This window comes from Bacillus sp. 22-7 (genome assembly GCF_010628845.1).
GTDB classification, from domain to species: Bacteria; Bacillota; Bacilli; order Bacillales; family Cytobacillaceae; genus Cytobacillus; species Cytobacillus firmus_B.
The window spans coordinates 70,538-172,956 of record NZ_NJQY01000014.1; the positions used below are offsets into that span (position 1 = coordinate 70,538).

105 protein-coding genes, 1 tRNA gene, 2 pseudogenes and 2 riboswitches are annotated in these 102,419 nt (G+C 39.4%); of the genes and pseudogenes, 81 read left to right on the forward strand and 27 right to left on the reverse strand.

Translation table 11 applies throughout. The features are described 5' to 3' along the window. Positions 1-5: 5 nt before the first annotated feature. Positions 6-1,691, forward strand: coding sequence for an alpha,alpha-phosphotrehalase (treC, locus tag CE058_RS11720; RefSeq protein ID WP_163142758.1), 1,686 nt, complete (start codon positions 6-8; stop codon positions 1,689-1,691). A gap of 48 nt (positions 1,692-1,739) precedes the next feature. Here the strand turns inward: treC and CE058_RS11725 are convergent, their stop codons facing one another. Continuing rightward, complete coding sequence (locus CE058_RS11725) at positions 1,740-2,957, reverse strand: NupC/NupG family nucleoside CNT transporter (protein WP_163142760.1); 1,218 nt, start codon at positions 2,955-2,957, stop codon at positions 1,740-1,742. 181 nt (positions 2,958-3,138) lie between these two features. Further along, a complete protein-coding gene (locus CE058_RS11730; protein WP_163142763.1) occupies positions 3,139-4,014 on the reverse strand; it encodes a metal-dependent hydrolase in 876 nt (291 codons plus the stop codon). A gap of 189 nt (positions 4,015-4,203) precedes the next feature. Between CE058_RS11730 and CE058_RS11735 the strand changes: the two genes are divergently transcribed. The 7 genes from CE058_RS11735 to CE058_RS11765 all read left to right on the forward strand — a co-directional run bounded on the left by CE058_RS11735 (position 4,204) and on the right by CE058_RS11765 (position 15,147). Further along, a complete protein-coding gene (locus CE058_RS11735; protein ID WP_163142766.1) occupies positions 4,204-5,781 on the forward strand; it encodes a peptide chain release factor 3 in 1,578 nt (525 codons plus the stop codon). Between the two features lie 394 nt (positions 5,782-6,175). After that, positions 6,176-7,555, forward strand: coding sequence for a Na+/H+ antiporter NhaC (gene nhaC / locus CE058_RS11740; RefSeq protein ID WP_163142769.1), 1,380 nt, complete (start codon positions 6,176-6,178; stop codon positions 7,553-7,555). A 186-nt stretch (positions 7,556-7,741) separates the two neighbouring features. Further along, positions 7,742-11,026, forward strand: a complete 3,285-nt coding sequence (locus CE058_RS11745; protein ID WP_163142772.1) for an efflux RND transporter permease subunit — start codon at positions 7,742-7,744, stop codon at positions 11,024-11,026. Between the two features lie 155 nt (positions 11,027-11,181). After that, positions 11,182-11,658: a hypothetical protein gene (locus CE058_RS11750; protein ID WP_048011654.1), complete on the forward strand. Its 477-nt coding sequence runs from the start codon at positions 11,182-11,184 to the stop codon at positions 11,656-11,658. Between the two features lie 196 nt (positions 11,659-11,854). Continuing rightward, positions 11,855-13,147 (forward strand): DUF5667 domain-containing protein, encoded by a 1,293-nt coding sequence (locus tag CE058_RS11755; protein ID WP_286167969.1) that lies wholly within the window; start codon positions 11,855-11,857, stop codon positions 13,145-13,147. Positions 13,148-13,264: 117 nt separating this feature from the next. Continuing rightward, positions 13,265-14,011 carry an RNA polymerase sigma factor SigI gene (gene sigI, locus CE058_RS11760; protein WP_048011656.1) on the forward strand — a complete coding sequence of 249 codons (747 nt, stop codon included), beginning with the start codon at positions 13,265-13,267 and terminating at the stop codon, positions 14,009-14,011. Beyond that, a complete protein-coding gene (locus CE058_RS11765) occupies positions 14,008-15,147 on the forward strand; it encodes an anti-sigma-I factor RsgI family protein (protein ID WP_163142778.1) in 1,140 nt (379 codons plus the stop codon). Before sigI ends, CE058_RS11765 begins: the two co-directional genes overlap by 4 nt. 64 nt (positions 15,148-15,211) lie before the next feature. Here CE058_RS11765 and CE058_RS11770 read toward each other — a convergent pair whose 3' ends face one another. The 4 genes from CE058_RS11770 to CE058_RS11785 form a co-directional block, all read right to left on the reverse strand. Further along, positions 15,212-15,412: an alpha/beta-type small acid-soluble spore protein gene (locus CE058_RS11770; RefSeq protein WP_048011658.1), complete on the reverse strand. Its 201-nt coding sequence runs from the start codon at positions 15,410-15,412 to the stop codon at positions 15,212-15,214. A 111-nt stretch (positions 15,413-15,523) separates the two neighbouring features. Then, complete coding sequence (locus CE058_RS11775; protein WP_163142780.1) at positions 15,524-16,849, reverse strand: (Fe-S)-binding protein; 1,326 nt, start codon at positions 16,847-16,849, stop codon at positions 15,524-15,526. Continuing rightward, positions 16,846-18,258 (reverse strand): glycolate oxidase subunit GlcD, encoded by a 1,413-nt coding sequence (gene glcD / locus CE058_RS11780; RefSeq protein WP_163142783.1) that lies wholly within the window; start codon positions 18,256-18,258, stop codon positions 16,846-16,848. Before glcD ends, CE058_RS11775 begins: the two co-directional genes overlap by 4 nt. Positions 18,259-18,363: 105 nt before the next feature. Further along, positions 18,364-19,482, reverse strand: a complete 1,119-nt coding sequence (locus CE058_RS11785; RefSeq protein WP_163142786.1) for a CdaR family transcriptional regulator — start codon at positions 19,480-19,482, stop codon at positions 18,364-18,366. Positions 19,483-19,619: 137 nt separating this feature from the next. On the opposite strand from CE058_RS11785, the gene CE058_RS11790 reads away from it, so the two are divergent. Beyond that, positions 19,620-20,984, forward strand: a complete 1,365-nt coding sequence (locus CE058_RS11790) for a TrkH family potassium uptake protein (protein WP_048011662.1) — start codon at positions 19,620-19,622, stop codon at positions 20,982-20,984. Positions 20,985-21,087: 103 nt separating this feature from the next. Here the strand turns inward: CE058_RS11790 and CE058_RS11795 are convergent, their stop codons facing one another. Next, positions 21,088-21,435: a DUF3905 domain-containing protein gene (locus CE058_RS11795; protein WP_163142789.1), complete on the reverse strand. Its 348-nt coding sequence runs from the start codon at positions 21,433-21,435 to the stop codon at positions 21,088-21,090. 168 nt (positions 21,436-21,603) lie between these two features. On the opposite strand from CE058_RS11795, the gene CE058_RS24760 reads away from it, so the two are divergent. Both CE058_RS24760 and CE058_RS24765 read left to right on the forward strand, forming a co-directional pair. Next, entirely contained in the window at positions 21,604-21,765 is a 162-nt protein-coding gene (locus tag CE058_RS24760; protein ID WP_166672519.1) for a hypothetical protein, read from the forward strand. After that, positions 21,765-21,920, forward strand: coding sequence for a hypothetical protein (locus tag CE058_RS24765; RefSeq protein ID WP_197087781.1), 156 nt, complete (start codon positions 21,765-21,767; stop codon positions 21,918-21,920). The genes CE058_RS24760 and CE058_RS24765 overlap by 1 nt, the downstream gene beginning before the upstream one ends. A gap of 34 nt (positions 21,921-21,954) precedes the next feature. Here the strand turns inward: CE058_RS24765 and CE058_RS11800 are convergent, their stop codons facing one another. Beyond that, positions 21,955-23,700 carry a B12-binding domain-containing radical SAM protein gene (locus CE058_RS11800; RefSeq protein ID WP_048011664.1) on the reverse strand — a complete coding sequence of 582 codons (1,746 nt, stop codon included), beginning with the start codon at positions 23,698-23,700 and terminating at the stop codon, positions 21,955-21,957. A 206-nt stretch (positions 23,701-23,906) separates the two neighbouring features. On the opposite strand from CE058_RS11800, the gene CE058_RS11805 reads away from it, so the two are divergent. From CE058_RS11805 to CE058_RS11825, 5 genes are all read left to right on the forward strand, one after another. Further along, positions 23,907-24,623, forward strand: a complete 717-nt coding sequence (locus tag CE058_RS11805; RefSeq protein WP_048011665.1) for a (Fe-S)-binding protein — start codon at positions 23,907-23,909, stop codon at positions 24,621-24,623. Positions 24,624-24,661: 38 nt separating this feature from the next. Further along, a complete protein-coding gene (locus CE058_RS11810; protein WP_048011666.1) occupies positions 24,662-26,092 on the forward strand; it encodes a LutB/LldF family L-lactate oxidation iron-sulfur protein in 1,431 nt (476 codons plus the stop codon). Next, on the forward strand, positions 26,089-26,808 hold the full coding sequence (locus CE058_RS11815) for a LutC/YkgG family protein (protein ID WP_163142792.1): 720 nt from the start codon (positions 26,089-26,091) through the stop codon (positions 26,806-26,808). The genes CE058_RS11810 and CE058_RS11815 overlap by 4 nt, the downstream gene beginning before the upstream one ends. Positions 26,809-27,255: 447 nt before the next feature. Next, positions 27,256-28,170, forward strand: coding sequence for a hypothetical protein (locus tag CE058_RS11820; RefSeq protein WP_163142796.1), 915 nt, complete (start codon positions 27,256-27,258; stop codon positions 28,168-28,170). Beyond that, positions 28,163-28,825 (forward strand): hypothetical protein, encoded by a 663-nt coding sequence (locus CE058_RS11825; RefSeq protein ID WP_163142799.1) that lies wholly within the window; start codon positions 28,163-28,165, stop codon positions 28,823-28,825. The genes CE058_RS11820 and CE058_RS11825 overlap by 8 nt, the downstream gene beginning before the upstream one ends. A 176-nt stretch (positions 28,826-29,001) precedes the next feature. Here the strand turns inward: CE058_RS11825 and CE058_RS11830 are convergent, their stop codons facing one another. The 5 genes from CE058_RS11830 to CE058_RS11850 all read right to left on the reverse strand — a co-directional run bounded on the left by CE058_RS11830 (position 29,002) and on the right by CE058_RS11850 (position 32,054). Then, entirely contained in the window at positions 29,002-29,181 is a 180-nt protein-coding gene (locus CE058_RS11830) for a hypothetical protein (RefSeq protein WP_163142802.1), read from the reverse strand. 125 nt (positions 29,182-29,306) lie between these two features. After that, positions 29,307-30,473, reverse strand: a complete 1,167-nt coding sequence (locus CE058_RS11835; protein ID WP_163142805.1) for a tyrosine-type recombinase/integrase — start codon at positions 30,471-30,473, stop codon at positions 29,307-29,309. Between the two features lie 65 nt (positions 30,474-30,538). Then, positions 30,539-31,075 carry a hypothetical protein gene (locus CE058_RS11840; RefSeq protein WP_163142808.1) on the reverse strand — a complete coding sequence of 179 codons (537 nt, stop codon included), beginning with the start codon at positions 31,073-31,075 and terminating at the stop codon, positions 30,539-30,541. Between the two features lie 104 nt (positions 31,076-31,179). Further along, complete coding sequence (locus CE058_RS11845; RefSeq protein WP_163142811.1) at positions 31,180-31,620, reverse strand: ImmA/IrrE family metallo-endopeptidase; 441 nt, start codon at positions 31,618-31,620, stop codon at positions 31,180-31,182. A 5-nt stretch (positions 31,621-31,625) separates the two neighbouring features. Further along, on the reverse strand, positions 31,626-32,054 hold the full coding sequence (locus CE058_RS11850) for a helix-turn-helix domain-containing protein (RefSeq protein ID WP_163142813.1): 429 nt from the start codon (positions 32,052-32,054) through the stop codon (positions 31,626-31,628). A 193-nt stretch (positions 32,055-32,247) separates the two neighbouring features. Here CE058_RS11850 and CE058_RS11855 point away from each other — a divergent pair, with 193 nt between their 5' ends. From CE058_RS11855 to CE058_RS11890, 8 genes and pseudogenes are all read left to right on the forward strand, one after another. Continuing rightward, positions 32,248-32,475 (forward strand): helix-turn-helix domain-containing protein, encoded by a 228-nt coding sequence (locus CE058_RS11855; protein ID WP_019381514.1) that lies wholly within the window; start codon positions 32,248-32,250, stop codon positions 32,473-32,475. Between the two features lie 53 nt (positions 32,476-32,528). Continuing rightward, positions 32,529-32,717 carry a helix-turn-helix domain-containing protein gene (locus CE058_RS11860; RefSeq protein ID WP_026041684.1) on the forward strand — a complete coding sequence of 63 codons (189 nt, stop codon included), beginning with the start codon at positions 32,529-32,531 and terminating at the stop codon, positions 32,715-32,717. Then, positions 32,718-33,419 (forward strand): ORF6N domain-containing protein, encoded by a 702-nt coding sequence (locus CE058_RS11865; protein ID WP_163142816.1) that lies wholly within the window; start codon positions 32,718-32,720, stop codon positions 33,417-33,419. A 143-nt stretch (positions 33,420-33,562) separates the two neighbouring features. Beyond that, positions 33,563-33,826, forward strand: a complete 264-nt coding sequence (locus CE058_RS11870) for a helix-turn-helix domain-containing protein (RefSeq protein WP_009330644.1) — start codon at positions 33,563-33,565, stop codon at positions 33,824-33,826. A gap of 390 nt (positions 33,827-34,216) precedes the next feature. Next, positions 34,217-34,420, forward strand: a complete 204-nt coding sequence (locus tag CE058_RS11875; RefSeq protein WP_163142819.1) for a YqaI family protein — start codon at positions 34,217-34,219, stop codon at positions 34,418-34,420. A gap of 136 nt (positions 34,421-34,556) precedes the next feature. Then, on the forward strand, positions 34,557-35,468 hold the full coding sequence (locus tag CE058_RS11880) for a YqaJ viral recombinase family nuclease (protein ID WP_204260536.1): 912 nt from the start codon (positions 34,557-34,559) through the stop codon (positions 35,466-35,468). Beyond that, entirely contained in the window at positions 35,468-36,397 is a 930-nt protein-coding gene (locus tag CE058_RS11885; protein WP_163142825.1) for a recombinase RecT, read from the forward strand. The genes CE058_RS11880 and CE058_RS11885 overlap by 1 nt, the downstream gene beginning before the upstream one ends. Positions 36,398-36,685: 288 nt before the next feature. After that, positions 36,686-37,489: pseudogene (locus CE058_RS11890) on the forward strand (hypothetical protein); the annotation flags it as partial. A gap of 727 nt (positions 37,490-38,216) precedes the next feature. Here CE058_RS11890 and CE058_RS11900 read toward each other — a convergent pair. Beyond that, positions 38,217-38,576 carry a response regulator gene (locus tag CE058_RS11900; protein ID WP_163142833.1) on the reverse strand — a complete coding sequence of 120 codons (360 nt, stop codon included), beginning with the start codon at positions 38,574-38,576 and terminating at the stop codon, positions 38,217-38,219. Positions 38,577-38,647: 71 nt separating this feature from the next. Then, positions 38,648-38,730, reverse strand: a riboswitch (cyclic di-GMP riboswitch). Positions 38,731-38,825: 95 nt separating this feature from the next. On the opposite strand from CE058_RS11900, the gene CE058_RS11905 reads away from it, so the two are divergent. The 3 genes from CE058_RS11905 (at position 38,826) to CE058_RS11915 (ending at position 41,863) form a co-directional block, all read left to right on the forward strand. Beyond that, positions 38,826-39,089, forward strand: a complete 264-nt coding sequence (locus CE058_RS11905) for a hypothetical protein (protein ID WP_048011682.1) — start codon at positions 38,826-38,828, stop codon at positions 39,087-39,089. Between the two features lie 476 nt (positions 39,090-39,565). Further along, positions 39,566-41,059, forward strand: coding sequence for a phospholipase D-like domain-containing protein (locus tag CE058_RS11910; RefSeq protein ID WP_163142836.1), 1,494 nt, complete (start codon positions 39,566-39,568; stop codon positions 41,057-41,059). Positions 41,060-41,179: 120 nt separating this feature from the next. Further along, positions 41,180-41,863, forward strand: a complete 684-nt coding sequence (locus CE058_RS11915) for a DUF421 domain-containing protein (RefSeq protein ID WP_163142839.1) — start codon at positions 41,180-41,182, stop codon at positions 41,861-41,863. 123 nt (positions 41,864-41,986) lie between these two features. Here CE058_RS11915 and CE058_RS11920 read toward each other — a convergent pair whose 3' ends face one another. After that, the gene (locus CE058_RS11920; protein WP_163142842.1) at positions 41,987-42,145 is read right to left on the reverse strand and encodes an aspartyl-phosphate phosphatase Spo0E family protein; all 159 of its coding nucleotides are present in this window, start codon (positions 42,143-42,145) and stop codon (positions 41,987-41,989) included. Positions 42,146-42,317: 172 nt separating this feature from the next. On the opposite strand from CE058_RS11920, the gene CE058_RS11925 reads away from it, so the two are divergent. The 26 genes and pseudogenes from CE058_RS11925 (at position 42,318) to CE058_RS12050 (ending at position 62,607) form a co-directional block, all read left to right on the forward strand. Further along, entirely contained in the window at positions 42,318-42,500 is a 183-nt protein-coding gene (locus tag CE058_RS11925) for a DUF3954 domain-containing protein (RefSeq protein ID WP_163142845.1), read from the forward strand. 346 nt (positions 42,501-42,846) lie between these two features. After that, complete coding sequence (locus CE058_RS11930; RefSeq protein WP_163142848.1) at positions 42,847-43,314, forward strand: helix-turn-helix transcriptional regulator; 468 nt, start codon at positions 42,847-42,849, stop codon at positions 43,312-43,314. Positions 43,315-43,448: 134 nt separating this feature from the next. Continuing rightward, positions 43,449-43,661 carry a hypothetical protein gene (locus tag CE058_RS11935; protein WP_163142851.1) on the forward strand — a complete coding sequence of 71 codons (213 nt, stop codon included), beginning with the start codon at positions 43,449-43,451 and terminating at the stop codon, positions 43,659-43,661. Positions 43,662-43,735: 74 nt separating this feature from the next. After that, on the forward strand, positions 43,736-44,476 hold the full coding sequence (gene terS / locus CE058_RS11940) for a phage terminase small subunit (protein WP_163142854.1): 741 nt from the start codon (positions 43,736-43,738) through the stop codon (positions 44,474-44,476). Next, complete coding sequence (locus tag CE058_RS11945) at positions 44,457-45,758, forward strand: PBSX family phage terminase large subunit (RefSeq protein ID WP_163142857.1); 1,302 nt, start codon at positions 44,457-44,459, stop codon at positions 45,756-45,758. The genes terS and CE058_RS11945 overlap by 20 nt, the downstream gene beginning before the upstream one ends. Positions 45,759-45,772: 14 nt before the next feature. Then, positions 45,773-47,317, forward strand: a pseudogene (locus CE058_RS11950) (phage portal protein). After that, on the forward strand, positions 47,317-48,420 hold the full coding sequence (locus tag CE058_RS11955; RefSeq protein ID WP_163142859.1) for a phage minor capsid protein: 1,104 nt from the start codon (positions 47,317-47,319) through the stop codon (positions 48,418-48,420). The pseudogene CE058_RS11950 and the gene CE058_RS11955 overlap by 1 nt, the downstream one beginning before the upstream one ends. Continuing rightward, positions 48,420-48,569: a hypothetical protein gene (locus CE058_RS11960; RefSeq protein ID WP_156185101.1), complete on the forward strand. Its 150-nt coding sequence runs from the start codon at positions 48,420-48,422 to the stop codon at positions 48,567-48,569. The genes CE058_RS11955 and CE058_RS11960 overlap by 1 nt, the downstream gene beginning before the upstream one ends. A gap of 102 nt (positions 48,570-48,671) precedes the next feature. Further along, positions 48,672-49,262, forward strand: coding sequence for a phage scaffolding protein (locus tag CE058_RS11965; RefSeq protein WP_163142862.1), 591 nt, complete (start codon positions 48,672-48,674; stop codon positions 49,260-49,262). Positions 49,263-49,281: 19 nt separating this feature from the next. Continuing rightward, a complete protein-coding gene (locus tag CE058_RS11970) occupies positions 49,282-50,262 on the forward strand; it encodes a major capsid protein (RefSeq protein ID WP_048008035.1) in 981 nt (326 codons plus the stop codon). Positions 50,263-50,279: 17 nt separating this feature from the next. Beyond that, positions 50,280-50,546, forward strand: coding sequence for a hypothetical protein (locus CE058_RS11975; protein ID WP_163142865.1), 267 nt, complete (start codon positions 50,280-50,282; stop codon positions 50,544-50,546). A 2-nt stretch (positions 50,547-50,548) separates the two neighbouring features. Next, entirely contained in the window at positions 50,549-50,926 is a 378-nt protein-coding gene (locus CE058_RS11980; protein WP_053071305.1) for a head-tail connector protein, read from the forward strand. After that, positions 50,919-51,251, forward strand: coding sequence for a putative minor capsid protein (locus CE058_RS11985; protein ID WP_163142867.1), 333 nt, complete (start codon positions 50,919-50,921; stop codon positions 51,249-51,251). Before CE058_RS11980 ends, CE058_RS11985 begins: the two co-directional genes overlap by 8 nt. Then, positions 51,252-51,617, forward strand: a complete 366-nt coding sequence (locus tag CE058_RS11990) for a minor capsid protein (RefSeq protein WP_163142870.1) — start codon at positions 51,252-51,254, stop codon at positions 51,615-51,617. Between the two features lie 10 nt (positions 51,618-51,627). Further along, positions 51,628-52,011 carry a minor capsid protein gene (locus tag CE058_RS11995; protein WP_163142873.1) on the forward strand — a complete coding sequence of 128 codons (384 nt, stop codon included), beginning with the start codon at positions 51,628-51,630 and terminating at the stop codon, positions 52,009-52,011. An 11-nt stretch (positions 52,012-52,022) separates the two neighbouring features. Further along, positions 52,023-52,463 (forward strand): phage tail tube protein, encoded by a 441-nt coding sequence (locus tag CE058_RS12000; protein ID WP_226280702.1) that lies wholly within the window; start codon positions 52,023-52,025, stop codon positions 52,461-52,463. 52 nt (positions 52,464-52,515) lie between these two features. Further along, a complete protein-coding gene (locus tag CE058_RS12005; protein WP_163142876.1) occupies positions 52,516-52,926 on the forward strand; it encodes a hypothetical protein in 411 nt (136 codons plus the stop codon). Next, positions 52,923-53,543: a Gp15 family bacteriophage protein gene (locus tag CE058_RS12010; protein ID WP_048008040.1), complete on the forward strand. Its 621-nt coding sequence runs from the start codon at positions 52,923-52,925 to the stop codon at positions 53,541-53,543. Before CE058_RS12005 ends, CE058_RS12010 begins: the two co-directional genes overlap by 4 nt. Beyond that, entirely contained in the window at positions 53,536-56,064 is a 2,529-nt protein-coding gene (locus CE058_RS12015; protein WP_163142879.1) for a phage tail tape measure protein, read from the forward strand. The genes CE058_RS12010 and CE058_RS12015 overlap by 8 nt, the downstream gene beginning before the upstream one ends. Next, on the forward strand, positions 56,061-56,807 hold the full coding sequence (locus tag CE058_RS12020) for a distal tail protein Dit (RefSeq protein WP_163142882.1): 747 nt from the start codon (positions 56,061-56,063) through the stop codon (positions 56,805-56,807). Before CE058_RS12015 ends, CE058_RS12020 begins: the two co-directional genes overlap by 4 nt. Next, positions 56,808-60,566, forward strand: a complete 3,759-nt coding sequence (locus CE058_RS12025; RefSeq protein ID WP_163142885.1) for a phage tail spike protein — start codon at positions 56,808-56,810, stop codon at positions 60,564-60,566. Further along, positions 60,563-60,766 carry a hypothetical protein gene (locus CE058_RS12030; RefSeq protein ID WP_048008044.1) on the forward strand — a complete coding sequence of 68 codons (204 nt, stop codon included), beginning with the start codon at positions 60,563-60,565 and terminating at the stop codon, positions 60,764-60,766. The genes CE058_RS12025 and CE058_RS12030 overlap by 4 nt, the downstream gene beginning before the upstream one ends. Positions 60,767-60,803: 37 nt before the next feature. Beyond that, positions 60,804-61,082, forward strand: a complete 279-nt coding sequence (locus CE058_RS12035; protein WP_048008045.1) for a hemolysin XhlA family protein — start codon at positions 60,804-60,806, stop codon at positions 61,080-61,082. Between the two features lies 1 nt (position 61,083). Next, positions 61,084-61,350: a phage holin gene (locus tag CE058_RS12040; protein WP_048008046.1), complete on the forward strand. Its 267-nt coding sequence runs from the start codon at positions 61,084-61,086 to the stop codon at positions 61,348-61,350. Positions 61,351-61,468: 118 nt separating this feature from the next. Further along, positions 61,469-62,158, forward strand: a complete 690-nt coding sequence (locus CE058_RS12045; protein WP_048008047.1) for an N-acetylmuramoyl-L-alanine amidase — start codon at positions 61,469-61,471, stop codon at positions 62,156-62,158. A gap of 245 nt (positions 62,159-62,403) precedes the next feature. Further along, positions 62,404-62,607: a hypothetical protein gene (locus tag CE058_RS12050; protein WP_163142888.1), complete on the forward strand. Its 204-nt coding sequence runs from the start codon at positions 62,404-62,406 to the stop codon at positions 62,605-62,607. A gap of 352 nt (positions 62,608-62,959) precedes the next feature. Here the strand turns inward: CE058_RS12050 and CE058_RS12055 are convergent, their stop codons facing one another. Together CE058_RS12055 and CE058_RS12060 are read right to left on the reverse strand one after the other, a co-directional pair. Next, entirely contained in the window at positions 62,960-63,352 is a 393-nt protein-coding gene (locus tag CE058_RS12055) for a hypothetical protein (protein ID WP_048008049.1), read from the reverse strand. 1 nt (position 63,353) lies between these two features. Beyond that, entirely contained in the window at positions 63,354-63,572 is a 219-nt protein-coding gene (locus CE058_RS12060) for a hypothetical protein (protein WP_048008050.1), read from the reverse strand. Positions 63,573-63,740: 168 nt separating this feature from the next. Here CE058_RS12060 and CE058_RS12065 point away from each other — a divergent pair, with 168 nt between their 5' ends. The 3 genes from CE058_RS12065 to CE058_RS12075 are packed head-to-tail and all read left to right on the forward strand — an operon-like array spanning position 63,741 to position 67,448. Further along, positions 63,741-65,183, forward strand: a complete 1,443-nt coding sequence (locus CE058_RS12065) for a spore germination protein (protein ID WP_163142890.1) — start codon at positions 63,741-63,743, stop codon at positions 65,181-65,183. Between the two features lie 37 nt (positions 65,184-65,220). Then, complete coding sequence (locus CE058_RS12070) at positions 65,221-66,303, forward strand: GerAB/ArcD/ProY family transporter (RefSeq protein ID WP_163142893.1); 1,083 nt, start codon at positions 65,221-65,223, stop codon at positions 66,301-66,303. Between the two features lie 14 nt (positions 66,304-66,317). Then, entirely contained in the window at positions 66,318-67,448 is a 1,131-nt protein-coding gene (locus CE058_RS12075; protein ID WP_163142896.1) for a Ger(x)C family spore germination protein, read from the forward strand. A gap of 129 nt (positions 67,449-67,577) precedes the next feature. Here CE058_RS12075 and CE058_RS12080 read toward each other — a convergent pair. Further along, positions 67,578-67,651: transfer RNA gene (locus CE058_RS12080), tRNA-Arg, on the reverse strand. A gap of 264 nt (positions 67,652-67,915) precedes the next feature. Next, a complete protein-coding gene (locus tag CE058_RS12085; RefSeq protein WP_163142899.1) occupies positions 67,916-68,956 on the reverse strand; it encodes an acyltransferase family protein in 1,041 nt (346 codons plus the stop codon). A 494-nt stretch (positions 68,957-69,450) separates the two neighbouring features. On the opposite strand from CE058_RS12085, the gene CE058_RS12090 reads away from it, so the two are divergent. From CE058_RS12090 to CE058_RS12105, 4 genes are all read left to right on the forward strand, one after another. Next, complete coding sequence (locus tag CE058_RS12090; protein WP_163143182.1) at positions 69,451-71,256, forward strand: methyl-accepting chemotaxis protein; 1,806 nt, start codon at positions 69,451-69,453, stop codon at positions 71,254-71,256. Positions 71,257-71,422: 166 nt separating this feature from the next. Next, on the forward strand, positions 71,423-73,237 hold the full coding sequence (locus CE058_RS12095) for a PAS domain-containing sensor histidine kinase (RefSeq protein ID WP_286167971.1): 1,815 nt from the start codon (positions 71,423-71,425) through the stop codon (positions 73,235-73,237). Between the two features lie 16 nt (positions 73,238-73,253). Beyond that, positions 73,254-73,754, forward strand: a complete 501-nt coding sequence (locus CE058_RS12100) for a methylated-DNA--[protein]-cysteine S-methyltransferase (protein ID WP_048008055.1) — start codon at positions 73,254-73,256, stop codon at positions 73,752-73,754. Between the two features lie 112 nt (positions 73,755-73,866). Next, the gene (locus tag CE058_RS12105) at positions 73,867-74,448 is read left to right on the forward strand and encodes a DUF2087 domain-containing protein (protein ID WP_048008056.1); all 582 of its coding nucleotides are present in this window, start codon (positions 73,867-73,869) and stop codon (positions 74,446-74,448) included. Between the two features lie 30 nt (positions 74,449-74,478). On the opposite strand, the gene CE058_RS12110 is transcribed toward CE058_RS12105, so the two are convergent. Next, positions 74,479-75,267, reverse strand: a complete 789-nt coding sequence (locus CE058_RS12110; protein ID WP_048008057.1) for a carbon-nitrogen family hydrolase — start codon at positions 75,265-75,267, stop codon at positions 74,479-74,481. A 144-nt stretch (positions 75,268-75,411) separates the two neighbouring features. On the opposite strand from CE058_RS12110, the gene CE058_RS12115 reads away from it, so the two are divergent. From CE058_RS12115 to CE058_RS12160, 10 genes are all read left to right on the forward strand, one after another. Beyond that, complete coding sequence (locus CE058_RS12115) at positions 75,412-76,584, forward strand: pyridoxal phosphate-dependent aminotransferase (protein ID WP_163142902.1); 1,173 nt, start codon at positions 75,412-75,414, stop codon at positions 76,582-76,584. An 87-nt stretch (positions 76,585-76,671) separates the two neighbouring features. After that, a riboswitch (SAM riboswitch) is annotated at positions 76,672-76,775 on the forward strand. Between the two features lie 85 nt (positions 76,776-76,860). Beyond that, positions 76,861-78,093: a 2,3-diketo-5-methylthiopentyl-1-phosphate enolase gene (locus CE058_RS12120; protein WP_163142905.1), complete on the forward strand. Its 1,233-nt coding sequence runs from the start codon at positions 76,861-76,863 to the stop codon at positions 78,091-78,093. After that, the gene (locus CE058_RS12125) at positions 78,086-78,748 is read left to right on the forward strand and encodes a 2-hydroxy-3-keto-5-methylthiopentenyl-1-phosphate phosphatase (protein WP_048008060.1); all 663 of its coding nucleotides are present in this window, start codon (positions 78,086-78,088) and stop codon (positions 78,746-78,748) included. The genes CE058_RS12120 and CE058_RS12125 overlap by 8 nt, the downstream gene beginning before the upstream one ends. Beyond that, the gene (locus tag CE058_RS12130; protein WP_048008061.1) at positions 78,745-79,380 is read left to right on the forward strand and encodes a methylthioribulose 1-phosphate dehydratase; all 636 of its coding nucleotides are present in this window, start codon (positions 78,745-78,747) and stop codon (positions 79,378-79,380) included. The genes CE058_RS12125 and CE058_RS12130 overlap by 4 nt, the downstream gene beginning before the upstream one ends. Before the next feature lie 54 nt (positions 79,381-79,434). Next, the gene (locus CE058_RS12135; RefSeq protein ID WP_048008062.1) at positions 79,435-79,968 is read left to right on the forward strand and encodes a 1,2-dihydroxy-3-keto-5-methylthiopentene dioxygenase; all 534 of its coding nucleotides are present in this window, start codon (positions 79,435-79,437) and stop codon (positions 79,966-79,968) included. Positions 79,969-80,256: 288 nt separating this feature from the next. Then, entirely contained in the window at positions 80,257-80,490 is a 234-nt protein-coding gene (locus tag CE058_RS12140; RefSeq protein WP_048008063.1) for an aspartyl-phosphate phosphatase Spo0E family protein, read from the forward strand. Positions 80,491-80,723: 233 nt separating this feature from the next. After that, the gene (locus CE058_RS12145; protein ID WP_048008064.1) at positions 80,724-81,551 is read left to right on the forward strand and encodes an electron transfer flavoprotein subunit beta/FixA family protein; all 828 of its coding nucleotides are present in this window, start codon (positions 80,724-80,726) and stop codon (positions 81,549-81,551) included. An 11-nt stretch (positions 81,552-81,562) separates the two neighbouring features. Next, positions 81,563-82,588 carry an electron transfer flavoprotein subunit alpha/FixB family protein gene (locus CE058_RS12150; protein ID WP_163142908.1) on the forward strand — a complete coding sequence of 342 codons (1,026 nt, stop codon included), beginning with the start codon at positions 81,563-81,565 and terminating at the stop codon, positions 82,586-82,588. Continuing rightward, entirely contained in the window at positions 82,581-83,876 is a 1,296-nt protein-coding gene (locus tag CE058_RS12155; protein WP_048008066.1) for an FAD-dependent oxidoreductase, read from the forward strand. Before CE058_RS12150 ends, CE058_RS12155 begins: the two co-directional genes overlap by 8 nt. Continuing rightward, positions 83,876-84,160, forward strand: coding sequence for a ferredoxin family protein (locus CE058_RS12160; protein WP_019381639.1), 285 nt, complete (start codon positions 83,876-83,878; stop codon positions 84,158-84,160). Before CE058_RS12155 ends, CE058_RS12160 begins: the two co-directional genes overlap by 1 nt. Before the next feature lie 418 nt (positions 84,161-84,578). Here the strand turns inward: CE058_RS12160 and CE058_RS12165 are convergent, their stop codons facing one another. Then, positions 84,579-84,899 (reverse strand): hypothetical protein, encoded by a 321-nt coding sequence (locus CE058_RS12165; RefSeq protein WP_048008067.1) that lies wholly within the window; start codon positions 84,897-84,899, stop codon positions 84,579-84,581. Positions 84,900-85,105: 206 nt separating this feature from the next. On the opposite strand from CE058_RS12165, the gene CE058_RS12170 reads away from it, so the two are divergent. Further along, positions 85,106-85,627, forward strand: a complete 522-nt coding sequence (locus CE058_RS12170; protein ID WP_053071307.1) for a hemerythrin domain-containing protein — start codon at positions 85,106-85,108, stop codon at positions 85,625-85,627. 246 nt (positions 85,628-85,873) lie between these two features. Here CE058_RS12170 and CE058_RS12175 read toward each other — a convergent pair whose 3' ends face one another. Further along, positions 85,874-87,109 (reverse strand): MFS transporter, encoded by a 1,236-nt coding sequence (locus CE058_RS12175; RefSeq protein ID WP_048008068.1) that lies wholly within the window; start codon positions 87,107-87,109, stop codon positions 85,874-85,876. Positions 87,110-87,255: 146 nt separating this feature from the next. On the opposite strand from CE058_RS12175, the gene CE058_RS12180 reads away from it, so the two are divergent. After that, on the forward strand, positions 87,256-88,248 hold the full coding sequence (locus CE058_RS12180; RefSeq protein WP_163142911.1) for a phosphotransferase enzyme family protein: 993 nt from the start codon (positions 87,256-87,258) through the stop codon (positions 88,246-88,248). A 34-nt stretch (positions 88,249-88,282) separates the two neighbouring features. On the opposite strand, the gene CE058_RS12185 is transcribed toward CE058_RS12180, so the two are convergent. Further along, entirely contained in the window at positions 88,283-89,782 is a 1,500-nt protein-coding gene (locus CE058_RS12185) for a PAS domain-containing sensor histidine kinase (RefSeq protein ID WP_163142914.1), read from the reverse strand. Positions 89,783-89,913: 131 nt separating this feature from the next. On the opposite strand from CE058_RS12185, the gene CE058_RS12190 reads away from it, so the two are divergent. The 3 genes from CE058_RS12190 to CE058_RS12200 all read left to right on the forward strand — a co-directional run bounded on the left by CE058_RS12190 (position 89,914) and on the right by CE058_RS12200 (position 93,886). Then, the gene (locus tag CE058_RS12190; RefSeq protein WP_163142917.1) at positions 89,914-91,497 is read left to right on the forward strand and encodes a bifunctional metallophosphatase/5'-nucleotidase; all 1,584 of its coding nucleotides are present in this window, start codon (positions 89,914-89,916) and stop codon (positions 91,495-91,497) included. Positions 91,498-91,598: 101 nt separating this feature from the next. Continuing rightward, entirely contained in the window at positions 91,599-92,054 is a 456-nt protein-coding gene (locus CE058_RS12195; RefSeq protein WP_163142920.1) for a MarR family winged helix-turn-helix transcriptional regulator, read from the forward strand. 137 nt (positions 92,055-92,191) lie between these two features. Then, a complete protein-coding gene (locus tag CE058_RS12200) occupies positions 92,192-93,886 on the forward strand; it encodes a M3 family oligoendopeptidase (protein WP_163142923.1) in 1,695 nt (564 codons plus the stop codon). A gap of 46 nt (positions 93,887-93,932) precedes the next feature. On the opposite strand, the gene CE058_RS12205 is transcribed toward CE058_RS12200, so the two are convergent. Further along, on the reverse strand, positions 93,933-96,086 hold the full coding sequence (locus tag CE058_RS12205) for an ATP-dependent Clp protease ATP-binding subunit (RefSeq protein ID WP_163142926.1): 2,154 nt from the start codon (positions 96,084-96,086) through the stop codon (positions 93,933-93,935). Between the two features lie 197 nt (positions 96,087-96,283). Between CE058_RS12205 and CE058_RS12210 the strand changes: the two genes are divergently transcribed. After that, a complete protein-coding gene (locus CE058_RS12210; protein WP_163142929.1) occupies positions 96,284-97,342 on the forward strand; it encodes a YkvI family membrane protein in 1,059 nt (352 codons plus the stop codon). A 44-nt stretch (positions 97,343-97,386) separates the two neighbouring features. On the opposite strand, the gene CE058_RS12215 is transcribed toward CE058_RS12210, so the two are convergent. Both CE058_RS12215 and CE058_RS12220 read right to left on the reverse strand, forming a co-directional pair. Continuing rightward, complete coding sequence (locus CE058_RS12215; RefSeq protein ID WP_163142932.1) at positions 97,387-98,070, reverse strand: hypothetical protein; 684 nt, start codon at positions 98,068-98,070, stop codon at positions 97,387-97,389. 464 nt (positions 98,071-98,534) lie between these two features. Further along, on the reverse strand, positions 98,535-99,146 hold the full coding sequence (locus tag CE058_RS12220; protein WP_163142933.1) for a CPBP family intramembrane glutamic endopeptidase: 612 nt from the start codon (positions 99,144-99,146) through the stop codon (positions 98,535-98,537). A 151-nt stretch (positions 99,147-99,297) separates the two neighbouring features. On the opposite strand from CE058_RS12220, the gene CE058_RS25095 reads away from it, so the two are divergent. Further along, on the forward strand, positions 99,298-99,408 hold the full coding sequence (locus CE058_RS25095; RefSeq protein ID WP_019381647.1) for a DUF6254 family protein: 111 nt from the start codon (positions 99,298-99,300) through the stop codon (positions 99,406-99,408). 160 nt (positions 99,409-99,568) lie between these two features. Here CE058_RS25095 and CE058_RS12225 read toward each other — a convergent pair whose 3' ends face one another. Further along, on the reverse strand, positions 99,569-99,757 hold the full coding sequence (locus tag CE058_RS12225; RefSeq protein ID WP_009331029.1) for a YkvS family protein: 189 nt from the start codon (positions 99,755-99,757) through the stop codon (positions 99,569-99,571). Positions 99,758-100,030: 273 nt separating this feature from the next. Between CE058_RS12225 and CE058_RS12230 the strand changes: the two genes are divergently transcribed. The 4 genes from CE058_RS12230 to CE058_RS12245 all read left to right on the forward strand — a co-directional run bounded on the left by CE058_RS12230 (position 100,031) and on the right by CE058_RS12245 (position 102,409). After that, complete coding sequence (locus CE058_RS12230) at positions 100,031-100,225, forward strand: hypothetical protein (RefSeq protein WP_163142936.1); 195 nt, start codon at positions 100,031-100,033, stop codon at positions 100,223-100,225. A 148-nt stretch (positions 100,226-100,373) separates the two neighbouring features. Further along, positions 100,374-101,117: an SDR family NAD(P)-dependent oxidoreductase gene (locus tag CE058_RS12235; RefSeq protein ID WP_163142939.1), complete on the forward strand. Its 744-nt coding sequence runs from the start codon at positions 100,374-100,376 to the stop codon at positions 101,115-101,117. A 151-nt stretch (positions 101,118-101,268) separates the two neighbouring features. After that, positions 101,269-101,640: a cbb3-type cytochrome c oxidase subunit I gene (locus CE058_RS12240; protein WP_163142942.1), complete on the forward strand. Its 372-nt coding sequence runs from the start codon at positions 101,269-101,271 to the stop codon at positions 101,638-101,640. Between the two features lie 130 nt (positions 101,641-101,770). Further along, positions 101,771-102,409: an ABC transporter ATP-binding protein gene (locus CE058_RS12245; protein WP_163142945.1), complete on the forward strand. Its 639-nt coding sequence runs from the start codon at positions 101,771-101,773 to the stop codon at positions 102,407-102,409. The last annotated feature ends 10 nt before the right edge of the window (positions 102,410-102,419 follow it).

The following is a 102,419-nucleotide window of genomic DNA, read 5'->3' on the forward strand; positions in this document are numbered from 1 at the left end:
TCTAAATGAAACAACCGTGGTGGAAAAAAGCAGTAGTATATCAGATTTATCCGAAGAGCTTTAATGACACGACAGGAAATGGAGTCGGAGACATTCCTGGAATTATTGCCAAGCTTGATTATTTAAAAGAATTAGGTGTGGACGTCGTCTGGCTGACACCCATTTATAGATCGCCACAGCGGGATAACGGATATGACATTAGCGACTATTTCAGCATCCATGAGGAATATGGGACGATGGCAGACTTTGATAAGCTACTTGAAGAAGCCCATAATCGGGATATGAAAATTATTATGGATATCGTTGTTAACCATACTTCCACCGAACATCAATGGTTCCAGGAAGCAAAAAAATCAAAAGACAATCCATACCGGGATTTTTATATTTGGAAAGATCCGAAGGAAGATGGAAGCGAGCCGACAAACTGGGAATCCAAATTCGGCGGAAATGCATGGCAATATGATGAAGCAACAGGCCAATACTATCTTCATCTTTTTGATGTTACACAGGCTGATCTAAATTGGGAAAATGAAGACCTTCGCCGCAAAGTGTATGACATGATGGAATTCTGGTTTAAAAAAGGTGTAGATGGCTTTAGACTTGATGTAATCAATCTGATTTCCAAAGATCAGGATTTTCCGGATGATGACGGCTCAGTACCTCCGGGCGACGGCAGAAGATTCTATACCGACGGCCCTCGTGTACACGAATTTATGCGTGAAATGAATGATAAAGTATTCTCAAAATACGATAGTATGACAGTTGGGGAAATGTCATCCACTACAATTGATCATTGTATAAAGTATTCCAACCCCGAGCGGGAAGAATTAAGCATGACTTTCAACTTTCATCATTTAAAAGTGGACTACCCTAATGGAGAGAAATGGGCACTCGCTGATTTTGATTTTACGGCATTAAAGCAAATTTTATCAAAATGGCAAACTGAAATGCACAATGGGGGAGGCTGGAATGCTTTATTCTGGTGCAATCATGACCAGCCTCGTGTTGTATCAAGGTATGGTGATGACAAATGCTATCATCGTGAATCTGCTAAAATGCTGGCGACAGCCATTCATATGATGCAGGGAACTCCGTATATTTATCAGGGTGAAGAGTTTGGCATGACAAACCCCGGCTTTGAGAGGATTGAAGACTACAGAGATGTAGAATCACTGAATGTTTATTCTATTCTTAAGGAAAAAGGAATGGCAGAGGAAGAAATAATTAACATTCTCAAAAGCAAATCTCGCGATAATTCCCGGACGCCTGTTCAGTGGAATAGTACTGAAAATGCCGGATTCTCCGATGGAACCCCATGGATTCCTGTCGCATCCAATTACAGGGAAATCAATGCCGAAAACGCATTGAAGGACGAGAATTCTATTTTCTATCATTATAAAAAGCTGATCCAGCTTCGAAAGCAGTACGATATAATCACCTATGGTGATTATGAACTGATTTCTGAAGATCATCCTGATGTATTTGCTTATATTCGAAATGGTGTTAATGAAAAACTTTTGGTCGTAAATAATTTTTATGGGAAAGAAACATCGTTTACCCTTCCTGAACACATTCAAGCAGATGAATATTTAGGAGAAATTTTACTCGCCAATTACAAGCAGTCACCTTCAGCTGCGGAGACAATTCAGTTAAGGCCATATGAATCCATTATCTATTATTTAAAAAAGTAGAAAAAATCCTCCCGGCTAACGGGAGGATTTTCCATATTCCATAGCTCATTAAAACAGCATTCCTGCTATGGCGGCACTTAGCATAGATGCCAGGGCACCTGCAGCAACTGCCTTCAAGCCAAGTCGTGCAATGTCCTGCCTCCGGTTCGGAGCCAATCCGCCAAGTCCTCCCAGCAAAATACCCAATGAAGAAATATTGGCAAATCCGCAAAGGGCGAAGCTTACGATCGCCACCGTTTTATCAGATAAAGTCGGGATATCCGGCGCAAAAGCAGAATAAGCAACAAACTCATTCAAAATTAGCTTCTGGCCAATATAATTTCCTGCCTGTACGGCTTCTGACCATGGAACTCCTATAGCAAACGCGAGTGGAGAAAACACATATCCAAGTATGATTTCGAGTGTCAAGCCTTCTAACCCAAATAACCCTCCAACCCATCCAAGAAGCCCGTTAATTAAAGCAACTAAAGCAATAAAGGCCAGCAGCATCGCACCGATATTTAAAGCGAGCTCCAGTCCGACACTTGCTCCTTTTGCGGCTGCATCAATGACGTTAGCAGAATCGCTATCCACTTCCATCTCAAATTCTTTTGGCTCTTCTTTATCTTCCGTTTCAGGAAGCATTATTTTGGCCAGGATCAATCCAGCGGGTGCAGCCATAAAGCTTGCTGCCAGAAGATATTCGAGAGGCACTCCTAATAAGGAATATCCAATCAAAACAGATCCTGCTACAGAAGCAAGGCCTCCGGTCATGACCGCAAATAACTCGGATTTTGTCATATTGGCGATAAATGGGCGGACCACAAGCGGAGCCTCTGTTTGGCCCACGAATATATTGGCTGCTGCAGACATGGATTCCGCTTTTCTGGTCCCGAGAAGCTTTGCCAGTCCCCCACCGAGGATTTTAATGAAAAACTGCATAATCCTTAAGTAATAGAGGACGGAAATCAGTGATGAAAAAAAGATTACAACAGGTAAAACCTGAAATGCGAAAACGAAGGCAATGCCCGATTCATCTGTAAAAAGGCCACCAAATAAAAAATTTATTCCCTGATTGGCGTAATTGATTATATCGTTCACCTTCATTGTGAGCCACTCTAATCCCTTTCTGCCGCCTTCCCACTTTAGAACGAGAAAAGCAAAAATCAGCTGAATGGCAAGCCCTCCCGCTACTGTTCTTACACTTATTGCCCTTTTATTGCTTGAAAGCAGGAAGGCTATCCCTAAAACGACAATAATACCGAATATCCCCCAAATAAAATTCATGTTTACACCTCTTCAATATGTAGTAGTTTTTCCCTGCAAAAATCAGCAGCTGTAATCCTATTCCCTTGTGAAACTGCTTATAAAGCCCAATAGTTATATTATGTGCAAAAGGAATAAATTCATGAAAATGCTATGCATAAAGAAAATAATGGGGATAAACGGAAAAAGATGAGCACAGGGCTCATCTTTCCGTATTTTTTTCAATATATTCGAATAAAAATGACTGGCCGTTTCTGTAAAAACGGGGATCATAGAGTCCAAGCCTTTCATCATCATCAACTAGAACGACAAATGGAGACCATTCATAAAGGGTTTTAGCTTCAGGACGCTCAGAAAACAATTTGTCCAAATCCGCAGCTTCTTTTGATTGAAGCACAAATTGGGCCTTCTTTTCGGTGAAAAGAGTATCATTAAATATGGTCACTTCGTTATCTTTCTTTGTAATAACGGAATAAGTCCATGGTATAAACTCTGCCGATAGGGCAACTTGTTCATAATGATCATCATACTGCTTATAAATGAGGTATCCCTGTGTGCTTTGAATTACCACGTGAAGAAGCATAAAAGCCCATGCCATTTTAAAATAGTAGGGGGATTTTGATTTTTTCCTTTTTGTAAAGAAAAAGGCTGCTCCTATTATTATCCAAAATACTAAATCAACAATTGGAATCGTACCAAAAGTGACCCTCATAGTTGAAAATGGCTCCAAATAACCTGTACCCCATGCATTGAATAAATCGCTGGTATTATGTATAAAAACTGCTAGCCATCCCAGCAGAAAAAGCTTCTTATCCTTGACTCTGAAAAGCAGGAAGGACAGCAGCAAAAACAGCAGGGCCCACACCGGAGTCAGGAAAACAGAATGGGTAATCCCCCGGTGCCACATCTGATAAAGTCCTTCTGTATCCCAGAAGCGCGAGATAACATCAATATCGGGAATTTGACTTGCCCCTACAGCGGTAAGCAGATACGCTTTCCTGGAGTTCTTATCCATCCTCTGTTTATCGACTGCACCATATAGGCTCAAGCCAAATAAAGTATGAGTAATTGTGTCCATTTTTAACCTCCCTTTTTACATTTAGTTTCCCTATTATAAGCCTCAAAAAGAGTAATAAAAAGAAATATGCAATCTTAAATGCGTTGCAAACTTGACTTGAGAGCGATAAAATTGAAGGTATTGCAATAATTAAGTGACGCATTGATTGCTTGATCAACAAATTTTCATATAAGTAAGTGAGGAACTACTATGCCCAAAAATTTTAAAGAAGAAGTTTTATCCCGCCGCACGTTTGCGATTATTTCCCATCCGGATGCCGGTAAAACGACGCTTACCGAAAAGCTCCTATTGTTCGGTGGTGCCATTCGTGATGCAGGTACAGTTAAAGGGAAGAAGACAGGCAAATATGCGACAAGTGACTGGATGGAGATTGAGAAGCAGCGCGGAATTTCAGTAACCTCCAGTGTGATGCAGTTTGAATATGAGGGAGCGCGTGTTAATATTCTTGATACGCCTGGTCACCAGGATTTCAGTGAAGATACATATCGCACGCTGACAGCCGTTGACAGTGCCGTTATGATCATCGACTCAGCTAAAGGTATTGAGGAGCAGACACTTAAATTATTCAAGGTCTGCCGCATGAGAGGAATTCCGATATTTACTTTTATGAATAAGCTTGACCGTCAGGGGAAAGCACCCCTTGAGCTCCTTGCTGAATTAGAAGAAGTTATGGGAATAGAATCTTACCCAATGAATTGGCCAATTGGGATGGGAAAAGAATTCCTTGGGATCTATGATCGGTTTAATAATCGAATTGAGCAATTTAGAGTAGAGGAAGAGGACCGCTTTATTTCCTTAAATCAGGAAGGTGAGATAGAGGGGAACCACTCCATTAAGGATTCTGGCCTATATGATCAGACGCTTGAAGAGATTATGCTATTAAATGAAGCGGGCAATGAGTTTTCAAGAGAGAGAATTGCAAATGGGGAACTGACTCCTGTGTTTTTTGGAAGCGCGCTGACCAACTTTGGTGTACAGACTTTCCTGGAGTCTTATCTGCAATTTGCACCGCCGCCGCAGCCGAGAAATTCGACTGCAGGGGAAATAGATCCGCTGTCTGATGAATTTTCTGGCTTTATATTTAAAATTCAGGCCAATATGAACCCTGCACATCGCGACCGGATTGCATTCTTAAGAATTTGTTCAGGCCAATTTGAGCGGGGCATGGCTGTGAACATACCAAGAATCGGCAAGTCCATTAAGCTTGCGCAGTCCACTCAATTCATGGCTGATGACAGAAGTACAGTTGATTCTGCAGTCAGCGGAGATATCATCGGAATTTATGATCCGGGAACTTATCAAATAGGCGATACATTAACTGCCGGAAAAAGTAACTTCCAATATGAGCGTCTACCTCAATTTACACCTGAGCTTTTTGTTAAAGTAACAGCAAAAAATGTCATGAAGCAAAAACATTTTCATAAGGGCATTCAGCAGCTGGTTCAGGAAGGTGCCATCCAGCTGTTTAAGACAGTCAAAATGGAAGAATACCTCCTGGGTGCAGTGGGGCAGCTGCAGTTTGAAGTTTTTGAACACCGCATGAAAAATGAGTATAACACAGAAGTATATATGGAAAGACAGGGCTCCAAGATCGCACGCTGGGTAGAAGGCGATGAGGTCAACGAAAACCTTTCCAGCGGAAGAAGCCTCCTGGTTAAAGACCGTTACGGCAAAAATGTCTTTCTATTTGAAAATGACTTTGCACTCAGATGGTTCCAGGAAAAGAATCCTGATGTTAAATTATATAATCCGATGGACTCGGAATAAAGCTGGCGGCCCTTTATGGGCCGTTTTAGCTTTCCATTTATTCCTTTCTCATTACTATTGACATATCTATCAATTGATAATATAGTATTAACACATACACTTTAACGCTAAAAAGCGTTTAAGTTAAAAAGCAGAAAGTGTAATCTCAATTAAAGATCTTGTCCGCAGCATAAGTAGAGTAATTGCCGGCAGCAAAAAGAAACTGGATGGCTGATGAAAATCCAGGCAGCAATGGTCGAAATACAACTGCATCCAATATGGACAATACTTTTTAAGTGGGTAAGCAGCATTAGCTTATCAATTAGGGTGGTACCGCGGAGCTCCTTCGTCCCTATAGGCGAGAGGGCTCTTTTTGTTTGTATAAAATTACAGGCAAATTTAGGAGGAATACATTATGCATCATGATCAGTCAGCATTAAATTTAAAGCCCCTGGAGGCACTCATTGTCACTTTCATCATTTTAGGCGGAATCAGCTACTCGATTATTTTTGCCGGGGCAGTTCCCCATATTCCGGTTGTTTTCGCGATAATGGGGTTAATAGCTTACGGTTTAATAAGAAAAGTATCTATAACACAGCTGGAAAAGGGGCTTATTGAGGGTGCCCAGTCCGGATTAGGGGCTATTTTCATCTTCTTTTTAATCGGGATGCTGATAAGCAGCTGGATGGCGAGCGGCACGATTCCTACATTCATTTACATGGCTTTGGAAGCTGTTAACGGAGAGTTCTTTTATGCCATTGTTTTTGTGGTAACATCAGTAATCGGGATGAGTATAGGAAGCTCACTTACAACAGCTGCTACATTGGGAGTGGCGTTTATGGGAGTCAGTTCTGCTTTGGGCCTCTCGGATGCAATTACGGCAGGTGCAGTTATTTCCGGCGCATTTTTTGGCGATAAGATGTCGCCCCTATCCGATACAACCAACCTGGCATCATCGACAGTAAAAGTGGATTTGTTTGAGCATATCAAGACAATGGCCTGGACAACGATTCCTTCATTTATCATTTCACTGGCAATCTTTGCTTTCCTGTCACCATCTGAGGCAGCTTCTGATTTCTCAAAGATTGCCCAGCTGAAAAAAACTTTGCTGGATGAAGGACTGGTGCATTGGTACTCCCTCATTCCATTTGCCATTTTGACTATAATGGCCATTAAAAGAGTATCAGCAATAATTACGCTATCTGCTGGCATCGTATCTGCATTAATCTTTGCCGTTATCGTTCAAAGCAGCTTCAGCTTGGAAAAAGTTTTAACATTGCTGTTTTCAGGATATGCTTCAAATAGCGGTTCAGAAGAAGTTGACGCCCTTTTATCAAGAGGCGGCATGGAGAGCATGATGTTCTCGATTTCTTTAGTATTGCTCGCACTTTCTATGGGCGGTTTATTCTTTAAGCTTGGGATCCTTCCAGCACTTCTGGAAGGGGTCAAAGGGTTTTTGAATCGGATATCAGCTCTAGTGGCGGCAACAGCAGGAACAGCGATCGGAATTAACTTCCTCCTTGGCGAACAGTACCTGTCTATTCTTCTAACAGGAAATGCTTTCAGAGAGCCTTTTGAAAAAGCCGGGCTGCACCCAAAGAATCTTTCCAGAATCCTTGAAGATGCAGGCACGGTAGTAAACCCATTAGTTCCGTGGAGTGTCTGCGGAGTATTTCTAACAGGTGTTTTAGGAGTAGAAACAACAGCTTATATGCCATTTGCATTATTCTGTCTGCTCAGTCCTGTAATCACTATAATCTATGGATTTACGGGTTTGAAAATCGAAAAATTATAGAGGAAAGCAGCTGCTTAGGCTGCTTTTTTCTGTGGATTAGGAGCTGCTGTAATTTTTCATATTATAATTGGCAGCACACTGATTTCTTGCATCGCAATAGCTGCTTTAATATAGTTAAAATGTGTTAACTGCTACATGCATCGATTCCAAGATTATCTCATCCAGTCATTGAAAGGAGCAGAATGTGTGCGAATAAGCGATTTTTCAATCAAAAGGCCAATTTTTACATTGGTTACGATGTTCTTAGTGCTTATTTTAGGAGTAGTCTCCCTCTTAAATATTCCATTAAAACTCATACCAGATCTTAATCCTCCTGTAGGAGTAGTAGTCACTTCGTATCCTGGAGCAAGTCCCGATGAAGTGGCGGAAAAAGTAACAAAGCCGCTTGAAGAAAATCTGGCAACACTGCCGGGGATTAAAACCTTGACCTCTACCTCCCAGGAGAGCGCAAACTTCATATTGATGCAATTTTCCTGGACTACAGATATTGATGAAATACAAAGTGAGGTCATTCAAAGACTGGATCAGACACAGCTTCCGGATGAAGCTGATAAACCACGATTTATGAAGTTCGATCCTGCACAGTTTCCGATTATTCAATTATCTCTTAGTGCAGATGAGGAGCCTGAAGCATTAAGAAGGCTTGCTGAAGAACTGAACCTCGAGCTTTCTAAAGTTGAAGGAGTAGCAAGCGTAAATCTCTCCGGAACTGCGATTAAGGAAGTAAGAGTGGAGCTGGACCAGAAAAAGCTGAGAGATTTCAAACTTAGCCAGGCTGATGTTGTGGATGTAATTGAATCCAATAATATATCAATGCCGGGTGATCCTGTTTTGACTGAGGGAAAAGAACTGACAACCAGAATTATCAGCTCCATTGATTCCCTCGATACACTGAAAAAACTTACGGTAACAGCAGATCCCGCAACAGGGAATAAAGTAAGCCTGGATGATATATCAGAGGTTCAGCTGGCCAGCCAGGATGATCGCACCATCACGCGTACAAACCAGGCTCCATCTGTCTTACTGAGTGTCCTGCAGCAGTCCGATGCTAATACGGCAGAGGTTTCAGACCAATTTATAAAGCAATTGGATAATCTTCTTGAAAAGGAACAGTTTGAAAATATTGAATCAGAAATTCTTTTCGACCAGGGCGATTACATAAGTCTTGCAATAGGAAATATCTCCAATTCACTGATTCTCGGCGGTATTTTTGCTATGATTGTGCTGTTTTTCTTTTTGAAAAATGTCAAAAGTCCACTCATCATCGGAATTTCTATTCCTTATTCAGTTATTTTCACGTTTGTGTTAATGTATTTTTCCGATTTCACCTTAAATATTATGACTCTTGGCGGATTGGCGCTTGGAATAGGCATGCTGGTGGATAATTCCATCGTGGTTATTGAGAATATATACCGCCACTTATCAATGGGGAAAGATCCGAAAACGGCGGCAAGTGTTGGGGCAAAAGAAGTAGGAAGTGCAATTACGGCTTCCACCCTGACAACAGTTGCAGTATTCCTCCCAGTGGTATTTATAACTGGAATAATCGGTGAATTGTTTAAGGAGTTTGCCCTGACCATTTCCTTTAGCTTATTTGCATCTCTGGTTGTTGCCTTGACAATAGTGCCAATGCTTGCGAGCAGGCTCCTGAAGTCTCCAAGAACAAACACGGAGGCAAAAAGGCAGGAAACTGGCTTAATGCGATCACTTGAAAAATCGATCAAGTGGTCTTTGCGGAATCGTGCAGCGGTAATAGCTATTACCATGCTGTTATTGGCAGCAGGCAGCTTTGGATTAACCACAGTAGGCACACAATTCTTGCCAAATGCAGATGAGGGTTTTTTTACGGTGCGTATGGAGCTTGAGAACGGCACTGCACTTTCAGAAACAGAAAAGGCTGTATCAGCTTTAGAGGATGAATTAAAGGATGAAGAAGAAGTTGATACCTTTGTCAGTCTAATCGGAACTACACAGGAAGGGTCCTTCCGGGGCTCGAAAAATGCCAATATCGCTGAATTGTATATCAAAATGAAAGAGCTGGACCAGCGGGAAAGGTCTACTTTTGAATTTGTTGATGAGGTGAAAAAGGATCTGGAAAGTGCTGCATCAAAGGTTAATGAAACTGCAGAACTCTCATTTAATACACAGTCTACAGCAGGTACATCACCGAATACACTGACCTTCAGTGTGAGGGACCCAGATCCCAACCGTTTAAAGGAAAATGTTGATAAAATCTATAATGCATTGAAAGACCTTGAGGATGTAACCGAATTGTCGACTGATCTCATGGATACCGTTGAAGAAATTCAAATTACTGTGGACCGTGAAAAGGCTCTTGAAGAGGGTCTGGCTCCCGCCCAGGTAGCCATGGCAGTAAATGATGTAACCCGGGGCAATCGGGCTACACAAATGATAGATGATGAATCCAATATCTATGGCGTTTTTGTTGAGTACGATCGGGAAGTCACACAGGATATAGAGAATTTGAAGAAATTGCTTATTAAAAAACCTGATGGCAATTATGCCGCTCTGAGTGATGTAGCCAATATTGAGCGAGGAAAAGGACCGGTAAATATTCAGCGCATTAATCAGCAGGATGCTGTCCAATTTACATTAAAGTACAAATCTTCTACAAACATGGGTGCCATGTCAAAAGAAGTGGATAAAGAAATTGCCGATCTGAAATTGCCGGATGAAACAGAAATCGTTTTTAGCGGTGACAGAGAATTGCTGGAATCATCCATTGATGACCTGATTCTGGCATTTGTACTGGCAATCGTGTTTATTTATCTTGTCATGGCAGCCCAATTCGAGTCGCTTAAGTATCCGCTGGTTATCATGTTTACTGTGCCACTCATGGTTATAGGCGTGGCAATTGCTCTTACAGCAACCCAAACACCTATTAGTTTAACAGCCATAATCGGGATTATTGTGCTTGCAGGAATTGTAGTTAATAATGCAATAGTCATTGTCGATTATATTAACCAAAAGAAAGAGCAGGGTCTTAAGAGCTACGATGCCATAATTATTTCAGTTAAGGACCGTGCAAGGCCAATTTTCATGACGGCCTTAACTACTATACTTGGCTTAGTGCCTTTAGCACTTGGCATTGGAGAAGGAACAGAAATTAACCAGCCCATGGGAATTACTCTTATTGGCGGGCTGATCAGCAGTACGTTCCTGACACTATTTGTCATACCAGTTGTATATAGCTTTTTTGACAAGGATACACGGCGATTAAATAAAATGTATGCAACACCGGATGGACACTTAGTGCCAGCTTACCTGCTTGAAGAAAGAGTGGACAAAAACTGGAATCACGATAATGACGAAGACAAAAAACAGCTTCAATCCTCTGATGCTAAATCCTACAGCAGAGATGATATGGCAGCCATGCTGGAGGAATTATTAAAAATTGTAAAAAGAGATGACGATGATAAGAAAAACCAGAAACGGGATGATAATTTCTAGATCTGATAAAGGCTCCTTCTAATGAAGGGGTCTTATTTTTGCACTGAAGTCTAATTTATAGATGGTGTTTCAGGAAAAAATCTGGAAAATAAATTGATAATTGACCAATTTTCAGAGCACAATAAAAGTATCGACTTGTAGCTGGTGGTAATGAAATGAAAAAACTCAGTAAACTAGAAGCCGTTTTTTGGAGTATTGCATTGCCGGGTTTTAGCCAATTATTGGCGGGGCAGCTGTGGAAGGGGACATTGTTTGTCGTCCTTGAATTTATCATTAATGTTTACAGCCATTTTAATTCGGCCATCATGTACAGTTTCATGGGCGAAATTGATAAAGCTGTTCATGTCCTTAATTATCAGTGGCTCATGTTTTATCCTTGTCTTTACATGTTTGCAATGTGGGATGCATACCGCAGTGCTATGCCGGAAAAGGAAGAATTATCATTCCTTCCTTTTGTATTCAGTGCCTATTTTGTCACAGTAGGTCTAATGTACTCAACAAAACTCAAATTGTTTGGGGTTTTTTTTGGGCCGGTCTTTCTTCCTATGATCTTTGTTATTCCAGGTGTAGTAACCGGTCTTTTGATCAGGTGGGTCATTTTGAAATGGAGAAAGCATCAGGTACAAAGTTAAGGCGGCATATTCCTATATAAAGACGGTAACCATTTGAATCCTTAATTAAAAAAGCTTTAGCACACTAATCAATTTAGTGTTTGTTAAAGCTTTTTTTCTTTTTTTAATAAATAATTTTCTAGAACCCCCAAAAATCTCTTCCATGAATCCGTACAGTTGTAATGAACAAAGCGGCCGCTTGTGATTAAATCATGAGGTGAAATCATTGAAATTTTTATCCGGCAAAGAAATGAATAAAATGGCAAAGAGTACATTGGCAGTAGTGATTGCAGGAGCATTCACATTCTCAGGAACTGCAGCCTTTGCAAGTGAAGATAGCGAAGAAGCAGATTTTGAAACAGTTGAATTAAAAAATGACCAATCAGCCAAAGCGATAGCTGAAACAAATAATGATGAAGCAGAATCCATTGACGATTCTAAAGAAAAGCTTGATGAGATTGAATCAGAAACACCATCTTTATTGCCTGGAAGCTTTTTCTACTTTGCGAAGCTGGCTTTGGAAAAAGTAAAGCTTGCTCTAACTTTTGATGATGTTAAAGAGGCAAAATTGCTTGCCGGTTATGCTGCAGAGCGTATGGCTGAAGCAGAAGCCCTTTTTGCTGAAGGAAAGGAAGAAGAAGCATTAGCAGCAATAGAAAAAGCATTAAAACAGATGGAAAATGCTGAAAACATTGTTGAAGAAGCTAATGAAGACTCTGAACAGTCTAAATCAGATGATGAGAACAGCAGTGATCTAATTAGCGAAGACGAATCAGCTGAAGATGAGGCATCTGAAGAGGATGTTCAGGCTGAGGATGATGTCGATGATGAGCTTGATTCTGATAATTACACAGTGGACAAGGAAACGGAAGAAGAAGTAAAAGAAATCCTTGCTCAAAATATCATTACCCTAAAGGCAAATCTGGCTAAGTTTTCAGATAGGTTCGATGAAAATCATCCTGCTATTTTAGCGATGCAAAAGAACATTGCTAAGTTCTCTGAAAAATGGTCTGACCAATTGGTCGGCCTGGAAAAAGGATATGCTGGAAATGACCAGGATGGGCAGGCTGCAGAAGAGCCTGAACCAGTTAAATCTGAAGAAGCTTTTTCAGAAATGGAATCAGCAGACGATTCAGCGAAAGAAATTGATGAATCAGCTTCTGAAGAAGAAGCTGTGACACGTGCAGTTCCCGTGAAGGTGTCTAAAGAATCAAAAAATGCAGCCAAGGCTGAGAAGAAAAAGGCACATGAAGAAGCAAAAGTTTTAGAAGCCAATAAGAGAGCGGAAGCAAAGGCTGCACGTGAAGAAGCTAGAAAAGCAGCAAAAGAAGCACGCGAAGCAGCTAAAGAAGCTGAAAGAGAAGCACGCGAGGCAGCTAGAAAAGCAGCAAAAGAACAGCAGGCAAATAAAGTTGAAGAAAAGCAGACTGAGGCAAAAAGCCATGCCAGCAAGGGAAAAGAGAGAGCTGAACAGGCAAAAGGTCAAGGGAAAGAGAATAAAGGCAACTAATTTTATCTGGAAAGGAAAGCACTGCAAGTCTTTCTTTTCCTTAGCCAATAAAACCACCCAAAAAAAAATAATCTGGACACCGTATGGTATAATGTGTTTTGAAAAGAGGTGGGGCTATTGCTAAGCTTATTGTTTATGGCGAAGAAGCGGAAGAAATCGCTCGAAGAAACGGTAGAGTTAATACAGCAGGGAGATACAGCATTAAATAATGAGCTAATAGAGTCATATAAGCCGTTTATTGCTAAAACAGTATCATCAGTCTGCAAGAGATATATTCATGAATCTGATGATGAATTTAGCATTGGCCTCATAGCCTTTAATGAAGCTATTCAAAAGTACAGTCCTGATAAGGGTAGTTCATTGATCAGTTTTTCGGAAGTACTTATTAAAAGGCGGGTTATTGATTATATCCGTAAGCAATCCAAATTTCAGAATCTCAGCTTTAATGGAGTCTCTAAACTGGAAGATGATGATACGGCCAGCTCGGCAATAGAAGACGAATTGTCCATTGAAGACTACAGAAAAAAAACAGATGAAGAACTGAGGAAAGAAGAAATTTTCCAGTTTACACAGATTCTTCAGGAATTCGGCCTTACCTTCAGCGATCTGATCGAACAATCCCCAAAACATGCGGATGCACGAAAAAATGCGATGACTGTAGCCAAAATTCTGGTTGAAAATGAAGAACTCAAAAGTATTCTTTTTGACAAAAAAAAGCTGCCGATAAAGCAGCTGGAGGGTTATGTATCTTTAAGCAGAAAAACAATAGAGAGAAATAGAAAATATATAATTGCCATATCACTGATATTAACTGGCGATTATGTCTTTTTAAAGGATTATATCAAAGGGGTGTTGGAAACGTGAAAACAGGTATAATCATGGAAATAAACGAACGTTTTTTAACACTATTAACCCCGGAAGGAGAATTTCTGCGTGCCCGAAAACAAGATCGGGCATACGCAATAGGCCAGGAAATTGCCTTCTTCCCAATAGAACTGAAAGACGGAAAGTTGTCGCGTCCTCTATTAATTTTTAGATTGTCCAGAGGAAAAGGATTAATGGCAGCAGCATTTGCGTTGATGCTCGCAATCGTGTCTTTTCTGCCGTTTTTGCAAAACGACGAAGTGTACGCTTATATGTCAATAGACGTCAATCCGAGTATTGAATTAGGGGTCAATCAGGAATATCAGGTAGTAGAACTCATTCCTTATAATGAAGAAGGAAAACTTATTATCCAGAACATCAAGAACTGGAAAAAGAACAGCATTCATGAAGTGGCTGACAAAATTCTCCTTCAGATAAAGAAGCAGGGCTATTTAAAGGAAAATAACGAAATAGTCATTGCAGCCGTTTATACAGAACAGATTAAAGAAGCGGATGAGCACATTCAGAAAGAGTTAGCAGATATAAAACAAGCTGCACAAAAAGAGCAGCTTGAAGTAACTTTACTGGAAGCAAGTGAAGAGGAAAGAGAAGCCGCTATTGAAAAAGGACTGTCAGCCGGGATATATAAAGAAAGTAAATTAAAGGCTGACGATGGCAGGAAGGAATATTCTGAACCTGTAAATCCCAATAAACAGGCAGATAAAGAAACACAATCTCCTCCAAAACCTGCAGAAAATACCCAAAGCCAATTAAAAAAGCAGGGGAATAAAGGAGTTAATAAAGAAGAACCTGCTGTTCCGGGGCAATTAAAGAAATCTGAGAACCAGCAAAAACAGCAGAATAACAGCGGGAAAAACAATGGAAATAATCATGAAAAAAGACACGATCATGATGGAAAGAAAGATCAGGGAAATAAGATAAAAGTCCAAGAACATCCGAATCATCCAAGCGAAAAAAAAAATAACAAGGGTATTGAAAATAGAAATAATCCTGAGAGAAGTTCCAAAGAACATGATAATGGGAAAAACAGAGGCTGGAAAGGTCATGAGAAAAACCAAAAGAATAGTGGCAATTCCAATAAAGGCAGCGGAAACAATCAAGGGAAGCATGAATGATAGAGGAAAATGATAAAATCAAAGTCCGGAGCAGGCTCCGGACTTTTCCATTTATATGAAGTTGTTATTGTTTATTCTGGCCGGACATTTGGGCTTGAGCTTGCTGGACAAGCCGCTTAGTAATTTCTCCGCCTACAGATCCGTTAGCCCGGGATACTGTATCAGAGCCTAATTGAACACCAAATTCCTGGGCAATTTCATATTTAACCTGGTCCATGTATTGTTCAATGCCAGGAACTAAAAGCTTATTGCTGCTTCTTGCCATTGTATTCAACTCCTTTTTATTGGTCTTACAGAGTTACCATCCCTCTGTATTTGTAGTATGAATTAAAAAGGAGTTTTCATAAGTGGTAATATTTCGGCATAAGCAGTATGGCTATTTTGCACAGGCAGCCTCTAATAGGATGTCTGCGATGTGAACTGCTTTAATCTTATGCTGCAAACCTTCCCGTTCGATCCCCAGCTTCATCTGCAGAAGACAGCCTGGATTAGAGGTCACGATCACTGCAGCATTTGCTGACTTGGCCTGAATCATTTTATGATCAAGTATTTGCATAGACATTTCAGATTCAACAATATTATAAATACCGGCAGAACCGCAGCATCTGTCCGCATCTTTCATTTCCCTGAATTCAATGCCCCTGATTGAATTCAGAAGGGTACGAGGTGCTATGGAGGTTTTCATGACATTGCGCAAATGGCAGGAATCCTGATAGGTTACGACCTGGTCCGGAAGCTCAAGGTGAACTTTTTTATGAAATTCAAGTTCATATAGAATTTGGCTGATATCTTTGAGTTTTTCCGAAAACTTTACAGCTCTTTCATGCCATTCCCGGTCATCTTTAAGCAGGTGGTCATAGTCAATAAGGAATGCACCGCATCCTCCTGCGTTTGAGATGATATAGTCTGCGTCCAGTTTTTCAAAAGCTTCTATGTTCCGCTTTGCCAGATCTTTAGCTGTCTGCTTTTCACCGCTATGACCGTGAAGAGCACCGCAGCAAGCCTGATTTTGAGGTATATGAATTTCACATCCGGCAAGCTGGAGAAGCTTTATTGTTGCATTATTGGTTTCAAGGAACATCGTGTCCATTAGACACCCGGTAAAAAAAGCGGCTTTCTTTACTGGCTTTTCTGCCGGGAAATAGGATGGTCTATTTTTCATTTCTTTTAATTTTGGTACTTGAGGAAGTACCTTTTCCATTGCACCGAAGTTTTTTGGAAGCCAATCCAGCATCCCTGTTTTTCTGGCGGCCGATTGCAGGCCTGACCGCTGATAAAAGCCCAATAGCCCTGCAGCTGCCCTCATTCTGTTCTGATTGGGGAAAAGCCCGTTAAAGACCAAATTGCGAACAGCTCTGACCGGAAGTGAGTGTTTCTTATTCTGGTTAATAATATCCCTCGCTTCTTCCAGCAAGTGTCCATATTTTACCCCAGAAGGACATACAGGTTCGCATGCCCGGCAGCCCAGGCAAAGATCAAGAGATCTCTCAACATCTTCATCCGGTTCAATCAATCCGTCAGCAACAGCTTTCATTAATGCAATCCGTCCCCTAGGAGAGTGCGCTTCTTTAAAGCCTGACTCGACATAAGTAGGGCATGAAGGGAGACAAAACCCACAGCGCATGCAATTCAGGAGCTCATCTTCATCCATTCGCTTCTCAAATTCTTCCTGAATGACTGTCTGTTCTTTTAATGTTGTCATTGTGTAACCACCACACGTTTTCTATTGTCCTTGGCAAAAATTTTGCCGGGATTAAGAATATTATTGGGGTCTAAGCCAGTCTTTACAGCCTTCATGGCATCGATCCCTGCCTGGCCCAGTTTCAGTTCCAGATAAGGAGCTTTCATGACTCCTACTCCATGTTCTCCTGTTATAGTTCCTCCTAATTCTATCGCCTTGATAAAAATCTCTTCAAAAGCTTTTTCAACCCGTTCCATTTCGTTTTTATCCCGGGCATCTGCAGGGCATGTCGGATGAAGGTTTCCATCACCGGCATGGCCAAAGGTACAGATGGAGAGCCCGTATTTTTGGGAAATTTCATTTATGGCTTTTACCATATTGGCAATTTCAGATCTTGGCACTGTAGCATCTTCAAGAATGGTTGTCGGCTTTAAGCGTGCAAGAGCCGATAAGGCTGCACGTCTTGCTGTCCTTAAGGCTTCGGCTTCTTGTTCAGATTTTGCAAGCTGTACCGATACAGCTCCTTGCTTTTGACAGATTTCAGCCATTTTTTGCATATCCTTTTCCACAACGTCAACCGGCCCGTCCTGTTCGATAAGAAGTACAGCTTTAACATCAGTCGGCAAACCGATTTGTGCGAAATCTTCTACTGCTTTTAGTGTTGGCTGATCTAAAAATTCAAGCGTGGCCGGAATGATTTTTTCAGCGATGATCTTTGAGACGGATTTCGCAGCTTGTTCCAGATCCTGAAAGAGAGCAAGCATTGTCTGTTTTGCTTCAGGAAGCGGGATTAACTTTAATGTGGCTTCCGTAATAATTCCTAAAGTTCCTTCAGATCCCACCAGCAGCCTGGTAAAATCATATCCTGCCACGTCCTTTGCAAGCTTGCCTCCCGTTCTGATAATGTCTCCGTTCGCTAGTACAGCTTCCAGCCCCATTACATAGTCCCTTGTAACACCATATTTTAATCCGCGCAGTCCGCCCGAATTTTCATTGATGTTTCCGCCGATTGTGCTTATTTTCATTGAACTTGGATCAGGGGGATAAAATAGCCCTCTTGCTTCAACCTGATTAATCATATCAAGCGTAATAACACCCGGCTGTACTGTAGCTGTCAGGTTATCTTCATCGATTTCAATAATGTTATTCATATGCTTAAACAGGAGAACAATTCCGCCTTCTGTAGGACAGGTGCCTGCACATAAATTGGTGCCTGATCCTCTTGGTACGATTGGAATTCCTCTGCTGCTGCAAATTTTGAGGATTTGGGAAATTTCCTGAGCGTTTCGCGGACTGATCACCGCATCGGGCATCGATTGGAAATTGGGAGTTGCATCATAAGAATAAACGAGGCGCCCGGCTTTTGAGTCATCATAATTTTCTGCGCCAACAATGGCGACAAATTTTTCTTTTATTTGAACGTCAACCAAATAGATTCTCTCCTTTACTAACAGGCTGGCAATATCTATTCTTTAAGTATAAAAAAAGCAGGGAGCACCCTGCTATAGATAATTATACAAATATTAAGGTGTGTTTTAATTGTTTTTTGTGTCTTCCTCCAAAAGTCTTACAGCCATGAATAATTTCATTAAATCATTCAAATTTGAAGGATACAGCCCTGAAAGCTCTGATATTTTCTTTAGCCTGTAATGAAGGGTGTTTATATGTATATGCAGGGCCTCAGCAGTATTTTTCAAAGAGTGATTTTGCCTGAATAGTTCCTTAAGAGTAACCATAAGATCCTCTTCAAACATAAAAGTTCCGATGGTTCTTTCTATAAAGTCCTTCTTAGTTTCCGGAGAAAGGTCATCAAATATCATTTCAATGGTCAAATCCTGATCAAATATGATGGTGCCCCGGTCTTTTGCGATTTTCAAAGCTCGTTCTGCCTGCATAAATGATTCGGACAAACTGAAGGGAGGCAATGGTTTTCCGGTGCCGATACTTACTTTGGCAGCGAGCAGGTTTTCCAGAAAACGATGGAATCGTGTGATCTTTTCCCTTATGCTGCGATCTTTTTCTGCTGAAGAAACCCCTGCTAAAAGGACAATTCGATCATTGCCCCAGCGAATCAGAATATCATTGGGCCCTGCTTCCTTCCAGGATAAAATTCTATTCCAAAGATCACGATGAAGCAACTGGCTATTATGCCTGAATTCTGCGATAGATGCCTGTCTATCCATTGAGAGGTTTATTTTCAGCAGATGAGCACGTTCTTTGAATGCGGGATCCCACTCCTTAGACTGGAGCCAGTCAAACATAAAACTCTCCATTGCGCGGGCCTGCCAATCGAGCTGCTCTGCAAAGTAACTTTCGCTGATAAACAACTCTGTCAGTTTGCGGATGATTTCTGCGAATGGGGAAATTTCATCGGGATTTCCGGTAATGCCAATAACACCAACTGTCTCACCTTTAAAAAAGATAGGCAGGTTAATGCCCGCTTTTACACCCTGAAGGCGTGATTGATCTTTCCTGGTAATAATCAGCTTTTCTTTATGTTTTATAGTAAGCAATGCTCCTTCATGAAAATTGCCTATTCTCCCAGCATCTGTACTAGCAATGATCACTCCGCTGGTATTGGCAACTATGATATCTTCCTGAAGAAACTGACGCACTTCAGCAATGATTTTTTCAGCCAGATCAGGCAGCAGCATATCAAATCTCCCTTTGGTTTTTGATTTTATTATATATAAATAAAAAACTTCCTGCGAATTTTCTAATATCCCTTTTAAAAACCGGGTATATTCATTATGATAAGGGTTAGAAAAATTTTGAAGGGGACAGGTATGATATGTGGAAGGACGTAAGAAGCTGGCTTGATAAACTAACACCTGCCCAAGTAATATCCGGATATTATTTATTGGCAGTATCTGTATCGGTACTTTTATTAAGAATACCGGCTGTACATAAGCCGGGAGTGGAGGTTGCATTTATTGATACGGTTTTCACTGCTGTAAGTGCAGTCAGTGTTACCGGTCTGACAGTGGTGGATATATCAGAGACATACAGTGTTTTTGGTTATTTTGTCATAATGTTCATCCTTCAGTTTGGCGGAATAGGGATCATGGCGCTGGGCACCTTCTTTTGGCTCCTGCTGGGCCGCAGGATTGGATTAAGAGGGCGCCGCCTCATAATGGTCGATCATAATCAATATGCCTTGTCAGGACTAGTAAATTTAGTCAAAGAAATCATTAAAATAATATTGGTGATTGAAACGCTGGGTGCCCTAATATTGGGTTTTCATTTTCTTAAATATTATCCGGCATGGGATGATGCATTCCTGCACGCGCTGTTCGCATCTGTCAGTGCAACAACTAACGGTGGCATGGATATAACGGGAGCCTCTCTTAAACCTTTTGCCGGCGATTATTTCGTGCAGCTGATCAATATTATTCTGATTACGTTAGGAGCTATAGGTTTTCCTGTCCTTATCGAATTAAAGCAATTTTTATTTCGGAATAAATGGGATCAGGAGCCATCTTTTCGATTCTCCTTATTTTCAAAATTGACGACTGTTACGTATGCAGCTCTTCTTGTGTTTGGAACGGTTATTCTGCTCATCATGGAATTTAATCAATATTTTAAAGGCATGAACTGGCATGAGAGCTTCTTTTATGCATTCTTCCAATCCGCTACCACCCGGAGCGGCGGTCTTTCAACTATGGATGTTAACGAGTTTACAATGCCTACACTCGTCATAATGAGCATTTTAATGTTCATCGGGGCGTCACCCAGTTCTGTCGGCGGGGGCATCAGGACGACTACCTTTGCTGTAAATATCCTTTTTATCTATCACTTTGCAAAAGGAAACAGGGATATAAAAATATTTAAAAGAGAAATTCATGAAGATGATATTCTGAAGTCTCTTGCCATCACACTGCTTGCTATTGGAATGTGTTTTTTCTCTGTAGTCATTCTAAGCATTACAGAAAAGCAGATGGAGCTTATTGAAATTATTTTCGAGGTCTGTTCAGCTTTTGGTACTACGGGCCTTTCGTTAGGAATCACACCTGATTTATCAATGATTGGGAAATGTATCATAATGGCCTTAATGTTTATTGGAAGAATTGGATTAACCTCTTTCTTATTTATTATAGGCGGAAAAGAAAAACAGCCAAATTACCATTATCCAAAAGAGCGAGTTATCATTGGCTAAAAAAGCAGCCCGGAATATTTTTTTCCGGCCTGCTTTTTTTTAGAAATTCCTGCAGTTAGATAAGTACGCTCCGATCTTTTGAGTCAAAGGCGATTCCCTATTTTCAATCTGTTCCGCGGCTGACATCCTTAGTCGGATGCATGAAAGGGTAGGCTTGAGGCGTCTTTTTGCTTTCAAGGAGTTCTTTGTTTTCTGTTGTATTCCAGCCGATATCATTTGTAGGATGAATCCATTCGTCTCCAGCCATAACTGCAGGATCTGTTTCATCACTCCAGTTTTCCAGCGGTGAACTGTTTGAGGAATAATGACTGTCCCCGATAGTTACGCCAAAAGAATTCTTGAAAGGAGGCTGAAGCTTCATGCCTGTGTCCTTAAAACTCGGAGCTTCAATTTGATGTGGAAGTGTCTCTTCAATGCCAATGCTTTTATTTAACTTCTTTTCATTTGTCATAAGCGGCTCATTCCTTTTTACTCTATTTTTTGTACTGAAGAAAAATTTATGAATGCAAAATAAGGAAGGCACAGTGAGGAATGAAACCGTTTATTTTACTAAAAATAAACCTGTGTTAAAACTGAAAATTAATTTAACACGGAAAAATTTTGTCAGGAGGAGATTGGGATGGCAAAACGAAAAGCTGAGTATAATGCTGTTGAAAAATACAGTAAGACTCCTAAGAAGAACCTTCAGGAATCGGAGTTTTCAGCAGAATTCAGCCAGGGAGAGAATCCCATGAAAATGGCTAACCGCAACTCCAAACATGGGAGAGAGGGAAGAGCTTAGTGGATCAAAATAAACCACGAAAAACAAGCCGGCAGAATGACTCTGCCAACGTAGAATTCGGCATGGAGTTTGGTGATATAAATGCCGGGAAATTTTACGAGCTGCCCTTTATGAACCGTGATAAAGATAAAAAGAAAGATCGGGATAAATGCTAAAAAACCGGCAGTTTTTTTCTGCCGGTTTTTTTCATTATTGTAAAGGACCCGAAAAGATAGAGACTTCTTCAGAGCTTGAATCGAAATAGGCAAGCAGAACAGAGTCTTTCTTTTCAATTAATCCCTCGTTAATATACCTTTCGATATCAAAGGATAATCTTTCACTTAAGGTATGTTTGTATATTTCTTTTTCATTCAGCTGAAGATTTAAGAAGCTTTCTCCCAGCTGGTTTGGGTTTTCGAGCAGAGACTGGTAAAGCTTTGATCTTTCGGATTTTTCAAAGCTTGGCTGCCACCATGGTTTTCTGGGCTTATATTTTTGTTTTGAAATATAGTCAAACTTCATTAGTCCTTCGGCTATATCCAAATCAGCAATTTCTTTTGTTTGAAGAAATTCAAAAAGTCGTTTGAATAAATCCTCAAGCTGATGCCCAATTCGGGACCAGCCTTTTTGCTCCCAATAGCTGCCGAACTCCTGGAAAAAATCGAAGGGAGTCGGGAATACTTTTGTAACCAAATATTCAACAGTTGCATCCATTCTATGGTCATTCCAATATTTCTCTAATACATCTTCGACCTGTTTTATGCGAATGATGTCATCGAAGGACAAAACATTATTTCCTAATATTTCATATGGTGAATGGTCCATATAAATATATTGATGATCTTCTGCTCTTAAGCGAAGCCCCGTGCCTCTCAGCATTTTTAAGAAGCCGAGCTGGAGCTCTTCCGGCCGCATGGCAAATACATCGTTAAATGTTCTTTTGAAGGAATCATAATCTTCCTCAGGCAGTCCGGCAATTAAGTCGAGATGCTGATCGATTTTTCCTCCATCCTTTACCATTGTGACTGTTCGGCAAAGCTTGTCAAAATTCTGCTTCCTCATGACCAATTCATTTGTATAGTCGTTTGTCGACTGTACGCCAATTTCGAATCGGAATAATCCTCGTGGTGCTTCCTTATTCAGAAATTCAATTACCTCAGGTCTCATAATATCTGCGGTGATCTCAAATTGAAAGACAGTTCCCGGCAGATGCTCATCAATCAAAAATTGGAACATTTCCAAGGCATAACTGCGGCTAATGTTGAATGTGCGGTCCACAAATTTTAGGGTTTTTGCACCATTCTTCATTAAATATCGGATATCGTCCTTGATTTTTTCCCTGTCAAAGTACCGCACACCTACTTCAATAGAGGAAAGGCAAAACTGGCAGCTGAATGGACATCCCCGGCTGGTTTCTATATAAGTGACACGTTTAGAAAGGTGGGGAATATCTTCTTCAAAGCGGAACGGTGAAGGCAGATCGCGCAAGTCCAGCTTATTCCGCTGTGGATTAATGCGAACCTGGCCGTTTTCCCTGAAAGCAAGACCATGCACATTTTCCATATTCATGGTGCTGTTCAGCTCCGTCAGCAGCTGTTTGAAGGTTTCCTCACCTTCTCCGATCACAATGTAATCAAATTCTTGTATATTGTTCATCCAATCTGCAACATCATAAGTCACTTCTGGTCCTCCGACTACAATATGAATGGAGGGATCAATCTTTTTAATCATCTTAATGACCTTAATGGTTTCCTCGATATTCCATATATAACAGCTGAATCCGATCACATCAGGCTTTTTGCGGATCAGATCTGTAACGATATTCATTACCGGATCTTTAATTGTATATTCGGCTAATTCCACATCGAAATCAGGCTGAGCGTATGCCTTGAGATACCGGATCGCTATATTTGTATGAATATATTTGGCATTAAGCGTACTGGCGATAACTTTCATTTATTTCTGAACTCCCTTGTTAGCAACTTAAACATCATATAATTGTATCATATTTTTGACTGAAAAAAAGGAAGTAAAACATTGACATATGTTAGAGAAGATAAACTAAACTAATTATTATAATATTAATAAAAATACAACAATTCGCATTATAACTATAGTAAGATAATAGAAAATAAAATAATTAGCTGGGAGAGGGAATAGAGATGAAGGTAAGTCTTTTTGCAACATGTCTGGTAGATATGTTTCAGGGAAATGCAGGCAAAGCAGCAGTTGAACTGCTCGAGCGGCTGGGGTGTGAAATAGATTTCCCGGAAGCACAGGTCTGCTGCGGCCAGCCTGCCTACAACAGCGGCTATGTGAAGGAATCGAAGGAAGCCATGAAAAGGATGATCACGGCATTTGAACATGCAGAATATGTTGTTTCCCCTTCCGGATCCTGCGCCTATATGTTTCATGAGTATCCGCATGTTTTTAAAGGAGACTCTGTATGGGAACCCAAGGCAAAAAAGCTGGCAGAGAAAACATACGAACTTACTCAATTTATCGTTGAAGTTCTAAATGTGGACGACGTCGGGGCAAGGTTAAATGGGAAGGCCACCTATCATACATCCTGCCATATGACCCGGCTCCTTGGAGTTAAAGAAGCTCCCATGAGACTATTGAAAAATGTGAAGGGCCTTGAATTTGAAGAGCTTCCAGGCAAAGAGCAATGCTGCGGTTTTGGGGGTACTTTCTCCGTGAAAATGGCTCAAATATCGGAACAAATGGTAGATGAAAAGGTTGGGCATATAGAGGAGACTGAAGCGGAAATTCTTATTGGAGCTGATGCAGGGTGCCTGATGAATATTGGAGGCAGGATTGGAAGGCAGGGAAAACCCATAAGAGTTATGCATATTGCTGAAGTGTTGAATTGCCGCTGAGAAATTAATGGACATGCTATGTTACAGGAGGAATAGTTATGGCTATGAAAATAGGAACAAACGACTTTAAGGATCGTGTAGATTCCGGAATAAACAATTCCTTTATGAGAGGGGCAGTGTCAGGTGCACAGGAAAGGCTTCAGACTAGAAGACTTGATGCTGCCGCAGAACTTGGAAATTGGGAAGAATGGCGTTCGCTATCAGAAGAAATTCGCCAGCATGTACTTGAAAATCTTGATTTTTACTTATACCAGCTCAGCGAAAATGTAGCTAAAAGGGGAGGGCACGTTTATTTTGCTGAAACTGCTGAAGAAGCCTCTGCTTATATACGGGAAGTAATTGAAAAGAAGAATGCAAGAAAAGTGGTTAAATCAAAATCAATGGTAACCGAAGAGATCCATTTAAATGCCACATTGGAAGAGGCGGGGTGCCAGGTCATTGAAACAGATTTGGGAGAATACATTCTTCAGGTGGACGACCATGATCCCCCATCACATATTGTGGCGCCTGCCCTTCATAAGAATAAAGAGCAGATTCGGGATGTTTTTGCAGAAAAACTAAGCTATCAGAACACAGAAAAGCCGGAAGAGCTTGCTTGGCATGCGAGAGAAATGCTTCGCCACGAATACTTAACCGCTGATGTTGGCATTACGGGCTGCAACTTCGCTGTGGCTGAAACAGGTTCAATTACATTAGTGACTAATGAAGGCAATGCAGATCTAGTCACTGCCTTGCCTAAGACACAAATTACGGTAATGGGCATGGAAAGGCTGGTCCCGACTTACGAGGAAATGGAAGTGTTAGTCAGCATGCTGACCAGAAGCGCGGTTGGACAAAAGCTAACGAGTTATATAACTGTTTTGACTGGTCCAAAAGAAGAACTTGATGTTGATGGACCCGAGGAATTCCACCTTGTCATTGTAGACAATGGCCGCTCATCGATATTAGGAGGGGAGTTTCAATCCATTCTGCAATGTATCCGCTGCGCCGCTTGTGTGAATGTTTGTCCCGTATACAGGCATGTAGGAGGCCATTCCTACGGATCGATTTATTCAGGCCCGATCGGAGCGGTTCTGTCACCGCTTTTAGGCGGCTATGATGATTATAAAGAATTGCCTTATGCATCAACCCTTTGCGGGGCCTGTACAGAAGCATGTCCAGTCAAAATCCCTCTGCATGAGCTGCTTCACAAACACCGGCAGGTAATTGTCGAAAAAGAAGGAAGGGCTCCAATATCGGAAAAGATGACGATGAAGGCCTTTGGACTGGGGGCAGCTTCACCTTCCCTTTATAAATTGGGATCTAAACTGGCACCGGCAGCCATGAATCCATTTACAGCAGGCGACAAAATTACAAAGGGGCCCGGCCCTTTAAAGGCATGGACAGAAATCAGGGATTTTCCAGCTCCTAATAAAGAAAGATTTCGTGATTGGTTCAATAACCGGCCAAAAGGAGGAGGACAGCAGTGAACGGAACTATTCAGAATCGGGACGCTTTTTTAAATAAAATTGCAGGCAGACTGGGAAGGGAAAAGAGAATTTCCGGAGCTGAAAGGCCAAAGTGGAGCTATAATCCTCAAGATTCCATCTTTAAAGAAGCAGATGCAGATGAGCTTCTTGAAGCTTTAAAAACACAGTGCACGAAAATTCACACTGACCTTATTGTAACAAAAGCCGCCAATTTGCCGGATACTCTTAAAGAGATTGCAGCCCTGTACGGAGGCGGTCCAGTTGTGACCTGGAAGGATGACCGTTATAGACAGTTTGGGCTTACGCAGCTATTTGAGGAAATTTGGCCAAAAGCGAATGTGGAAGTATATGAATGGGATTATTCTGCTGGAAAAATTAATGTTGATTACACAGAAAAGGCCAATATCGGCATCACCATCAGTGAAATTACTCTGGCTGAATCCGGAACAGCCGTCCTGTTCAGCAGCAGAGACCATGGACGGTCAGTCAGTTTTCTGCCTGCTGCTTCCATTATCCTTATTCCGAAAAGCACCCTGGTTCCGCGCATGACACAGGCTGCAAGGATCATCAGGGAAAGAGTGAGCAGAGGGGAGCTGGCTCCTTCATGCATTAATTTCATAACCGGACCAAGCAATTCAGCAGATATTGAGATGAACCTCGTTGTGGGAGTCCATGGGCCTGTTAAGGCTGCTTATATTGTTATAGATGATTTATAATGCGTGAGCACCTGGCATCATAAGAACGAGAAAAAACGCCAAACTTTTGTTGGCGTTTTTTTGTAGCGTCCCAGGCGAGATTCGAACTCACGACCTACAGCTTAGGAGGCGGTCTTACTTAAAAGGAACAACTTTGTAGAACTTGGATAAACCCTTGATAAATGGGCTTTTTTGAACTATGAAACTGATTAAGTTGGTTAGAATTTGGGGCTTAATGATGAGTTTCGACCCCAAATCGACCCCAAATTAACTCTTTACCTGAGAGCTAAAAAACACTCTGCACTTATACTAAGAGGGGAACAGGGCAAAATCTAGCTCACTTTCTTTTCCAATTGCCTATCCTTTTGCTTTACTTGTTGGATAAAATTATTGAAGTTTTAAAAATTTACAACGATAATAAAAAGGTATTTTATTCTAAAAGACTTAGGATTGTGGGGTACCTAGAAAATGGAAAAAATACTTGTTTCAAAATATCAACGTAGAATATTTTACATTATATCCTTATCTTTGTTAGCCATAATAGAGTTAATCCGTGTATTCATTATTCCTATTATATTTAATACAGAGAGACTCGGTTTAGATGCTATTTTAAACCTGATCCTTGATAACTTGTTTGCAACAGGTTTCGTAACTATTGCAATAGCTTCATTAGTATTTTGGCTCACACCCTCTGTTGAAAATGAACCTAAACTAGAGACAGTAGAACCACGTAGAATCGGGGAATTATTAAGGCGTGCACGAGACACCAATGAATACTGGTTTAGTGGAAATTCGGCAAGGTATACCCGTGCAGTAACTTTACCTGAGTTGGCTGAAAGTTCACGTACTGAAAACGTCAGTAAAAGTATTACTATGTTGCTTTTGAATCCTACTGATAAGCAGCTTTGTGAAGAATATATTAAATACCGTAGTGGGGTAAGATCTGCAAATAAGAATGGAGAATGGACGGTAGAACGAATTCGGAAGGATATATATGCCTCAATAATTGCAGCTTATGCTTATGCGGCAGAACACCCACTTTTGGAGATGAAAATAGGGCTAAAAAAGACATTCTCACTCCTTCGAGTAGACTTAGGTAAGAATTTGGTAGTTTTAACAAAAGAAGATAAGCAAGATCCTGGTCTTTTTGCAGAAGCAGGGAGCTTTCACTACTCAGTTTACCGCGAAGAATTAAAATTTAGTCTAAAGCAATCGAATATATTGCCAGTACATAGCGTTCAGGGGATTCCATTTTCCAACCTAAATAAAGATAATGTAAAGAAGTTCCTTGATGATCTGGGTATTTATGAAGCTAGTATTAGTGACCAAGATTTTGAAGAAATAATTGAATTAGCAAAGGACAGGGAAAACCCATATGGATAAAATTTTATCGACTTTAGCAGAGAATCTTGCCAATAAAGAACCTCGTGAGCAAATAAAGTCACTGCTTTTAGAACTAATTTCTTTAAAAAAACAGGACAATTCCTTAATTGGTAACTGGCATCCACTAGGTTTTGTACATGCAAATCTTGGACGTATAGATGGTATTGGAACAATTAGGTTACATATTTGGTTACAAAACAAACGTAAAACCCAAATTCCATCTTTTCCAATTCATGATCATGTATTCACTGTAAACAGTCATATACTTAGTGGAACTGTTACAAATCGTATTTATCACATTGAAAGAGATAGTATAAATCCAACCCATAAATTGTACAGTGTCAAATATGATAATAATAAATCTCTACTAGAATCCTTAAATCAGAAAGTAAATTGCCATTTTATTAGCGAAGAAAACTTTACAATCGGACAATATTACTCTGTAAGGAGTTCCGTTTTCCATACTACAGAAGTAAATGAAAATCATTTTGCATCTACACTAGTACTGACAAATAACCATATAAATGGTGAACCTAAAGTAGTCGGTGGGTTATTTCAGAATGATATTTACATCTATGAACGAAGCCTATGTGAGCCTGTGGAATTGTTAGAAATGATTTCTTTACTAGAACATAAATTAAAAATAAACGAGTAACGCTTTATAATTAGGAAATACACGGAAACCCCCTATCTATTCTAGGGGGTTTCTATTTTTAGTTATTTAACTAGAAGAACTAAATATGGTGTTATATACCTTATTGAAGTTTAACAAAAAAGCATTAATCCTTCTTAGATTAACAAGGATTAATGCTTTGAACTTTAATTAGATATCTACAACTCTGATATTTCATTGCGAATTTTTCGGTCTCTTTCAATTTGATTTTGGTGGTAATTAATAATTTTTTCACGTTGCTTTTCTGAAATGATTTCTTCATTAACATACTCTTTGCTTACGTCTGTAATGTACTGAAGAATAATGTCTTCAAATGAATTAGTCGGAAAATCAGCCAATTTTTTCACCTCATCCTAAACAAACTTTTTTATATTCAACCTACTAAGTATATTACAATTATTCATAGGGTTTAAAATTACCTGACCTGCAAATAGTAAAGGTTCCGAAAGTAACTTTAGATATCCTAAGCTTTCTTTTCGAAAAATTCGTCGAAGTGACTTGCAGCAGTTTTATCAGCCTCTTCAAGTACATGTCCATAAATATTCATGGTAGTAGAAATATCAGCATGCCCCAATCGTTCACTTATAACTTTTGCATGAACTCCTTCATTAATGAGTATGGTTGCTGAAGTATGCCTAAGATCATGAAAGCGAATATGTTTAAAATCATGTTTTTTGGTAAACCTTCGCCACCATTGACCAATACTGTCCGGACGTATGGGCTTGCCGAATTCATTTCCAAAGATGAAGAAGTAATCGGGCCATTCCCAAAGTTCACGTACTTTCCATTTATCTTGCCGGCTGGTTAATTCTAATTTCTTTAACAACTCAAGTAATTTTTCAGGAACACTAACTGTTCGGTCTTTCCCTGTTTTGGTTCCTTTTATTTGTACGCCTTTGCCTTTAATTTCTGTAATAGCTTGCTCGATTCGAATAGTTCCTTTTTCAAAGTCAACATGTTTCCATTCAAGTCCAGCAATTTCACCTTCTCTGGCTCCAGTTGAAACAGCCAGGAGGATAAGTGTTTTCCAAAATAGGGGCTTATCATCAAGCAGCTGCATAAGCTGGCTTAATTCTTCCTTTGAATAAACCTCTGATTTTTTCGCTTTTCCATTAGGTGGCTTTGCTCCAATAGCAGGATTTTCTTTAATTAACTTCCATCTATATGCGCATGAGAGGACATTGTTAAATGCCTTATAGCAGTTCAGTACAGAAGATGCTGAAAGTTTCCCGGCTTTACCGTCAAGGCGCTGGCCAGTCTTTTTAAGGTCATTGATAAAATTAACTATATGAATAGTTTTAATTTCTTCTAGTTTAAAATGTCCATACTTCGGAAGAATTCGCTTTTGTAAGATACTGATATAATTTTGCAGGGTATCAGGTGAGAGTGTATCTTTTGCGTGCTTTTCTAGCCATTGAGGATAGAAGGCGTTTAGGGTCATTTTATCCTCAGCCTTAAAATATTCACCGGTTAAAATTTCAGCCTCAAATAATGTAAGTAGCTTTTTAGCTTCTTTCATATTTTTAGCTTTTACTGTTCTTCTTTCTCTAATGGGTGTTCCTTTTTCGTCATAACCTAAAATTACTGTTAAACGATAGCTCCCATTTCCGCGATTTTCAACATTAGCCATTTGTTAACCTCCTGTAAGAATATATGTTCTGTTTTTGGTTGAAAAGAAAAGCCCAAAAGGGCTAATTATTGAATCTCTGAATTATAAATTTTCCAATGGTAATTTAAATCGTAGTCCCCACGTGATTCTAAAGTTCCTTTGACTGTAACACTATCACCTGGTTTTAGATCGGTTAGTAGATTACTCATAAAATCTGCAACAAAAACATTGTAAGCTTCATTACCTGATGTATTAACATCATCCCACGTTTGACCAGTGTACTCTCCTGCACCTAATACCCAAATTTGTGAGGAACCTATTTCCATTATAGTTCCTGACCAAGTTACTTCTTGACCATATAGGTAACTATCCCATGTAGGCGTTTTTTCTTCACCGAGTTCTTTATAATTCTTTATGAACTCTGGGAAGTTATTTAGAGAGTCAATAGTTTTCTGTTGTTGATCGGATATTTGTTTTTCGGTGTCACTCGGTTCTTTTGATTTTTTATTAACTTCATCAGTAGGCTTGTTTACCGGCTCTTTGGTTTCCTCTGTACCTGAACATGCCCCTAAGATAATGCTTAGAGATAGAACAGAGATAATTAGTAAAAACTTGTACTTCATCTTATCCAATCTCCTTTTTTAATAAATTTATGTATTTATGGGTTAATTACCCATTAATACTCAATATAAAAACACGCAAATTTCTACGTGTGAAAAGTACCAATCTAATGTTTAAATTTTTTTAAGTGAGCAAGTTCTCTTGGCACACCATATATTTCTGCAATTTCATAGATTGAAAGATGTGAATCCTCAAATCCAATTAGACATTCGTCTGGAAGTAACAGCTCTACAGCGAATTGACTTGCTTGCCTTTCATATTTACTTTCTGGAAAGAAAGTATTTTTCTTAAGAAATGAAGCATTATGTTTGGGGTGAAGAACCGAGTGACCTAATTCATGTCCCATGACAAAATTACGGACTTTGCCCAAGTTGTTATTTATGAAAATAAATTTATTTTTTCTCTCATATTTGTACATTCCCTGGACTTCATCCGTAAAATCCCATGGTACAACATGGACACCAATTTTCTCAGCGATTAGAAAAGGATCTCTTGTCTTGAATTTCTTAATTAATCTTTGAACTTCAGCAACAATAAAATCCTTCATCTAAATCAGTCCTGTGTATCACGATATTTCTTTGGAATATACTTTTTGTTAATCCTGGTGGCTTGTCTAATTGCATATTCCATGGCATCCAAGATCGATTCCTTTGCTTCCTCGCTAATCGGTTCCCCCATTAACATATAGCCATCGTCTTCAGAAAGGTCCTGACGAATTTTCTCCATTCTTTTTGCAATGTCTTTTTCATCTTTGCTTTGCAAATTTGCATTTGATTTTTGGAAATCAGACCTACCTAATAGATAATCTGTCTCCACTTCATATAGATCTGCAAGCTTTTTTAGAGTTTCAGTATCTGGGTCTCTGTAATCTCTTTCATAATTGGAAAGAACTGCGTTTGTGATACCGACTTTCTCAGCAACTTCTTTTTGTGACCATTTTCTTTTCTCTCTTTCCTTTTTTAAACGAATACCTAAACTCATGAAAAATCACCAGATCCTAATTCCATATTTTTTACAATATCTTATATTAGATTATTTTATATTAAATAAACGCTACGTTAAACACAATAAACAAAAAGTTGATTATTTTTAAATTTGATGTTGACATTAAACGAAACGTTGATATAATAAAACTATAATTTTAAACTTTATGTTTAATTTTGGAGGTGATGATATGAAATTACATGAAAAAATTAGAGCAGTAAGAAAAGCTAAGAATATTAGCCAGATAGTAATTTCTAATAAGTTAAACATTACAGTTCAGTCATACAGTATGAAAGAGACTGGAAAAAGACCAATAACAACAAACGAATTAGAAATTATATCTAACATATTAGGAGTTTCCCCTTCAAATTTTTTTGATAAAGAATTCAACATAAAGTTGAATAAGACCACGGCATAATAGGAGGTAAAAGAATGGAGCTCAGAAAGTTAATTTCCCAGGATCATTTCAAAGTGCAGCGAAAAACACTCACAGCTCAGGAAGTGGCAGATTATATTGGTGTCCATCCTGACACGATTTATACGATGGTCCGTGAAAAGCAAATCCCGCATTTCAGAGTTAGACGGAGAATCTTCTTTTCCTTGGAAACAATAAATGCCTGGATGCGAGACCAAGAACAAAAAAGTCTGGAGGCTATGTAAATGAATCAATTGCAGCCTATTTGCCAAAGAGGTAAGCGAGTATTAACAACCACTCAGCTTGCAGCAGCTTTTGGAACAGAAGCAAAAATTATTAACCGGAACTTTCAAAGAAATGCTGATCGGTATGTTCAAGGCAAACATTATTTTGCCTTATCCGGAGAAGAATTACGGGAATTCAAAGGGTCACGTCAATTTGACGACAGCCTTAAATTTACTTCTATTCTCTATCTTTGGACTGAAAAAGGAGCTTGGCTTCACGCTAAATCACTAAATACTGAGCAAGCATGGGATGCATTTGAAAGGCTGGTCGATGAATACTACACGATTAAAGAAGACATGGTTCCTCTATCAAAAGATCAGGCTCTGGTAACGGTGCTGAGAACAACTGCAGATCTTATGGAGGATACTCAAACCATTAAAGCTGAACAACATAAAATCAGAAAGTTAGTCTATGAGATTGATCATAAAGTCGAAGAGCATATCACTCTATCCAGTGGCGAACAACGACGTGTGCAGAAAGGAATCGCTCAAAAGGTTTATGAGCTGGAAAGTAATCCAGAGTTCCGATCAAAGCTCTTCAGGGAACTACATCGGGAAATAAAGGACCGTTTTGGTGTAGCAAGCTACAAAGACATTAAGAGAAAGGAACTTCAATTAGCTCTCAGCTACATAGAAAACTGGTTTCCTAGAAAAGTTTCATGAGTGAAGGCACCGAACGAAGCTGCCAGCCTCAAAAAGATTCGGTGCACTTCCTTTCATCTATTAATTTTAATAGCAATCTATTAATTTGTCGGTTCCATACTGGAACGTTTCCAAATTGGAACATAGAAGGGAGGGACAAAGGATTGACTTTCGGCGCAGTATTGAAAGCATGCCGGGAGCGAGCAGGTCTTACACAGGAGGAAATCGCAGAGAAACTTCATCGTTCACGGAGTTGTATTTCAAAATTTGAAACAGATAAAAAAACATTGGATGTCGCCACTTTAATTAAGTGGGCAGATGTTACCTCAGCTAAAGATGTGGCATGTGCCATTGTGACAGGGGTAGATCCAGTGATGATATTGCAGCAGTTAATGCCGTTGATAGGAGGAATAATCCAATGGTTCTAACCAGAAAAGAGAAGCTGGAACAATTAATTAAGAGATTGAAGAGCCAAGGAGTCAAGATTGATTGGGCTGCGAGGATTCGTACTCCAAAGGAGGGTTCATGAATGGACTTGGGTTATGTCCTAGCTATGATTTTTGGAACCTATTTTATTTTCATTATGGGAATTTTAATTGGAGATTTTACTTCAAATCAAAAAGAAAAGCAGTAAGCTCACCACAGCTCACTGCCACTAAATATCGTTACTACTATTCTACCACCACTAGAATAGGGCGGCAAGAACCTTTGTTCCTGCCGCGATAAGTCGGAACGAATATCTACCATTCCCCCATCAACTACGTTTCGGCTTATCGCGGTGTGAATAAAGCACCTAATACATAGAGAGGAGGGTAAAAATGAATCATCCTATGATTGACCAAATAGAGAGGTCTGGATACCCGAATATGGTTGAACAGCCTGAACACGTGGGGCTAGATTATTTTGGTGACGAGATCCTTGATGGTGACGACATAGCGGAATATGACGGTGAAATCATTTTGAAGGACAATTTAGAGCGGTTCTTAACAGAGGTGATGGAGTTTATTTTTAAAACTGCATGAAAAAGGACCCCAGTTAGCGGCTGGAGTCTTAAGGGGTAGTAAACAAAAGATTTGTACTGTCATTGTAACATGTCGTATTAAAGCGGTAAAGGGAGGTAAAACTTTGGCAGTTAACAATGCAGTTCCTACAAAGGATATGAGCCGGTTTGAATGGCTGCAAGAACGAGCAAAAGGAATCGGTGGGAGTGATGCTGGAATCATTCTTGGTGTTAATAAATTTCGTACACCTTTTGAACTTTGGCTTGAAAAGACAGGCCAGGTCGAACCACAGGAAACTGATAATGAAGCAATTTACTGGGGAAATCAAATGGAAAATGTGGTTGCCAAGGAATTTGAAAAGCGTACAGGTAAAAAAGTCCGCCGAACAAATTTCATGTATAACCATCCCAAGTATCCTTTTATAAAAGCAAACGTTGACCGTTTAGTTGTTGGAGAATCAGCGGTTTTGGAATGCAAGACAGCCAGTGCATATCTCGCTAAAGAGTGGGAAGGTGAAGAAGTTCCAGCAAGCTACCTTGTGCAGCTTCAGCATTATCTCGGAGTTACAGAAAAGGAAAAGGGGTATATCGCTGTTCTTGTCGGTGGTAACAAGTTCATCTGGAAGGAAGTAGAGCGAGACCAGGAGCTTATCGAGATGATTTTCAATGCTGAAAAGCATTTTTGGGAATATCACGTACTGCAAGGGCATGCTCCTGATCTTGATGGATCCAGCGCAGCTGAGAAGTATTTGAGAGAGAAGTATGATCGCGCTGTGAAGAATAAAGAAATTGTCCTTCCATCTGATTACAAAGATTTGCTGGTTCAATATGAAAAAGTGAAATCCGATGAAAAGCTGATTAAAACAGCAAAAACGGAAATAGAAAACAAATTAAAAGAAGTATTGAAGGATGCTGAAACAGGTATTACTGATCAATTTATAGTTACTTGGAAGAATCAGGGTAGAAAAAGTGTGGATTCTAAAGCACTGAAAGAAAAGTTTCCGGACATTTACAAAAAAGTTTTGAAAGAATCCTCGTTCCGAAAATTTGCTGTAAAGGAGATTAATTGATGGCGACCAATACAGAATTGAAGAATCAATTAGCTAATAGACAGGAGACAGCAGCAAAGCAAGTATCAGCTCAATCACTTGGACTTAAAAGTCTACTAAATACGCCAACAATGCAAAAGAAATTTGAGCAGGTATTAGCCAATAAAGCTCCGCAATTTATGGCATCCGTCCTTAACTTATATAACGGAGATACTGGCCTACGAGAAGCTGAGCCAATGTCCATTGTATCTAGTGCAATGGTTGCTGCATCTCTCGATTTACCTGTTGATAAAAACCTAGGTTACGCATGGATTGTTGCTTTTTACGATTCTAAAAAAGGGTATAAGGCAGCACAGTTCCAGCTGGGCTACAAAGGCTACATTCAGCTGGCATTAAGAAGCGGCCAGTACAAGGCCATAAATGTAATACCGGTATACGAAGGGGAACTTCTAAAGTGGAATCGTCTGACGGAGGAAATTGACCTTGATTTGGACGCCAAGAAAAGTGATAAGGTTATCGGTTATTGTGGCTACTTTAAGTTAGTCAATGGCTTTGAAAAAACAGTCTATTGGACCCGGGACGAAGTAGAGGCGCACCGGATTAAGCATAACAAGGCAAAAGATAAGAAATCACTTAATAATGTCTGGCGATCTGATTATGATGCCATGGCAATGAAAACGGTTCTTAGGAACATGTTAGGCAAATGGGGCATCTTGTCCATCGATATGCAAAAGGCATTCTCAGAAGACGAGCAGGAGCGTGAGGTAAAAGATATTACGGATGATGTTAATGAATATGAAGAGTCCATTCAATTCGATCCACCAAGCCAAGAAGATCAAGAATCAGCTGCCGAACAAGAAATTATTGATGTGGATCAAAAGAAGAAAAAAACTAGCAAAAATATGTCCGCCCAGGAATCATTGGACATAGATTTTGAAGATGCAGAGTAACAAAACAAATGTCCTCCTTCCAGCATGGATCTGGGAGGAGGCTAGAGATAAAGAACACTTGAAAATGCTTGTTTTAGAGTATATGCGGAGGTATCCGGATTACAAAGTAAAAGGGGTTAAAAACGGATTTGCTGTATGTGAGAGGGAGTGAATCACATGTTTGTTAAGACCATTCGTATTCCAAATGGAGATGTATTTTCAAAGTATTTTATATTCAAATGTGAAACTATCGGGGAATCTGATATGCGTGCCATGTCATAAAAATGTCCATAGGAAGTAGGTGATACGGTGCCCGAAAGTTATCCATTTCCAACCTATTCAGGATTATTAGAGCCGAAACATTACAAAAAAATTGGATCAGCATTGTGGCTTTTTCTCTGGTGCGTCAGTTCCACTACAAAAGAGATTGAACGAGATGGAGTAACCTGGGGCATCGTGTTAGGAAATAAGCCATTGAAACGCTCAGAGTTGGCAAAACCTTTTGGAGTTAGCGAAAGAACTGTTCAAAGGTGGCTGGATGACCTAGAAACACATGGTTACATAAAGATCACCAGAGCACCTTATGGATATATTATAACTGTTAAAAACTCTAAAAAATACAGTAAAGAGAGAGTGGACAAAAACGTCCAGTCTGATGGAGACCGGACAAAAACGTCCAGTCCAGAGTGGACAGAAACGTCCAGTCATGTGGACAAAAGTGTCCACTCTAATAAAGATATTACAAAGATAAATAATACTACTATTACTAAAGAAAATGACCCTGTAGATATTATTGCTGAAAGATTCATAGAGTTACGAACGATACAAGAAGGACGTTCTGTTTACCCAACAACAAAAGATTATGAAGCAATCGCCCGGATTGTCGCCCGTGGTATGCCGTTGCCACAAACAATCAAATTGCTTGAACAGTGTTTTGCTGAATACAAAGAACGTCAGCCAAATGGTGCCATTAAAGCCTTTGGTTACTGCGAAAAATACATCATGGATCATTATGATGCCTTAGTAGCAAGAGAACAGGCAAAAGAAGCAGCTAAAAACGTTAAGCCTTTTAAAAGCAATAATTCTTATAGACCTAAGGGTATGCGATCCAAGCCAATACGTACGGAAATGCTGCCAGATTGGTTTTATGAAAATGAGCAACCAAAACAACCGATAAAGGAAAAATCACCTGACCAAATTGCTGCCGATAAGGCTGAACTTGATGAAATGCTGAGGAAAATGCAAGAGCGGGAAGTGCCTAGCAATCAAGATGAGCTGGCCCGTAAAAAGGCAGAACTAAATGAAAAGCTAAAAATATTAAGATCAGGGAGTTGAAACCATGGGGATCCTATATGAATCCGTTATGCAACAGAAAAGGAATATCCTCATCAAGAGATTGTCAGAACTGAATATTTCTAAGGCTCAGTCAGGAAAGAGAATCCACGATTGTGATTACGAGGAACTGAAATATGAGCTTGTACTGGCATCTTTTCGGGAGATTAATACAGAGGGTACACAAAATAACTGGTTTTGAAGGGAGATATGAAAAATGACTATCACAAATGTTAAATTAGTTACTCGCTGTCCAAAATGTCTGGCCAAGGGGACAGTGATAGGACATCGAAATAACCTCTTATTACTTGAATGCAGGGACTGCAATAAACGCTGGAATACTTACTCAAAGACTTGCAAGATTTGTGGAAAGCCAAATTATTTCTACATTGAGGGTCCATGCGTGAAATGCTACTCGGAAAAACACAACGCCATATGATTTTAAAAGCAGCGAAGCTGAGCTTGCTGCTAAGTTTCCTCAAAAAAAAGACCCCTATAAAGAGGTTGTTTAGCTGACAAGCTTATTTAATGCGGGGATTAATTCATTAAAGTACGGTTTTACAATAAAATCTTTAGCACCATAATTTAAAGCTTCCACGATTAATTTAGATTGTCCCATTGCGGAGCATATAACAACTTTTGCATTTGGATCAAGATTCTTGATCTCTTTTAAAACAGCCATTCCATCTTTACATGACATTGTTAAGTCTAGTAATACGATATCTGGGGAAGACTTCTTGAAAAGTGATATAGCTTCGCAACCATCAGAGGCTTCAGCAATTACTTGATAGTTGCCTTCAGACAAGGTTCTTTTAAGTATTTGTCTCATAAACATAGAATCATCAGCAATTAGTACTTTATTAATCATATCAAACTCCCTTTTTGAAAATTAGGCAAATTTAAGAAAGGAGTTATAAGAGATTTACGAGATTGATAAATCTCGGTAACCCGGCTGCCTTAGCTTTTACCTTAGGCCCGTGGCTTTGCGTCTTTTACTTTCGTAAAATTTGCCATTATAGGTATATTAACACAGTGAATATAGTAGAAAACGACAAAATGTGACAAAAAATGATAATTTCGTGACTTATGGATTATAAATTTCGTTGGTGGTGAGGGAATGAAGCAATTAGACTTATTCTCCTTTGCCCTTGAAGATCAGATAGCTGAACTAAAACAAGGCGAAGAGTTGGAGTTTTACAGAGGGAAGGAACGGCTACTTATCCGGAAGCATGAGAAGTACCAGGGCGTTTGTCATTATCAGGGGCCAGATTTTTATGGCTCCGCCTTTCACCTTGATGAAAAAGGTATATTTGGTGGATTAGAACTCTTTGTAGGTAAGATTGATAGATGGTTGCATGGCCGAGGTTGGAATGAAACATAAGATTGATTCAGCTATTAAAGTCATCCGTCATTTTTCCTTGCAGAACTATAAACCACAATCCATGCAATGAAAAATATCACAGGAAAGCTAAATATGATTGCCAAGATAAAATATACGGTATTGATGACATTTTCGTAAATCCAACTTAGCATTATAAGTCACCTACAATAATTTGTGAGTAAGGACTGAAATTTTTAAGGTCATAAAGAAGAATGGAGATAGGCACGTACTCTGTCCTATAATGCAGGAAAAAAATTGCAAGCATGGACCTGGAGCACTTTTATTCGGTCTTTGGATGGTTGGTTCTGCTCGTTTAAGTTTAAAGTTCCCGGTTGGATGAAAAATATGTAATTATGGCGAAAAAAGAACTGCATAAGAGGCGTAAGCCATATATCTAAACTTTTCATTCCTATTCTAAAAGTATAATATCAACACTTTTTGTAGATGTTAAGAGAAAAACAAGGGAGGACTTTTAGTTGGAATGGATTTTTTATCTATACTTGATAAATACGTTTTTTATCTTAATCATAGCAATTCGGGATGTACGCAGGCCTGCCAAGGCTTTGAATTGGATAATAATCGTCCTTCTTTTACCTATCATTGGTTTCTTGCTTTATCTTAGCATATCAAATCCTAAGTTTATTCATCGGAAAAGATTGACCTCTTCTAAAAGTGAATCTAATAAATTACCTGATACATTTGGTGATTCAGCCTCGGTAATCGCCGATGCTTTACGGCACTTCACTGTGAATGGGCTTCGAACGGGCCAAGTCCAAGTATTTGACAATGGAATAGCAAAATATGAACAACTCATTGAATCCCTCCAAAAAGCCCAAAAAACGATTGATCTGGAATATTTCATATTTAGGAATGACCAAATTGGTAGTCGCATCACAGAACTGCTAATCGAAAAAGCAGTAAATGGAGTGCGGGTTCGTTTTATGAGAGATGGCTTGGGGAGTTATAATTTCCCGCGTAAAAAAATCAGGCAGATGCTTGAAGCAGGGATAGAATGCAGGACAATATTTCCTTTACGATTTCCCTGGATTTTGTCCAATTGGAATTATCGGGATCATTGTAAGATGGCCATAATCGACGGAAAGATAGCTTTTAATGGTGGCATTAACATAGGATATGAATATACAGGATTGAATCCTGCCGTTGGCTTCTGGCGGGATACTCATTTGCAAGTCATAGGAGAAGCATCAGCCGATTTGCAGACTGTCTTTGATGTTCATTGGGAAATTGCTGTGCCGGAACGGATAAAATCAAAAATAAATTTGAAAACAAAATCAGAGGTAACGAAAATCAATTCAATCGGCAGAGCAGATCATTCCAAATGGTCAGCCGAATTGGGATCAGAGTTGAGCACCCTTGATGATAAAGAAATGGACATATCCGCAAAAACTAGGACATTGCATAAAGCGTATATCCATACGTTGGAAGGAAACCCTGGAATTCCTACCCCAGTCATTCGGCAAGCTTACTTTATATGTATAACACAGGCGACCAAGACTATTGATTTAACAACACCCTATTTTGTACCAGAAACGGATATTATCATGGCATTAAAGACAGCAGTAGCTCGTGGTGTCCGTGTAAGATTGCTGGTTCCTCGCCATAATAATCAAAAAATCGTGGGCCTTGCAAGCCGTACTTATTACGGAGAACTTATAGAAGCTGGAGTTCAAATCTACCAGTACGACAAAGGAATGATACATGCGAAGGTGTTGACCATCGATGAGGAGATTGCTGCCGTAGGCTCAGCAAACTATGATATGAGAAGTTTTCGCCTGCATTATGAGGTGTGTCAAGTCTTGTACAGTGCTGATGTGGCGAGGGAACTCACAGATCAGTTCGAACGTGATCTTACTGATTCTATTCCATTAAAAATTGAAGACTTGCTTGAACGACCTCTGACCGAGCGGATTGTTGAACAGAGTGCCCGCCTGTTTTCTCCATTATTATAAGTTGAAAAAACCGGTATTATTTATCTTTCTGATTTTAATTAGCTTACATGTTGTAATATAAATATTTTAAAACATGAGGATTTTTGAAATCGAGTGAAATATAAAATGGAGGAATAAATTTTGGGTGAAGTTTTTTTGGGTTTACTGACAATCAAAGTCATAGTAGGTTTTGTCACCTTATTTTTTATCATTATCATAACCGGTAGAACATCAATCTCTCAGTTAACCCCGTTTCACTTAGTTTTTGTATTAGTGCTTGGAGATTTTTTAGGAAATACCATTTATGAAAATAAGGTAGGGATTTTTCACTTTTTATATGCCATCGGATTGTGGACGCTTCTCATGTTGGGGATAGAGTTCTTGACTCTAAAAAATAAATCGACACGTTCTCTCTTATTGGGGGATCCTAACATCATTATTCGGGATGGTGTAATGGATAGAAAGTTACTTAAAAAGAACAGATTGGATGTAAATCAAGTATTAAGTATACTTCGACAAAATCAGGTTTTTTCTGTTCGCGAAGTCAAATACGGTATATTGGAAGCTAATGGGCAAATAAGTATATTATTACAATCGAAGTATCAAAAACCAGACAAGCAAGATCTCAGTCTTCTAGAAAGTCCAGTATACCTTCCAACAGCGTTAATTATAGATGGGGAAGTATTAAAGGATAATTTACATGAACTCGGATTTGATCAACAGTGGTTAGATAATCAATTAATTACCAATGGCTATGATAATGTTAAACGTATACTCTACGCAGATTGGCGAGAAAATGAAGGAATTCATATTAGTCCATTTTAAAATTTATTAGGATATTAGCATATGTTTGTGAATGGCCATTTGGATTATAAATATTAATTCAGTGTTTTTATAAAAATTGAAACAGAGAATATGTATCTCGACTCTTATTTGAAATTTAAAATGTTAACTGCATTTTGATTGATACTTGAAAATTAATTTATCAAGAGATTGACTGTTTCTTATAGTTTCAGGGTCATCTAACCCTTTTCTTAATCCGGTTTCCAAAAGCACTTTTCTATAAAATTTAATCTTTTTTCTAAGCTCTCGGCAGAAACGACACATTATTTTGCTCCTTTAAATAATAAAAGTCCAGGAACTATTATTACAGATAAAGGAAAAATATTAAATGATTTCGACAAAACTTGTCAAAAAACGACAAAAATTAGTAATAAGAAAAAGCCAGGATTTCTCCCGGCCGACCTAATATAATTTTAGCACTTGGGAGGGATTCCTGGTGAAAACCAATATAGAAAAAATGACAACTGAAATCGATTTAATGAAAAATGCAGTGTATATCGTAAAAGACGGCCATTTAGTATTAGTCGATACCCCGCCAAAAGGGTATGGTAAACAAGTGATTTCCTGGCAATCAGGGAAGCCTTCTCATTATGAATTGAATTATTCGATCAAGTTATAGGTACAATTTATTTACCCCATAACTTACTAAGATTAATTGGCACAATTTCAGTACCGTTTATTTGTTTATGTATTATTGGGTTTGCAAAGGGATCGTGTGTGAAAGTATTATCTAGTTCATTGCTGGAACGGGGGCGTACATCAACGCCAAGGACACTTCGAATCATTTTGTGGTATGTCATAGCTGTTCATCTCCTTTGTATTTATTAGATTTATTATTTTTAATTGCTCAATAAAAAATTCATAAAAAAACAAAATAAGTCTACTGGAACAACCAGGGGCACTGAATGGCGAATTAAGCGTTGTTTGGTGTCCATTTTTTTATTATATCCAAAGGAGTGTTTTTAATGAAAGAAGCTGCCAGCAAACAAATTGAATCCATTCTGAAGGATTATCATTGGATGATGAACTCAATAAAGGTTCTAAGGAACTCAATGAAAGATGCTGGAGAAGGACTCACAGCACAGTTTGGTGATGAGGCTGGAATGCCGAAAGCAAAAGGAACTAAAAGTGATCCAGTTTATATGGAGTATGTCAGGAGAGAAAGAAGATATTCTATTATTCAAAAGTATGAGGCTAAGATTTCTCTTATTCAGGATCGAATGCATCTTATTAAGGATGATAGGCAAATTGAGGTTCTTCATTGGCTTCTTGAAGGCAAAAGTCATAGATGGATTGCAATGCATATGGGACTGTCTCATACCCACATTGGACGTATTAAAGATTCAATTGTTAAGAAAATGAGTGAAGATGTGCCAAATGGGACAGACGGTACAAATGATACGAAGTTGCTAAAACATAAATCTGCTTGCTAAAATTGAAGGCAGGACGGGGAGGCAGGTAACAAGCTGCTTCCTCTATTTTTGTTCGTTGAGTCCCACCTTGCTGTTTATTTTTGGAGGGAAATATCTCCTTTTGTCGAATAGTGATGTAAAGGAGGGGTGTTAAGATGCAAAAATTCAAAGTAAGATTTAGCTTCGACCATGAGAATTCTAAAACTTTAGAAATAGAAGGGGAATCTGCAGAACAATTGCTTAACAAGTTAACCAGTCATTCTGGTTGGTACATTTATAGTAAAGCAGAGACTGCAATCAACATGAACCTTGTGACAAGAATAAGCTTTGCAAAACCTGCAAGAGCCTCTGCAGCTAGTGGCTGGTAATCGTGGTGGATAGAAGCATCCTTCTGGGTGCTTTTTCTTTTGAAAAAAATTAGACAGGAGGTAGGTGCCATGTAATGAAATGGGATGAAATTAGAAAAGAATATGAGACCTCTAAGATCACATTAAAGGCACTTGCTGAGAAACACGATGTTAAAATCGGCACATTAAAGAGCAGGAAAAGCCGTGAAGGATGGTCAAGAGGATCTCTTAAAAAGGGTGCAACCAAAAGTAAAAAGGTTGCAACCCTAAAAAACGAGGATGCTCCAAGGAAAAGAAGTGGAAATCCTAACCCTCAGAATCTATTTACAAAACGGAACAAGGTTGCAGAGAAGCATGGCTTATTCTCAAAGTTCTTGCCAAGAGACACATTAGAGATAATGGAGAGCTTGAACGAACGTTCTCCAACTGATCTTCTATGGAATCAAATACAGATTCAGTATGCTGCCATTATTCGTGCGCAGAGAATTATGTTTGTTGAAAATAAAGACGATATAACAAAGGCATTAAAAAAGAAAAAGGACTCAAATTTTGGTGAGGAAAGAGAATGGGAATATCAATTCGCTTGGGATAAGCATGCTAACTTTTTAAATGCTCAGTCCAGGGCCATGGGTGAGCTGCGTTCCTTGATTAAGCAATTTGATGAGATGGCGCACATACATGATGAGCGCAGGCTAAAGCTAGAGCTAATGCGAACAAATATCGAAAAGACCAAGGCTGAAATCAAACAAGAGGGTGGAGATGGCAGCAAGGTCGTTATCGTTAATGATAAAGAAGCAATGAGAAAGGCGTTAGAAAATGACGGTCAAAACGATTAATGTCATGAACTTGATGAACGTCAATTTCTATTCCCTCTGGCTTGCTGAACAGTCCCATATAGTCGCAAAAGGCGGCCGTTCGTCTATGAAATCCTCAGTGATTAGTCTGAAACTTGTGGTCGATTTCTTGGAAGATGACCTGGGCAATGTGGTTTGTCTAAGGAAAGTAGGAAAATACCTTTCTACTTCTATTTACGAGCAAATTAAATGGGCCATATACATGCTGGGGGTAGAGGATGAGTTTTACTTTGGGAAATCTCCTCTAATAATCCGCCATAAAGCCACTAATACAGCCTTTTATTTTTATGGCGTTGACGATCCAATGAAGATTAAGTCAGCCAAAATTGCAAAAGGCTATGTCATGGCACTGTGGTTTGAGGAAGCAGCAGAATTTGCTGGTGTTGAGGATATTGATATCGTTGAGGATACTTTTATCCGGCAGGAGATTGAAGGAAAAGAGGTTAAGGTGTATTTCTCCTACAACCCTCCCAGAAATCCATACAGCTGGATCAATGAGTGGTTAGATACTAAGGCAGGGGACCCTGATTATTTCATTCATCATTCAACGTATCTTGATGATAAAAAGGGATTCTTATCAGAGCAGATGATCCGGAAGATTGAGAAGTACAAGGAGAATGATGAGGATTACTGGCGGTGGATGTATGCCGGTGAGGTTATTGGTCTTGGTGACATGGTGTACAATATGGACCACTTCCATGAAATCGATGAGCTGCCAAAAGATGATGATTTAATTCTTATCGATATTGCTATTGATACCGGGCATCAAGTATCTGCTACGACATTCCTGGCTTTTGGATTTACGAAAAAACGGAATGTAATACTTCTTGATACCTTTTACTATAGCCCGGAAAACAAAGTCGTAAAAAAGGCTCCAAGCGAGCTTTCAGAGGAATTAAAAGAATGGATGGATAAAATCCAGCAAACCTATAATCGACACTTTGATCAGCAAACCATCGATTCTGCAGAGGGAGCTTTACGGAACCAGTTCTTTAAGGATTATGGTATCCGGCTTCATCCAGTAACAAAGAAAAAGAAAATAGATATGATTGACAACGTCCAGGACTTATTAGCGCAGGGGCGTTTTTTTGTGCTTAAATCAGCAGCCAATGAGATTTTTCTCACCGAACATAAAAAGTATCAGTGGGATGCGGATACTTTGCAGAGTGATGATCCAAAAATCATCAAGATTGATGATCATACTTGTGACGCCTTCCAGTATTATGTTCAGGATAATTTGAGGAAGCTCGGATTGAAATATTAAGGCGGTGACAACCGATGTTTAAAAACATGCTGGCCCGCATAAGGCAGGTGATGTACAAAATGAATCTTATCAAAGGAATTAAGCAGCTAACAGACAAGAAAGAGATTCCTGTAAGTGATGAAATGTATGATCGTATCGAAATGTGGAAGGACATTTATGCTGGGTATTACAAAGATTGGCATGACACATCCTATATGACCTTAAATGGAATGAAGCAGCGGAAAAGAGCTTCCATGAGGATGGCGAAAGTCGCCTCTCAAAAAATGGCTACTCTCATTTTTAATGAAAAGTGTGAAATCAACGTTTCTGAGGAATCTCTAGAGAAAACGATAAAGGAAGTTCTGAAAGAAAATAGGTTTAATAGAGAGTTTCGGCGTTATTTGGAATATGGGTTTGCCCTGGGCGGAATGGTGATGAAAGCCTACTTCGAGGGTGGAAGAATTAAGATTTCATACACCACTGCCGACTGCTTCATTCCTTTAGCTTGGGATAATTTCAGAATTACGGAAGGTGTTTTTGTCAGTACTTTTAGAAAAGGAGACAAGCGCTATACTCACCTTTAATGGCACCTTTGGGAAGATGGAGAATATGTGATTAGAAATGAGTTGTATGAATCCAAGGCTGACAACGAAATAGGTGTGAAAGTACCTTTATCTACCCAGTTTACTGATCTGGAGGAAGAGATTATCTTTCATACCATTAAAAAAACAATTTTCGTTTACTTTAAACCGAATATCGCTAACAACTTTGATACAAATAGTCCGTTAGGGATTTCAATTTTTGCTAATGCTTTGGATACACTTAAATCTCTTGATATCGCTTTTGATAGCTTCCAGCGTGAGTTTGCCCTAGGAAAGAAGCGGATTATTGTTCCAGAGACAGCAATAAAAACTACCATTGACCCTGTATCGGGACAAATCACCCGTTACTTTGATGCGGATGATGAAGTTTATGAAGCTATGAACCTTGGAGACATGGATGCAGATGCAATCAAAGACATTTCAGTTCAGCTGCGGGTAGAAGAGCATATCTCCTCAATTAATGCTCTTCTGAATATCCTCGCCATGCAGATTGGTTTTAATGCGGGAACCTTTACTTTTGACGGTGCCGGGGTAAAAACAGCTACTGAAGTAATCTCTGAGAATAGTGAGACATTCAGGACCAAACAGGACCATGAAACAAATGTAGAGGCGGCTATACAGGAACTTGTGGAAGCCATTGTCGAGACTGCCGATGCCTTTAATGTTTTTCCTCGTCCAGCTAAATATGAAGTATCCGTGGCCTTTGATGATTCAATTGCTCAAGATAAAGACGCGGATATTAACGAGCAGATTAAGCTTCTTTCCAATGGACTGCAATTAAAAAAGAAAGCACTAATGAAAATACATGGTCTCACTGACAAAGAGGCTGAGGAAATGCTTGCAGAAATACAGGCAGAACAAGCAACTGCTACAGCTGAAGCGATTGATTTCTTTGGAATAAATAAGAACAAGGGGCAACCTCAAAATAATCAAGCAAGTAAAGCACTGGTAAACCAACAGAATCAGGGTGCTAAATAATGGATCCACTCAAACAGCAGCAGTTATCCATGCCAGTTGTGGAGGTTTTTCTCTCTGTTGAAGAAGAATTACTGCTGAATGTAGCGAATTTGCTCAAGAAACACCAATCTCTCTTGACAGAGGATGGGATACAATCTTGGCAGGCAGAGCAGTTGGCGCAGTTAGAGTCACTTACTCAGAGAAATATCATTACCATTGCAAAGCATGCAGGTCTATCTATAGATGCTGTCACAGAAATGCTGGAGGAAGCGGGATATGGAGCACTTGAAGTAAACGAAGGGAGTCTGACTGAAGCGGTTCAGCAAGGCTTATTAGTAAAAGCCCCTGCCATTGCTTCTAGTACCGCCCTGCAGGCTGTTATGATCTCTTATCAAAATCAGGCCAAGGAAACTTTCAACCTTGTTAATTCCACATTGTTAGACCAGTCCAGGCAGATTTACTTGGATATTATTAATCAAACGGTCGGGAAAGTCCTGGCCGGAACGACAACTCCACAAGAAGTTCTCAGGGGAACCGCAAGGAAATGGGCAGAAAAGGGCGTTCCTGCGTTGATAGATAAAGCGGGAAGACAATGGTCTACAGAAGCCTATATCAACGCTGTGGTTCGATCTATGAGCAATAACGTGGCGAATGACATGCAAGATACTCGGATGGATGAATACGGTGCTGATCTAGTTGAAATTAGCAGCCATTCAGGAGCCAGGCCAAAGTGTGCTAAGTACCAAGGAAGAATTTTCTCACGAAGCGGCAGACATCCAAAATACCCTTCTCTCTCATCTACAAGTTATGGAGAACCAGACGGGCTTTTTGGCATTAATTGCAGGCATGTAAAGTATCCCTTTATTGAAGGGATCACAAAACGGACCTACAAATCTTACCCAGCTGAAGAAAACCGTAAAGTATATGAGCAAAGCCAGCAGCAGCGTTATCTGGAAAGGCGTATTCGCCAGGCAAAGAGGGAACTCAATATGATGAGTGCCATCGGTGACGATTTTGGAATTAAAATGGCAAAACAGAGGGTGAGAGAGCGTCAGGCTACTATGCGTGAGTTTATTGCTGCTACTGGGCGGGGGCGCCATTATCAAAGGGAGCAGATTTATTAATGTGGGTATCAAAAAAAGAATTCGAAGACCTAAAAAAGAAGGTTGAGGAACAAAATAACATTCTCGATAACATGTCATTACACATGATTAAGATGCAAGAAGAAATTAATGAATTAAAGAAACCAAAGGAGCCTAACTATTTCGGTTAAGGCTTTTTATTATGTGTCTTTTTAAGGGTTAGACGCTATAAAGAAACGGAACCTTTGCGTGAGGTGTGACACGCTAAAAAACATTAAAAAGGAGCGGTAAAGATGAATTTAAAAGAATTACTGGGTGAGGACTTATATAACCGGGTCATTCAGAAAGCAGGGGAAAACAAAATTGCTATTGTTTCTGATGGAAATTGGTTTCCGAAAGAAAAGTTCGACCAGGTGAACAATGACAATAAGGACCTTAAGAAACAGCTTAAAGATCGTGATGAACAGTTGTCTGACTTAAAAATAAAGGCGGCTGGTAACGAAGAGCTCACTAAACAAATTAACGATCTGACTGAGTTAAACAAAAAGACAGCATCTGATTATCAGGCCAAGCTGGATCAGCAGGCTTTTGATTTTGCTTTAAAGGAAGCCCTTTCTGGTGCCAAGGCTAAAAATCCAAAGGCAGTTGAAGGCCTGCTAAACAAGGAAGCTATCAAGCTAGATGGAGAAAAGCTCTTAGGTTTAGAGGAGCAATTAAAAGCAATCAAAGAAAGTGATTCATATTTGTTTGAGACAGAACAACAGCAGCATCAGCAAGGATCAGGGATCAAATTCACAACGGGGCAGCATCAAAAGCAATCAGGTGGGGAGCCTAGCACTCTTTTAGATGCACTAAATCAAAGGTTCTCAACAACCAATAATTAAGATTAGGAGATGATTGAACATGCCAATTACTTTAGAGCAAGCAAAGGTTGGAATGGCAGACCATATTGACCAACAGGTTATTGATGAATTTCGTCGTGCTTCCTTCCTTTTAGATCAGCTAACATTCGATAATGCTGTTTCACCTGGTACAGGTGGATCAACCTTAACTTACGGTTACACTCGTTTAAAAACTCCTTCCACTGCTGGGTTCCGTGAGATTAACAGCGAATACACAGCAAATGAAGCAGACCGTGAAAATCAATACGTAAATCTTAAAATCTTTGGGGGAGCGTTTAAAATTGATCGTGTAATTCAAGATACTAGTGGTCAAATTAACGAAATGAACTTCCAAATGCAGCAAAAGATTAAAGGAGCAGCAAACCTGTTCCATTACACTGTAATTAATGGTGATTCAGCTGTGGATTCCAAAGCATTTGATGGGTTAGACAAGGCGCTTACAGGTTCTAATACCGAATTGAACACTGATTCTGTTATTGATCTTTCAGATGAAGCAGGCTTAGACAGTAAGAAGTTTGCTTTACTGGATGAAATCGATAATTTCCTAGCTGAATTAGATGGCCGGCCAACCATGCTGATGGGGAACAGCAAGTTAATCACCAAAATCAAATCGGTTGCCCGCCGAGCTGGTTACGCGACTAAGACAGAGGATGGCTTTGGACGCACCGTAACAGGATATGATGGAATCCCACTGCTTGATCTTGAGTATTTCTATGATGGTACTTCAACCATTCCAGTTGTCCCGATCGTTAATCGTACGGTTGGTACTGAGCAAACAGGATTAACAGATCTATATGCTGTTTCTCTTGGCATGGATGGATTCCATGGTGTGTCCCCAACCGGTAATAAAGTGATTCGAACTTTCTTGCCTGATTTTAACTCTCCAGGAGCTGTTAAAACTGGTGAAGTCGAAATGGTGGCAGCTGTTGCCCTTAAAGCAACCCGAAAAGCCGGTGTTCTCCGGAATATTAAAGTTCAATAAAGGAAGGAGCGTTTTTTATGGCTAAAATTAAAAGCCCTAACCCTAATTACAACGGGAATAGTGCTTCCCTGCTATTTGTTAATGGAGAGGCTGAAACCGAGAATAAATGGTTGCTGGAGTGGTTTAAGAATCGAGGTTATAAGGTGGAAAAACTTGCTAATGAACCAGTAGAAAACAAACAGAATGAGGACATGACACATGAGGAGGAGCCGAAAAAGTCTGAGTCTATAAAAAAATCAGGGAAGACAAAAGCAAAAGATTCTGATGATAAAAAGGATGAGTAATCATGCCTTACATTGACAAATCTTTTTACACTGATGTGTATATGGGCACCCCAATAGATGAGGGTGCCTTTCCTCGTTTATTAGAGAGGGCGTGTGATTCCATTGATCATATTACAAATTTTGCTCTTGTTTACCTTGATCTTGATTCTATGCACCAAGTAATTCAGCTGAACTTTAAAAAGGCAGTGGCTGCTCAGGTTGAGTATTTGTCGAGTGTAGGGGAGTCGGTTGTCCATGGAATAAGCGGTCCTGCAAATGTTTCCGTTGGCGCCTTCAGTTATTCTGAAGGTGGAAATGCTCATAGTCCAATTAGTCCGGCTGCTGTATCTTACCTTAGGGCAACCGGCTTCCTAAATAGAGGGGTGACGGTCCGTGGTTAAGCCTATTCCTAAAAAGGTTTTAATCCACTTTGTTACCTATGAAGAGTATTTGGGAAAGGGCAGGATGGATGAAGAATACAAGCAACCTATTACTCTCTCAAATGTCCTGGTTCAGCCGGTTTCGAATATTAAACGGTCCAATATCGCAGAGCAAAAGGCTTTTCAGTCTTTGCTCTTTTTTGATGTTGTGAACTCGTCCTCTGAGGCACTTTTTGAATTTAAAGAGAAATCCAAGGTGACATTCCAAGGTCAAAGGATGACGGTAAACAAGGTTAATCCAGTTCACGCCTTTTCTCTCCACCATTACGAAGTGGAGTTGGTTTAAATGATTCAGTTTAATGTCCAAACATCCCTTAACATTCCGGGACTGAGGAGGCGGCATGACAGGTCTCTGCGTGCGACCCAGCTTCAATTGGATAATGACGTCCTGAAAGACTCCAATTATTTTATTCCTAAAGATACCGGTGAACTTGAGCGGTCCGCTATCCGTTCTAGTTTAATTGGCAAGGGGAGAATCTATTGGAGCACAAAATATGCACGAAAACTATACTACAATCCGGATATTAATTTCAGGAAAGAAGTTAACCCAAACGCCCAGGCACTATGGTTCGAAGCTGCAAAGGCCCGAAGAAAAGAAGGCTGGATAGAAGACGTGCAGAGAAATTACCTGGATTATTTCAGTAGATTGTAGGTGGTTGGCAATGGATTTTCTTTTAAGAGTCATGGACTACATCGAAGACAACGTGCAGCTGAATGCACCCATTAATTCACCAGTTTTAGATAGCGATTCTTCAGCGGTTGCAATCCGGCAAACACCTTCAACCATGAACACTCGTTTTATCGAAGGGAAAACGGCTGATTTCAGCTTTCAAATCCTGGTGAAGGATAGTAATCACATAGTTTGCTATAACACGATACAGGCAATTTTTAAGGCTCTGGATGGACTGTCCAAAGGGGCGATTATATCCTCTGATGGCAGTTTTTCTTTTATCAAATGTGAGTGTTATACACTGCCTAATTACGTTGAAAAAACCGAGCATGACGAATATATTTACACGGCTCTCTTTACAGCAGAGCTTGAATAGGAGGGAACCAAGTGCCTTTTGAATTAATGAATAAGCATAAATTTGAAATAAATACTACGCCTGGAATTGATCCTGGTTCATACGCAAGGATCGCAGCGGGTATTGCGTCTGCAGAACCTGCAAACAATGAGGAATTGTCCCAGGATAAATACATGGATGGGGATGGATACGGGGAAACCGATGTGATTGGTGCTCAAACTGTCCTGTCCTTTTCTGGTCACCGTTATTATGGTGATGCTGCACAAGATTATATTTTCAGCAAAGTGCTGGAACTTGGCAACTCTCGCCGTACCCAATTCAGGTGGACGGAGCCTGATGGTGGCATTTTCGAAGGTGATTGCACGATTGCCAATATTAGTCAGCCGTCTGGAGACGCCGGGGCAAAGGGTGAAATTTCGTTTGAGATCCACTTCAATGGGCGTCCGTCATACGAGCCACCAGCAGCACCTTAAATATGATAAGAGCCGTTTATTTTGCTCTTATTTAATTTGAAAGGATGATAGTATGCGGTCATTTGATTTTAAAAAATCCTATGAAGAATTAAAGATTAATGGTGAAGTATATAAAATCGATTTTTCAGATGCCAAGCTAAAAGAATATCGAAAATCTTTCAATGAGTTTTATGCCGAATCGCAAAAAATGCAGTCTGTAAATACCAGCGAACTAGCAAAAGATGATGAGCTTAAACAGTTTGAGCATGCTACTGACCTAACAAGGAAGGCCATAGATAAATTGCTGGGTGATGGCAGCTTCAATAAGCTATATGAGCAGTCTGGCCGTTCGCTTTTTAACATGATGGACCTTGTAGAATTCCTGGCCGAATTAGTCGGAGAAAAAACCAATAAAGTACGCAAAGAACGTGCACATAAATACATTAAGCACAAAAAGCAGCGCCAAAACGGAAATAAACGATGAGTTTTCTTCTTACGGATGAATTTGAGGATTCATTCGAATGGGAAGGAAAGGTTTATCATGTTGATTTAGCGTTCGATAACGTGCTGCGGTTATTCGAAATGTTTGATGACGATGCTTTCTTTGAGGAAGAAAAACCATTTTTGGCAATCACTATGCTTGTGGTTGAGGAAATATCATATTTTCAATCGTGGGAAGAAGGATTTGAGCTCTTTAAGTTCCTGATGGAGGAGTTTCTGGATATCAACCTGGAAGAGCAAGGTGAAAAGAAAAAGAAAATATATGATTTCAAAAAGGACGCTGATTTGATTTATGCGTCTTTTTTTGCTTGCTACAAAATAGATCTCTTTGAGATGCATGGGAAACTGCATTGGAAGAAGTTTCATGCCTTGTTAGCCCATCTAGATGATAAATCAAAGCTAAAGCAAGTCATTGGCTACAGAGAAATGAAGGTCCCTAATAGTAAGGAATCCTCCAGAGAATATATCGAGCATGTTCAAAAAATGAAAAGGTTGTATTCACTCGATGATCGCCCTGCAGCTGAACAAATCGATAGTGCTTTTGATGCTCTGGCTCATACTTTCAGAGCAAACGCCAAGGTGGTGAAGAAAGATGGCTGATGGCCGTATTGAAATCGACACCAGGATAAATGATGATGGCGTGGTGCAAGGGTTTCGAGATTTACAAACCAGAATGAGTGAAGTTGGCGAAAGTCTTAGGACAACCGGGGAGAATTTAAGTAAGTATTTATCTCTTCCATTGGCAGCAGCCGGTGGTGCAGCCATGAAGTTTGCTTATGATGTAGATGTTGCTACGGGAAGAGTACAAGCCGGCCTCGGGTTAACAGAAAAAGAAGCAAAAAAACTTGTAGAAGTGGCTAAAGATGTTTGGGTAGAAGGTTGGGGAGAAAGTCTCGAAGAAGTCTCAGATGCCATTGTTACGGTCCGTAATAATATGGGTGACTTAAATGATGAGGATTTATCCAAGGTCACTCAAGGCGCATACATGTTAGCTGAACGTTTTGATGCTGACTTGAATGAATCAACCCGGGCAGCCGGACAACTTATGAAGGACTTTGGAGTGGATTCCTCAAAAGCCATGGATATGCTTACCTGGGGATTTCAGAACGGTCTGGATTACACAGGCGAATTCTTAGATACCATTCGAGAATACAGCCCACAGTTTAGTGAGCTTGGGTATACTGGGGAGCAAACCTTAAATGCTCTGAAAGCAGGGTTTGATGCAGGCGCATGGTCTCTAGATAAAGTTGGGGACGCCATCAAGGAAAGCCATCTGAGAATGGGAGCGCTTGACAGGGCTACTGTAGAAGCCTACCAGTCGATGGGGCTAAACGCTGAAGAGTATGTTGGCAAAATAGCCAAAGGCGGAGAAGAAGGAAATAAAGCTTTTCAAGAAATCATTGGCAAACTGATGAAAGTTGAAGACGCCACTTTGAGGAACCAGCTTGCTACGGATCTTTTCGGAACCCAGTACGAAGATCTGAGAGAAAAGGTTATCTTTTCCATGGCTGGAGCCAGCAAGAGCATCAAAGGCTTGGAGGGAACGACACAAAGGGCAGCAGATGCGCTTCATAATAACTTTGGGGAACGACTGCAAAAGATGTTTAGAAACATGATGTTGTCCCTAGAGCCACTTGGTCATATATTGCTTGATATGGCTGACCGGGTACTTCCGATAGTTACCAATGCAATTAAACAGCTATCTGATTGGTTTAACAACCTATCCCCTACTACTCAAAATGTTGTGGTGGTTATTGGCCTTCTTCTTGCTGCGCTCGGACCCCTATTAACCGTGATTGGCTTTGTCGCTCAAGGTGTCGGAGTCCTTGCTGGACTCTTTGGATCGATAACAGCCCCAATCGCACTAGTGATTGCTGGCATAGCGTTACTTGTAGGAGCTTTAGTCGCTGCATACACAAATTCTGAGACTTTCCGAGAAAAAGTAAATGGTGCCTTTCTCAAAATCAAAGAAATTGGCCTTCAGGTCTTTGAGGTTGTCGCTAGTTTTATAGGTGAAAAAATTGCTCAGATAAAGCAATTCTGGGATGAAGTCGGTCCGCAATTCCTCGAGGCTGTTACAAATGTATTCAATGGAATCAAGGCCGTCATTGATTTTGTTATGCCAGCAGTTCTCTTTGTTGTCCAAATGGTATGGGATAGCATCAAAGGTGTAATTAATGGTGCTCTGGATATTATCATGGGTGCCATCAAGGTGTTTTCAGGCTTGTTTACTGGTGATTGGTCCATGATGTGGGATGGCATTAAGCAGTTGCTGGGTGGCGCTGTAGAGTTTATCTGGAACCTTTTGAACTTGATGTTTATCGGCAGGATTCTAAAGGGAATCGGTGCTTTTGTTAAGGGCGGAGTAAATCTCATTAAAGAGTTTGGCACCTCGATTGTTAACTTCTTCAAGAATACCTGGAATAGCGCATGGAACCTTGTGGATGATTTTGTTGAGGCTGTAATCACGCTATTCAACTTGTTTAGGACAAGAGGTAATACCATTTTCCAGTCATTTAGTGGAGTTATCAAATCAATTTGGACATCCATAAAAACAGGTGTAGTGAATAGCGCTCAAGGTTTAAGGTCCGGGGCAGAATCTGCTTTTAATGGTTTAAAGACGGCCGTTTCTACCATCTTCAATAAAATAAGAGATTTCATTACTAATCCGATTGAAACAGCTAAAGATACAGTCCTTGGAATCATCAACACAATTGTTCGAGCATTTAACAAAATGAAAATCAAAATCCCTAAGCCGAAGCTTCCGAAAGTAAGTGTATCTATGAAAACAGGTTTTATGGGTGTTCAGTATCCTGACTTTGATGTTCAATGGCTGGCAAAGGGTGGAATTGTTCCTCCAAACAGCCCAGGTCTTTATGGGTTAGGGGATAACAAAATGTATGATGAAGCAGCCATCCCACTTTCTCCATCCGTTTTAGGAATGATTGGACAGAAGATTGCGGATAACATGCCAGTCTCAAACTCAGCTTCAGGAGATGTTCAAAAAACCATTCAACTTATTATGCCGAATGTCCGAACTGAAAAGGATGCAAGATGCATTTCTCAAAAGCTGGCAAGCTTAGAAAACAGGGCTTTACGTGTAGGGGGTGTTAATCCATGAGTTGGGGATTTTTCTTCAAAGGGATTCATTCAACTTCAAAAGAGATAAGGATTTTAAATATACAAGGTCGTGATACACTCCCCGACATTGAAAGCCGAACAGTACAAACAGCTTCAAAGCATGGGGTTCATTATTTTGGCTATAGATTTCAGGAAAGAAGAATCAGGGTGAGAATGACGCTTAATGGTTCTTCTCTTTCTAATTTCAGAAGTAAAATAAGGGATATTGCTACATGGCTTAATCCTCATGATGGGCCACAAGAATTAATTTTCGATGATGAACCAGACAAGAAATATTATGCGGTTGCAACTGATAATAGCGACTTTGAGGGCATGTTCGTAAAGCGGGTGGCAGAGATCGAATTCCTTTGCCCGGATCCATTTGCTTATTCCATAACAGAAAGTTCTGCAACGATTTCAAACGATTCTGCAACAATTAATAATACAGGAACGGCAGAAGCATTTCCTATTATCAGAGTCGATTTTTCTGCTTCAGCTACTGAATTAAAGATTGAGAAGAATTCTAAAGAATTTCTACGGATTGTGCGTAATTTTGTGGCAGGGGATGAAGTTGTGATTGATTGTCAAGTTTGCACAATTACTTATAACGGCACAACAAACTTGATTACTGCACTTGATATTAATTCAGATTTTTTCTCTTTGGATCCGGGAGATACAACTTTAACTGTTACGCCTGCCGGGGTTAGTGCGGTAAGCCTTGTTTATGTAAGAAGGTGGCTATAAATGAACAAGCTTTTTATATTGGAAGGACAATCAGAAGGGCTTCTTGCTGTTTTGAAAAACGATAACAGCGAGAAATGCCCTTTTTTTGTTGGAATCCATACAGAACAATTAAATAAAGATCATACTTTTGAATTCACAGTACCAGCTGATCATGAAGCGGCTGCACAAGTTAAAGAAAACAATCTGGTAGCATTCAAAGACGAAGATGGAGATTTTCAGTTATTCCAGATTTACAAAATCGAGGAAGAACATAATGGAACTGAAATCGTCACAAGGGCTTATGCGGAACATGCTTTCTTTGAAATGAATGACGACATAATAGAAGATTTGCGAACTGTTAATGGTACAGCAGACAGTGCTATGGATGATGCCCTTTCAAATAGCCGGTTCAAAAAAGGAACTGTTGCGGATCTTGGCCTAAGAACAACAAATTTTTACTATGAATCTGCCGTTTCATCTATCCAGAAGATCATTCAGACGTGGGGCGGGGAACTGAAGAAACGCATAAACTTTGACGGTTCAGCCATAACAGGGCGGTTTGTGGATCTCCTTGCAAGGCGGGGAGCTGATACTGGGAAGCGGTTTGAATTCACAAAAGATCTGGTTTCCATTAAAAGAACTGTTGATACTACTAACCTAAAAACGGCCCTTTATGGGCGAGGAAAGGGAGAGCAAACAGAAACAGGAGGATATACAAGGCGCATAGACTTCGCAGATGTGATTTGGAATGGTTCAGGCCTTGATCCTGTTGATAAGCCTTTAGGCCAAAAGTGGGTTGGGGATCCGGTAGCCCTTGAACGATTTGGGCGCATTGATCCAGACACAGGGAAGAAAATACACAGGTTCGGAATCTTTGAAGATGGAGAAGAAACGGATTCAGAAGCTTTATTGGATAAAACATGGAATGCCCTGCAAAGCACAAACACACCAAGAATCACTTATGAAATGAACGTTCTGGACTTGGAACAAGTTGCCGGGCTTTCTCATGAAAAAGTTAGGCTTGGAGATACTGTTTTTGTTATTGATAAAGAATTCAAGCCTGCTTTAAGGGTTGAAGCAAGAGTTATAGAAATCAAACGGGATTTAGCAAATCCTGAAAACACAGAAATCATCCTTGGAAATTTTCTTCCTTTGTTCACTGATCTTGCTTCAAGATTGAAAAGTATAGAAAGCAAGGTGGATGGAAGAACTGGGGTTTGGGATGATGGTGGCGGGGAAATTGATGATTCTGATTTTGCCGATATTACACCAAAAAAACCAGTCGTAACAGCAACGGGCGCATTTTCTAAAGTCATTATTGAATGGGATGCAGAGTTTAGAAGCTATATCAAAGAATATGAGGTTTTTGTTTCGACAGTTCCAGGCTTTATTCCTGATGATTCAAACCTTGTGGCCCGGACTGTCGCCAGTGTATTCACATATGAAGGCGCACCAAATCAGCAATATTATGTGAGAGTTAGAGGGGTAAACAGGGCAGATGCAAAAGGGCCAATCTCTGACGAAAAGACAGCCACAACAGCCCGGATTGGTTCTTCTGATCTTGCTGACTTACTTGTGACAGCCGAAAAATTAGCAGGGGGAGCAGTTGGGAATAACAAGCTTGACAGAACTTCAGCAAACAAGATTGTCATTGATTCAGCGGATATTAAGAAAGCTGCAGTTGGATCAGCAGCCATTGCAGATTTAGCCGTTGGAACCGGGCATATACAAAATCTTGCTGTAACAAATGGAAAAATTGCTAATTTAGCTGTTGATACTGCCAAAATAGCGGATTTAGCTATTACAAATGCAAAAATTGGCGATATAAGCGCAACTAAAATCACTTCAGATTATTTAAACGTTGCAAGAATTGATGTAAGGGCGCAGCTTGGGGCCAACATTTCAACAGCTGAAGAAGGGCTATATGGATGGATGAAACCATATACACTAAATGGAGAAATTTGGTACGCTTACTCTATTCTTAGGGATTGGATCTATCTAATGGAAGATACAGATTCAGACCAATATAACAGGCCTGCACCAAACGAAGGGGATGAAATTGCTTTTGATTTCATGCTTTATGCCAAAAATACTTCTGGAACAGCGCCAAGTTTGACGGCGACAATAACTGTTTATTTTGAAGGTGGAGGCAGTTGGACAGATCCGTTTCTTCTTCATCAAATTCAACCCGTTTCTGCCAATACCCCTACAAAAGTTCAATTTTCAAGGAAAATTCCTGAAGGCGCTTATTCAGACAAAAAGCCGATTTATTTTACAATGTCTTTTTACACAACAACTTCAGGTACTCAACTTTATGTAAAAGATACAGACGTAAGAATCAGGCTTAGAGGGAACTTAATTGTTCAGGGTGACATTGAAGTTAAGAATCTTAAAGCGTGGGAAGGTTTGAACGTCAATGATCAATTCATGGTTGATGAAAACGGAAATGTTAAATTTGCTGGAACACTGGAAGCCGGGGTTTCTATCAATTCACCTACTATCCGAGCAGGTACTTTTTACGGTGGAGATATCCGTATGTATGGAGAAACCGCAACTATAATGACCATGGATGATCCTAATGCAATAACCGAAATTACAACTATTTTTAATGGTTCGATTTCCCAAGACAGTTACGCTGCACCTGGAGATTATGAAAATGTTAGAAGTACCTATATGAGATCTGGGAGGTTAGATTTTTCAAACGGGGTCGGAATAAGAGAGAAACTGAGAGAGGATTATATTTCTTATCTTATCCATGGGAATCTCTTTCCTTATGAATACAAATATGAAGCAGGAGACACAATTTTTGAATCCGGACTGTTAGCTTCTGACATTGTAGGGGTTAAAGATTCATTAGACGGATCTATAACGGGTTACCCAATGTATATCCACGCTGACAGGCTAGGGGTTGGTCTAAGTAAAGTAAATGCAACGGATCCTGAATATAAAGGTCTTATCCTTGACATAAGGGAAGATAGGCAACTTGGAAAAAGGACTTTACTTTCTTCTCCAAATGGGATGAAATTTAACATTCTGAACTCAGGAGACTTTGTTTTCAAAGGTGCTACAAATGTTGAAGGAAAACTGTATATAAAAGCAGATAGCGACTTGCTGCAGCTTATTGGCGATACACATTGTTATGTGGAGTTTTTCAAGGGAACGGCTTCACGAAGCGCTTATTTTGGATACGGAAGTTCATCTAGCAACGATATAACTCTTAGAAACGAAATAGCCGGAGGGAATATTTATCTCTTTGGCGGTTCTGGGAACTTCTATGTAGGTCAGGATTCAGGCGGTGCAAGGGTTTGGTCAACAACGATTTACAACCGAACCATTACAGGTTCAGCAAATATGATTGTGGCAAATAACGGTTCGATCGGAAGGGCTTCTTCTGCAAGGAAATACAAAATCAATGAGCAAGCAATTCCTGAATCTGAAGCAAAGAAGATCTTGGAGCTGACACCCAAACTTTGGTTTGACAGATTCAATACAGAAGCATATGCAAGTTTGCTAGAAAAAGAAGCGAACGGTGAAGCAGTCGATTGGGAGAAAGAGGGCATTTCTTGTATTGATCCTATTCCCGGATTGATAGCTGAAGATGTTTATGAAGCAGGGCTTAAAAAGTTTGTTACTTTTAGTGATCCAAATGAAGATGGGGAGAGGGAATTAGAAGGGATCCATTACGACAGGTTACCTGTTTTATTCATTCCTCTTTTCAAGGAGTTATTTGCAAGGGTTGAAGAATTAGAATCTAAAATTGAAAAGGATGGTATTCAATGAACGAACATTATAAAAAATTTTCTATAGACCCTTATCTACAAAGTGAACTCGGAAAACTAAAATACGAAAATATTATCTTGAAGGCACAATTTGATAGTGCGGTTTCTCAAAACAAAGAATTGCAGCAAAAAATCCAGGAACTTGAAAACAAACTTATTGAATCCAAGGAAGTCGAGGATGCAGAAGAACCTAAAAATTAAGGGTTCTTTTTTATTGTCTTCAAAGGAGTGAAAATAGGTGAAACAAGAGGCGATACCAGTAAACACATATAATCAAGAACTTGCTGAATTGAAGGGTGATATAAAGGATATTGAGTTCCGTGTCAACAAATTGGAAAGAGTAACAGATCGGCATGATCAGCAGATTACTTCCATAAATGAAAAACTCAATAAAATTGATGAGAATACAACCTGGATCAAAAGAACAATTACAGGTGCCATTATTACAGCAATTTGCACCGGTTTAATCGGGGGAGCAATCGCTATTTTTTATAACGTTTTAAGAGGAGGACAATAAATTGATAAATTGGAAGGTTCGCTTTAAGAATCCTGTGTTTCTTGCACAATTATTTCTAGCTTTTTTTTCACCAATACTCGGTTATTTCGGTTTAACTGCACAGGACCTCACTACTTGGGGTTCTGTTATTAATTTGATAGTAGGAGCTTTTTCTAATCCATATGTTTTATTGCTGATAGTGGTCAGTGTGTGGAATGCCTTGAATGATCCTACAACGAGGGGAATCGAGGATAGTCAACAAGCTAAGCGTTATCAGTGGCCTAAATAAACTGCCCTTTTGGGTGGCTTTTCTTGTGCACTAAAAGGGGTGATTGGTATGTGAGAAGGGCAGTAGTACAATCTGTTAATAGATTTGTGAATAAAAATATTATTAGAGGTGATTAAATATGGTAAAACTTTTTATTGATCCAGGTCACGGCGGCACAGATCCAGGTGCAGTAGGAAATGGTCTTCAGGAAAAGAATTTAACACTTCAAATCGCCACACGTATAAAAGATATTTTAACCCTTGAATATGATAATGTTTCAATCCGCATGAGCCGAACTGGAGATCAAACAGTTTCCTTATCTGAGCGTACGAATGCTGCCAATGCATGGGGAGCTGATTTCTTCTTATCAGTCCACATTAACGCAGGCGGGGGAACAGGTTATGAAGATTACATTTATCCAGGAGTTGGAGCACCAACTACCACCTATCAAAACAATATCCATTCTGAAGTAATTAAGCTGGTAAATTTTAATGATCGCGGTAAAAAGCAGGCAAACTTCCATGTACTTCGTGAAACATCGATGCCTGCTTTGTTAACTGAAAATGGATTTATTGACAATGCCAATGATGCAGCGAAGTTAAAATCAAGCACATTTATTGAAAATTTAGCCCGTGGCCATGTTAATGGAATTGTGAAGAGCTTTAATCTTCCCAAGAAAAGTTCAGCGGTCTACCACACTGTTGTTTCTGGAGATACTGTATATTCTTTAAGCAGAACCTATAGGAGCACAATCCAGCAGATCCGGGATTGGAACAATCTTGATGCAGACTATACTATCTATGTTGGTCAGCGCTTACGTGTCAAATAATAAATAAACCCTTTTTCGATCGAGAGTGGTTATGGAAAATCAGCCCATCATGGTTTAGCAATTGATGGATTGGTAGGCAGTAATATTTCGTGCAAAATAATCTAAAGGTCAGCCCTGGATGAACAATCCGGGGCATTATTTTTTTTCATAAACAAAAAAAGTTCCACTTTGGAACAATCAAATTATTCAAGAACCCTTTGTGTTATTTTTAGCGTATTTAGTTGTTTATAAAGGAGGAATGAAAGATGTTAAATCTTTTATATTCAGTTACTTGCCTGGCAGTTACAGTTTTCTTCAGCGTTCTGGTTTGGTATTTAATCTATATAGGTGCAGCTGGCGTCGCGGTTGTGGCTTCAATTATATGGTTTGGATTCATTGTCTGTTTTTTGACCTTGATAGAAATAGAAGACCGGGGAAAAGATAGTTCGCTGTTAGGCCATCAGTTTTAAAAGCCCTTCTCACTAGAGAGGGGCTTCTTAATCATATGTAGATTTTGATAAAAGGCATTCATAATACATAGAAGCTTTTAGGTTTGGAACAATATTATACAAGATCATACAAAGGAAGTGAGACTTTTGAGATTTTCTAAAACAACAGGCAACATTACATATTTAGGATATTCTGCAATACTTTTAACAACAATATATACACTAATTATTACAGCTTTGGGTCTTAAAACTATGCAGATGGTAAAGTACATTTATAATACTCAAAAAAGGAATGATTAGGATAAGTATATGATATTTAAAAAGAAGTGGATTAGCAAAAGAAGTATAAAAGCCCTTCTAATTGAGAGGGGCTTTAAATGTGTTTCCAGGTTCTTCTGCAAACAATATCTGAAACAGTTGGCCTTTTCACGCCATACTTTTTTGCAAGATAGTGCTGAGCTTGAGTTTTCCCATGTCCCTCTGACAGCAAATCCTCATAAATCTGTCTAATTTTAAGTACTTCTTTTTCCGATAATTTCGCTGAATTATTCTTCTCACCAATTTGGGTTATTTTTATCTTTTCCCTGTATTCATCTGTAGTTCTTAGTTGGCATGCTAATTTGATATCTCTTGTGCCTGTAGCATTTTTGTTTAGGTATTTAATTACCGTTTTTGCCTGGATACCAACTATATCAGCTACTTGCCGAGTAGACTTTTTTTCATCGTAATAAAGTCGCTTAATTTCTACTAGTAATTCACTGTTCATTTTAATGTAATACCATATGATTGAATTGCTTTAGCCACAATTGATTTCTTAAGACTACTTCTTCGAAATTTCCATGATCCTCGATTTCCATTTGTGGAAGGTTGTTGCATGAAACATGAATGACTCCTTTTAAAGTTTTATCCTTCACAACAGCAACACCTACTTTTAATTGTTCCTTACAAACATGGCAATGTGGAATTATGTCCGTTGAACGGTTCATTTATATCCCCTCCCTTTGCAATAATTGGATAGAATAGGGTTAAAGTCCTTGTGTCTAATTTGTGAAAAATTTCAAATAATATCAATGTTTTAACCCAAGTTTCAATGTTGCGTATAAATTCTTCCCAGAAACAAAAACTAAAAGAAATGATTAAAGGGTAGGTCACAAATGAAAAGCAAAAATGACTTCCTGGATTATCAGGAAATAAGAACCGTGCTTAATGACTCGCCAGATTTGATGTGTAGAAATATGGAATTGGGAAGGCAAACTATTCAAATCGTTTTTATGAAGAATTTAATTAATCAGGAAGTCCTAAATGAATATGTTATTAAATACATGCAAACAATTCCAGAAAAACACTTAAATTACACTTATTTAGTTAATAACATACCAATTGAGGAAATAAAAACTGAAATCGAAAAGAATGAGTTCATCTCATCTCTTTTAAAAGGATTTTCTTATATTTATTTCTTAAATGAGAAAAAAGGTTTTATGGTAAATTGCAATAATACTCTTGAAAGATCAATTGAGAAGGCAGAAACAGAATCATTAGTATATGGACCTAAGATATCCTTTACAGAGTCATTATCATCAAATATCAAGATTATCAGGCAAAACCTTAATGATTATAATTTGTGTACTGATAGCTTAACAATTGGGGAACGTGTTAAGAAGGAAGTAAGAATCGTATATATAAAAGATATAGCAAATGATGAAACACTAAATAACCTTAAAGAAAGATTAGAAAAAATAAAACCAGATAATATTAATGACAGTTCAGTTTTAGCGCAATGCCTAGAAGACGATCACTATACATTTTTTCCGCAGCTTCTATTAACAGAATTACCCGATCGATTTATTTACTCGATTTTGAACGGAAGAATTGGTGTATTTATGGATGGCAGTCCAGTAGCTATTATTGGGCCAGCTAACTTTTTTTCGTTCTTTGAATCAACAGAAGATATCTATTTAAGATGGTCGCTAAGTACATTTATACGATTTACTCGAATTTTTGCTATGATAGTATCTTTATTTTTAACTGCATTCTATGTAGCTGCAATGACCTATCATTTTGAACTGATACCTTCTAAATTGTTGATTATAATAGGACAATCGCGCTCACAAGTTCCTTTTCCACCTTTATTAGAAGCACTTTTACTTGAATTATTAATTGAATTACTTAGAGAAGCTGGTGCACGACTCCCTTCTAAAGTAGGTCAAACAATGGGGATTGTTGGAGGAATTGTTGTAGGCCAAGCTACAGTTGAGGCAGGATTAACAAGTAATATTTTAATTATTATAGTTGCCTTCAGTGCACTAGGGGCTTTTCTGGCTCCTATTTATGAAATGGGTACTGCGATTCGGATAGCAAGATTTCCATGTATTATTTTGGCTGGTTTATGGGGTTTGAATGGGATTATGATTAGTGTTTGTATACTAATGGTTCATTTGTTAAAGCTTACGTCTTTAAATAAGCCCTATCTTGCGCCATTATATCCGTTCAGAAAGGAGGATTTAAAATACTTTCTATTTCGGCTCCCCCACCATTTTTATACCAAACGCCCTGTAGTCAATCGCACAAAAGATACAATTCGAATAAGGGAGAGGTAATAAAAAGTTCAAATTCTCATGAAATTTGAGGTGGAAAATGAAGTCAAATGCCATTGTCAATGCCTTTATGGCCTTTTTTATTATACACACATCTCAATTTGGTATGGGTATCCTTGGAGCTCCAAGGATCGTGTATTTAGAATCTAAGAAAGATGCCTGGATTTCGGTTTTACTGTCTGGTATAGCTATTAGCTTTATAACTTGGATAATGATATCCATACTTAAACAGAATGAAAATCGTACGCTATTTGAAATACATGAAAATTTATTTGGACGTATTTTTGGCAGCCTCATTAATGTCGTAATTGTCGTTTACTTTATGGCAGTTCATTATTCAATCACCATAAGTTATGTTGAACTATCACTTACGTGGGGTTATGAAGGTCTCTATGAATGGGTCGGTGTCCTGTCATTAGTTTTGATAACAATTTATGGTGTGTCTGGCGGATTCAGAGTTGTTGCTGGTATTTGTTTTTTATCTTTTATTATTGTCATATGGATGTTATTCGTATTGTATCAACCTCTTCAAAGTTTAAATCTCGATAGAATATTACCCATTTTATCGACTAGTCCGACTGAAATTATGAATGGAGTCTACAAAAGTAGCTATACAATGTTGGGCTTCGAGGCGTTACTTTTTCTTTTTCCATTTTTCAAGGAGAAAAATAAAGTTCACTTATATAGTCAACTGGCAATATGGTTTACAACATTTCTTGTTTTAATCATTACCATTTTCTCTATATTGTTTTTTAGCTCAAAAGAATTAGAGGTAAATATCTGGCCATTTGTCAGCATTATCAGTACTATGCGTTTTCCGTTTATTGAGCGCTTTGAATTTTTAGTAGTTTCAATATGGATAATCGTAATTTTTCCTAACTTGTGTATATCGTTATTTTTATCTTCCAATGGTGTTAAACAGATTTTTCGCATAAAGCAGAAATATGGAATATGGATAATTTCAATTATCATTTTTATCTGCAGTTTTTTTATCACCAAAAGAGTTGATAATGATTATTTTATAGATAAAGTTGCTCAAATTGGATTTTATTTATGGTTTGTATACCCTGTAGTTTTATATGGCATCATTACCATTAAATCAAAAATCGTTGGTCGTTCATAAGGGGAGTTGAAATAATGAAATTAAGATTCTTTATTTTGGTTTGTACCCTTATCTGTACTTCATGTGTCCCTCCAAGCAAAATAATCGAGATGCAGGGTATTTCAACTATTCTTGGTTTTGACTTACTGGATGATGAGACTTACAAAGGCACAATAAGTCTTTTGCAATTTGACGGTTCACAGGGAAAGACAAGTACTACCATTTCTGCTGAGGGTTCTACCAGTAAAGAAATTCGACAAAGGCTGGAGCAGCAAACAAGCCATGACATTTCCTCTGGACAATTAAGAACCATCTTATTTGATAAAAAAATGGCTGAGGAAGGGATATTTTCATTTCTTGATACGATGCTAAGAGACAACAGCATAAATCCCCTCATATTCTTAGCGATCACAGACAAATCGGAGGAAACGATAAATAGTAAAGAATATGAAGAGTTTCCTGAAATGGGTTCCTATATGTATCAGTTACTGGACAAACATGAGAAAAAAGAAATGTTAATAAACTCTAACTTGCATGACTTTGTTTCCGCTTTATATGAGAGTGGCATTGATCCTACGCTGCCTATTATAAAAAATTTTAAAGGTGAAGCACCTTTTATAGAAGCAGTAGCATTATTCAGGGATGATAAAATGGTTGGTTCTATTTCTTTAATCAAAACCTTCTACATAAAATTATTCACTAACAAAAATGCTTTCTTAGGGGATTTAACCTTAACGATACCTTCCGATAAATTAGAGAAAACTGGAGTACTTATCTCTGAGAATGCAGAAAATGAAAAGTATAAAATTACCTTACACCCTATCAATTATCACGGGAAAATTGAGGTAGTTAATAATGAAATAGTAAACTTAAACGCGTCTATTTCAGTTTCAATATTAGAAACTCAGCCATCCGCTTCCATAATTGATAAAGAATCAACAAGAAAATTAGAGCGCTTGATTGGTGAAGAACTTAAAAATGAATTCGAGAAAATTCTTGAGGAATTAAAAATCTTAGAAACAGATCCCATAGGAATTGGAAGAAAAATAAAAAGTTTAAGGAAATATTCTCATTTAAGCAATGGAGAATTAAGTGAGAAGTATTCTGCACTAAAAATAAAGCCAAATATAACTGTAGAAATTAAGCGGCCTGGAGCAGTTAATTAGGAAAAAATTTCGTTCCGACCCCAAACCGACCCCAAACTTGGAATTCAAAGGTTTATGACTACTCAAATTGAATAAAATAAAAAAAGCAAAACCCTTGATATAAAAGGGTTTTGCGCTTTTCTTTTGTAGCGTCCCAGGCGAGATTCGAACTCACGACCTACAGCTTAGGAGGCTGTCGCTCTATCCAGCTGAGCTACTGAGACATGTTGGAATAATGTAATTGTTTGCAATACAAATATGATTGGCATATCCTGTTTCTTTCTCTGCATGCCTATACAAGGAGCAAATGCGTCGAAACAAAGCTGCAGGGATGTATTTCAGGGAAGTTTACGCTTAGCTGAGCTACTGAGACATGATGGCATAATTAAATTGGTAACACAGTTACTTATTATAATCCCATAATCAAAAATGGTCAATGGTTATGCTTAAAGATAAAACCGGCCATTAATACATGACCGGTTTCTGATCTAACTTGTAAGTTTTTTACGATAAAATCTCGCATATGCCCTTGATCTATCTTTCAGCTTCTTAAGCTGTGATGTCTTCAGTTCAATGATAGGCTGTGCAAATGATGTAATCAGTTTGCTTGAGAGAAGCAAGGTCAGCAGCAGCGATATACCGGCAAGCAGCAGAAAGTTTTCCGGTTTAGTGAAGAAACCCTGTACTTCACTTTCTCTGAATACCCGTACAAAGAACCCGTGAAGCAGATATACATAAAGTGTATTCTTTCCTAAATTAGTAAAGAAATATTGTTTGCGCGGCACAAAAGCAAAGAAGCTAAATACCATGATCAAGCTTAGGATATAAAAGCCCAATCTCGTAAAGACTGCTCCAATGGATGCTGCCCCCATTTCTGTATATGGCTTCGATCCAAGCAGCCATTTGTAATCCACTTCAGGGTAAAGGTAAAAGCCGATAAAGACGACAGCAAAAATAGCAAATGCACTAATCCTGAACTTCGGCTGGAATAGAGCATATAAATGCTCTTTCTTTAAATAATATCCCAATAAAAATAAAGGGAAGAACACAAACGTCCTTGATAAACTTAAATAGTTTGAAATCCAATCAGCATATCCGACAGCAAGCCCTATGATAAAAGCAGCTGCCAGGGAGTAAACCGCTTTATACTTTGCGAAGAATAAAAGCATGATATTCCAGCAGAACATGCTGATCAGGAACCATAATGACCAATGCGGGTTAAAAGGATCCAGCTCAAAGGTGCCTTTATTATATAAAAAGTAATAAAAAACGGAATAAATAACCTGGAAAATGATATATGGCAGTATAAGTTTTTTGGCAATTTTCTTTATATAGCCTTTTTTATAAAAGCCTTTTGCAAAAAAACCGGATACCAATATAAATGCCGGCATATGGAACGTATAAATCACTTTATATACTGTATAAATTGTCTCATTATCTTCAATAAAAGAGCGGAGCAAATGCCCGAAAACGACAAAGAAGATCAGGATAAACTTAGCATTGTCGAAGTAATAGTCACGTTGTTTCATATGTCCTCCTCTATTAAAGACCCCCAAAAAAATACTCTATCTGTCTTTACCCACTTTAACATGAAGCAAACTTCATTTCTCGTGTAAATAGGAGGTTTTATTTACAGAAAAAGTAAATTAAAAAAGTTTTTAAATGGCTGTAACATACTAATTAAAACTCTGTTGTATAAAAAAATCGGCCAACCAACTCGTATATTATAAGGATGAAAAAAACTTTGGTAAGCCTGTTTCAAAATTTTTGAACTGATTGTCACTTTTGTTTCAGATAAATGGCAACAGTACTTATAGTCTGCCAAGCCATAAATAGATGCACTCCCCAGGAAAGAAATCCTAATGGGAACAGCCCGGAGAATTGCCAGTTTAAAATAAATTGGAAAAATAATCTTCAAATGTCTATTTTGTTCTATTATAATGAATTGAAAGAATAGTAAAAAAGAATTAGGGAATAATCTAGTTCAATTGTTCGCATCCGGTTAAATCATAAAGGGGGAAGAATATTGAAAGGGGTAAGGAAATTCAAATCAGGAAAGAAGGAACGAAAAGCTTCATCAAAGTCTAAAAAGCCTGATATAGACAAGTTTTTTAATAAAGTGGCCAGCACAAGCTGGTGGAAGAACCTGAAGCTTGGCCAGAAATATGGGGTCGCGCTTTTTGTGACCATTGGTCTATTCACAGTTTCAACCGTCCTTACTTTTTTTCTGCTTACAATTGCCAATTCAAAAATGGAGACTGTTAGGGATTCAGGAGAAAAAGCCATTAAAATTACTGAATCAGCGGCCACATTCCACCATAAAGGGAGCACGATTGGAAACTTTATCATTGACTCCAATCCAAAACATTTAAAGACATTTGACCAGCTGACAGAGGAATTTGATAAATTAAAGAAGGAAATTTCTCCGGATCTGAGCAATACAAAATCCAAAGACCTATTTAAACAAATTGATGAAAATGATCTAAAAATCACCAGTTTATTTCATGATGTCATTGAGCCAAAAGTAAAACTTCAGCATGAAAGAGAATATAGGCTTGGGAAATTGCAGGCAGATAATATTATTTCTGAAACGGTTGAGAAATTGAATACCCTTAGCAGCATGATGAAAGAGGATCAGCATAAAGCTGTATCTTCTGCTAAATCCAGTCTGATCCTAACTTTGATAGCACTTGGCATTTCAATCATCGTTTCCGCTATTCTTGGAATCGCAAGTATTGTTTTTATAGGACGTATTATTTCAAAAAAGTTAACTTCAATCGTACAGTTCTCAAATGAAATTGCAAAAGGAAACCTCAATGCAGATTCAGTAGTATATGAGGGTAATGATGAAGTGGCACAGCTTAGCAGAGCCATGAATTCCATGAAAGAAAAACTGCAGACTATGATTCAGGAAATAAATGCAGTTTCTGGATATGTTACAGAAAGAAGCGGAGAACTCAATATTGCGGCAAATGAAGTAAAAGCAGCCAGCCAGCAGGTTGCTTCAACCATGCAGGAGCTTTCAGGAGGGGCTGAAGATCAGGCTGGATCTGCAACACGTTTGTCCTTATTGATGGACGAGTACCTGGAAAAAGTGAAAGAAGCGGCATACAGCGGGAATGAAATTATGAGTGCTTCTACAGAGGTGTTATCGCTTACTGAGGATGGAAACAAGCTTATGAAAAAATCCCAGGAACAAATGGGATTAATTAATGGGATTATGAAGTCGTCTGTGGACAAGGTTAACGGGCTGGATGATCAGACCAAACAAATCTCGAGGCTGGTTAAAGTTATAAAGGAAATTGCTGACCAGACCAACCTGCTCGCATTAAACGCAGCAATTGAAGCTGCCAGAGCCGGTGAGCACGGAAGAGGTTTTGCAGTTGTGGCAGATGAGGTGAGGAAGCTGGCTGAGCAAGTATCCTATTCAGTATCGGATATCACCAAGATTGTCGGAGGTATTCAAGCAGAGTCTAACAGTGTAGCCGTGTCACTTCAAGCAGGCTATGTTCAGGTTGAAAAGGGAACGGAGCAAATCCAACTGACAGGACAAACATTCCAGAAAATTTATGAGGCAATTAACTCGATGTCTGCCAATGTCAGCGATATTTCCCGCAGCCTAGAGCAGGTATCAATTAACTCTTCACATATGAACCAGTCTATTGGCAATATTGCTGCAGTATCTGAGGAATCTGCTGCAGGCATCGAACAAACGAGTGCATCAATGGCTCAGACTAACCATTCAATGGAGGAAATTTCAGATAATGCACTGTCTCTGTCGGAATTGGCAGAACAGCTAAATGAAATGATTACAAAATTCAAACTGTAAAATCCAGGCATACTCTTGATAGGGTATGCCTCTTCCTTTCTATCCAGAGCACTTATATAAAAAATAATTTAAGATAGTTTTCCCTGAGATTTAAAGGTTTTAGTCTAATTTTGTAGAAATATTTAATTAATTGCAAATCCCAGTAGGAGGAAATAGAGTGGTCATTATGAATCAGGAAATCAGGAAACTCTATGCCAGGATTGAGACTTTGGAAAAGGAAAATAATATATTGGCTAATGGCAATTCATCTGGATTGGATCTATTCTCTCACTCAAATGATGGAATTTTAATTTTTGACAGCGAGGAGACAATAGTTGATGTCAATCCATCATTTGCTGAGAGTATAAAGATGGATAAACAGCAGCTGATAGGCAGGAGCCTGTGTGAAATCGTGCCGGAAAATAAGCATTTCAAGCTTGAAAAGCAAAAGGAGCTATTGAAAAAGAATAATAGTGTCAGGGGCATCCTTCCAGTATATAGCGACAGTAGTATTATAGAGTTTGATTTTGCTACCAGCACTCTTAATGAGAGCGGTCTTTATATGTGTATATTAAGAGATGTCACGAGTAAGCGGCGCCTTGAACGGAAAGTGAAAAAGAATGAAGAGCTGTATGCGGACCTATTTATAGAAGCTCTGGATGGCATCATTTTTTGGTGTAGTAATGGTGAAATCATCGATGCTAATGAGGCTGCTTGCCGAATTTTTGAATGTACACATGATGAGCTGATCAAAAGACAGGTAAAAGATTTTGTTTATGAAAAATCGGAAAGATACAGAAATATTGTTAAAGAGATGTTCATTAAAGGATCAATAAGGGATGAGCTTGTTTTTCTAATGCCAAACGGACAGTTTAAATCTTTGGAATTTACAGTGAAATTGAACTCTGTTGAAGGCTACCATATGACAATCTTCAGAAATGTCAGTGAGCGTCACGCCATGGAAAAAAGCTTAAGGGAAAGCGAGCAAAAGTTTCGGATGATATTTGAAGGGGCTCTTGAAGGTATTCTTCTCTGGAACGATCAATTTCAAATAGTCGATATTAATCAATCAGGCCAGAGAATGCTGCAGATGTCAAAAGAAGATCTTGTAGGGATATCACTTCATAGTATTTTGAATGACTGCAATATAACTGATGATGAGTTAAAAGAGCAGATAAGAAGCATACACTCAGATGGGCAATCAGACGGGAACCTTTCCATTACTCTAAAATCAGGCAGAAAGAAATTCTTCGAGTTTTCCAACAAGCTGAATATTTTTTCTAATATCAGTATGACGACATTTAAAGATATAACTGAGAAGCTGGAAATGGAAGAACAGCTTCGGAAATCAGATACCTTAAATGTCATTGGAGAATTGGCAGCGGGGATTGCACATGAGATCAGAAATCCGATGACGGCCCTTAAAGGCTTCATACAGCTTTTGGAGGGCAGTGTAAAAGAAGATCATACGATGTATTTCAATGTGATAACCACAGAGCTCAGCAGGATAGATTCAATTATTAATGAATTTCTTATTCTTGCAAAGCCTCAAGCTGTCAAATTTGTAGAAAAAGACATATCACAAATCATGAAAGAAACAGTCGATCTCCTTAGTGCCCAAGCCGTGCTGCACAATGTTCAATTCAGAACTTATTATGAACAGAATTTGCCCAGGGTTTTCTGTGAATCCAATCAAATGAAAAAGGTTTTTATCAATATAATAAAAAATGCAATTGAAGTCATGCCTAAGGGTGGATATATTACAGTATCCATTCAAAAAGAATCGGAACAAAGAGTTCACATATCCATAGGGGATGAAGGAACTGGAATTCCTGCACATAAAATAAAAAAGCTGGGTGAGCCTTTCTATACTACAAAGGAAAGAGGTACTGGACTTGGCTTAATGGTTACATATAAAATTATAGAAGAACACAAGGGCACAATTGAAGTAGAAAGCAAACTGGGTGAAGGAACTGTTTTCCACATTTATTTGCCCATATAATAAAGGCGGGAATGAAATGACAGGCAGAGTGTATTCTAAAAAAATGACACCGGCTGGAGACATTTACATCGTAGCAGAAAATGGAATCCTTTTGGCTTTATACATGGGGGAAGCTGATTTTCTGGAAGGGGAAGAGGTCTCATCATTGCAACTTAATCCCTCTGACTCTTTGTTAAAAAAGTGTGCTCTCCAGCTTGAGGAATATTTTGACGGATATAGGAAAGAGTTTGATATCCCTATAGAGCCTCATGGCACTGAATTTCAAAAAACAGTATGGAAAGAGCTTTGCCTCATCCCATTTGGCGAGACAAGAAGCTATCAGGACATTGCTGTTAAAATAGGGAAAGACAAAGCTGTGCGGGCCATTGGACAGGCAAATAAGGCCAATCGCCTTCCAATTATTATTCCTTGCCATCGAGTTATCGGCAAAAATAAATCTCTAACCGGGTATGCAGGAAGCAGGACAGAAATTAAAGAAATATTATTATCCCTTGAAGGGGCTAATTATGCAAAATAGTTGTCAAAATCACCCCTTAAGGTGATTTTTTTGTTTTTTTAAATTTTGTTGACGAGAGAAATGTATTCGATTAGTATCTAATTAGATGACAATCGAAATGAGGTGTTGTATTATGCAATTAAATCGTTTAGTAGCTTTTTATAAAACTATGGGAGACCCCACCAGAATCCGGATTGTATTTCTCCTTGCCAAAGGGCCGCTGCATGGCCAGGCGATAGCCGGAAAGCTTGGCTTAACCCCGCCAACTATTACGCATCACCTAAATAAACTGCGGGAAATAAACCTTGTTTACCAAAGGAGAGATAAAAATACTGTTTATTTTTACCTGAACGAATCTGTACTGAAACAACAGTCAGGTGTTCTTGAAAAATTGGCAGACAAAGAGGAGGTTAAAAAAATGGAGGAACTAAATTCAGAAAACCAGAAGGTTATTGAAAATTTCTTTACACGGGATGGAAAGCTGAAGAACATTCCAGCCCAGAGAAAGAAGAAACTTATGGTTTTTGAGCACTTAATTAAAGGGTTGAAAATGGGCAAAAAATATCAAGAAAAAGAGCTTAACGAATATATCAAACAGTTTCATGAAGACTATGCTACTATACGCAGAGAATTTATAATCAACCATTATATGTACCGTGAAAATGGAATTTACGAGTTAAACCCTCCTGAAATGTGGGCAAAAATAGAAGGGTAAGCAGGGGCCCTGACAGGGCCCTCTGCAATGTCATCCACGGTAAAAATCCGGTTTGCGGTCATCAAAAATCGGAATTAAGCTGCGGACTTCCTTCACTTTATCCAGGTCAATTTCAGCATGCAGGATTTCTTCGGTTTCAGAGCCTTCAGCAAGCACATCACCCCAAGGATCTATAATCATCGAATGGCCTGCAAAGACATTAGCAGGATCAGAGCCGGAACGGTTGCATGCAATGACATAGCATTGGTTTTCAATGGCGCGCGCAATCAAAAGTGTACGCCAATGGGAAAGCCGGGCCAATGGCCATTGTGCTACTACGAATAAAGCTTCTGCCCCTTCCGCTGTATGGGTCCGTATCCACTCAGGAAAACGGATATCATAACAGATCATTCCTGCAAATTTCCTATTGTCCAGAGAAAATTCTCCTCTGGCTGACCCTCCTTTCAAATAGAGATGCTCATTCATAAGCTTAAATAAGTGCAGCTTGCTGTATTCATGTATAAGGTCTCCATTGTTATCTACAATCAGCAGCGTATTGTAAATGCCCTCAGCTGTTTTCTTTGCAACAGAACCGCCAATCAGATGGACCTTATTTTTTTGAGCAATCTCTTTCAAAAAAGCCAGTGCGAAGGCTGCATCCTGGTCCGCAATTTCATCCAATCTGGTCAAATCATAGCCTGTCGTCCAAAGCTCCGGAAGAACCAAAACGTCCGGATTAGACTTGAGCGCTTTATGAATCATGGCTTCAGCCGCTATAAAATTCTTCTCAGGTTTTCCAAAGGCAATATCCATTTGTAAACAGGCAACCTTTAATTTCATTTAACTCCCCCGCAATCATCTTTTCCTTATGTTATGATTAGTCCGATAGATAGAAATTTTCTAAATTTTACTTTACAACTTATCATTTACGTTATATCATTTGTGACTATATTTTCAATCATTTTTTTTAAGCAGGTGATCAATTTGATTAATTATCCGCAATCAGAACTATTAAAAAGTCTGCCAAAACAGTTTTTTGCCTCATTGACAGCTAAGGTGGGGGAAAAGCTTGAACAGGGTCATGATGTCATCAACCTGGGACAGGGAAATCCTGATCTGCCTACCCCGGAGCATATTGTCAAGCGTCTTCAAAGTGCAGTCGAAAACCCTCAAAACCATAAGTACTCTCCTTTTCAGGGTTACCCGTATTTTAAAAAGGCAGCAGCTGACTTTTATAAAAGGGAATATAATGTGGATTTGGACCCCGATACTGAAATAGCCATCCTTTTTGGAGGCAAAGCAGGGCTTGTTGAAATTCCTCAATGCCTTTTAAATCCCGGGGACAGCGTATTGGTTCCCGACCCGGGATATCCTGATTACTGGTCAGGAGTTGCGCTTGCTAAAGCAAAAATGGTAACAATGCCTCTGAGAGAGGAAAATAACTTCTTGCCTGTTTACAGTGAATTGCCTGCTGAAAAGCTTAATTCAGCCAAATTAATGTTTCTTAATTATCCAAATAACCCTACTGGAGCAGTGGCAAACATTGATTTTTTTCAGAAAACAGTCGAATTGAGCCGAAAGCATGGTATTTGCACCGTTCATGACTTTGCATATGGTGGTATTGGATTTGATGAAAAAAAACCTGTAAGTTTTCTTCAGGCAGAAGGGGCAAAAGAGGTCGGAATTGAAATTTATACTCTTTCAAAGACCTTTAATATGGCTGGCTGGAGAGTAGGGTTTGCCGCTGGAAATGCAAGCGTTATTGCAGCACTGAATCTGATGCAGGATCATCTTTACGTCAGCTTGTTTGGAGCTGTTCAGGAAGCTGCGGCAGCTGCTCTGTCAGGCTCCCAGGATTGTGTAAAAGAGTTGAATTCGATCTACGAATCCAGACGAAATACATTCATTTCCGGTCTCAGGGAAATCGGGTGGGATGTACAAGCCCCTCAAGGCTCCTTTTTTGCATGGCTTAAGGTCCCGGAATCATTTACATCTGAAGAGTTTTCTGAGTATCTCCTGGAAAAAGCGCATATTGCAGTTGCACCAGGCAATGGGTTCGGCCAATTTGGAGAAGGATTTGTGAGAGCCGGTTTGCTGACATCTGAAGAAAGACTTAAAGAAGCGGTAAGTCGAATGCGAAAATTAGATCTATTTTAATTTTTTCAAAAATTAAATTGACAAAAGTATTAAGCACTGTCATAATTCTAATTAAATTTCTAAATTAACTGAATAATAGATTTCGTTTTCTTATCAAGAGCAGGCGGAGGGACTAGCCCTATGAAGCCCGGCAACCGACTTAAACTTAAGCACGGTGCTAAATCTTGCAGCTTATAGCTGAAAGATAAGAAGATGTTAGATTGCTATGCTAACCTCTTCTTATTTGAAGAGGTTTTTTATTTTTCTCATTCTTTGATATTGAAAGGAAGAAGATTCATGAGCGAAATTATTGCAGTGTACCTAATACATGATGAAAAACATAATCCGGAGAAAAAAGCGGAGGAGATTGCATTAGGTTTAACGGTGGGATCATGGACCCATCTGCCGGAGCTTGAAAAGCAGCAGATGGCGAAGCATAAAGGCAGGGTCGTTTCTGTTGAAACCTTTACAAAAGATGCAAAAAGTAAGGAAACAGCAGCAATTATTAAGATCGCCTATCCTGCTGTAAATTTTAGCCCGGATTTACCGGCAATATTAACAACAGTCTTTGGGAAACTGTCACTCGACGGAAAGATTAAACTTTTGGATTTACAGTTTTCCAATGAACTAAAAAATTTTTTCCCCGGACCTCGATTTGGGATTGAAGGGTTAAGGGGAAAATTGAATGTATATGACAGGCCTCTTCTGATGAGCATCTTTAAAGGAGTGCTCGGCAAAGATATGGATTTTTTGACTTCACAGCTGCGGGAACAGGCTATGGGCGGCATAGACCTTGTAAAAGACGATGAAATTTTATTTGAAAACAGCCTTACACCGTCAGAAGCGCGGATAAAGGAAGGAAAAAAGGTGTTGAGACAGGTTTATGAAGAAACGGGCCATCGGACCTTATATGCTGTAAATTTAACAGGCAGGTCGTTTGAATTAAGAGATAAGGCAAGAAAGGCATCCAGTCTTGGGGCTGATCTTCTTCTTTTCAATGTATTCTCTTATGGGCTCGATGTATTGCAGGCTTTGAGGGAAGATGATGAGATTGAACTGCCAATCATGGCACATCCTGCAGTCAGCGGAGCCCTTTCAGCTTCAAGTGTTTATGGGATCTCCTATCCTTTGCTTTTAGGCAAACTGCTCAGGTATGCAGGGGCAGACTTGTCTCTTTTCCCATCACCTTATGGGTCAGTAGCCCTTGAAAAAACACAGGCATTATCAATTGCGGATAGCCTGACTGGGAAGGATTTTTGCAAAAGAACTTTTCCGGTACCCTCAGCCGGCATCCATCCGGGTTTAGTGCCATTGCTATTCGAAGACTTCGGAATAGACAGTGTCATCAATGCCGGAGGCGGCGTACACGGGCATCCGGATGGGGCAAGAGGAGGCGGTTTGGCATTCCGCCAGGCGATTGATTTAACTTTAAAGGGAGATTCTTTAGCCGATGCTCCATCAGACTTCCCTGAATTAAAAAAAGCAATTGATTTGTGGGGATACAAAAAGGCGGCTGTACACAATGGCTAAAATAGCGGTATTTTGCGACTTTGATGGAACTATTACCGAAAAAGATAACATCATCAATATTATGAAGCATTTTGCTCCTTCTCAATGGGAGGGGATAAAAAATCAAGTCCTGCAGCAGGAAATTTCTATTAAAGAGGGAGTAGGAAAGATGTTTTCCCTTCTCCCAAGCAATCTGAAAAGTGATCTTACTGATTTCACCTTAAAAAATGCAAAGATAAGAGAGGGATTCCAGCCGTTTGTCAATTATCTGGCAGAAAAAGGTATACCGCTTTATATAGTAAGCGGGGGAATAGACTTTTTTGTAGCTCCCGTTTTGGATAAGTATGGACCCTTTGAAGCAGTGTTCTGCAATGGTTCAGATTTTAGCGGGGAAACAATAAAAATTTTATGGCCCCATAGCTGTGATGAAAAATGCGAAAATAGTTGCGGCTGCTGCAAGCCTTCCATTATGAGAAAATTAGAGGATGAGGACACATTTAAAGTGGTAATCGGAGATTCTGTAACTGACCTTGAGGCTGCAAAACAGGCGGACTTTGTCATAGCAAGAGACCTGCTGCTGGAGAAAAGCAAAGAAATGAACCTTAAACATAATTCTTTTGATACGTTCTATGATTGCATTGAAGTCTTAAAAAATTTAAATGAGGTGAGAGTATGAGCAGACTTGAGGAAAAATGGAATGAGCTTGCAGATATTAAAGCGGAGCTCGCGGAAAGAGACTGGTTTATGGGAACGAGCGGAAATCTGGCTATTAAAGTCAGCGCAAGCCCGCTTCAATTCCTTGTAACTGCAAGCGGAAAGGATAAGCGGAAACGGACTGCAGAAGACTTTCTGCTGGTGGATGAATTTGGCCGGCCGGTGGGCGAAACCCATTTAAAGCCATCCGCTGAAACACTTCTGCATACGGAAATATACAGAAGAACAAAAGCTGAATGCAGTCTCCATGTACATACAATTGATAATAACGTCATCTCAGAAATTTATGGCGACCAGGAGGCAGTAACCTTTAAAGGACAAGAGCTCATTAAAGCATTTGATAAATGGGAAGAGGATGCTGTCCTTAGGATTCCGATTATTCCTAATTATGCGCATATTCCTGCGCTGGCAAAGTGTTTTTCTTCCCATGTACATGAAGATTCAGGTGCAATTTTAATTAGAAACCACGGAATTACAGTATGGGGCAAAACATCTTTTGAGGCTAAAAAGATCCTGGAGGCTTCAGAATTTCTGTTCCGATATCAGCTCAAGCTTCTGGAACATAGAGCCAAACAATTATCAAAAGTAGTGTAATTCAATAGTTCAAAATAATGCAGAAAAAAATTTTAATAGAGAGGGTTGATCAGTTTGGCATATATCGTATTTCAAAATTCAAAAAAAGAAATCAGGAATCAGGAAGAAGTTGCTTCTTTTCTGGAAAAACAGGAGGTTATTTATGAGCAATGGTCAATAGATAAATTGCCTGAAAGCCTCCGGGAGAGATATTTGCTTTCCAATGATGAAAAACAAGAAATCCTGGATACGTTTGCTGCAGAAATTAAGGATATTTCAGAAAGAAGAGGATACAGGGCACAGGATGTCATTTCCCTTTCAGACAATACGCCGAATTTGGAACAGCTTCTTCAAAATTTCCAGCGGGAACATCATCATACAGACGATGAGGTGAGATTTATTGTCAGCGGTCACGGGGTTTTTATTATACAAGGAAAAGATGGGGAATTCTTTGAGGTGTTCCTGAATCCCGGCGATTTAATATCCGTTCCTGAAAACATTCGTCATTATTTTACTCTGCAGGATGACAGAAAGGTAGTAGCCATCCGAATCTTTGTATCTGCAGAAGGATGGGTGCCAATTTATGAAGAAAAGGAAGTTCATCAATAATCTGTTGACCCATTGCTCCGGCATTGGTTTTTTTTATTTTTCCGATATAATAAATGGATTTTTTTTACATCTAGTTTTTTATCAAATACTGTTGGTTTAAGTAGTTTTAATTAGCAGAAGGTGTCGAAAACCAATAGGGCTGATATGAGATTATTGTCGATTAAAATTAATTGGGAAAAAGATTGTCTAATATTGCGAATCTATTTACATTTATAGAAATTCTTGTAATAATGCTTCAAGTAGACACATTTATATCGGATAAAAGGGATAGGATTAGGAGGAAGAAAGTTGCGCAATAAAAGAATACAGCTGCTGACTGAAATCCAGCAAAAAAGGGAAAAAATGATAGAAACAGCCAGGAGAAACGGAATGGCTAGCCAGGAAACGGTTCGCTGCAGCCAGGAACTCGATCAATTGATTTTTGAATATCAATGCTTTATTAAACGGGAGAAGGAACAAAAGAAAAGTATGAGAGTTTCATTCAGGGAAATGATTCTATCATGGAAGAAAGCAGTTGTATAATTAAAATAACTGAGTATATTTATTGAGCATATATAAAAAGGAAGTCAAAAAGGATCCGTGAAGGGTTCTTTTTTTTTTTCAGTCTGCTGCAATTCTAGTAATAAACATATTAATTCATTAAAGAAGTACTATGCCTCTTTAGAGAATCATATATCGTAATACAAAGCTTTTTTTATTTCTTAAAGTGCTCAATACTCATACAAGCTTTAAGTTAAGAGGAGGGAAAGTAAAAAATGCACATAGTTGTGTGTGTCAAGCAAGTGCCTGATACAAAAATCATTAAAATCAATCCCAAAACCAATACCCTTGACCGGCGCAGCGCTCCTGCCATTTTGAACCCTTATGATGCTCATGCAGTGCAGGAGGCTGTGAAAATTATAAAGACCCTGGGAAAAGGCACCATATCAGTCTTATCCATGGGACCTCCACAGGCCGTGGCAGTTATTAAGAAAAGTATCGAAATTGGGGCGGACCGCGGATTTTTAATTTCTGACCGGGCGTTTGCCGGTGCCGACACACTGGCAACAAGCTATGCTCTGTCTAAAGCTTTAGAACGTATTTCAAAAGATATGCCTGTGGATTTAATTCTATGCGGAAAGCATGCCATTGATGGAGATACCGGCCAGGTTGGACCAGGTATAGCAAGGCGGCTCGATATTCCGCCTGTCACCAATGTGATCGAAGTAGCTGAAGTTAATGAAGGTGAGAAAACGATTCTGATCAAAAGGAAAATCACGAACGGATATGAATTAATTAAAGCTCAAATCCCTTGCCTGCTGACCGTTGAAAAAGAGATTAATAGCATAGAATATTCCCCTATGCCTAATATGATAAAAGCTGCCAGATATGAGCCGGTTATCTGGTCTGTTAATGACCTTGAAGGTGTGGATCGGACACAGCTGGGGTTGAAGGGATCTCCTACGATAGTGGGTAAAATGTTTACCCCTCCAAAGCCGGAAGGCGGAAAAAGGCTGGAAGGGAATGCAGACGAACAGATTCAGCAGCTGATGGAGCTTCTTAATGATAAAAGTGAGCTTTTGCAGCCAAACAGTAATAAATAGGGGGGATTTACATGATGGATGAGTACCGGGGAGTATGGGTATTCATAGAACAAAATGATGGGAAAATTGAGGGGGTTTCCCTTGAATTGCTCGGGGCCGGCAGAAAGCTGGCAGATAAACTTGAGGTGCCTCTTTCCGGTATGCTGCTTGGGTATGAAATTAAGTCTTTAAGCCGGGAGGTCATCGCCTATGGTGCTGATCAGGTTTATGTAATTGACCACGAAGTAATGAAGGATTACCGGACAGAATCTTATATGAAGGCAGTTATCCATCTTGCCGAAAAATATAAACCTGAAATTTTTCTCTATGGGGCTACCTCCAATGGTAAAGACTTAGCCAGCGCGGTTGCCACAGATCTCAGTACTGGATTGACAGCGGATACAACCATGCTGGATGTCGAAGTGGAAAAAAGGCTGCTTGAAGCAAGCCGCCCGGCTTTTGGCGGAAATATAATGGCAACCATCCTATGCAAAAAACACCGGCCGCAGATGGCTACTGTCCGCCCTAAAGTTATGAAGGCAATGGAGCCGATTCCTGATAGGCATGGTGAGGTTATAGAGGAACCGATTACCCTTAGAGAAGATGACATGCGCACAAAGGTGATTAAAATTGTGAAAGATGTCACAAAAAAAGTGAACTTAGCTGAAGCCCATGTTGTCGTTGCAGGCGGAAAAGGAATGGGTGATCTTCAAAACTTCCAGCTGATCCATGAGCTGGCTGACACTATTGGAGCGACCGTAGGGGGTACAAGGGATGTAGTGGAGGCAGGATGGCTTCCGCATGAACAGCAGGTGGGACAGACAGGAGAAACCATTACACCAAAGATCTATTTTGCTATTGGGATTTCAGGGGCAATTCAGCATGTTGTAGGCATGAAAAATTCAGAGTTTATCATTGCGATTAACAAGGATCCGCAAGCCCCTATATTCGATGTAGCAACCTACGGTATCGTAGGTGATGCACTTGAAATTGTTCCGAAGCTGATTAAAGAGTTCAAGGAAGCAAGAGAAAGAGGGGGTGAGATGAGCTATGTCTGAAAAGTTTGATGTCATTGTGGTCGGTGCAGGGCCTGCAGGAACTTCCTGTGCTTACACCTGTGCTAAAAACGGCCTAAAAGTCCTGCAAATTGAAAGAGGAGAATATCCGGGCAGCAAAAATGTAATGGGCGGTGTGTTATACCGCAAACAAATGGAGGAAATCATTCCGGAGTTTTGGAAAGAGGCACCACTCGAACGGCCAGTCATAGAACAGCGATTCTGGATGATGGATAAAGAATCGGCAGTAAGTTTTGGCTATAAAGGTCTTGAGTGGGGGAAGGAGCCATATAATAATTTCACAGTGCTCCGCGCACCTTTTGACCAATGGTTTGCAAAGAAAGGGGTTGAGCAGGGCGTTCTATTAATAAATGAGACGGTCGTGCTTGAGTGTCTGACTGAGAATGGAAAAGTAGTTGGGGTAAGAACAGACCGTCCGGATGGAGATATATATGCAGATGTAGTGGTTTTGGCAGATGGTGTGAATTCACTGCTGGCAAAGCAGCTTGGCTACCATAAAGAATTCCGTCCTGATGAAGTGGCGCTGACAGTAATGGAAGTCATTAATCTTTCTAAAGACAAAATTAATGACCGCTTCAACCTGGAAGACAACCAGGGATGTACGATTGAAATTTTCGGGGACTCCACGAAAGGCAATCTCGGTACAGCTTTCATTTACACCAATAAAGATAGTATCAATATTGGTGTAGGAACAACACTCTCAAGCATGATCAAGGCAAAGCTTAAACCATATGACCTGCTGGATTATTTAAAAACACACCCTATGGTAAGACCTTTAATAGAAGGGGGAGAGTCCGCTGAATATCTGGCTCATTTAATTCCTGAAGGCGGATACCATTCGGTGCCGAAAGTGGCCGGTAATGGTGTTCTCCTTGCAGGTGATGCGGCACAACTTGTTAATGCCATTCACCGTGAGGGCTCCAATATGGCCATGGCTTCCGGAACGATGGCTGCAGAGACCATTATTGCAGCCAAGGAACGGGGTGATTTTAGCGAAACCAGCTTGAATCAGTACAGGGAAAAACTGTATCAAAGCTTTATAATTAAGGACCTGGAAAAATATAAAGATGCAGCTCACACGTTTGAACACTACCCGCAGTATTTTAAGGAATATGTTCCAATGCTGAACAGGGCAGCGAACAAATTTTTTACCGTTGATGGAACTCCGAAGAAAGAAAAGCAAAAAGAAATTATGAAGAGCTTCACCAGTGAACGCGGGACAATTCGTGTGCTTCAAGACATGTACAGGGCATGGAAGGCGGTGAAATAATGTCAACGAAAACGATCGAAGAAAAGCAATATTTAGTTCGTTTTAAGGCAGATACAAAATCGCATCTTACCGTATTGGATCATGATATCTGTATGACAAAATGCCCCGATAAAATATGCACCATTTTCTGCCCGGCTGAGGTCTATAAGTGGGAAGGGTTAAGAATGCAGGTCGGTTACGAAGGTTGTCACGAGTGCGGCAGCTGCAGGATAGGATGCCCGTATCAGAATATTAAATGGGAATATCCGAAAGGCGGCCATGGAATAGTATTCAGGCTTGCATAAATCAGCCCTCAGGATCATACAAAAACCGGCCATCGAATTGGCCGGTTTTGAAAAGGGGGGTATGAAAAAGGCTTTATCTTTCGGTACATTTACATTATAAATTTAAAATATTAAGAAACTGTTAACAAGGTATATATAAACTATGAATTCTAAAAAGGTTTTCTAATCTGACGCGTTAATGCATTTGAGTAATAGTGCTTTAGTAACTTAATTTTTCAGGCAGAATTTGTTAAACTAAATGTGGTCGAACTATTATAGTTGACCCCCTATAATCTGGAGAGCTTAGTTTGTCTAGGCTCTTTTTTTTATTGCATTAAGAATTATTGGATTTTGTTTAGAAGTAGAATTTACCTATATGTATGTTATTTCACATGCGAGGGTAAAAAAAGATGGAGCGAAGGAGAATGTTTTTTTGAGGCTAGCTGATTTTTTCTTGTCTATTTAAAAAACTGAACTGTGAATCTTTGACATTGGCTTCAATTTCTCTGGCATGTTCAAATGCTTTGTGGATGCATTCATGAAGAGATGAAGAATATAGTACTTCATTCCATGAAAAGCACCCTTCCGAATCTGATGGATAAATGGTTACTTTCCAGCAATAAAACTCTTTTTCCTGTTCTTTAAGCTGTCCTTCCAGAGCGATAAGCCAATGGGTGTGCCCCGTGGAAAGGTATGAGTCTTCTGAATTGGCCGGAATGAGGCACTTTTGATAAAAATCATAGAAAGTTGGCAGATGCATTTTAATCCCTCCTAACAATTTACAGGGTTTAGCTGCGCCGATATAAAGATAACTTACCTTTATTATATGGCAAAAAACGAGAAGATTGCACAAAATTATTTAAATTTTTAGAAAATTTTTCAGAAATGCAAAAAGTGATGGGCATCACAACAATCCTGACTGCCATTTTTTATACTGAACCTATAATAGATAGGAGGGGTTTAGGGATGGAAGGCTGTATGAGTTCCATGATGGGAAATGGACCAATCAAGCTTAGCAAAGGGCTGAAACAGCTGAAAGAGGAGCATCCTCCTCTTTTGGCAATGCTTGAAGAGCTGCTTCAGATCACAATTAAAATGGAGGAATCTCCAGACAGAGCTCTTTTTCAAAAGTTAACTGAACATGTACGATATTTCTGCAGTAAGCTGGATCCGCACTCAGAAAGGGAGGAAGGCGTGCTTTTCCGAATGATGGAACAATACCTTGGAAAAGGAACAGGCCCTATCGCGGTTATGGAGTATGAGCATGACCAGGCTAAAAGCTGTATTAAAGCTTTTTTAGGAGCAGCGGAAGGGAAAAAGCATTTGACTGAAGAAGAAATGGCCGAACACTCCGGGCTGATTAAAAATGCATACTATACTCTGACACAGCACTTCTCTAAAGAAGAAAACGTCCTATTTCCTATGGCAGAAAATCTTCTTACTGAAGACGAGAAAGAAGAGCTATATATTAAAATTCAGCAAATTTAAGAGGAGGGAGCACCTCCTCTTTTTTTAAACATAAGAAAGAATCATTTAAACTTAGAGAACTGTCTAGCTTAATCGCCTGCCCCTCGAGGTCACAAGCTTGTCTAGTTGTTGCTCCTAGGGACTAAGGGCTAGCCAATCCCTTCCAGAGGGAAAGAACGCCTTCTTGAAGGGCTCGTCTTATGCTTTTGGGAGGATGTGGCGTTCTTAGTCTGCGTTTCTTAGGTGGGCAAGGCGCTTACGCTTTTCTTATTTATTCCACTCAGAAACCCTTTCATCAGCCGGAAGCAATAAAGTCAGCAATCCCAAAACGGGAAGAAACCCTGTAAATATAATCATATTGGCCAGTCCAAGAGTGTCGGCCAGATAGCCCAAAGCAACAGAGCCTATCGCCCCCATGCCAAATGCCAGCCCTACTGTAAGTCCAGCCATTGTGCCGATTTTCCCGGGAACGAGTTCCTGTGCGTATACAACAGTCACAGAAAAGCTTGACATAAGTATAAATCCACCCGCCACCAGCATGATAAATGCAATAGCGGAAGGCACAAAAGGAATCAGGAGGGAAAGGGGAACAGTAAGGATCATTGAAAGAAAAATAATCTGTTTCTTTCCAAACCGATCTGCGAGCGGTCCGCCAAAAAACGTACCCAGCGCACCTGATACTAAAAATGCAAATAAGAAGATCTGTGCCTGACTTATAGAGAAAGAATATTTCTCAATGGCATAAAAAGCATAGAAATTTGTCATCCCAGAGATATACCATGAACGGGCAAATATCAAAAAAAGAACCAGGAGGAGGGCTCCCCACACCTTTCTGGGAATTCTTTTGTTTTGGTGAGCACCTGAATCTTTCCGCGGTTTAGTGGCGGTCAGTTCCTGCTGAAGACGTCCTGTATACCAGAATGCAATATAAATCAGCAGTCCAACTGCAATTGCCGCAACTGCGGTAAACCAGGCAGCCCCTATTTGGCCCAGCGGAACAAGTATGAGGGCTGTAATGATGGGAGCAAGTGCCTGTCCGGTGTTGCCGCCAACTTGATAAATCGATTGAGCAAGACCCCTGCGCTGGCCTGCTGCCATATAGGCTACCCTTGAACCTTCAGGATGGAACACAGCCGAACCCAAACCAATGAATAGAACTGAAAGAATGATCCATTTATAATCTGGAGCAAAAGCCAGGCCTAATACACCAAATAAAGTTGAGGTGAGGCCGATTGGCAAGGCAAAAGGGAACGGTTTTTTATCAGTGGCCATCCCTATGACAGGCTGCATGATGGAAGAAACCATATTTAACGAAAAAGCAATCATTCCCAGCTGTGAGTAGGTAAGCCCCATAGACTTTTCCAAAATCGGAAACATAGCTGGGATAACGGATTGGATGGAATCATTCAATAGGTGGCAAAGGCCAATGATGAATAATATCCGATAGGCTGTTTTCTGCTGCGGATCAGAATTTGGCTTGATTGTAGCAGCGGTAGCACTCATAATGTAAGTCTCCTTCTTTCTGAACATTTCGTAAAACTAAATATAGTGTACCTTATTCACGAGTCTATCAAAATAGCTATTTTGAAAACCCGTTAAATATTATATAATTTAAATTATTCAGAATAAAGATGAGAGCAGGGGAGCTAATGGAAAAAGCAGTTGATGCTTTAATGACGGACAACTTCCTCCATCATTTCTTAAGTATCTATTCTTTGAATACCGTGAATTATAAAAAGCTGGGTGATTTTGAAAACTATGTCTTTCAAGCTTCAAAAGATGGGGAAGAGCTAATATTGAGAATTACCCATTCGACACATCGCAAGCTGGAGGAGCTTTTATCTGAAGTTGACTGGATGAGTTATTTAAGATCAGAAGGTTTGAAGGTTCCAAAGGTAATGCCTTCACGAAATGGGAATATGGTTGAAGCCCTGGAAGCTGGTGATGGCTCTGTCTTTTATGCAAGCGTGTTTTCAAAAGCAGAGGGAAAACCAATCAGTGTTCGTGCAACGGAATTCAATCAGGAGTTATTTCATGCATGGGGAAGAGCAGTGGGGAAAATGCATGCAGCCACAAAATCATATGTTGCTTCTCCTGGCATTGTACAGCGTATTCAATGGGATGAAGAAGAACTGCTGACTGTTGAAAAATATATACCCAAAGAAGATGAATTAATTATTAAGAATACGAAGGATTTATTGAATCTGCTTCACACATTGCCAAAGCATATAAACAACTATGGTCTTATTCATACGGATATTCATTCCGGAAACTTTTTTTATGACGGAAAAGATATACAAGTGTTTGATTTTGATGACTGCTGTTATCATTGGTTTGCGTCTGATATCGCCATTCCTCTGTATTATTCAATTTTATATAAGTTTATAGAGGCGGACCCGGAAGAAGTGAATATCTTTGGCAGGATATTCCTGGAATCCTTTTTGGACGGATATCAGCTGGAGAATGAAATTCCTGGTGACCTGGAAAAACACCTGCCTTTATTCCTGAGGCTAAGGGATATCACACTGTATTCCGTTCTCCATAAAAAAATCGCACCTGAGGACAGGAATCCTCAGCTATTAGTAATGATGAAGTTGATAAAGGATCGAATTGAGAGAAACTCTCCAATATATTTTAGCTAAAAGGGAAGGTGCCTGGGATCATGCACCTTCCCTTTTATGGGTTTTTGATAGGCAGAAAAATATCTACATGAGTACCCTTTTTTTCTTCGCTTGTAATAAATATTTCACCGCCAAAAGAATGTACAATGCGCCTGCAGACCACAAGCCCAAGACCTGTACCCATTTCCTTTGAAGTATAAAATGGATGAAATATTTTTTCTATTTTGTCTTCTGGAATACCGGAGCCTGTGTCCGCGATCTTAAGCTGACACCTGGATTGCAATTTATTTAGCTTTATCGTTAGCTTTCCGCCGTCCTGCATTGATTCAAAAGCGTTTTTCGTCAAATTCAGGATCACCTGTTTCATCTGATCTTTCGTGCAATCGACAATGACGGGTTCATCTGAAAAAACAGATTCAAAAGTGACATTGTGTAAATTAGCTTCAGAAAGTATTAAAGGTTCTAATTCCTTTATAACACTTCTCAAATCCATAGCATCCATCTTTTGAGCAGTGGGTTTACCCAGAATTAAAAATTCACTGACAATCTCATTGATTCTGCTTATCTCATCATTTATGACCGAAAAATAATACTGGTCATGTGTATTCGTATATTTTTCACTCAATAGCTGTATAAGGCCTTTTATTCCTGTTAAAGGGTTCCTGATTTCATGGGCTGTGCTGGCAGCCAGAGTACCTACCAGTTCGAGTTTTTGCAGTTCATTTTCCTTTTTTTCTTTTTCAGCCTGTTTTTTTAGCCTTAAATATTTTATGAAGAGAAATAAAATATGAATTAAAATGGTTAATACAAGTATTGCCCGGAAAGCGTCCTTAATAATTTTCAGCATGTCTCTTGGCGGAAATTCCACTTTTACACTCCAAGGCAGCCTGTCAATCGGAATTGTAATGCTATTTTGACTGGAAAATGAGGAGTCTCCATTCATATTGATGTCCATAATTGTTTCCCTTTTAGAATTAAGAACTGAAAGCCGGGCATCAGGAGTGAGGAGCCTCATAATATTTTGTACGTAATCCACTCTCATATGTGCCACAATAATAGAGATTACATCTCCATCGTCATTCAATACCGGCTTTCCTATCCCAACGACTGTTTGCCCATTTGTCAGTGTTTCAGGAGTATTGGAAATAACAATATCTTTCGATACCAATACCTCTTTAAGATATTTCTTCTCAGATAAATCTGAGTTTGCTAAGAATTGATTTGATCCTGTAAGAACCATTCCGCTGGGATCAAGAAGGTAAATGCCTCCATAACGAGGATCCATTTGATTGGCTTTTTGGAGCAGTGGCTCAAGCTTTTCAGAAGGTGTGTCAGCACTTCCAGCAGTCAGCGAAAGCATCTCAAGTGTGGTCACGGTCTCGGAAATAAACTGGTCCCAGCTTCTTTGGTGTATCGAGCCAATCCATTTTGCTTCTTCGAGTCTTTCCATATCACTTTGTTTAACAGAATCCATAAACATAAAGATGCTGCCGGCTAAAGTGGGAATAATTACTGCGAATAAATAAAGCAGGAAGTTTCTGTTTCGATTATTCATGAGGGTAACTCCAGATTAATTAGGTTAATTTGTCCTTAGCTAACTGACATTAACAATATTATACCATTATGTGTTAAAAGAGGTTTAATTCTTTCAAAGGAATGTTATTTTATATGTAAGGAGGGGTTTTGATGAAATCGGAAGCGTTACTCACCATTTTAGCTACAAGTGATGTCCACGGACATGTTTATCCATATTTTTATGGAACGGATGAAAACGCTGAGCATGGTCTGGGCAAGCTTGCAGCGTTAATAAAGAGAGAAAAGGAACAATCTGAGATATCCATTCTTATTGATAATGGTGATTTGATCCAGGGAACTCCTCTTACTTATTATTATTCCAGAAACCTGAAAAATCAAAAAAATCCTATGATCCAGATTTTAAATAAACTTGAATATGATGCAGCTGTTATCGGAAATCACGAATTTAACTATGGAAAGAGTACACTTGCAAGAGCGGTCAGTGAATCAAATTTTCCTTGGCTTTCGGCTAATATCTTATTCAATTCAACAAAAGAAACTTATTTCGGGCTTCCTTATAAAATAAAAACCTTTGCAAATGGTTTGAAAACTGCGGTAATAGGTGTCACGACACAGTATATTCCAAATTGGGAGAAAAGGCAGCATATTGAGCAGCTTTCATTTGAATCTGCGGTGGTCAGCTTGAAAAGGTGGGTTTCCTATATCCAGGAGGAAGAAAAGCCGGACTTGATTATCGTCTCATACCATGGGGGCTTTGAAAAGGATATAAAAACAGGTGAACTGACGGAAGAACAAACAGGAGAAAATGAAGCCTACAGAATCTGTACAGATGTCCCGGGTATTGATGTTCTGATAACCGGGCATCAGCACCGTTTTATTGAAGGGGAGCAAGTGAATGGTGTATCTATTGTTCAGCCGGGATTTAACGGCCAGGCGCTTGCAAAGGTTACAGTAAAATTCAGAAAAAGACATAATGATTGGCTGATTGATGAAAAAAACTCTGCCCTGATTTATCCTAATGGAATTATGCCTGATTATGAGGTCCTTCAGCTTGCCGGTTATTATGAATCCAAAACCCAGAATTGGCTTGATACAGTGATAGGTGAAATTGAAGGAGACATGGTGATTAACGATATTTTCGAAGCGCGCCTTAAGGAGCATCCGCTGATTGAATTCATAAATAAAGTGCAAATGGAAGCTGCTGGTGCTGATATTTCCTGTACGGCGCTGTTTCATGAGGGAGCACCAGGTTTCAAATCTAAAGTAACGATGAGAGAAATTGTTTCTAATTATATATATCCCAATTCGCTATGCGTCCTAAGAATTTCCGGAAAGGACATTAAGGATGCTTTAGAGCGGTCAGCATCTTATTTTGAATTGAACAGTGATGGGGAAATTATAGTGAATCCTGAATTTTCATATCCGAAGCCACAGCATTATAATTACGACATGTGGGAAGGAATTGAATATAAAATAGATGTGTCCCGCCCAAAGGACAGCCGGATCACCGAGCTTCTTTTTAAGGGACATCCTATCAGGGAGGATGGCGAGTACCATGCAGTAATGAACAATTACCGGGCTGCAGGAGGCGGAGGATATTATATGTTCAAGGACAAACCCGTGGTGAAAGAAATATTAACCGATATGACTGAATTGCTTGCCGGCTATTTTTCTGAAAAGGGAAAGGTAATCCCGACACTGAACTGCAATTGGGAGGTTACAGCCGGCAAATGATCCTGATTTGTTAAATTGACAGCTTTCTTACTGTTTTCTATAATGATTGAGAATTGATTGATGTAAACGCTACTCAATAAAAGGTAAAGGGATTGGATAAAATGGGGTCTGAACAAATTGACCAATCGTTGAAATTATTTATCGTCCTGTCCAGGGCATACCGGGCTATTAATGAAAATGTAAATAAACGAATACAAACTTACGGAGTAAATCCAACTGAATTTGCAGTTTTGGAGCTTCTGTATCATAAAGGTGACCAGCCTCTGCAGCAGATCGGCGGGAAAATACTATTGGCCAGCGGGAGCATCACATATGTAGTGGACAAGCTTGAGCAGAAAGGCCTGTTAAAAAGGGTAGCATGCCCGACGGACAGAAGAGTTACCTTTGCGCAAATTACAGATGAGGGAAAAGCATTTATTGAAAATATTTTTCCTGATCATGAAAAACATATACATTCACTTATGAACGAGCTGACTTCAGAAGAAAAAGCAGCAGCCATTGGGGTATTAAAGAAGCTTGGACTATCAATCTCCCATGACAAAAATGGGGGAAATTAATTTAGACAGCCTTGACGGGCTGTTTTTTATTTTGTGGCAGATAAGATATGTTTAGGGAAGGAATTATCCAAATATTGTCGAAATAGTTTAGTGGTTTGTTTATAAATCGATATACATATACACGAGGGGGCAGTAATGTGAGATTTGAAGACTATACATATGTTCGTCCGAATCTTGAGAAAATAAAGGGGCAATTTGAAGCAGCGCTTGAAAAGTTCGAAGATGCAGCTTCTGCAGAACAGCAAAATCAGGCTATGAAAGAAATTAATGATATTCGCAATGATGTCGGTACCATGTTCAACCTATGTTATATCCGGCATTCAGTAGATACGAATGATGAATTTTACAAAGCAGAACAGGATTATATGGATGAAATTCAGCCTGAAGTAGAAGGGTTTGTTACAAAGTATTATCAGGCTTTGGTTAATTCCAGGTTCAGGGCAGAGCTTGAAGAGCGCTGGGGAAATCAGCTGTTTGCACTTGCAGAAGCCCAATTGAAGGTGTTCTCGCCAGAGATTGTACCGCTTTTGCAAAAAGAAAATAAGCTTTCTTCAGAATATACGAAATTAATTGCTTCAGCCAAGATTGATTTTGAAGGTGAAGAACGCACACTTGCCCAATTGGAGCCATTTACACAATCTACAGATCGTGAAATGCGTAAAAAAGCAAGTGAGGCCCGCTTTGGTTTTCTGGCTGAAAATGAAGATGAACTTGACCGTATATATGATGAGCTTGTCAGGGTTAGAACAGAGATAGCCCATAAGCTTGGATACAAGAATTTCGTTGAACTGGCTTACTTCCGCATGTACCGGACAGATTATAACGCGGAAATGGTTGCAAATTTCCGCAAGCAGGTGAAGGATTTCATCGTTCCAATCGCCACAAGGCTTAAGGAAAGGCAAAGAGAGCGCATTGGCGTTGATAAGCTCAAATTTTACGATGAAGGATTTGAATTTAAAACGGGTAATGCCATACCAAAAGGAGATCCTGACTGGATTATTGAAAATGGCCAAAAAATGTATGATGAGTTATCCGGTGAAACAAGTGAATTTTTCTCATACATGAGAGAAAATAATCTTATGGATCTGGTAGCCAAAAAGGGAAAAGCAGGAGGCGGCTATTGCACTTACATTGAAAACTATAAATCCCCATTCATTTTCTCTAATTTTAATGGGACTTCAGGAGATATTGATGTTCTTACCCATGAAGCAGGACATGCATTCCAGGTCTATTCAAGCAGTCATTTTGAAATACCTGAATATAACTGGCCAACCTATGAAGCAGCTGAAATTCATTCCATGAGCATGGAATTTTTCACATGGCCCTGGATGGAAGGCTTCTTTAAAGAGGATACGGAAAAATACAAGTTTTCACACTTGAGCGGGGGACTTCTTTTCCTGCCTTATGGCGTATCAGTTGATGAATTCCAGCATTGGGTGTATGAAAATCCGGAAGCAGCACCGCAGGAAAGAAAACAGGCTTGGAGAGAGATTGAGAAGAAATACTTGCCTCATAAAGATTATGATGGCAACGAGTATTTAGAGAACGGAGGATTCTGGCAGCGCCAGGGTCATATTTACAATTCACCATTCTATTATATTGATTATACATTGGCCCAAATCTGTGCATTCCAGTTTTGGAAAAAATCCAGGGAGAATCAGGAAGAGGCTTGGAAGGATTATTTAAAACTATGTCAGCTTGGCGGCAGCAAGCCTTTCACTGGACTTGTTAAAGAAGCTGGATTGATTTCTCCTTTTGAAGAGGGTTGTGTCGAGTCAGTTATCGGTGAAATTGAGAATTGGCTGAATTCAGTGAATGATAAAGGTTTATAAAATAAAAAAAAGAGCCGGTTATGAACTCCGGCTCTTTTCCATCCTATTAGCGCATTGGTTTAATGACAATTAAGCCGTTTTCCAGCTCAGCCTGTAATTGGCTATTCCCGCCATTGTCGATGATGAAATCTGCAATTTTGTCTTCCAGTTCATCCTGGATGATTCTTCTTAATGGCCTTGCGCCAAAAGCAGGGTGGTATCCGTCTTCTGCTAATTTTTCCTTAACTTCCTGGCTAATAGTCAATTCAAGCTCCTGATCATTTAATGTTTCCTGCAGCTCATTGAGCATTAAGTCAACAATTTTTAGTAAATGCTCATTTTCCAGAGCTTTAAATTCAATAATGCTATCAAATCGGTTCAGAAATTCCGGCTTAAAGAAGCTGCCGAGCGAGTCCAGAATATTGGATTCTTTGACGGCATCTGCTGCACCAAATCCAACATGGACTTCTTTTTGTCCAACTCCTGCGTTGCTTGTCATGATAATGACTGTATCCTTAAAGCTGACAGTGCGGCCCTGGCTATCTGTCAGGCGTCCATCTTCCAGTATTTGAAGGAACATGTGCTGTACATCTGGATGTGCTTTTTCTATCTCATCAAGCAGAATAATGCTGTAAGGATTTCTGCGCACCTTCTCGGTCAGCTGCCCTGCTTCTTCATGACCTACATATCCCGGAGGAGAGCCGATAATTTTAGACACGCTATGCTTTTCCATATATTCACTCATATCAAGCCTGATCATGCTGTCTTTTGACCCGAATAGCTCCTCCGCAAGTGTTTTGCTTAGTTCAGTCTTCCCGACACCTGTTGGCCCGACAAATAGGAAAGATCCAATTGGACGGTGCTTGGATTTAAGTCCTGCACGGCTTCTGCGGATGGCTTTTGCAACTTTTTGTACGGCTTCGCGCTGTCCAATTACTTTTTGTGCAAGATTTTCCTCTAGGTTTTGCATCTTCTCCTGTTCATTTTCAGCTAATTTGCCGACGGGAATCCCTGTTTTTTTCTCAATAATCTCCTGAATAAGGCTAGTTTCGATAACTGGCCTTTCAGCCTTGTTTTCTCCATTTAATGCCTGCTGGAGTTTTAATTCCTCTTCACGGAGTTTTGCAGCCTCTTCATATTTTTCTTCTTTTAAGACAATTTCTTTCTGCCTGCTGATTTCTTTCAGCTGTTTTTCAATATCTTCTGCCGGTATATATCCTGACTGTAGATTCATTTTTGAACCTGCTTCATCCATTAGATCAATAGCTTTGTCAGGAAGGAACCTGTCCTGAATATAGCGGCTTGACAGCTGCACACACGCTCTTATGGCATCTTCTGTAAAAGAAACTTCGTGATAGTCTTCATATTTTTGTTTCAGCCCCATTAAGATGTCAACTGCCTCATCAGCAGTCGGCTCATTTACTTGTACAGGCTGGAATCTGCGCTCAAGCGCCGGATCCTTTTCAATCTGGCGGTATTCTTTCAATGTGGTGGCTCCGACAACTTGCAGCTCACCCCGTGCAAGGGCAGGCTTTAGTATATTGCCGGCATCCATCGACCCTTCAGCTGATCCTGCTCCGACAAGCAAATGGATTTCATCTATAAAGAGAATAATGTTCTTCCGGGTTTGAAGCTCTGAGATCAACTGCTTCATGCGTTCCTCAAATTGGCCGCGAATGCCTGTATTTGCAACCAGGGATGCCACATCAAGCAAATAGACTTCTTTATTTTGAAGTTTTTTTGGGGCACGCCCCTCGGCAATATTAATCGCCAGCCCTTCGGCAATAGCTGTTTTACCGACTCCTGGTTCACCTATTAAGACAGGATTATTTTTGCTTCTTCTATTTAATATTTCTGTGACACGATTTATTTCTTCGTCCCGTCCAATGACCGGGTCAATTAAACCAGCTTTTGCAAGCTGTGTAAGATTTCGTCCGAATTGATCAATAAATCCGCCGTTGCCCTGATTGTGTCCCGGCGCTTCTTTTAGAGGCTGGTAGTTTTCATTTCCTTGAGAGGATGCCATCTTTTTAAAGAAATCCTCTAAAGGCGTTTGGCCAAAACCTGAAAAGCCGCTCAAAGCAGGCCCAAAGGAAGTAAGGCTTTTTTGCTTTTCAGTTTGATAACAGCTTTGGCAAAGGTTAAGGTTTCGTTCATTTCCATTCACTTTCAATCTTAATTGTACGTTTGCTTCTTTTAATTGACATTTTTGACAAAGCATTCTGCATACCTCCATTAATAAATTTGGTCTGACTTTGACTATATTTGACCTTATAACAATATTATAATTTGACCTTCTTTGACTTTCAAGTGGTTTGTTTTGGGATTTATATCCAATAACCAGTTTATCTTTAATGCAAAAAAGCTCGTCTTTGTTTGTACCACCCTACATATATTGGAAAGGAAGGAGGAGATTAAGTGAAGACGAATTGGGGGGCAGCTTTCCAGATCGCTGCCGTTTATGTGGGAACCGTGGTGGGAGCGGGCTTTGCCACTGGCAGGGAGATTGTAGAGTTTTTTTCCCGATTTGGTTTTATCGGTTTAATTGGGATACTGATGAGCGGTTATATCTTTATTTTTCTCGGCTCCAAATTAATGAGAATCTCTGCACGTATAAAGGCAGCATCCTATCAGGAATTAAATGAATATTTATTTGGAAGATTTTTTGGGACTGCCATTAATATATTGATGCTGTTTATGCTCCTTGGCGTATGCGCAGTTATGCTGTCAGGTGCAGGAGCCGTGTTTGAGGAACAGATTGGCATCAGCAAGACTGCAGGATTGCTCTTAACGATAGGGTTAACAATCATTACAATGATAGTGGGTATTCGCGGATTATTTGCTGTTAATACATTTGTTGTTCCGATGATGATTGCATTTAGCTTTATTTTATTGTTTATAAGCATGAAGCTTCCTGATTTTGCAGAACAGGTTCTGTTCATACCCTATGCCGAAGATGGATGGAAGGCGGTTGTGGCTCCGTTTTCTTATACTGCCCTGAATTTAACATTGGCGCAGGCAGTCCTGGTGCCTGTGGCTTCTGAAATAAATGATGACCGGACAATTAAATGGGGAGGATATCTTGGGGGAGCCGCGTTGACACTTATCCTGCTTTCCAGCCATTTAACACTGATGATGCTGCCTAATCTGGAAGCATATGATATCCCGATGGCCGCTATTGTAAAGACATTGGCATCATCGTTCTATTGGATTTTTGTGTTTGTCATCTATGGGGAGATTTTCACATCTGTTATTGGGAATGTGTTTGGCATTGAGAGACAGGTGAAAAAACACTTTTCCGTACCAAGTATTATTATTGTGGGCTTTATCTTTGTAATTTGTTACTTTATCAGTTTAATCAATTATGGGACATTGCTATCCTACTTATATCCGCTATTTGGATATGTAAGTCTGACCTTTATTATTCTTCTTTGGATGAAGCCGTTTGATGATGGAAGTAAGGGGAAAAAAGCCTGAAAAAAGAAAAGAGATCCTTTTCCATGGATCTCTTTCGATTTATATTATTCTTGCGGCTTCTCTTTCATAATGGTTTTCGCCATCTGAAGGAAAGCATCTTCATGGTCAACGTCTTCTTTATTGAAAATGGTGAGCTTAAGTGAAAGATTATCATTTTTCATAAGATAGGCAGAAACCTTCTCACCGTTTCCTTCTGCTTTCATTACAGAAGCATTCTTGTAAAAATCATCTGAAGGAGCTTTGGATGTTTGTACGTTTTCGCTGACAGCTTCAAGCTGTGCTTTAGTGTTTTCTTCAATCATATACCAATCTGCATCATTCGGAAGGAGTTCAATCCGCATGAATATCTGATCATTTTCCGAGAGGTACAATACATCCTTATTTGGTTCCTCGGCAGTCAACTCATATTCCGGGAGAACATACATCGAATAATTTTGATTATCACTATGTTTCAGGAAGGCTGTGTCTTCCTTCGTTTCATCCTCAACTGTATAAGTCATATTCTGCTCAAGGATTCTTATTACACTATTTCCTTCTCCATCTGTGCCATCTTCTGATGATTCTTCTTCTTCACTTTGTTCTTGTTCATCCTGTCCTTCCGAACCTGTTTCTTCTTCATTTTGCCCAGATCCTGCTCCATTTCCAGAATCATCCTGAGCTGTACCGCAGCCTGCCAGGATAGAAGCTATAACTCCTAGCATTAGCATAAATTTCGCCAAAATTTTCATCTCGTTCCATCCTCCCGTTGTCTGTCAGCGCCTTTGCATTATTAGACGTATCTGAAATAAAAGAGTTACATATAAATTCCTATTTACTTGTACATTACCATTTATGTAAAACATCGACAACACTCAACAAAAATTGAAAAAAGACTGTTTGCTTTTTGTGTATTATTTACTGATTTGATTGGAGAGAAAGGTGCGAGATCCTCGAAAATGCATGCGCATTTTCTTCGTGCGGTGTTTACTCAAGGGAGCTTATTCATTGTCCTGCGGGAGTAGCGGGACAGGTGAGACCCCGCAGACGCGCTGCGTTGAGGAGGCTCACCGCCTGCCCCGCGTTTCGCTGAGCTGCCTGGAGCGGAAATCAATGGACAACATTATAGGTCAATAACATCAATTCATAAGAAAAGAGCTTAAAAAAAAAGACAATTCATGAAGAATTGTCTGATCATCTCTGAGTCTGTGGAATTCTAATTAAATGGGAGCAGAACGAATAATAACAAGTCAAAAATAAGATGGGAGACGATTACTAAGGGAATGCTTCTTTTCCAAGCATATAGCCATCCCCAGAAGAGACCTGCGATTAGTGCTGCAAAAGCGAGCATCCAGTATCCTGAATAAAAATGGACAGAAGTATAGAGGAGAGAAGATATAATGATGCTTACCTTAACAGTCGTATGTTTCATTAATCTTTTTTGAACAAACCCTCTCCAAAACACCTCTTCTCCTGGAACTATAATTAATATAAGCACAATATAATGCCAAATAAACGAAGGTGAAAATCGGCCGTATAATTGTTCAACCTGATTAACTAAAGGGAGGTTGAGCAAATCAAATAAACTGTATCCCGTCCAAAATAGTCCGTATAAAAGAAAACCTGAAAGAGTTCCATAGGTAATGTATGTTCCAAAAGAAGCCTTGTCTTCCACTTCTTCCATTATGATGGAGTAACTGATTAGGAGCAGTAAAGAGGCAGAAAAGATATACCAAAAAATTGATTTATCCTGAAATGTAAAATACATAAGCAGATGTGCGAGTACCAGCCCGCCAATAAAACGGACATCTGCAGCAATATTTTTCAATTGATTTAACTCCTTTCAAGCAAAAAAATAACCAAACACTATTCTAACAAAAAACAAACATAAAAAGTAAGGAAAAGATTTCTTTGGTAACGCTAAGATAAAATAATGCAGAAATGCTAATCATAAGCCCATATGAAGGGAGGTATGTATAATGACGAAATCAAAAAGAGAAAAAGAGCGTGCCTGGACAGTTAGAAAGCAGGATCAGCATCCACATGGAAAAGTGAAGTCCTTAAAAGAGCTGTCAGGGGAGAAAGAATAAAAATTACGGCCTCCTAAACAGGAGGCCATAACTGTGGAGATAAATAGCGTGAAGCCGTAAGTGGCCGATGGTTCGGATCAGACAAAAGGCAAAAACAAAAAAGCAGCAAAAAAAGCTGCTTTTAAAAGTGACGTAAGAATACGCTTTCATTTTTACTTTTTTATACTGCTGATTCTCTGACAACCTTATAATTTTTATGATTGACAACTGTTCTCTGATCTAATTCGAGATCCCGGTAGTTATCCATGTACGTTAAATCTACAATAACAGAATTCTCATTTACTTTTTCTACAATTCCCTGTAGCCCATCACGGAATTCAATTATATTTCCAACCTCTGCTTTCTTCAAAAAGCATCTCTCCTTTTGTCCATTTCTTTCGCTGGTAGTAACAGTTTGCACTATATTTTGAAATGCGTAAAGAATTTTGCAATTCGCTGTTGCTAAGGTAAAATGTTACATTCTTTAGGTTGGTAATATTATACCAGATAAAATTCTTTTTTTACATTAAAATATTTAATATTCAGAAAAAACATCAATATGCAAATATACTATTTCATACTTCAAAATTAGCAGCACTTTATTTATGATTAAGAAAGAATGAAATAAAAGGAGTTCTGGATAATGAATCATGAACAAATTCAGGAAGTGCTCGAACAATTAAAAAATGGAATGATCTCTGAATTTCATGTGTCTAAAGAAGATTTTCTTCCTTTTCGCAGTGTCATCGTAAATAGGGAAGACTTTAAGCATTTTCGCGGAATCGCACAGAGAGGCGGACATGTTATTTATCAATATTTAGAATCACCCCGAAGCTGATAAAGGAAATGAAGCTTAAATAAATAGCACATAGCAAAGACACTTGATCATATCAGGTGTCTTTGCTATGTCTATGCAATGTAATTGAATAGAAAACAAAGGAAACTGGGTATAAAAGCAATAGATAATTTCGAAGGGATGTGCAAGCATGAGCGATTTTAAAGGAAAAACAGTCATTGTTACAGGAGGAGCCAGCGGAATAGGCAAGAGTATTGCCGAGTCATTCGCGAGGAAGGAGGCCAATGTTGTTATTGCCGACATTGATGAAATGAAGGGAAAAAAATTAGAAGAACATTTCAACCAATCGGGCATGAACAGCCTGTTCATTAAAACAGATGTTAAGAATGAAACTGAAATTAAGGAACTAATCACAAAATCATTTGAGGCGTTTGGTGCTATAGATATCCTGATAAATAATGCAGGCATATCAAAGTTTCATTCGTTCTTTGATTTGAGTGTGGAAATGTGGGAGGAGGTAATCAATACGAATCTTCGGAGTGTATTCCTGTGCAGCAGGGAGGGTGCAAAATTGATGAAACAAGGTTCCTGTATTATCAATCTTTCATCTACGAGAGCGGTAATGTCAGAAAGCGGAACCGAAGCATACTCAGCTTCAAAAGGAGGAATTGCGGCAATTACCCACGCGATGGCCAGTACCCTCGCTGAAAAGGGGATCAGGGTTAATTGCATAAGCCCCGGCTGGATTGAAACAGGCGATTATGAAAGTCTCAGAGAGATTGACCATAAGCAGCATTTTTCCAACAGAGTTGGAAAACCCGGCGACATTGCAAGGACCTGCCTATTTTTAGCCCATCCGGAGAACGACTTTATAACAGGTGAAAATATTACAGTGGATGGAGGCATGACAAGGAAAATGATGTATGAAGAATAATAGTCTCTATTCTCCTTTGAATAGAAACCCTTTGTAAATTAACCATAATGATGGTGAAAAAGTTGGGAAGAGGAACAAGTCCTCTGTTCTAAATGATTCTAAATGCTCATATTTTATTAGTGCTTTAGGATGATTTTAGGGGAGGGGTTCAATGGGCATTACTATGATTAAGATTTCATCCGTATACTTTGCTGTGGGAATTCTGCTGGGGTATTATATGTCGAGTACTCATTCTTACCTATTAGGTCCTGTTCATGTCCATATTAATTTACTCGGGTGGACGTCCTTGACTCTGGCAGGTATTCTATACTACATGTTTCCTGCTCTTGCAGAAGGGAAAGCCGGGAAATGGCATTTTTGGCTTCATAATATCGGCCTGCCAATCATGATGCTGTCACTGTCCCTAGTCCTGGTTACAGAAAATAATGCTTTTCTTCCTGGTACTGCTGTTGGAGCTACGATTACGGCTGGCGGCATTTTAATTTTCGTATGGAACATTCTGAAGAATTTAAAGGCACAATAGCAACTATATATAACGCATGGATTTTTAATCTGTGCGTTTTTTTTATATGGAATATTTTAAAACCATGGCAAACTTTTGTGATTAAGGGGATAAGCTAGAGGGTATAAGGAAACTGAAAAAGGAGCTGAATATGACAACAGATTTGCTGTTCGCTATTAGAGAATTAAGAGTTAATAACATTATAAATGTGAATCATCTTGACATAAAAAAAGATAAAGTAACCTGCATCACCGGAGAGAGCGGTGCTGGAAAATCAACTCTTTTGAAGACCCTGAACAAAATGATTACCCCCGATTCAGGTGAAATATTTTATAAAGGCACTTCGCTGAAAGAAATCGATTCTGTCCAGCATAGGAGAAAAGTAATCATGCTATCACAGGTTCCATTAATTTTTCCGGGCACAATAAAAGATAACCTGATTATGGGTTATAAGCTTAACGGAAAGAAACCTTGTGATGATGAAATACTTAAACAGGCTCTACATAATATGCAGATGACTAAGGAGCTTCATGGAGATGCAGGAACTCTTTCGGGCGGGGAGAAACAGCGCCTGGCATTGGCAAGGATCCTGCTCCTTAAAGCAGATGTTTATCTTCTGGATGAGCCGACTTCTGCACTTGACGAAGACACTGAGATGATGATTTTGGAGTACTTTATACGGGAAATCAAAAAGAAACAAGCTTCATTACTCATGATAACCCACTCCAATACAGTCAATGAACAATTCGCAGAAGAAAGAATATATTTATCGCAGTCTTACGGGCAGTAAGACCCCCACT

What these genes read in the sequence shown, in the direction of transcription:
- treC (WP_163142758.1), top strand. Translation starts at nt 6, where the DNA reads ATGAAACAACCGTGGTGGAAAAAAGCAGTAGTATATCAGATTTATCCG.
- CE058_RS11725 (WP_163142760.1), bottom strand. Translation starts at nt 2,957, where the DNA reads ATGAATTTTATTTGGGGGATATTCGGTATTATTGTCGTTTTAGGGATA.
- CE058_RS11730 (WP_163142763.1), bottom strand. Translation starts at nt 4,014, where the DNA reads ATGGACACAATTACTCATACTTTATTTGGCTTGAGCCTATATGGTGCA.
- CE058_RS11735 (WP_163142766.1), top strand. Translation starts at nt 4,204, where the DNA reads ATGCCCAAAAATTTTAAAGAAGAAGTTTTATCCCGCCGCACGTTTGCG.
- nhaC (WP_163142769.1), top strand. Translation starts at nt 6,176, where the DNA reads ATGCATCATGATCAGTCAGCATTAAATTTAAAGCCCCTGGAGGCACTC.
- CE058_RS11750 (WP_048011654.1), top strand. Translation starts at nt 11,182, where the DNA reads ATGAAAAAACTCAGTAAACTAGAAGCCGTTTTTTGGAGTATTGCATTG.
- CE058_RS11770 (WP_048011658.1), bottom strand. Translation starts at nt 15,412, where the DNA reads ATGGCAAGAAGCAGCAATAAGCTTTTAGTTCCTGGCATTGAACAATAC.
- CE058_RS11775 (WP_163142780.1), bottom strand. Translation starts at nt 16,849, where the DNA reads ATGACAACATTAAAAGAACAGACAGTCATTCAGGAAGAATTTGAGAAG.
- CE058_RS11785 (WP_163142786.1), bottom strand. Translation starts at nt 19,482, where the DNA reads ATGCTGCTGCCTGATCTGGCTGAAAAAATCATTGCTGAAGTGCGTCAG.
- CE058_RS11790 (WP_048011662.1), top strand. Translation starts at nt 19,620, where the DNA reads ATGTGGAAGGACGTAAGAAGCTGGCTTGATAAACTAACACCTGCCCAA.
- CE058_RS11795 (WP_163142789.1), bottom strand. Translation starts at nt 21,435, where the DNA reads ATGACAAATGAAAAGAAGTTAAATAAAAGCATTGGCATTGAAGAGACA.
- CE058_RS24760 (WP_166672519.1), top strand. Translation starts at nt 21,604, where the DNA reads ATGGCAAAACGAAAAGCTGAGTATAATGCTGTTGAAAAATACAGTAAG.
- CE058_RS11800 (WP_048011664.1), bottom strand. Translation starts at nt 23,700, where the DNA reads ATGAAAGTTATCGCCAGTACGCTTAATGCCAAATATATTCATACAAAT.
- CE058_RS11805 (WP_048011665.1), top strand. Translation starts at nt 23,907, where the DNA reads ATGAAGGTAAGTCTTTTTGCAACATGTCTGGTAGATATGTTTCAGGGA.
- CE058_RS11810 (WP_048011666.1), top strand. Translation starts at nt 24,662, where the DNA reads ATGGCTATGAAAATAGGAACAAACGACTTTAAGGATCGTGTAGATTCC.
- CE058_RS11820 (WP_163142796.1), top strand. Translation starts at nt 27,256, where the DNA reads ATGGAAAAAATACTTGTTTCAAAATATCAACGTAGAATATTTTACATT.
- CE058_RS11825 (WP_163142799.1), top strand. Translation starts at nt 28,163, where the DNA reads ATGGATAAAATTTTATCGACTTTAGCAGAGAATCTTGCCAATAAAGAA.
- CE058_RS11835 (WP_163142805.1), bottom strand. Translation starts at nt 30,473, where the DNA reads ATGGCTAATGTTGAAAATCGCGGAAATGGGAGCTATCGTTTAACAGTA.
- CE058_RS11840 (WP_163142808.1), bottom strand. Translation starts at nt 31,075, where the DNA reads ATGAAGTACAAGTTTTTACTAATTATCTCTGTTCTATCTCTAAGCATT.
- CE058_RS11845 (WP_163142811.1), bottom strand. Translation starts at nt 31,620, where the DNA reads ATGAAGGATTTTATTGTTGCTGAAGTTCAAAGATTAATTAAGAAATTC.
- CE058_RS11850 (WP_163142813.1), bottom strand. Translation starts at nt 32,054, where the DNA reads ATGAGTTTAGGTATTCGTTTAAAAAAGGAAAGAGAGAAAAGAAAATGG.
- CE058_RS11855 (WP_019381514.1), top strand. Translation starts at nt 32,248, where the DNA reads ATGAAATTACATGAAAAAATTAGAGCAGTAAGAAAAGCTAAGAATATT.
- CE058_RS11865 (WP_163142816.1), top strand. Translation starts at nt 32,718, where the DNA reads ATGAATCAATTGCAGCCTATTTGCCAAAGAGGTAAGCGAGTATTAACA.
- CE058_RS11875 (WP_163142819.1), top strand. Translation starts at nt 34,217, where the DNA reads ATGAATCATCCTATGATTGACCAAATAGAGAGGTCTGGATACCCGAAT.
- CE058_RS11880 (WP_204260536.1), top strand. Translation starts at nt 34,557, where the DNA reads ATGAGCCGGTTTGAATGGCTGCAAGAACGAGCAAAAGGAATCGGTGGG.
- CE058_RS11885 (WP_163142825.1), top strand. Translation starts at nt 35,468, where the DNA reads ATGGCGACCAATACAGAATTGAAGAATCAATTAGCTAATAGACAGGAG.
- CE058_RS11900 (WP_163142833.1), bottom strand. Translation starts at nt 38,576, where the DNA reads ATGATTAATAAAGTACTAATTGCTGATGATTCTATGTTTATGAGACAA.
- CE058_RS11905 (WP_048011682.1), top strand. Translation starts at nt 38,826, where the DNA reads ATGAAGCAATTAGACTTATTCTCCTTTGCCCTTGAAGATCAGATAGCT.
- CE058_RS11920 (WP_163142842.1), bottom strand. Translation starts at nt 42,145, where the DNA reads ATGTGTCGTTTCTGCCGAGAGCTTAGAAAAAAGATTAAATTTTATAGA.
- CE058_RS11930 (WP_163142848.1), top strand. Translation starts at nt 42,847, where the DNA reads ATGAAAGAAGCTGCCAGCAAACAAATTGAATCCATTCTGAAGGATTAT.
- CE058_RS11935 (WP_163142851.1), top strand. Translation starts at nt 43,449, where the DNA reads ATGCAAAAATTCAAAGTAAGATTTAGCTTCGACCATGAGAATTCTAAA.
- terS (WP_163142854.1), top strand. Translation starts at nt 43,736, where the DNA reads ATGAAATGGGATGAAATTAGAAAAGAATATGAGACCTCTAAGATCACA.
- CE058_RS11945 (WP_163142857.1), top strand. Translation starts at nt 44,457, where the DNA reads ATGACGGTCAAAACGATTAATGTCATGAACTTGATGAACGTCAATTTC.
- CE058_RS11955 (WP_163142859.1), top strand. Translation starts at nt 47,317, where the DNA reads ATGGATCCACTCAAACAGCAGCAGTTATCCATGCCAGTTGTGGAGGTT.
- CE058_RS11960 (WP_156185101.1), top strand. Translation starts at nt 48,420, where the DNA reads ATGTGGGTATCAAAAAAAGAATTCGAAGACCTAAAAAAGAAGGTTGAG.
- CE058_RS11965 (WP_163142862.1), top strand. Translation starts at nt 48,672, where the DNA reads ATGAATTTAAAAGAATTACTGGGTGAGGACTTATATAACCGGGTCATT.
- CE058_RS11970 (WP_048008035.1), top strand. Translation starts at nt 49,282, where the DNA reads ATGCCAATTACTTTAGAGCAAGCAAAGGTTGGAATGGCAGACCATATT.
- CE058_RS11975 (WP_163142865.1), top strand. Translation starts at nt 50,280, where the DNA reads ATGGCTAAAATTAAAAGCCCTAACCCTAATTACAACGGGAATAGTGCT.
- CE058_RS11980 (WP_053071305.1), top strand. Translation starts at nt 50,549, where the DNA reads ATGCCTTACATTGACAAATCTTTTTACACTGATGTGTATATGGGCACC.
- CE058_RS11990 (WP_163142870.1), top strand. Translation starts at nt 51,252, where the DNA reads ATGATTCAGTTTAATGTCCAAACATCCCTTAACATTCCGGGACTGAGG.
- CE058_RS11995 (WP_163142873.1), top strand. Translation starts at nt 51,628, where the DNA reads ATGGATTTTCTTTTAAGAGTCATGGACTACATCGAAGACAACGTGCAG.
- CE058_RS12005 (WP_163142876.1), top strand. Translation starts at nt 52,516, where the DNA reads ATGCGGTCATTTGATTTTAAAAAATCCTATGAAGAATTAAAGATTAAT.
- CE058_RS12010 (WP_048008040.1), top strand. Translation starts at nt 52,923, where the DNA reads ATGAGTTTTCTTCTTACGGATGAATTTGAGGATTCATTCGAATGGGAA.
- CE058_RS12015 (WP_163142879.1), top strand. Translation starts at nt 53,536, where the DNA reads ATGGCTGATGGCCGTATTGAAATCGACACCAGGATAAATGATGATGGC.
- CE058_RS12020 (WP_163142882.1), top strand. Translation starts at nt 56,061, where the DNA reads ATGAGTTGGGGATTTTTCTTCAAAGGGATTCATTCAACTTCAAAAGAG.
- CE058_RS12025 (WP_163142885.1), top strand. Translation starts at nt 56,808, where the DNA reads ATGAACAAGCTTTTTATATTGGAAGGACAATCAGAAGGGCTTCTTGCT.
- CE058_RS12030 (WP_048008044.1), top strand. Translation starts at nt 60,563, where the DNA reads ATGAACGAACATTATAAAAAATTTTCTATAGACCCTTATCTACAAAGT.
- CE058_RS12045 (WP_048008047.1), top strand. Translation starts at nt 61,469, where the DNA reads ATGGTAAAACTTTTTATTGATCCAGGTCACGGCGGCACAGATCCAGGT.
- CE058_RS12050 (WP_163142888.1), top strand. Translation starts at nt 62,404, where the DNA reads ATGTTAAATCTTTTATATTCAGTTACTTGCCTGGCAGTTACAGTTTTC.
- CE058_RS12055 (WP_048008049.1), bottom strand. Translation starts at nt 63,352, where the DNA reads ATGAACAGTGAATTACTAGTAGAAATTAAGCGACTTTATTACGATGAA.
- CE058_RS12060 (WP_048008050.1), bottom strand. Translation starts at nt 63,572, where the DNA reads ATGAACCGTTCAACGGACATAATTCCACATTGCCATGTTTGTAAGGAA.
- CE058_RS12065 (WP_163142890.1), top strand. Translation starts at nt 63,741, where the DNA reads ATGAAAAGCAAAAATGACTTCCTGGATTATCAGGAAATAAGAACCGTG.
- CE058_RS12070 (WP_163142893.1), top strand. Translation starts at nt 65,221, where the DNA reads ATGAAGTCAAATGCCATTGTCAATGCCTTTATGGCCTTTTTTATTATA.
- CE058_RS12075 (WP_163142896.1), top strand. Translation starts at nt 66,318, where the DNA reads ATGAAATTAAGATTCTTTATTTTGGTTTGTACCCTTATCTGTACTTCA.
- CE058_RS12085 (WP_163142899.1), bottom strand. Translation starts at nt 68,956, where the DNA reads ATGAAACAACGTGACTATTACTTCGACAATGCTAAGTTTATCCTGATC.
- CE058_RS12095 (WP_286167971.1), top strand. Translation starts at nt 71,423, where the DNA reads ATGAATCAGGAAATCAGGAAACTCTATGCCAGGATTGAGACTTTGGAA.
- CE058_RS12100 (WP_048008055.1), top strand. Translation starts at nt 73,254, where the DNA reads ATGACAGGCAGAGTGTATTCTAAAAAAATGACACCGGCTGGAGACATT.
- CE058_RS12105 (WP_048008056.1), top strand. Translation starts at nt 73,867, where the DNA reads ATGCAATTAAATCGTTTAGTAGCTTTTTATAAAACTATGGGAGACCCC.
- CE058_RS12110 (WP_048008057.1), bottom strand. Translation starts at nt 75,267, where the DNA reads ATGAAATTAAAGGTTGCCTGTTTACAAATGGATATTGCCTTTGGAAAA.
- CE058_RS12120 (WP_163142905.1), top strand. Translation starts at nt 76,861, where the DNA reads ATGAGCGAAATTATTGCAGTGTACCTAATACATGATGAAAAACATAAT.
- CE058_RS12125 (WP_048008060.1), top strand. Translation starts at nt 78,086, where the DNA reads ATGGCTAAAATAGCGGTATTTTGCGACTTTGATGGAACTATTACCGAA.
- CE058_RS12130 (WP_048008061.1), top strand. Translation starts at nt 78,745, where the DNA reads ATGAGCAGACTTGAGGAAAAATGGAATGAGCTTGCAGATATTAAAGCG.
- CE058_RS12145 (WP_048008064.1), top strand. Translation starts at nt 80,724, where the DNA reads ATGCACATAGTTGTGTGTGTCAAGCAAGTGCCTGATACAAAAATCATT.
- CE058_RS12150 (WP_163142908.1), top strand. Translation starts at nt 81,563, where the DNA reads ATGATGGATGAGTACCGGGGAGTATGGGTATTCATAGAACAAAATGAT.
- CE058_RS12155 (WP_048008066.1), top strand. Translation starts at nt 82,581, where the DNA reads ATGTCTGAAAAGTTTGATGTCATTGTGGTCGGTGCAGGGCCTGCAGGA.
- CE058_RS12160 (WP_019381639.1), top strand. Translation starts at nt 83,876, where the DNA reads ATGTCAACGAAAACGATCGAAGAAAAGCAATATTTAGTTCGTTTTAAG.
- CE058_RS12165 (WP_048008067.1), bottom strand. Translation starts at nt 84,899, where the DNA reads ATGCATCTGCCAACTTTCTATGATTTTTATCAAAAGTGCCTCATTCCG.
- CE058_RS12170 (WP_053071307.1), top strand. Translation starts at nt 85,106, where the DNA reads ATGGAAGGCTGTATGAGTTCCATGATGGGAAATGGACCAATCAAGCTT.
- CE058_RS12175 (WP_048008068.1), bottom strand. Translation starts at nt 87,109, where the DNA reads ATGAGTGCTACCGCTGCTACAATCAAGCCAAATTCTGATCCGCAGCAG.
- CE058_RS12180 (WP_163142911.1), top strand. Translation starts at nt 87,256, where the DNA reads ATGGAAAAAGCAGTTGATGCTTTAATGACGGACAACTTCCTCCATCAT.
- CE058_RS12185 (WP_163142914.1), bottom strand. Translation starts at nt 89,782, where the DNA reads ATGAATAATCGAAACAGAAACTTCCTGCTTTATTTATTCGCAGTAATT.
- CE058_RS12190 (WP_163142917.1), top strand. Translation starts at nt 89,914, where the DNA reads ATGAAATCGGAAGCGTTACTCACCATTTTAGCTACAAGTGATGTCCAC.
- CE058_RS12195 (WP_163142920.1), top strand. Translation starts at nt 91,599, where the DNA reads ATGGGGTCTGAACAAATTGACCAATCGTTGAAATTATTTATCGTCCTG.
- CE058_RS12205 (WP_163142926.1), bottom strand. Translation starts at nt 96,086, where the DNA reads ATGCTTTGTCAAAAATGTCAATTAAAAGAAGCAAACGTACAATTAAGA.
- CE058_RS12215 (WP_163142932.1), bottom strand. Translation starts at nt 98,070, where the DNA reads ATGAAAATTTTGGCGAAATTTATGCTAATGCTAGGAGTTATAGCTTCT.
- CE058_RS25095 (WP_019381647.1), top strand. Translation starts at nt 99,298, where the DNA reads ATGACGAAATCAAAAAGAGAAAAAGAGCGTGCCTGGACAGTTAGAAAG.
- CE058_RS12230 (WP_163142936.1), top strand. Translation starts at nt 100,031, where the DNA reads ATGAATCATGAACAAATTCAGGAAGTGCTCGAACAATTAAAAAATGGA.
- CE058_RS12235 (WP_163142939.1), top strand. Translation starts at nt 100,374, where the DNA reads ATGAGCGATTTTAAAGGAAAAACAGTCATTGTTACAGGAGGAGCCAGC.
- CE058_RS12240 (WP_163142942.1), top strand. Translation starts at nt 101,269, where the DNA reads ATGGGCATTACTATGATTAAGATTTCATCCGTATACTTTGCTGTGGGA.
- CE058_RS12245 (WP_163142945.1), top strand. Translation starts at nt 101,771, where the DNA reads ATGACAACAGATTTGCTGTTCGCTATTAGAGAATTAAGAGTTAATAAC.